Raw genomic sequence first — 115,343 nt, 5'->3', positions numbered from 1 at the left:
GAGCCCTGCTCGCTCCTGACCTGGGCTACCTGGGCAGAATGGCGGCATGAGCGACATTGACTGGGCGCGGTTGCGCGCCGCCGCGACCGACGCGATGCGGCACGCGTACGCGCCGTACTCGACGTTCCCGGTGGGCGCCGCCGCGCTGGTCGACGACGGCCGTGTGGTGGTGGGTTGCAACGTGGAGAACGCCGCCTACGGGGTGACGCTCTGCGCCGAGTGCGGAGTGGTCTCCAGCCTGCACGCCACCGGCGGCGGTCGACTCGTCGCGCTGTCCTGCGTCGACGCCACCGGTGAGCCGTTGATGCCGTGCGGTCGCTGCCGGCAGCTGCTCTGGGAACACGGTGGCCCGGAATGCCTGATCGAGACCAAGGGCGACCCGCTGCGGATGGCCGAGCTGCTGCCGCACGCCTTCGGCGTCGAGGACCTGGAAGCCGTCACCGGGGAGACTCCGGTGCCGGTGGTCCCTGAGCGGCTTGCCGCGTGGCGCGGGCGCGGCACCGTCTTCGTGCACGCGGACATGTCCGCCGGCCAGCAGGTGTGGACGGCGTACTGGGAACGCTCGGCCGGGGACGACGCGGGCGCCGAGACCGGTGTGCTGGAAGAGGCGCCGAGCTGGGATGATCCGGCCGAGGCGATCACCTGGGGGATGGCACGCACTCCCCGGGTCGTGGTGGTCGACGCGACCGGCACCATCTTCTGGGCCGGCGAGGGGGAACCGCCTGCTGAGATCCCGGTGCGCTGGGGTTGATTCTGGCTGCGGTTGGGGGCGGGGGCCGACCGTACCCGGCTCCGGGCGGTCAGGCTTGATCCCTTCGCCGGGCACGGTCGGCCCCCGCCCCGACGTGGTCAGCGGCCGTCGGTCGGGATCTGCAACAGACGAGGGAAGATCTTTTGATGAGTGGTTTTGCTGCTGTTGATGTTATTCGGGCCAAGCGCGACGGCGGGGTGTTGTCGGACGCGCAGATCGACTGGGTGGTCGACGCGTACACCCGGGGGGCGGTCGCGGACGAGCAGATGTCCGCGCTGGCGATGGCGATCCTGCTCAACGGCATGACCGGCCCGGAGATCGCCCGGTGGACTGCCGCGATGATCGCCAGCGGTGAGCGGCTGGACCTGTCGGCGGTTCGCCGGCCGACAGTCGACAAGCACTCCACCGGCGGCGTCGGCGACAAGATCACCCTGCCGCTCACCCCGTTGGTGGCGGCCTGCGGCGCGGCCGTGCCCCAGTTGAGCGGCCGGGGTCTCGGGCACACCGGCGGCACGTTGGACAAGTTGGAGTCCATCCCGGGCTGGCGGGCCACGGTCAGCAACGACGAGTTCATCGAACAGCTGGACAAGGTCGGCGCGGTGATCTGCGCGGCGGGTGCCGGGCTCGCCCCGGCGGATCGCAAGCTGTACGCGCTGCGCGACGTGACCGGCACCGTGGAGGCGATCCCGCTGATCGCCAGCTCGATCATGAGCAAGAAGATCGCCGAGGGCACCGGCGCGCTGGTCCTCGACGTCAAGGTCGGTTCGGGCGCCTTCATGAAGTCCGTCGACCAGGCCCGTGAGCTGGCGCGCACCATGGTCGAGCTGGGCGGCGCGCACGGCGTCCGGACGGTTGCCCTGCTCACCGACATGTCCACCCCGCTCGGCCTCGCGATCGGCAACGCCGTCGAGGTGACCGAGTCGGTCGAGGTGCTAGCCGGTGGTGGGCCGGCCGACGTGGTGGAGCTGACACTCGCCCTGGCCCGGGAGATGCTCGACGCCGCAGGCCTGCCGGACGCCGACCCGGCGGCGGCGTTGCGCGACGGTCGGGCGATGGACTCCTGGCGGGCGATGATCCGGGCGCAGGGCGGCGACCCGGACGCGCCGATGCCCGAGGCCGCCGAGGTCGAGGTGGTCCGCGCCGAGCGGGACGGGTACGTCGCCGCCGTCGACGCGTACGCCATGGGGGTTGCGGCGTGGCGGCTCGGTGCGGGTCGGGCCCGCAAGGAGGACCCGGTCAGCGTGCCGGCCGGTGTGGTGTTGCACAAGCGGCCGGGTGACCCGGTGCGGGCCGGTGACGCCCTCTACGAGTTGCGTGCCGAGGACGCGACGCGGATCCCGGCGGCGTTGGCGGAGGCCGCCACGGCGGTGCGTGTCTCGTCGACCGCTCCGGCGTCGACGCCGCTGGTCATCGAGCGCATCGGCTGACCGAACAGGGGCCGGGGTGGGCATGGTGTCGATCACCTGGGAGCGCTATTGTCGCAGGCCAAGGGGGGACCACCGGCCCTGCGCCGGCGCGAGCAGACAGGAAGACCCGCCGTGACCGTTGCTGCCCCCGACCCGCGTGAGGTGCGCGAGGCGAGCCTGGAAGAGCTGTCCCGGCTCGGTCTGCCTCTGCCGCCGGCCCAGTTTCCGCTGGTGTGGGAGCCGGGTGACGAGATCGACCTGCGGCCGACTGGGGAGATCGAGGCGCGGATCGCCGTCCTGCACCTGATCCTGGCCCGGTGCTTCGGGATGCCCCCGCAGGCGGCGATGAGCTGGCTGCTCGGCTCACACCTGGTCGAGATGGTGACTCCGCCGGAGTGGCAGTTCGTGATGGGCGGCAAGGGCGACCACCGTTCGTTCGTGCTGCACCACGACGCGCTCTTCGCGCTGGCGTGGGTGCTCGGGTTGAGCAAGCAGCTCGACCCGACGCTGGCCGTCGACGAACGGTTGGTCGAGCGGCTGCCGCACATCGCCGGTGGGGAGACCTTCCCGCACTGGCGCTCCCGGATCCTCACCGCGCCGCAGCACCCGGCCGACGCGGCGGCTCTGCTCGACCTGCACTACTGCCTGGACTGGGCCTACCTGGAGACCGAGCGTGACGGCCGCAGGGCACCAGGCCTGGTCGACGCGAACGCGATCGGGCAGCGCCGCTGGGCACTGGAGTGGGCGGTGATCCTGCGCGGGCCGTACCACGACGAGCCCCCGGGCTGGGAAGAGGTCGACCTCTCCACCTGAGGTCAGCGGGGCCGGTACGCGGCCACCCGCACCGCTACCGTCACCCGGACGGGCTCGGGCAGTGCGGCCAGTCGCCCGGTGCGGGAGACCTGATCGGTGTGCCACGCGCTCGGGCCCATCCCGACCAGGCTGGCGGCCTCGGTCCGGGTCAGGGCCAGCTCCGCCCGGTGCACTGTGGAGCTGACCGGCGTGAAGTGCCCGCCCAGGCTGCTGGTCACCCGGTCCGCCTTCTCCGGGTCCACCCGGAGCAGGTCGAGCGCGTCCACCAGCTCGGCGAGGTGGTCGGCGTCCGGTGTGACCACGAGCAGGGTGCCGGCCGGATCGAGCACCCGGTGGAACTCCGGGCCGTTGCGCGGAGCGAAGACGTTCAGCAGCACCGCCGTCGAGGCGTCGGCCAGCGGCAGCCGCTGCCAGGTGTCGGCGAGCGCGGCGGCGGCCCGGGGGTGCGCGCGAGCGGCGCGCCGCAGCGCCGGCTTGGACACGTCCAGGGCCAGACCCACGGCGTCCGGCAGCGCCGCCAGCACCGCGCCGAGGTACCGGCCGGTGCCGGCGCCGGCATCCACCACCAGGGGGTACGCGCCGACGTCGGTGGTCGAGGGCTCGGAGCGTACCCCCGCTGGTGCGTCCTTTGCTCTGCTTACCTCGAGGCGACGCCCCTGGTCGGAGACCGGTGCCTCGGTGGGAGCGCAGCCCGGGGGGCGCGACGCGTCGAGACGGCCGACGGCCTCCGTGGCGGCGGTGGCGAGCGCGGCGGAGATGACGTCGTAGTGACCGGCGGCCTGGAAGTCCTCCCGGGCCGCGATCATCTCGGCGGTGTCCCCGACGTGCGGGGCGCGACCGGCGAGCAGGTTGACGTAACCCTGGCGGGCGATGTCGAAGCTGTGCCGGCGCGGGCAGCGCAAGGCTCGGGCGGTGCCGGCGGTCGTCTCGCTCAGCGGTTCGCCGCAGACCGGGCAGCACATCCGGCGCAGGATCCGGGGATCCACGTCAGGCCGCCGGCTCGTGCCGTGGGCGGGGCTGCTGACCTGCCAGGTGGTCCACCACCCGGTGGGTGAGCGCGCCGAGCGCCTCGATCTCGGCGGGGGTGAGCAGGTCGATGAGGTTGCGGCGCACGGCGGCCAGGTGGCCGGGTGCCGCGGCCTCGATGGCCTCCCGGCCGGCCGGGGTGAGCGCGACTATCGAGCCGCGGGCGTCGTCCGGGCACTCCTGTCTGGTCACCAGGCCGCGTTGCTGCATTCGGGTGAGGTGGTGGGAGAGCCGGCTGCGGGACCAGAGCATCCGGTCCGCCAGATCGCGGAGCCGCAGACGTCCCTCCGGTGATTCCGAGAGGTCGGAGAGCACGTCGTAGTCGGGCTCGGAGAGACCGCTGTCCTGTGTCAGGTCCCGGGCCAGCTCCAGGTCGAGCAGGCGACGCATCCGGCGGTAGCCCCGCCAGGCGCGGTCCTCCCGCTCGTCCAACCACCGTGGCGCGTCCATGCCGCCAGCGTACCGGGATCGTTGACATGTCATCGAATCGCCCCCTACGGTCGATGACATGTCAACGAATGACCTCTGGCAGCTCTTCGGCGAACGCGGACGCGGAGTGCTGGTCACAGTCCGCCGTGACGGCCGACCCCAACTGTCGAACCTCGACTACCTGGCCGAGCCGGGGCTCATCCGATGCTCGACCGTCGGTGACCGCGCCAAGGCCCGCAACCTGCGCCGAGACCCCCGGGCGAGCTTCCACGTGACGACCAGCGACGGTGGCGCGTACGCGGTCGCCGACGGCACCGCCACCCTCACCCCACCCGCCGCCACCGAGGACGACGACACCGTTCGGGAACTGGTCGAGGTCTACCGGCGCATTCGTGGCGAGCACCCCGACTGGGCGGAGTACCGGGCCGCCATGGTCGCCGACGGTCGAGTGGTCATCCGACTCACCGTCGAACGCGTCTACGGCTGGCCCGGATGAGCGGCCTGCTCGGATGGGTAGGAGCTGGCTGACTAGGGTCTGAGCATGGTCGCAACAATCCGGTACGAGGACATCGTCAAGGTTCCGAAGGCACTGCTGCACGACCACCTCGACGGCGGGCTGCGGCCGGCGACAATCGTCGACCTGGCCGCCGAGGTGGGCCACGAGCTGCCCGGAACCGAGCCCGAGGCACTGGGACGCTGGTTCGCGGAGGCGGCCGACTCCGGTTCCCTGGAGCGCTACCTCGAGACGTTCGCGCACACCGTCGCGGTCATGCAGACCGCACCGGCGCTGCGGCGGGTCGCCCGCGAGTGTGCCCTCGACCTGGCGGCCGACGGGGTGGTCTACGCCGAGGTGCGCTTCGCCCCGGAGCAGCACCTGGAGCAGGACCTCAGCCTGGACGAGGTGGTCGAGGCGGTGCTGGCCGGGTTCGCCGAGGGCACCGCCCAGGCCGTCGAGGCGGGCCTGAGTATCCGGGTGGGCACCCTGCTCACGGCCATGCGGCACGCCGCGCGATCCCAGGAGATCGCCGAGCTGGCCGTGCGGCACCGGGACGCCGGGGTGGTCGGCTTCGACATCGCCGGCGCCGAGGCGGGCTTCCCGCCCACCCGGCACCTGGACGCCTTCGAGTACCTCCAGCGGGAGAACTTCCACTTCACCATCCACGCCGGCGAGGCGTTCGGGCTGCCGTCCATCTGGCAGGCGATCCAGTGGTGCGGAGCGGACCGGCTCGGCCACGGGGTACGGATCGTCGACGACATCGCCCCCGACGGCGCGCTCGGTCGGCTGGCCGCGTACGTCCGGGACAAGCGGATCCCCCTGGAGCTGTGCCCCTCCTCGAACGTGCAGACCGGAGCGGTGTCCTCCATCGCGGACCACCCGATCGGCCTGCTGCGGGACCTGCGCTTCCGCGTGACGGTCAACACCGACAACCGGCTGATGAGCGGCACCTCCATGTCGCGGGAGATGTCGCTGCTGGTGGACACCTTCGGCTACGGCTGGAAGGAGTTGCAGTGGTTCACCATCAACGCGATGAAGAGCGCCTTCATCCCGTTCGACGAGCGGCTCCGGATCATCGATGAGGTGATCAAGCCGGCGTACGCCAAGCTGCTGGCCTGACCGCCTCAGCCGTGGGGGTGGCCGGCGAGCAGGCCGGCCACCCGGCGCAGCACCTCGCGGGCGCGGGCCGCCTCCGCGCCCAACCCGGTCTGCCGGCGCAGGACGGCGGGCTCGGCCCGGAGCAGCGCCACGCCCCGCCGGACCAGCACCCGGGGAGCCTTGCGCTGCTCGGACAGGTCACGGGCCAGTCGGCGGAGGAAGGTCGCCCCGCGCGGACGACGCAACGCGTACGCCCCGGCCAGCAGCCCACGACGACGGCACTCCTCGACGATCTCGGCGGCGAAGATCCCTTCGGCCACGAAAAGTGGCGATCCGTCGACATGGAATGGCCGGGTGGCTACCCGCCGGTCCGCACCGATCGCATAAACCGGCACATCGGCTCGGCCTTCACGGGCGAGTTGGGCAATGATTTCCACCGCTGTCGAGGCGTCCCAGGACTGAGGGGATTCCCAATCCACCTGGCCGTTTCGTCGCGGCAACGTAGGGTCATCGCCGTCTTTGTAGAAGTCGTCCAAACAGAGCACCGGTAACCCGGTTTGCTGCGCTATGTACGACTTTCCGGAGCCCGAAGGGCCGGCGAGCAGGACAACACGGTGCGGATGTTCCATTACCTTCAGTTACTCCGGCCAGACGGACTGCTATCAAATCGCATCAACATCTCATCACACCTTCGGTCCGGGACAACCTGGGCTTTCTTCTTGCCGACGGGCGTGATGGAATCTCGGGGGTCCGACCCGCCGGGTCGGTCGCTGGGCGTTGCCCTGGGCAACGCGTTGAAGCTGTAATCGCGAGGGCGGTGTTGTGAGCAAACGGCCAAAGATGGCGGGCTCCCTCCTGTCGCGGCTGCGCCAGCCGGCCAGCCGGCTCGGGGACATGCCGATCTGGTCCAAGCTCGGTCTAATCATGATCGTGCCGACCATCGCCACGGTCGTGGTGGGCACCAGTGGTCTGGTCGACCACGTGGAGACGCTCAACAATGCCAACCGGGCCGGCGACCTGGCGAATCTGTCGAGCTATTCAGGTGACCTGGTCGACAGCCTGCAGGACGAGCGCACCGCCGCCGTGCTGCTGCTGGGCGCGGACGGGACGCAGCCGACGGCCCAGTACCAGGAGGCCTACAACCGGGTGAACTCCCGGGTGGACCAGGACGCGATCCCCTACCGGCAGCAGCGGGCCGACATCGAGGACCTGCCGAGCAGCCTGGACGGTCTGCTCGACGGCATCGACCAGAACCTTCAGGACCTCTCCGGCGTCCGCAGCCAGGTCTTCAACGGCAAGCTCGCGCTCACCGAGACCGTGCAGGCGTACGAGGGTCTGATCAGCGACCTGCTCGCCATCCGTGACTCGGCCACGCAGCTCGCCGGCGACAACGACCTGAGCGACCGGATGCGCGCCGCCGCGGCGGTCGCCCGGGAGAAGGAATTCCTCGCCGTACGCCGGGTCGTGGTGCACCGCGCGCTGGGTGTCAAGGGCGGAAAGCGCCTGACGCCGGCGCTGCGCACCGACTACATCGCCAGTGGCACCGGCCAGCAGCAGGCGCTGCAGAGCTTCAAGGCCGTCGCGACCCCGGACGACGCGAAGTTCCACGACCAGACCGTCGCCGGCGGCGACCGTCGGCAGGCACAGAACTACACCGGCTGGATCGACGGCAACACCACCGGCGACATGCGTGGCGCGCCGTTCGGCCCGGACCAGTGGGAAGCCGCCATGACGGCCAACGCGAAGCTGGTCCGCACCGTCGAGACGAAGCTCGACAGCGAAGTGGTCAAGGAAGCCGACGCCCTCCGCTCGGACGTCCAGCGCCAGGTCTTCCTGGAGACCGGCCTGCTGCTCAGCATGCTGCTGCTGGCCATCCTCTTCGCCTACCTGGTCGCCCGGTCCATGGCCCGTTCGCTCCGCGAACTGCGGCAGGGTGCCCTCTCCGTCGCCCAGTACGGCCTACCGCAGGCGGTTGCCCGACTGCGTGACCCGCAGGTCGTCGGGCAGCTCACCCCGGTGCAGTTGGCGAACCAGATCGCCGAGCCCCTGCCGGTCCGCAGCCGTGACGAGTTCGGCCAGGTGACCGAGGCGTTCAACGCCGTCCACCTGGAAGCCGTCCGCACGGCCGCCGAGCAGGCGGCACTGCGTGCCTCCGTCGCGACCATGTTCGTCAACCTGGCCCGCCGTTCACAGATCCTGGTCGACCGCCTCATCGGGCACCTCGACCGGCTGGAGCGCGGCGAGGAAGACCCGGACCGCCTGGCCGAGCTGTTCCAGCTCGACCACCTGGCCACCCGAATGCGCCGCAACGACGAGAACCTGCTGGTGCTCGCCGGTGCCGACTCCACCCGCGTGCAGCGGGAGCCGGCCGCGCTCATCGACGTGCTGCGCGCCGCGCAGTCCGAGGTCGAGCACTACACCCGGATTGAGTTCGGCGTCATCGACCGTGACATCGAGGTCGCCGCGCACGCGGTCAACGACCTGGTGCACCTCGTCGCCGAGCTGTTCGACAACGCCACCGCGTTCTCTCCGCCCGACTCGCAGGTGATGGTCGAGGCCCGCCGGGTCGGCGACCGCGCCTCGCTCTACGTCGAGGACCGCGGCATCGGCATCAGCGCCGACCAGCTGCACGACCTCAACGAGCGGCTCGCGACGCCGCCGCAGGTGGACGTGGCCGTCTCCCGGATGATGGGCCTGGTCGTGGTCGCCCGGCTGGCCTCCCGGCACGGCGTCCGGGTCGAGCTGCGCCCGGGCTCCGACCGTGGCACCGTTGCGGACGTCACGCTGCCCACCTCGGTGCTGGTGCCCCGGGCGCTCTCCGGTCGGGTGCAGCAGCCCCCGGCTCTCCCCGCGGCCGGCGGCCCCCAGCAGAACGGGCCCGCCCCCGTCTTCGGCGCGCTGCCGGCCCTGGGCAACGGCCCCCGTCCGAGCGAGTCCGGCAACCAGGTCACCCTCGGCGGTCGTCCGTTCGAGCCCGCTTCGCGCAACGGATCCGGCACCCCGGCCAACGCCGGCGGCTACCGCTCGATGCCGGCCTGGTCCGACCTGACCGGTGCCGCCGGCGCGAACGGCGTCAACGGTGGCGACGGGTTCACCCCACGGCCCGCCAACGGCCAGGGCATCGACCCGCTGCCGCAGCGTCGTGGCGGGGACGACGGGCCGAGCACCGGCCAGCAGCCGTCCATCCCTCGGCAGTTGCCGAGCAGCCCTGAGACGCAGCCGTACTCGGCGCCCCCGGTTTCCGCGCAGCCCTACTCCGGCGCGCCGGTCTCCGCCTCGCCGGCCTCCGGTCAGCCCTACTCCGGCCAGCCCTACTCGGGAGCTCCGTACACCGGTCACCCGGTGTCCGCGGCCCCGGCCTCGGGCCAGCCGTACGCCGGTCCGCCGGTGTCCGCCTCGCCCGTGTCGGCGTCGCCGGCGTCCGGTCAGCCGTACTCGGGTCAGCCGTACTCGGCGCCGCCGGCCTCCGGTCAGTCGTTCAGCGGGTTCACGCCCCGGTCGGCCCCGCCCGCGCCGGCTGCCGGTGCTCCGGCGCCGCCGGCCTGGCCGCCGGTACCGAACGGGGAGCGGGACGCGGCCACCCCGCCGGTGCCCGAGCGGCTCGCCGCCGCCCTGGACATGACCACCGAGCTGCCGCGCGTGCCGCGACCCGGCGAACAGCCGTCCGCCGCAGCCGCCCAGCCTCCGGCTCCGGCCCAGCCCTCGGCTCCGGCTCCGGCTCCGGCTCCGCAGAGTCGGCCGGCTCCGCAGCAACCGCAGGCCCAGAACCGCCAGCGGTACGCGGACGAGACGATGGAGCTGCCGATTTTCCGGGAGCTCGAGTCGGCCTGGTTCCGTACCCGCCGCCCGGGTTCGGAGGAGGGCGCCGCCGGCCCCAAGCCGGCGACGAACGGCGACAACGCGACCCAGCAGTTCGCCGCCGTCGAGGCCACCGGTCAGGCAGTCCACAAGACACCACCCGGGACGACAGGTAACACACCGATGGCAGACACTCCGACGGCCGGAGGGCCGCGGGGCAACGGCTCCACAGCGAACGAGGGCGGTCGCCCCAGCCTCGCCGAAAGCCTGCCGAACCGCCGGCCCCAGCCGCAGACCAACGGCTGGCAGACCGCGGCCGACGACGGCTGGCGTGCTGCCTCGGCGGCGGCTGACACGGTGCCGGTGAGCGAGACCACCACGACCGGTCTGCCGAAGCGCAAGCCGATGGCGCAGCTGGTGCCGGGTGCCGTGGAGAAGCCCACCACCTCGGTCCAGCGGCGCTCCCCGGAGGCGGTCCGTGGCCTGCTCTCCGCCTACCACCGGGGCGTGCAGCGAGGGCGTAGCACCTCGGACAACCCGACCAACCCGGAGGCGACTTCGGGTGGGCAATCCTCGCAGTCTGGCTCAGGCCCGGTGGCCGGGAGCGGGCAGAAGGAGCAAGAAGGATGACAACTACTCAGGATCTTGGTTGGCTTTTGGCCAACTTCGCCGACCGGGTGCCCGGTGTCGCGCATGCGGTCGCCGTCTCGGCCGACGGCCTCCTCCTGGCGTCGTCACGGGACCTGCCGCGCGACCGGGCCGACCAGCTCGCCGCGATCTCGTCGGGTCTGGTCAGCCTGACCCAGGGGGCAGCCCGCTGCTTCGAGGGAGGCGCGGTGTTGCAGACCGTCGTGGAGATGGACAATGGCTTCCTGTTCCTGATGTCCATCTCGGATGGCTCGTCCTTCGCCGTGCTGGCTGCTCGCAGCTCCGACGTGGGCCAGGTCGGCTACGAGATGGCGCTGCTGGTCGACCGGGTCGGTGACGCTCTGACCCCGCAGCCGCGTGCGGCTGCGGGAATGCTGGGTTGACGCCTCGCCGATCGATGAGGTCGGCACAACTGCAACGACAACAACGACGGGTTTCACCGGTGGGAGCCGGTAACGGGTGCGAAGGAGGTGAGCGGCGAGATGGCCGATCGTGACGAACCGACCGGAGCGTTGGTCCGTCCATACGCCGTGACCCGTGGTCGTACCCGTCCCCGGCTCGACATCGCGCTTGAGGCGCTCGTCGAGACGACGGTGCGCGGTCGCGCCGCTGCCAATGGCAACGGCGGCCAGGGCCGCGAACACCAGTACATCGCCGCGCTGTGTGACGGACGCGTGCAGTCGCTCGCGGAGATCGCGGCGCGGATGCAGCTCCCGCTCGGTGTGGCCCGGGTGCTCATCGCCGACATGGCGACGGACGGCCTGGTCGCGGTCCACGAGCCGACCATCCTGGACGACTCCGACGACGCGGTGGGCACTGAACTGCTGGAGAGGGTGCTGAGTGGACTTCGCAGGCTCTGACATGTCGCACCGCCCGCCGAACCCGGGCGGCCGCGTGACGTCGGCGAAGATCGTTATCGCCGGTGGATTCGGCGTCGGTAAGACGACGCTGGTCGGCTCGGTCTCGGAGATCACGCCGCTGACCACCGAGGCCATCATGACCTCGGCCGGCGTGGGCGTCGACGACACCCGGCAGGTGCCGGGCAAGTCGACGACCACGGTGGCCATGGACTTCGGCCGGATCTCGATCGACCGTGACCTGATCCTGTACCTCTTCGGTACGCCGGGTCAGACCCGATTCTGGTTCATGTGGGACGAACTGGTTCGGGGTGCGATCGGCGCGGTCGTGCTGGTGGATACTCGCCGGCTAGCCGACTGCTTCGCGGCGATCGACTTCTTCGAGCACCGACGCCTCCCGTACCTGGTGGCGATCAACTGCTTCGACGGGATGCAGTACCACGACCCGCAGGACGTTCGGGACGCCTTGGCGATCTCCAGCGACGTTCCGGTGGTGGCCTGTGACGCCCGTAACCGGGAGTCGACGAAGCACGTGCTGATCTCGCTGGTCGAGTACGTGCTCACCATGCGCCGTACGCGCGCCGTCGCCCCGGCCTGATCGGGACGCAACACGCCCGGTGGTGGCTCCGGCCCCCACCGGGCGCGGCACTCTGCGCGCCCCACGCCGCTTCCAGAGAGCCTTGGAGCTGTCGGCCCCTGGCACCCTCTGGCCGACAGCCCTCCGGGCTCCTCAGGAGGCGGCGTCGTCGCGTCCTGGCGGCCCTTGCCCCCCACCACACAAGCGACAGCGCCCCCGGTCGACTGACCGGGGACGCTGTCGTGTGTAGAGAAGGTCAGGACTGGTAACCGGCGGAGCGGTACTCGTACTCCCGGTCGTCGTCACGGTCCCCGTGGTCGCGGCTGAAGTCCCAGCCGCCGGCCGCCTCACGACCGGGCCGACCACCCACCGCGAAACCGCCGATCTCCTGGCCGCGACGCCAGCCACGGAAGTAGCCGGTGGTGTTCTCCGCGAGGCTTGCCGCATCGCGCACTATCCGCAACGGACGCTCCTCGCGCAGCGGGGAACCCGGGACCAGATTGGCCTGAGGCACACGCTTCGGCAGCCCGGCGTTGGTCTCGGCGCCCACCGCGGGACGGGCGGCCTGCTCCGCTGCCTGCCAGCCGGTGTCGGCAGTGGTCGACCAGTCCAGATCGGACTCCTCGGCCTGGCCGACGAACCAGGCCGACTTGGCCTGCGCGAAGATCAGCAGGTCGCCGTCCCCCTCGTCGGCGACCGGCGGTGGCCGGTGCTCGACCGGCGGTGGCCGGTGCTCCATGGGCGGCGGGCGGTGCTCCATCGAGGGCAGCGGCCGGTGCTCGGCGGCACGGTCGGCGCGAGCAGCCGCTCGACCACCCCGAGCGGCCTGCTCCCGGTCGACCAGCCGCAGCGGCGGCGTCTCCAGGTGTGGCTCAGTGGGCGGGTTGAGCCCTTCCCGCAGCGCCCGGTCGGCCAGCGGCGGCGGCTCCACCAGCCGCAGCATGGGCGGCTCCTGGGGCAGGTCGTCGGCCAACCAGGGCGGGGTGACCCGACCGTCGGCCCGACCCGGATCGGTGGGGGCGTCGATACCGCGCCCGCCGCCGTACGGGTAGGCCACCGGGTTGTTCGGCGAACTGTCGGCCGGGTCCTCCGGGTTGTTGACCAGCGGCCAGTTGGCCCGGGACCCCGGGGGCGCGGTGTCCTGACCGGGCCTCGGGGTCGGCACCGGAATGCTGAGGTCGGTGGCGCTGAACCCACCCGTGGGCGGCTCGTCGACCGGGCGTTGCAGGTGGCTCGACCGTTCGCCGTTGGTCTTCGGGCGGGGCGGGATGACAGTACGCTGCCGTTCGGCCCGCGCGTTGTTGATGGCGGCGGTGGTAAGCGTCGGCCGGAACGGCTCGCCGGCCTCGGCCGGAGGCACCGTGCCACGCTGCGCGGGGGCGATCGGGGTGATCCCCGGCGGCGGGGGTGGCGGCGAGGAGACCGGTCGGTTGGTCGGACCGTCGATCCGGCTGGGCGCCGGCTCGGTGGCGCGGTGCGGAAGCGTGGACGCCGGGGGCTTGGCCATCGCGGCCGGTGCCATCGGTGCGGGCGCGACTGGCGGCGGCGTGACCGGAGCCGGTGCCGTCGGGGGCGGCCCGAGTGGGCGGGGCGACGCCACCGGGGCGTTGCCGGGGATCGGCTCGGGGCGGCTGCGACGCCCGACGGCCGGTGCGGGCTCGGCGGGCGGGGTGGGGCGGACCGAGCGCAGGCCCGCACCGGTGGCGGTCATCCCGGTCAGTTCGCCGACCGGCTCGCCACGGCGGGCTGCGGCGCGGCGGCCGGGTGCCTGGGCAGGCGTGGTGACCCGTGAACCGAGGGCACTGACCAGGGCCTCACACCCCGCGTCGCAGGCCCGTACGGAGGCGACGGCCTGCCGGACCGTCTCGGCCACCGCCGAGGTGAGCGCCCGGTTGACCGCGGCGCGCCGGGGCGTCTCGGAGATGGCGACCCGCAGGGCGGTGACCGCCTCGTTGATCTCGTCGGCGTCGGCGACCCCGTCGGCGGCCAGATGCGCGGCGATGGCGTCGGCCGCGACCGACACCTCGCGCCCGCGGGCCACGGTGCCGCCGAGCATGCCCGGCTCGGGCAGCGCGTCGAGCACCGCCAGCGAGACCGGCTCGGCCGGGTCCGGGTACGCCCGCAGGGCCGCCGGGTAGAGCTCACGGAGGACCTCGCGCAGCGCCACGGCGGCCGAGTGTCGACCACTGGCCAGCGCCGCGTGTGCGGAGAGCACCTGCTTGTAGCCGGCCAGATCCCGGGGTGCCGGCAGGGTGACCGCCGACAGCGCACCGGCCTGCAACGCGCGGGCCAGGCCGACGGCCCGTCGTTCGGCCGGAGGTGACTGCATCTCCTCAAGGGAGTCGTCGTCGGCGAACCGCTCGGCGAAGTCGTCCACCGAGTCGTCGTCGGCGATCGCCAGAGGTCGACCCGCCGCGCTCAACAGCGAGATGACCGTGTGGTCGTCGCTGTCGGCGGCGATGGCCGCTCCGCTCGGCCCGCCCGACCGCTCCACGAGCAGCGCGACGAGCTGGGCGTAGCCAGCGGCGTCGTCGCTGATCTCGCTGACATGCAGCAGACGGCCTGCGTCGTCGACCACAGCGGACGTCAGCGTCGAGCCGGCGGAGGCCGGTCGGTCAGCCGGATCCGCCGAGGCCAGACCGCAGTAAACGCGCACGAGCGCCACGGCGTCGTCCTCCTCCCGGGACAGGTCTTTCCTCTGCCAGCAACTGATGCTCCCCGGTACGGGTCAGTCGCGCCAGTCCACCACCGCAGAGATCTTGCCGACAATGGTGCGCCAACCCAAACTCGCGGTCTGCGCACCGATCTTCTTCAGCCGTCGCCGACCCATGAAAGCGCCGATGCCGCCGTTGGCGGTGGCCCGCAGCGCCTCGTCCAGGTCGTCGAGACTGGAGCCGGCGGAGAGCATGTCGAGCACCGCAGGCAGCCGCAATGCGTACGAAAGGTCACGAGCGACCTCGCCGGCCTCGATCAGCAGGGTCGAATCCCAGGTGTCGTGCCCGCCGCGCAGGTTCTCCACGACGAGGTCGAGCTCGTAGGTGTCCTCGTCGAGCGGCACGATATCTGCCGGCTCCACCCGTTCGGCCAATTCATTCCAGCTGTCCAGTTGGGACAGATCGTTGGGAGCGCCGGACCGGATGAAACTGACCAACGACTCGGGGGTCTTGAACAGCAGCAGCTTGCCCTTGTTGCTGAGGAAGACCGGCACCTCCTCGTCGTCCGCCTCGTCGGTGGCCTCCTCGTCCTCGGCGGCGGTCTCGGTGTCGGCGGCCCCGTCGCGGCGGCGTCGCGTCGACTCGTCCTCGTCGCTGTCGGCGAACTCCTCGGCCAGCTCCTCGTCGAGGATGACGACGGTCTCGTCGTCCTCTTCCTCCTCGATCACCTGACGGCGGGCGAGGAACGGGTCGTCCAGGTCGCGCTCGGCCACGTCGGTCGGGGTCAGCGAGCTGGCCGGCCGGTACGCCCGCAGCGTGAAGCCGGTGCCGGCGGGGAGGGCGATCTCCACGGGATCGATGCGCAGCTCGTCCCAGAGCGCACGGTCGACCGGGCCCGCTGGGCGGTCGATCTCCTCGATCTCGTCTGGCTGGGCCGCGCCGGTGGTGTCGTCGAGCTCGGGCTCGTCGGCGTCGGGCCGTTGGGGCGACTGGCGGGCCACGCTGACCTCCGTGTGCTTCGGGTTGCCCACCCGCCGGGGTCTCCGACCGACGAGTGACTCTGGGCACATACCCTAGTCGGCGGACCTGGGTGACCGGTGCCCGCACCCCGGTGGCCGCTCGGCGCACCAATTCGGCCTGCTGGCGGTGGGCGCTGGCGAACCGACCGTTCGACAAGTAGCGTAGCTACGCATGAAGGCCCAGGCGTTGCACGGCCACCTCGACGCTCTGCTGCTCGCCGTTCTCGAACAGGGCGCGCTGCACGGCTACGCCATCATCGAGGCCCTACGCGAGCGCAGTGACGGCAGCCTCGATCTGCCCACCGGCACCATCTACCCGGCGTTGCGGCGGCTGGAACGCGCCGGGCACGTGGCGAGCACCTGGAGCACCGTCAACGGCCGGGAGCGGCGGACGTACGAGCTCACCGACTCCGGCCGGCGGGCGCTGGCCGGGGAACGCGCCGGTTGGCACGACTTCCAGCTGACCGTCGGCCGGTTCCTGGACCCGGGGAGCCCACCCACCACCCCGGCCTGACCCCCATCGGGCGGCTGTCGGCTCAGCGGGCGACGGCCAGCAGCCAACCGCGCACCGCACGGGTCAGCGAGAAGTAGGCGCCACCGACCAGCACCGCACCGATGATCATCGGGGGCCAGTGGAGCGCGGCGTCCCAGAGGTTGACCGACCAGCCGAAGAGGGCACACCCGGCGAGGATGGACAGCGCCAGGATCCCGGTCAGGCCGGCGCCCACCGCGCGCTGCAACCGGGCCAGGCCCGGCCGTGGCGAACGGGCGCTGGCCGCGACCACCAGCAGACCGGCCACCGCGAGCAGCAGGGCACCCGCCCAGATCCAGTCGACCGAGCTGGAGAGCAGCAGGTAGCCGGACGGGGGGCGTGGGCCGTCGGTCCAGCTCGCTCCGCGCCAGGTCAGATCACCGGCGGCCATCCCCACCCCGGCGGCAGCCAGCATCCGCAGGGACAGCCCGCGCAGCGCACCCACCGCCAGCTCGGCCTGCCAAGCGGGAAGGAGCTGCGCCGGTGAGCCGAACTCGACCACGGCCCGGCGCTGCGCCTCGGTGGGCGGCAGTCCACTTTCGCGGTACGCCTCCACGGCGTCGAGCAACCCGTGCCGGGCCTCGGTCAACAGGTCGGACTTGAGCCGCGCCGGCCCCTGCAACCGGGCGGCGAACTCCCGCAGGTGCTCGTCGACCAACACGTCCTCACGGTGCGGCATGGCACCACCCTGCCACGGAGTCCTGACGCCCGACGTCGGGGAGAAACCCTGGTCCGCCCCCTAGCCCGGTCAGGGCGCGAGCGCCAGGTAACCCCGTTCGGCGGCCGCCTGGAGCATCCACTGGTCCCGGTACCAGCCCGGCACGGCGACCAGGTCGGCGTGCCGACCGCGCTGGATCACCCGACCGGCGTCGAGGACGACGATCTCGTCCAGCTCGGCAAGCCCGCTGAGCCGATGGGTGATCAGCAGCACCGAGTGCCCGGCGGGTGTGGCGGCGAGAGCGGACGCCAGCACCGCGTCCGCCGCCACCGGATCCAGGCCTTCGGTGGGTTCGTCGAGGACCAGCACCGGTGGCGCGGCGAGCAGGGCCCGGGCGAGCGCCAGGCGCTGCCGCTGGCCACCGGAGAGCTGCCCGCCCTCCTCGCCGACCAGCGTGTCCCAGCCCGCCGGCTGGGCGCGTACCCAGTCCAGCAGCCCGGCCGCCGTGGTGGCCGCCGTCAGCTCGTCCTCGCTCGCCCCGGCCCGCCCGAGCAGCAGATTCTCCCGAACCGTGGCGTGGAAGACGTACGCCTCGGCGAGCAGGCCGCCGACCGCCCGGGGGAGTGCCTCCTCGGCGTACGCCGAGAGGTCGTGACCGTCGACTGTGACGCGGCCGGACACGGGCCGGACGGTGCCGGTCAGCACAGCCGCCAGGGTGCTCTTGCCGGCGCCGCTCGGGCCGACCACGGCGATCCTCCGCCCGGCGGGCAGGTCCAGGCTGACACCGTCCAGGGCGGGTGCCGCGCCGACCCGGTACCGCACCGTCACGTCTACGAAGCGCAGCTCGTGCGGGCCGGCCAGGTCGGTCGTCGCGTCGGTGGGCGGGGGAGTCGGCGTGCCGGCATCCAGCAGGATCGCCACCCGGGCCAGGCCGGGCCGCAACTGCGTCCACTGCCGCGCCGCCGAGACCAGGGCGAGCGTCACCTCGACGGCGGCCAGTGCGCCGACGGCCAGGACACCCACCAGCACCCCCGACACGTCGGCGGCCAGCGCGGCCAGGACCACGGCCGCAGCGGTCAGCCCGGCGGTCAGCACCCCGGCCGCGTCCACCGCGAACCCGGTGGCGGCCAGCCGTCGTTCCAACCGGGCCAGTTGGTCGGCGCGCTGCTCGGCGGCGCGCAACGCGACGTCGGTCGCTCCGAACGCGGCCAGGTCGGCAGCGCCGTGGGTGAGGTCGATCGCGTCGGTGGCCAGTGCGCCGCGCAGGGGTGCCACCTGGGCCGCGCTGCGGCGGGTGACAGCGGTGGCCAGTGTGGGCAGCGCCACACCGGCCACCAGCACCCCGACGGCGAGAGCCCCGGCGGCCGGCGGTGAGATGAGCGCCGCCCCGGCCACCGCCAGCACACCGACCAGGGCCGCTGCCGAACCGGGTACCAGCACTCGCAGCAGCAGGTCCTGGACGGCCTCGACGTCGGAGACCAGCCGACTCAGCACGTCCCCCGAGCGGTGCGCGGCGTCGCGGCGGGCCGCGAGGGTGGCGAAGACCTGGGCCCGGACATCGGTGATCATGCGGAGCACCGCGTCGTGCCCGGCGAGCCGTTCGGTGTAGCGGAACACGCCACGGCCGATCGCCAGCGCCCGTACCGCGACGATCGCCACGGTGAGCCGGTCCAGTGGGGGCTGGCCGGCGGCGCTCATCAACAGCCACGTGGCGGTCGCCATCAGGGCGAGCCCGGCGAACTCGGTGGCGGCGGCGAGCAGCCCGGCGCCGACCAGTCGACCGAGGTAGGGGCGGGCCAGCCGCAGCACGGCCCGCTCGGCGGTGACCCGCCCGGCCGGTACCGAGTCGGCCACCGCCGGCGCGTGTTCCCCAGTCATCGGGCGGCCTTTCCGGTCGGTTCGGGCGTCAACTCGGTGACCCGACCGTCCTCGATGCGCAGGATCCGGTCGGCGTCGGCGAGCAGTGCCGGCCGGTGTGCCACCAGCAGCGCGGTCCGTCCGGCGACCAGGCGGCGGGTGGCGTCGAGCACCACCGCCTCGGCCGCCGTGTCCAGGCGGGCGGTGGGTTCGTCGAGCAGCACCACCGGGGCGTCCCGCAGGAAGGCCCGGGCCAGCGCCACCCGCTGTCGTTGCCCGCTGGACAGCCCGTGGCCGCGTTCGCCGAGCAGAGTGTCCAGGCCGTCCGGTAGGCCGGCCACGACGTCGTCCAGGGCGGCGTCGCGCACCGCGGTGGCGAGTGCGTCGGACGGGGTGTCCGGTGCGCCGAGCCGGATGTTGTCGGCCAGCGAGGCGGCGAACAGGTGCGCCCGCTGCGGCACCCAGGCGAGCTGCCGACGCCACGCGTCCGGATCGGCGGTGGCGAGGTCGACCCCGCCCACGGTGATCCGGCCGCTGGTCGGGGTCACGAAGCCGAGCAGCAGGCCGAGCAGTGTGCTCTTTCCGGCACCGCTGGGGCCGATGACGGCGATCCGTTCGCCCGCCCGGATGGTCAGTGTGACGTCGCGCAGCGCGGTGGTCCGCTCGTACGCCACTGTCACCCCCTCGAACCGGATCTCCCGCCGGGCGTCCGGCACGGCGGCGCCCTCGGCGGCCCGGGGCGCGACGGGAGCGGCCGAGATGGTCAGCGCCTCGTCCAGCGCGGCGAGGCCCTCCATGCTGGCGTGGAAGCGGCTGCCGGCGGCGCGCAGCGGCAGGTACGCCTCCGGGGTGAGCAGCAGCACCAGCAGCGCGGTCTGCAGCGCCAGCCCGCCGCCGAGCAGGCGGATGCCGACCGGCACCGCGACCAGTGCCACCGAGAGGGTGGCGACCAGTTCCAGCACCAACGCGGAGAGGAACGCGATCCGTAGCGTCTTCATGGTGGCGACTCGGTGGCCGTCGGCCATCCGGCGTACCACGTCGGTCTGAGCCCGGGCCCGCCCGAACGCCCGCAGCGTGGGCAGCCCGGCGACCATGTCCAGGAAGTGCCCGCCGAGCAACGAGAGCCGCCGCCACTGCCGTTCGGTGGCGGCCTGTGCCTGCCAGCCCAGCAGCGCGCCGAAGACCGGGATCAGCGGCAGGGTCAGCGCGATGATCACCGCCGAGCTCCAGTCGGCGAAGACGACCCGGGCCAGCACCGCCACCGGGACCGTCACGCTGAGCACGAGCTGTGGCAGATATCCGGTGAAGTACGCGTCCAACGCGTCCAGACCGCGCCCGGCCAGGGTGGCGACCTGACCGGCCCGCTGCCCGGCCACCCAGCCCGGCCCGTGTCGGCCGACCGCGCCGAGCAGGTCGGCCCGCAGGGTGGCCTTGACCGTGGCGGCGACCCGCGCCGAGACCGTGCCCTGGGCCCAGACCAGCGCGGAGCGGGCGGCGACAGCGATCACGAAGGCGCCCAACGCCGGCCGGTCGAGCCGACCGTCGAAGGCGGTGGCCAGGACCGTCGCGAGGGCGGTGGCCTGCGCCACGATCAACCCGGCGGCGAGCACACCCAGGAGCGCGAGCACGGCAAGGTCGCGCCGGGCCGCAGGGACCCGGCGCAGCAGACGCGGGTCGAACGGACGGCGCTTCACCAGTACACCGGTGCCCTACCGTCGGTCCGTCCTCGGAAAACCCACCAGCACATCGCCTGGAAGCCTAGTAGGGCCGGAAGTAGCGGCAGCGCCACCCAGCCGAGCAGCCGTAGCGTCGGTGCGCTCGCGGCCGCGTCGGCGACGGTCAGTGAGGCGCCAGGGTCGGTCGTGGACACCAGCACGTAGGGCCACAGAGCGGCGCCGACCAGCACCACCGGCAGCGCCAGGGCCGCGCCGGTGGCGGCCAGGGCCCACCCCGGCCGTCGCCGCGCCAGCGCCGCGCGGGCCGCCAGCAGCGCCGCCATGAGCAGCACCGGCAGGAGTACGGCCACCGCCGGTCGCTGGATCGCGTCGCGTACCCGGGCGGAGAGCAGGCCCACGACGGTGGCCAGGGCGACAGCGGTGAGCGCCACCGGCACGAGGCGGCGGGCTGTGCGGCCGACCACGGCGGCAGCCTCGACCGGCAGGCGTAGGGCGAGGAACGTCGCGCCGTGCACCGCGACCAGCGCGACCATGGCCAGCCCGACGGCTGCGGCGAACGGGGTGACCAGGTGCGACACCCCGGCGACGTGCCCGTCGGCCTGCCGGGGAACGCCCTGCAACAGCGCGGCGAGCACCACACCCCAGCCCAGTGCGGCGAGTGCGCTGCCGACCATCACGACGCGGTCCCAGCGCGCGCGGATCCGTTCGTCGTCGGGTCGGCTGCGCAGCTGCACGCCGACGGTGACCAGGATGACGCCGACCAGGGCGCCGGCGACGGCCGGATAGCAGCCGGAGAGCAACTCGCCCTCCAGCATCGGGAACGCGCCGAAGAGGATGCCCACGGCTGCCACCAGCCAGACCTCGTTGCCGAGGAAGAACGGGCCGAGGGCGGTGAGCGCCTCCCGCCGCCGCGCCGCGCCGCCGCCTCGGGCGAGCAACAACCCGACGCCGTAGTCGTAACCGGCGAGCACCAGGTAGCCGGCGAAGAAAAGGCCGAGCAGGGCGTACCAGGCGAGGTCCACGATGTCTCCTCAGGTGCTCAGACGAGGGCGGGTTCGGGGTGGGCCGACTCGCTCGGGGGCGCGGGCGGGCGGCCGAGCGCGGGGTCGGCGGCGCCCCGGGCCGCGTGCCGGGCGAGCAGCACCCAGTTGGTGACGGCGAGGGTGCCGAGCAGCAGGCTGAAGCCGATCAGCGAGGTGAGCATCACGGGCGCGCCGACCGGTGAGACGGCCTGCTCGGTGGGGAGCAGCCCGTACGCCACCCAGGGCTGGCGGCCCACCTCCCGGGCGATCCAGCCGAGGATCACCGCGACGAACGGCAGCGGCAGGGCGAGCAGGATCAGCCAGAGCGGGAATCGCAGCCGGATGACCCAGTCGCGGAAGAGCAGGGGGAGCAGGAACCACACGCAGCCGAGGGTGAAGCCGATCAGGATCATGAAGCCCAGCCCTACGTTGGCCAGCACCGGCGGCGTGTAGTCGCCGGGGCCGAACCGGCTGGTCCACTCGGCGATCAGCGCCTGGCCCTCCGGGCCCTGGCCGAACTTGGTGGGCTGCACCGCACCGACCGGGCCGAACTGGGCGAAGCCGAAGCCCTGCACCATGGTGATCGCGAACGCCGAGGTGACCAGCCCGATGCGCAGCGAGGTGCGGAAGAGCGCGAAGTCGGGAGTGCGCCGGATCAGGTGCCAGGCGCTGACCGCCGCCATCAGCATCCCGCCGACCAGCAACGCGGCCGAGACCACGTGCCCGAACGCCATGCCGAGGCTGGGGTTGGTGAGCAGCGCGCCAAAGTCGGTGAGGTGGGCGATGCCGTCGCGTACCTCGTAGCCGACGGGGTTCTGCAACCACGAGTTGGCCACCATGATCCAGAAAGCCGAGGCGTACGCGGTGATCGCCACGCCCCAGAGCAGCGCGAGGTGGACGCCTTTGCCGAGCCGGTGCCAGCCGAAGATCCACATCCCGAGGAACGTGGATTCGAGGAAGAACGCCACGAGTGTCTCGATGGCGAGTGGCGCCCCGAAGACGTTGCCGACGTAGCGCGACAGGCCACTCCAGTTCAACCCGAACTGGAACTCCATCACGATGCCGGTGGCGATGCCGAGCACGTAGTTGATCACGTAGAGCTGACCCCAGTAGCGGGTCAGCCGCTCCCACTTCGGGTTGCCGGTGATCACCCAGGCGGTCTGCATCGCGACCAGCAGGGTGACCAGACCGAGCGTGACGACCACGAAGAGGAAGTGGATCGAGGTGGTGGTGGCGAACTGCAGGCGGGCGAGGAGCAGGGTGTCCATGGCCGGCTCTCCGTAGTGTTGGCTCCCTTGTCGTAGCTACCCTACACGTAGCTTTGCTACATGTCTGTCTACTACGTCATGTCGTAGACAAGTCTACGACATGACGTAGTAGTTGTGGGGCGGGGAGATCGCGCTCGATCCTGGATGGAGTGGCCTCGTCCGCCGTGGGATGCCGATCGTTCCTGGATCCAGCGCGATCGTGGGATCGCCAGGCGGGCGACGTGGGGTCCCGGCGTTGCTGCGCAGGGGCAGCGCGCCGGGCTCAGGCCACGGCGACCCCGCGCGAGGCCGCTCGGGTCAGTTCAGGACAGGAACAGGGTGATCGGGAGGGCGACCAGCGTGCTGGCCACCGCCAGCGCGGTGGCGCCGAGCACCCGGGGCGGGCGGTCGCTCACCAGCAGCCGCTGCACCCGTACGTCGAGATCCCGGTCGCCCACACCCAGCGCCCCGGCCGGGGTGACCCGGTGGCCGGCCGCGGCGAACCGGCGAAGTGCTCCCGCCAGCGGCGCATCCGCGTGCAGCTCACGGGCCTTGTCGTCGGCGCGCATCTCGACCAGCAGGGCGACCCGCTCGTGGGCGTCGCGGACCCAGCCGAACCAGGGCAACGCTCGGCACAGCGCGGTGAACGGCAACAGCACCAGATCGTGCCGCTCGTGGGCGTGTGCGCGCTCGTGGCTCAGCACGGCGGCCAACTCGGCGCGGTCCAGCAGGCTCAGCGTGCCGGCACTGATGACGACCTGCGGCTTCACGCCCGGCAGGCAGTACGCGGCAGCGCTCGGATGGTCCAGCACGAGCGCGCCGGGCGCGGCCGGGTCGTCCCGGGCCACCAGCGAGAGCAGGTCCCGATGCCGGCGCTGGGCGCGGACGGTGCCGTGGATGCTGCGCACGGTAGTGGTGACCAGGACCGCGCCGATGCCGAAACCGACGCCCACACCAGCGAGGTGGAAGGTGCCCAGCCCGATCGGCAGGGTGCCGTGGACGAGGTCGTCGGCCAGGGCGAGCAGTGCGCTTCCGGTCGGCCGGCCGTACCCGCTCAGCCCGAGCGCCATGGGCAGGCCCATCGCCGAGAGCCCCAGTGCCAACCCGACGGCCTGCCAGCAGACGATCGCCACCCGAGGGCTGCGCCACGTCCAGGTGGAGCGGGCCAGCACCTGGGCCGTCAGATAGCAGGCCAGGATGGTCGCGGCGAAGTGCACGGCGTAGGCCACGGCGTGCGCCCTACCGCTCCGCTGCCTCGCCGGCGGGCCGTCGGCCCGTCGGCCCGTCCACGCGGTCGGTCAGCCCGGGGCCGTCGTCGGCGGAACCCGGCCCGGTCAGGCCGGCCTCGCTCCCCAGCGCCGCCCGCAGGACCTCGGCCTCGGTGCCGGTCACCGAGCGGGCGAACCGCACGAGCGCGGCGTCCCGGCTGCCTCCCAGGTCGAGGGCGTCGAGCATGAGCTGGGCGATGTGCGCCTCACGGCTGGCCGCCGGTCGGTACCGCCAGGCCCGGCCCTCGCGCTCCCGCTGCACCATGCCCTTGCCGGCGAGGCGGTCGAGCACTGTCATCACCGTCGTGTACGCCAACTCGCGGCCGTCGAGCGCGTCGGCCACCTCGCGCACGGTCACACCATCCGACGTGCCGGGGACCACGTCCCACAACACGTCCATCACCGCACGCTCAAGATCGCCCAGCCGAGTCACGCACCAATCCTACCCCCGGTAGTAGAACCCCAGCTCACCCCCGGCCTCCGAACGCTCCCAAGATCCGCACAAGAACAGGGATGTTGCTGCCTCTAGTGCTACGGAAGCAGCAACATCCCCGAAGTTGCGCAGATCAGCGCGGGAACCCGTCGACCGGCAACCCGACCCGACGCAGGACCCTTGAGCTGACCCACCCCGACGGGCCCGGCCCACGTCAGGTTTTCCGGGGGAGCCCGACCACGCAGGGATCAAGCCTGACCGCCCGGAGTGGGCGGGCTCCCCCGGAAAACCAAAGAGGCCGAGGACAGGCGATCACACCCCCTTGGGGTGCCACACCGTCTTGGTCTCCAGGAGCGCGGTCATCGGCGCCAGGCCCGGGTCGCCGGACCAGTCGTGGTCGGCCGGCGCCGGCCGGAGCACCCGCTTGAGGTTCTCCGCCGCCTTGACCTCCAACTCGGTGGCGAGCGAAACGTCGGCCACCCCGGTCAGGTCGAGCGCGTTGACGTCCATGTGCGCGGCCAACGCCGGCGCGGTCTCGGTGATCGCGCCGGTGAGGATGTTGACCACCCCACCGGGCAGGTCCGAGGTGGCCAGCACCTCGGCCAGCGTCACCGCCGCCAACGGTTCGGTCGGGGAGGCGGCCACGACCACAGTGTTGCCGGTGACGATCGCCGGGGCGATCACGCTGACCAGGCCGAGCAGCGCCGGGCGCTCCGGGGCGACCACCGCGACCACGCCGGTCGGCTCGGGCGCGGAGATGTTGAAGTACGGGCCGGCGACCGGGTTGGCACCGCCGTACACCTGGGCGAGCTTGTCGGCCCAGCCGGCGTACCAGACCCAGCGGTCCACCGCCGCGTCCACCTCGTCGCCGGGGATGCCCAGGGCGACGAACTGCTCGCGGCGACCCTCCAGCATCTCGGCGACACGGTAGAGGATCTGACCCCTGTTGTACGCGGTCGCGCCGGCCCAGCCCTTCACGGCGGCGCGGGCGGCGACCACCGCGTCCCGGGCGTCCTTGCGGGAGGCCAGTGACACATTCGAGGACTGCACGAGATACGACCGTCCCGACTCGCTGCGCGGGAACTTCCCGCCGATGAAGAGCTTGTACGTCTTGCGTACCGCGACCCGCTCAGACATTGAGGTAGCCCTCCAGCCCGTGCCGGCCGCCCTCGCGACCGTAACCCGACTCCTTGTAGCCACCGAACGGCGAGGTGGGGTCGAACTTGTTGAACGTGTTGGCCCAGACCACGCCGGCGCGCAGCCGGTCGGCCATCCACAGGATCCGGGAGCCCTTGTCGGTCCAGATTCCCGCCGACAGCCCGTACGGCGTGTTGTTGGCCTTCTCCACGGCCTCGGCCGGGGTGCGGAACGTGAGCACCGACAACACCGGGCCGAAGATCTCCTCGCGGGCGATCCGGTGGGCCTGGGTGACGCCGGTGAAGATGGTCGGCGCGAACCAGAAGCCGCGGTCGGGCAGCTCGCACGGCGGCGCCCAGCGCTCGGCGCCCTCGGCCGAGCCGGCGTCGGACAGCTCGCGGATCCGCTCCAACTGGGCGGCCGAGTTGATCGCGCCGACGTCGGTGTTCTTGTCCAGCGGGTCGCCGACCCGCAGCTGAGCCATCCGTCGCTTCAGCGACTCCAGCACCCGGTCGGCCACGTTCTCCTGGACCAACAGGCGGGAGCCGGCGCAGCAGACGTGCCCCTGGTTGAAGAAGATGCCGTTGACGATGCCCTCGACGGCCTGGTCGATGGGCGCGTCGTCGAAGACGATGTTGGCGGCCTTGCCGCCCAACTCCAGGGTGAGCTTCTTGCGGGTGCCGGCGACGGATCGGGCGATGGCCCGACCGACGTCGGTGGAGCCGGTGAAGGCCACCTTGTCGACACCGGGGTGCTCGACCAGGGCACGGCCGGTGTCACCGGCGCCGGTGAGGATGTTGACCACACCGGCCGGCAGGTCGGCCTGCTGGCAGATCTCGGCGAAGAGCAGCGCGGTCAGCGGGGTGGTCTCGGCGGGCTTCAACACCACTGTGTTGCCCGCGGCGAGCGCCGGGGCGATCTTCCACGCGAGCATGAGCAGCGGGAAGTTCCACGGGATGACCTGCGCGGCAACGCCGATCGGCTGCGGGTTCGGGCCGAAACCGGCGTGGCCCAGCTTGTCGGCCCACCCGGCGTAGTAGAAGAAGTGGGCGGCGACCAGCGGCAGGTCGACGTCCCGGGACTCCCGGATCGGCTTGCCGTTGTCCAGGGACTCCAGGACGGCCAGCTCGCGGGAGCGTTCCTGGATGAGGCGGGCGATCCGGTACAGGTACTTCGCCCGGTCCCGGCCCGGCATCGGACCCCACACCTTGTCGTACGCCTTACGGGCGGCACGCACCGCGCGCTCCACGTCCGGCGCGCCGGCCTCGGCTACCTCGGCCAGCACCTCCTCCGAGGCCGGGTTGATCGACTTGAAGCTGCCGCCGTCGGTCGGGTCGACGAACCTGCCGTCGATGAACAGCCCGTACGAGGGTTTGAGATCCACCACCGAGCGGGACTCGGGGGCGGGGGCGTATTCGAACATCGGCTATCAGTCCAGGGTGAAGTAGTCGGGACCGGAGTAGGTGCCGGTCGTCAGCTTGGTGCGCTGCATCAGCAGGTCGTTGAGCAGGCTGGACGCGCCGAAGCGGAACCAGTCCGGGTCGAGCCAGTCCGGGCCGACGGTCTCGTTGACCATCACCAGGTACTTGATGGCGTCCTTGGTGGTCTTGATGCCACCGGCGGGCTTCACGCCCACCTGCCGCCCCGTCGCCGCGCGGAAGTCGCGGACCGCTTCCAGCATCACCAGGGTCACCGGCAGGGTCGCCGCGACCGGGACCTTGCCGGTGGAGGTCTTGATGAAGTCACCGCCGGCCAGCATGGCCAGCCAGGAGGCCCGCCGGACGTTGTCGTACGTGGCCAGTTCGCCGGTCTCCAGGATCACCTTGAGGTGGGCGTCCCCGGAGGCTTCCTTGGTGGCCACGATCTCGTCGTAGACCTCCTTGTACCGCCCGGCGAGGAAGGCACCCCGGTTGATCACCATGTCGATCTCGTCGGCGCCGGCCGCGACGGCGGCCCGGGTGTCGGCGAGCTTGATCTCCAACGGTGCCTGGCCCGACGGGAACGCCGTGGCGACGCTGGCCAGGTGCACGTTGCTGCCGCGCAGCACCTCGGCGACGTACGGGACCATCGCCGGGTAGACGCAGACCGCCCCGACGTGCGGGCAGGACGGGTCGGCCGGGTCCGGGCGCAGCGCCTTCGCGGCCAGCGCGCGCACCTTTCCCGGGGTGTCCGCCCCCTCCAGGGTGGTCAGGTCGACCATCCGGATCGCCAGGTCGATCGCCTGGGCCTTGGCGGTGGTCTTGATGGATCGGGTGCCGAGCTGTGCCGCCCGCTGCTCCGCGCCGACCTGGTCCACGCCGGGCAGGCCGTGGAGGAAGGTCCGCAGAGCGGTCTCGGATCGTCCCAGCTCGGAGAGCTCCGACCGGGCCGACGTCGTTGTCGCCGTCATGCCCCGAAGTCTACGCACCGGAACGGCGAGTGATCTTGCTCACGATCGGCCGGCGGGCCCGTGTGACGTGAGCGGCGTCGCTGGTCCTACCGCACCCGCACCACCGCGCGCTACGGAGCGGTAGGTTGAGCGATCGTGGATGTACACGTCATTGACCACCCGCTGGCCCAGTCCAGGTTGACTGCCATGCGGGACGCGCGCACCGATTCCTCGACGTTCCGGGCCGCGCTGCACGAACTGACCACCATGCTGGTGTACGAGGCGGCGCGCTCCTTCCCCGTCGAGCGGTACCCGGTGCAGACGCCGGTCACCGGCACCGAGGGCACCCGGCTGGCCAATCCGCCGCTGCTGGTCCCGGTGCTGCGGGCCGGTCTCGGCATGGCGGACGCCGCACTCGGCCTGCTCCCCGAGTCGTCGATGGGCTTCGTCGGTCTGGCCCGCGACGAGGAGACCTACGAACCGCGCGCGTACATGGAGTCGTTGCCCCGGGACCTGGCCGGGCTGCCGGTGCTGGTGCTGGACCCGATGCTGGCCACCGGTGGCTCGTTGGAGCACTCCTGCCGGCTGCTGGCCGACCGCGGCTGCACCGACATCACAGTGCTCTGCGTGCTCGCCGCCCCGGTCGGCATCGAGCGGCTGGAGCGCTCCGGTCTGCCGATCCGCCTGGTCACGGCCTCGATCGACGAGGGGCTCAACGACAGCATGTTCATCGTCCCCGGGCTCGGGGACGCCGGGGACCGTCAGTTCGGCGGCATGCCCCGGTTCTGAGGGCTCCACCCGGTCGGTGCCGGGTCCGGCGGGTCCGCGCGCGGTGGTGCGCGGACCCGCTACCGTCTGCGGCCATGACTGGTGTTGCGCTCGCCGAGGAGTTGCTGCTCCTCGCCTACGACGACTCGACCGGCAAGGCGACCATGCCGCGGATCAGCTTGGACCTCGGCATGGCCGCCGCGGTGCTGGTGGAGCTGGCCATCGCCGGCCGGATCGCGTACGCCGACGGGTCGTTGACCGTGGTCGACCCGACGCCCACCGGCGAGCCGGTCGCCGACGAGGTGCTGGGCCGGATCGCGGCCGACACCCCGCACACCCCGGCCTCCTGGGTGCAGCGCCTGCGCCACGGCCTGCGCGACAAGATCCTCGGTGATCTGTGCGCCCAGGGTGTCGTCCGCGACGTCGACGAGACCGAGCTGGGCTTCATCCACGTGCACCGTTATCCGGTGGTCGACGCCTCCGTCGAGGCGGAGACCCGCCAGCGGCTGACCGAGGCCCTGACCGGCGCCGCGGCCCCGGACGAGCGGACCGCCGCGCTGGCCACCCTGGTCGTGGTGCTCCGGATGGAGACCGCGCTGGGCGTGAGTGGCGAGGAGGTCGCCACCGCTCGCCGACGCCTGGAGGAGATCGCCACCGGCGCGGGCTTCTCCGGTCAGGTGAGCAGCGACGACTCGGTGGTCCGCCCGTCGGTCGGCCTGGTCGTCGCCGCCCTGGCCGGAGCTGTCGACGCGGCGCTGGGCAAGCGCGCCTGACCGTCGGACCCGTCGCCGCCCGGGCCGGAACGGTCGGCGCGGCGCAAACTGTCTGACCGTCGGCCAACCCACACCCTCCTGGCCGTCCTTTGCTCTGCACCCCTGGGTGCACCACCCCCGGGCCGGCCGCCGCGTGGCGCGTCCGTGGGCGCAGAGCAAGCGCAGTGCATCCGTGGGTGCAGAGCAAGCGTTGGCGCGTCCGCGAGTGCAGAGCAAGCGCGGTGCATCCGTGGGTGCAGAGCAAGGGGGCGTGGCGGGTGGGTGGGGGTCCGCGGGGTCAGATGCCGAGGGCGGCACCGACCTCGGCGCGCAGCCGCGCGACCGCCGCACCGGCTCGGCTCCGGGCGGCGGCGACATCTCCGTCGGCAACCGGTTCCACCACCTCGAGGTACGCCTTGAGCTTCGGCTCGGTCCCGGAGGGGCGGATCACCACCCGGGCCGACGCGGTGCGCAGGATCACCACATCCGACTCCGGCAGCAGGTCCCGGACGCTGTCCACCGGCTGCCCGAGCAGGGACGTCGGGGTGGCCGCGCGGATCCGGGCCATCGCGTCGGTGATCACCCGCAGGTCGTCCACCCGGACGGAGAGCTGGTCGGTGTGGTGCACGCCGAACTCGGCGGCCAACTCGTCGAGCCGGTCGGTCAGGGTACGGCCCTGCGCCTTGAGGCCGGCGGCCAGCTCGGCCACTGTCAGCGCGGCCGTGATGCCGTCCTTGTCCCGAACGTGCCCCGGCGCGACGCAGTAGCCGAGCGCCTCCTCGTAGCCGAAGACCAGGGGCGCGCTCCCGCCGCCGGCCCGCACGATCCACTTGAAGCCGGTAAGGGTCTCGTCGTACGGCAGACCCCGGGCCGCGCACATGGCCCGCAGCAGCGACGACGACACGATGGTGGTCGCGTAGAGCCCGGTCACCCCCCGGCGCATCAGGTGGTCGGCGAGCAGCACGCCCACCTCGTCGCCGCGCAGCATCCGCCAGCCGTGCCGTTCTTCGCTGCCGACTGTGGGGCTCGCAAGCTCACTCCTCGCGCTCGCTGGCCTGCCCGCACGGACGACCACCGCGCACCGGTCGGCGTCCGGGTCGTTGGCGATGGCCAGGTCGGCGCCGGTCGCGTCGGCCAGCGCGACGAGTCGGTCCACCGCCCCCGGCTCCTCCGGGTTGGGGAAGGACACGGTGGGAAACGCCGGATCCGGTTCGGCCTGGTCGGGGACCACGCCGGGCACCGGAAAACCAGCGCGGGCGAAGGCGGCGGTGAGCACCGCCGCGCCAACCCCGTGCAGAGGGGTGTACGCCACCGAGAGGTCCCGTGGCCCGTCCGGGTCGATCACGGCGGTGGCCCGCTCGACGTACGAGGCGACCAGGTCGTCGCCGAGCACCTGCCCGGGTTGGCCCAGTGGCACCTGGGTCAGCGGGCCGACCGAACGGATGGCCGCCTCGATGCCGGCGTCGGCGGGCGGCACGATCTGTGCGCCGGCACCCAGTTCACCGCCCAGCTCCGCGCCGAGGTAGACCTTGTAGCCGTTGTCCTGGGGCGGGTTGTGGCTGGCCGTGACCATGACACCGGCGACGCCGCCGAGTTGGCGCACCGCGTACGCCAGCACCGGGGTGGGCAGCGGGCGGGGGAGCAGCAGCGCCGGCCGGCCAGCACCGGTGGCCACCTGGGCGGTGCGCTCGGCAAACTGCTTGGAGCCGTGCCGAGCGTCGTACCCGATCACCAGGGGGCCGGTGCTGCCCTGGGCGGCGAGCCAACCGACCAGGCCGGCAGCGGCCTGGGTGACCACGGCGAGGTTCATGCCGTTCGGGCCGGCCCGCAGCGGGCCACGGAGACCCGCGGTGCCGAAGGTCAGCGGGCCGGCGAACCGGTCGGCCAGCTCCGGCGCGCTCGCCGGTAGGGCGTCGAGCACCGCCGTCAGCTCGTCCCGGCTGGCCGGGTCGGGGTCGTCCGCCAGCCAGCGCCGGGCTTGCTCGCGAATGTCGTCCATGTCAGTGCTGTCCGCCGCCATGCCCCTTGATAGCACGGCGGCGGATCACCGCTGCGGGTTCCCTCCGGCTCAGCCGTCCCCGGTGAGCTGGAACGTCCGCACCATCTCGTCGAAGATCGGCTTGCTCTCCGCGAACTTGGCGTCGGTGGCGGTGAGGTAGAAGGAGTACGCCTTGCCACCCTCCGCCACACCACGCCAGACACCGTGCCGCATGGTGTCGCCCTCGCCGCACGTGTACTCGAATTCGGCGGCCGGCTTGCTGGCCAGCTCGGTCTCCGTGGAGCTGACCTGCTGGTACGGCTTGACGCAGGAGGTGCTCCTGGTCTTGAGGCCGTTCTCGGCGGTCTCCGCCCAGCGGGTGGAGTCGGTGGACCACTTCTCGGTGATGATGCGCACCTTGCGGCCGCTGTCCTCCGGGTCGATGTAGTCGGTGTAGGAACCGCCGGTGGCCTTCTTCCAGCCCTTCGGCACCATGACCTGGATGCCCCGGGCGGCGTGTTCCTGCATCTCGACGGTGGGAGCCGCCGGCGCGGACGGGGTGGGCTGCGCCGCCGGGGTGTTCGGCGGGGCGTCGTCGCCACCGGAGAGCGCCACGGCGGTGATCAGCAGCACCACGACCAGGCCACCGGCCGCGGCGAGCTGCACCTTGCGCGGCCAGCCCTTGACCGTGCCGACGAGCTGACCACCTGCGGCGCGGACCTTGTCCAGTGCGCCGCCGCCCGAAGTGCCGCCGCCCGAGGCAGGTGGGGTGGCCCAGGGCTGGCCAGTGCCCGGCACCGACCACTGGTTGCCGCCGCCGTAGGTGCCGCCGATGCGCTGGGTGGCCTCCGGCGCGCCGCCGTAGCCGACCTGCTGGGTGGCGTCGGCCGGAGTGCCGTAGGTGACCCGCTGGGTGGCGTCCGGGTGCGCGCCGGCGTCCACCCGCTGGGTGGCGTCCGCGTTGCCGCCGTAGGCGCGGCCGGCGGTCGGTCGCCCGGGTGGGGGCATCGCCCCGGTGGGTGTGTGCAGCGGGCCGGCCAACGCGTCGGCGCTGGTCTCGTCGAGCCCGGTGGCGTCGGCCGTGCCGGCGGGCGCCGGGCGTTCGCCCCGGTTCAGCGCCGCCAGCCGGTCGGTCAACGACTCACCGGGGGCCAACATCGCCGGGCCGCCGATCTGGCTGTCCGGCTTCGGCTCCGGCGCAGGGGGCGGCAGGACCGGCACCGGGCGCTGCTGGACCGGCACCACGGCGTACGGGTCGGTGACCGAGTGCACGGCGGTCGCGGTGCTGCCCAGCGGGCCGGCGAGCAGCTCGCGCAGCATGGCCCGGGAGGTGTGCACGTCCAGTCGCCGGGCCGGGTCCTTCTCCAGCAGGCCCATCAGCACGCGGGTCAGCGGCCCACTGCGCTGCGGCGGCGCGGGTGGGTCCTCGACAACGGCGTGCATGGTCTCGATTGGGTCGCCCTTGTCGAACGGGGGCCGCCCCTCGACCGCGGTGTAGAGCGTCACACCCAGCGAGAAGAGGTCGCTCGGTGGGCCGAACTCCTGGCCCATGGCGCGCTCGGGCGAGATGAAGTGTGGTGAGCCGAGCACCATGCCGGGGGTGGTGAGCTGCACGTCGGTGGGCATCCGGGCGACACCGAAGTCGGTCAGCACGCAGCGCCCGTCGGTGCAGATCAGCACGTTGGCGGGCTTCACGTCACGGTGCAGCACACCGATCGCGTGTGCGACCTCCAACGCGCCGAGCAGCGCGATGCCGATCTTGGCGACGGCACGGGGCGCGACCGGCCCGTCCTCGATCACCATGTCGGCGAGGCTGCGGGCGTCCAGCAGTTCCATCACGATCCACGGCCGGCCAGCCTCGGTGACCACGTCGTACACCTGGACGACCGCGGGGTGCTGGATCGCGGCGGCGGCGCGGGCCTCGCGCAGGGTGCGTTCGTACATGGCGTCGCGGTCGCTGGGGGCCAGCCCGGGAGGTAGGACGACCTCCTTGACCGCCACGTCACGGCGCAGCAGCGTGTCTGTGGCGCGCCACACCGTGCCCATGCCGCCGTTGCCCACCGAGGACCGCAGCGAGTACCGGCCACCAATGGTGGTGCCGGGCGCCGCTCGTCCGTTGGCGGGACTGACTGGTCCGCCGCTCCACGTCGGGATCTGAGTCACAGAAAAGCCACCGGGGGAAATCGAGGGGGGCTGGGACACAACCCCCCTATCTTGCTGGTTCCGACGCCCGATGCGAAAGCCGACGCGACGGACGTTTATCGAAGTCGACAGAACGTGCCTTGTCGTTCACCTCGTGTCGACCGGTCGGGACGCACTGTGCGGTATCCCTCACGCGACGGCGTGGCCAGGCGTCCTACCATCCGGGGATGAGTGAACGGCGGTCAAGCGAGTCCGGTTTCCCGATCAACGGCGTCTACACGGAGGCCGACCTTCCGGAGGATCTGGGCTCCCGGCTGGGCGGCCCCGGCGAGTTCCCGTACACCCGGGGGGTCTACCCCACGATGTACACCTCCCGTCCGTGGACCATGCGCCAGTATGCCGGCTTCGGCACCGCCACCGAGTCCAACGCGCGGTACCACCAACTGTTGCGGGCCGGCACGATGGGTCTCTCGGTCGCCTTCGACCTGCCGACCCAGATGGGCTACGACTCCGACGAGCCGATCGCGCACGGCGAGGTCGGCAAGGTGGGCGTCGCCATCGACTCCATCGAGGACATGCGGCTGCTCTTCGCCGACATCCCGCTGGACAAGGTCTCCACCTCGATGACGATCAACGCGCCCGGTTCGGTGCTGCTGCTGCTCTACCAGCTCGTCGCCGAGGAGAACGGGGTGCCCGGCTCGGCGCTCAACGGCACGATCCAGAACGACATCCTCAAGGAGTACATCGCCCGGGGGACGTACATCTTCCCGCCGAAGCCGTCGCTGCGCCTGGTGGCCGACACGTTCGCGTACTGCCGCGAGGAGGTGCCGAAGTGGAACACCATCTCCATCTCCGGCTACCACATGGCCGAGGCCGGCGCGACGCCCGCGCAGGAGATCGCGTTCACCCTGGCCAACGGCGTGGAGTACGTGCGCGCGGCGCTGGCCGCCGGGCTCGCCGTGGACGACTTCGCCCCCCGGCTGTCGTTCTTCTTCGTGGCCCGCACCACCCTGCTGGAGGAGGTGGCGAAGTTCCGTGCCGCCCGGAAGATCTGGGCCCGGCTGATGCGCGACGACTTCGGCGCCAAGGACCCGAAGTCGATGATGCTGCGGTTCCACACCCAGACCGCCGGCGTGCAGCTCACCGCGCAGCAGCCGGAGGTGAACCTGGTCCGGGTGGCGGTGCAGGGGTTGGGTGCGGTGCTCGGCGGCACCCAGTCGCTGCACACCAACAGCTTCGACGAGGCCATCGCGCTGCCCACCGAGAAGGCGGCCCGGCTCGCGCTGCGCACCCAGCAGGTGCTGGCGTACGAGACGGACCTCACCGCCACCGTCGACCCGTTCGCCGGCTCGTACGTGGTGGAGGCGATGACCGCCGAGATCGAGGCCGCCGCCGTCGAGTTGATGGAGCGGGTGGCCGACCACGGTTCCGCGGTGGACGCGATCGAGGCCGGGTTTCAGAAGCGGGAGATCGAGCAGTCCGCGTACCGGATCGCCCAGGAGATCGACTCGGGTGAGCGGGTGGTGGTCGGGCTCAACAAATTCACCGTGGACGAGGAGGAGCCGTACGAGCCGCTGCGGGTCGACCCGGCGATCGAGGCGGCCCAGGCCGAACGGCTGGCGCGGCTGCGCGCCGAGCGGGACGCCGACGCGGTGGCGCGGGCGTTGGCCGAGCTGCGGGCCGCCGCCGACGGCACTGACAACGTGCTGTACCCGATGAAGGCGGCGCTGCGGGCGCGGGCCACAGTGGGCGAGGTCTGTGGGACGTTGCGTGAGGCGTGGGGGCTGTACCGGCCGACCGACCGCTTCTGACCCACCTCTGACCGCTGGGCGCGGTGTGTCCGTCGCGCTCAGCGGGTACCCCAGCCGTTGAGCGCGAACGCACACCGTGTGCGCCCGTGGTGGATGCCTGCGTGTGAGCGTCCTTATCCGGCTCGTTGCGGAGTGTGGTCGGCTAATTGTCGGAGTGTCAGTTCACCACCCCGACTAATGCGACAATTTGCAACAGGGGTCCCCTGAGTTGCGCCGGTTTCGTGACTGCCACGACCGGTTACGCGTTGTAGGAGGTGAGGGGCGGATGGCGGCGTTCGAGCACGATCTACCTGCTGTCCCGCACATCTCCGAGCGCCCTCAGCAGGGCATACGTGACGCTACGCGGTCTGATCATTACCGTAACGAGGTTGCGCAGCGTCACCGCCGGAGGTCTAGGCTGTCTGCTGTCCCCGATGATCCATCCATCTCTAGTGATCGAGAATTCGACGTGACGAGTGCGTTGACGCTGCCCACCGAGGGCCAGCTGGCGTCGTCCTGGCTGGAGACGCCGCCCGGGTCCCAGCCCCTGCCCCGCGACCTGGACCACCTCCTCGCGCTCCGCGTACCGGGGTTGATCGCTACGCGCCGTCACCTCCACTCGCACCCCGAGCTGTCCGGCAACGAGTTCGAGACGGCCGCGCTGATCGCCAGGGAGCTGTCGCTGGCCGGGCTGAACCCGCGTCTGCTGCCCAAGGGCAACGGTGTGATCTGCGACGTCAACGGCAGGCCGGACGGCCCGGTCGTCGCGCTGCGCGCCGACATCGACGCCCTGCCGCTCGACGACCCCAAGGACGTGTCCTACCGGTCGACCGTGGAGGGCGTGTGCCACGCCTGCGGCCACGACGTGCACACCTCGATCCTGCTCGGCGTCGGCATGTTGCTGGCCCAGCTCGCCGACCTCGGCGAGCTGGACGGGCGGGTCCGGCTCATCTTCCAGCCGGCCGAGGAGATCCTGCCCTGCGGCTCGCTGGAGGTCATCGAGGCCGGCGGCCTGGACGACGTGGTGCAGATCTTCGCGCTGCACTGCGACCCGAACCTGCCGGTGGGCCAGGTCGGCCTGCGGGTCGGCCCGATCACCGCGGCTGCCGACAACGTCACCGTCCGGCTGTCCGGCCCGGGCGGCCACACCGCCCGGCCGCACCTGACCGTCGACCTGGTCGACGCGCTCGGCCGGTTGATCACCGAGGTGCCCGCCCTGGTCAGCCGCCGGGTGCCGGCCAACAGTGGTCTGCTGCTGGTCTTCGGCCACGCTTCGGCCGGCACCCGGTACAACGTCATCCCGTCCGAGGCGAGCGCCTCCGGCACCTTGCGGGTAATGGACCGCGACACCTGGGAGCAGGCTCCCAAGATCGTCGCTCAGGTGGTCCGGGACGTGATCGCGCCGACCGGCGCCACTGTCGACCTGGAATACCTGCGCGGCCGGCCGCCGGTGTGCAACGACTCCCGGGCCATCCAGGTGCTGACCGCCGCCACCGCGGCGGCGCTCGGCCCGGAAGGGATCGCCGAGACGCCGCAGAGCATGGGCGGCGAGGACTTCTCCTGGTATCTGGAGTACGTCCCCGGCGCCCTCGCCCGGCTCGGCGTGGGTCGCTCCGGTCCCAACGTCGACCTGCACCGGGCCAGCTTCGACGTGGACGAGCGGGCCATCCCGGCCGGCGTACGCGTCATGGTGCAGACCGCGCTGCGGGCACTGGCGGCGGCGCACTGACCGGTGCGGCCGGTCCTGCGGTCCTCTTCCGCCGACGCAGCACCAGCAGCAGCACCGCCACCGGCACGCCGAACGCCACCAGCCAGGGCAGCAGCGCCCCCAGCACGGTGAGCATCACTGTCAACGAGGCGACGAACGCCTTCCAGCCGCCCCGGAGCCCGACCAGGAAACCGGTCTCGTCCTTGTCGTCGGTGGCCTTCTTCGCCGCCGGCCCGGCCAGCGACACGGTGATCGTGGAGAGGGCCGTCAGGTCGGCCAGCCGACGCTTCTTCGCCTCCAGCGACGCCAGGTCGGCCTCCCGGCGGCCCAGCTCGTTCTCCAACGTCACCAGGTCGGTGATCGAACTGGCACGGGACAGGAGGCGCCGGGCACTGTCCACCCGGGCCCGCTGACTCGTGATCCGGGCGTCCAGGTCGACGGTCTCCTCGGTGACGTCCTGAGTGTTGATCTCCCTGCTCTGCTGCTGGCCGAGCTCCGAGATCTCCTCCACCACGGCGGAGAACTTCGGTGCCGGCACCCGCAACTGCAACTCCGCCACCGCGTCCTCGTCGGCACTGCGACGCTGGTCGCCGCCGACGAAGCCACCGGCTCGGGTGGCCACGGCGACGACCTCGCGGGCCTTCGCGTCCACATCGTCCACCTGCACGCGCATCGTTCCCGTGTAGATGATCGCCCGCTGGTCGACCCGCAGGTCCGGTGCGCCGGCACCGGCCGCCTCCTGCGTGCCGCCCTTGGCGGCGTCCCTACCCGCCTCGCCGCCGTTCGCCACCGCCGGTGGCTCGGCCGCCGAACCGGCGGTGTCCTGCGCCCCGCTGTCGCCGGCACTGCAACCTGTCAACACCAGCGCCGCCGCCAGTGCTGCTACCGCCAGCGCTGTGCCGCTGCGTCGTACCGTCCGTCCGTCCATCCCCGCTCCCATCATCGTCGTCCGGTGTGGCGATAGCTCGGACGCGGCGCACGCGTCGGCTGGTTCCGGCAGACTGCGCTGAGGACGTCACGATTCGATAATCGAGGAGTCACGATGCGGCTCACCAAGTACGCCCACTCCTGCCTTCGTGTGGAGCACGACGGCGGGGTGCTCGTCGTCGATCCCGGGGTGTTCAGCGACCCGACGGTGGCACTGGACGGTGCGGACGCGGTGCTGATCACCCACGAACACCCGGACCATCTCGACCTGGCGGCGCTTCGCCTCCAGCTCGACCGACGGCCGTTACCGATCCACGGTCCCGCCTCGCTCGCCGAGACCCTGGGCGACGCGGCCGAGGCCCTGCACCCGGTCACCGCCGGCCAGTCGTTCACCGCCGCCGGGGTCGCCGTGCGCGCGTACGGGGGCCGGCACGCGGTGATCCACCCGGACATCCCGGTGATCGACAACCTCGGCTACCTGATCAACGACGTCGTCTACCACCCGGGGGACTCCCTGGTGGTGCCCGACGAGACTCCCGTCGACACGCTCTTCGCCCCGATCCACGCCCCCTGGTCGAAGTTCTCCGAGGTGGTCGACTTCATCCGGGCGGTCGCGCCGCGCCGCGCGTACGCCCTGCACGACGCCCTGCTCAACGACAACGGGCTGGGGGTGCTCGACCGGCAGTACGCGGCGCTGTCCGGCACCGATTACCAGCGTCTGGAGCCCGGTAGCCGGGTGGACGTCTGACCCGATGCCCGGCCCCTCGACGGAGCTGGTGCAGCAGCTCTACCGCACCCCACCGGACCGGTTCGTGGCCGCCCGGGACGCCGCCGTGGCCGAGGCCCGCCGTGCCGGGGACGCGACCACCGCCCGACAGTTGGCCCGGCTCCGTCGTCCGACGGTGGCCGCCTGGCTGGTGAACCTGCTCGCCATCAGGCGTCCCGAGTTGGTGGCCGACCTGGTGCAACTCGCGGACGCGCTCCGCACCGCCCAGCGGGAGCTGCGCGGGCCCCGGCTGCGGGAGCTGTCCGCGCAGCGCCGGGCGGTGGTCGGCGCACTGGTCGTCGAGGTCCGCAAGCTCGCCGCGGCGGAGCCGGAAGCGCCGCCGGCGGGCCGGCTGCCACTGGCCGAGGTGGAGGCGACCCTCAACGCGGCGTTCTCCGACGCCGAGGTCGCCGAGCAGGTGCGGGCGGGCCGTCTGCTCCGGGCGGCCAGTTACGCCGGTTTCGGGGAGGTGCCCCGGCCACAACTGCGGCTGGTCACCGGCGACGAGGAGAAGCAGGAGGAGGAGCGTCCGGCCCGCCGCCCCGGTAACCAGCGAGAACGCCCCGAGGCGGCCTTCCCGGCGGACCGGGCGACCTCCCGCGACCGGACGACCCGCGCGGACCGGGCAGCCGAGCTCGCCGAGCAGGCCGAGCGGGCTGCGCAGCGGGCGGCCCGCGCCGAGCGGGCCCGGCAGCGCCGCGCCCTGGACCGGGAACTGGGGCGTGCCCAGGCCGACCAGGAACGCGTCGAGGCTGAGCTGACCGAAGCCACCGCGCAGGAGCGGGACGGTGCTGCCGTACTTGACGGGATCGAGGCCGAGCTGGCCGAGCTGGAGCGGCGGCGGGCGGTCGCCGAGCAGGATCTCAGCCGGGCCAAACTCGCTCGGCGCGCCGCCGAGCGTGCTGTCACCTCGGCTCGCCGGCGCGCGGGTGAGGTGGAGGCGGCGATCGAGGCGTTGGTGGCCGAAGAGGGGGATGCGGACGCGGGCGACGGCGCGGCAGACTGAGCATCGATGGACGACGACGAGTACGTGGAGCGTCCACGGCGGGTGACCCCGGGCCGGGGAGTCGTCGTGGGTGACGGGTCGGGTTCTTCGAGGACGTACCGGCCCGGCAGGCGGTCCCGGTGGGCGGCGCTCGGATGACACCGGAGCAGGCCGCCGCAGCCAGCAAACCCGTCGTGCTCGACCTGGGCGACGCGTTCAGCCGGGACCCGACGACGTTGCGCCGGGCCCGGTTGCTCGGCATCTCCGGCTGGGCGTTCTACATCGGCGGCCGGGCCGGTGCCCTCGGCGATGTGCGGGCCGAGACGGCCGCCGCCGCCCTCGGCTTCCTCGCCCCGGACGCCGTCGCCGACGGTTGGGACGCCGCAGGCCGGGTCGTCCCGCCGATCGAGGTGGCCGCCGCGAGTCTCGCCGAGTGCTGTCGATGGGGCGCTCAGCAGCTCGGCGCCCTGCCCGACACCGAGCGCCTGGCCGCACTCGTCCAGCGTGCGGTGGTCGCCGCGGACGCCAGCGGAATGCCGCTCTTCGCCGCCTGGCGGGCCATGCCGCTGCCGGATCTCAGCCCGGGAGCCCGGACCGCCGCCGGGCTGCGGTTGCTCCGCGAGCACTTCACCGGCGCCTACCTGTTGGCCGTGCGGGCTGCCGGGATGACCGCGCTGGAGGCGGTGCTGTCCGGGCCGGAGGGGGAGGCCGGGGCGGTGGCCTGCGGCTGGCCGCCTCCGTACCCGCCGATCGGGCCGTTGGTCCGCCGGCGGCTCTGGGCCGAGGCCGTGACCAACAGGCTGGCCGCGCCGGCGTTCACCGCCCTCGGGCCCGCCGACTGCACCGAGTTGGTGGAGTTGCTGCACCGCACCCGGGCCACGCTGCTCGCCCAGCGCGAGCGGCCCGACTGAGCGGAAAATGAGGGGCGCCGACGGCGGTGCGCTGTCAGGATGCTCTGCCGTGACCCTTCCCGCTGGTTGGACAACGCGCAGGCCCACCCTCGCCGACGTGCCCGCGATCCTCGCCGTGGTGCACGCCGCCGACACCTTCGCCGTCGGCCATCCCGACTTCGACGCGGAGGACGTCGCGGCGTCGTTGACAGCCCCCCACTTCGACCCGACCCGCGACTCCTGGCTGGCGGTCGACCCGGACGGTGCCGTGGTCGGCTGGGCGACGGTCGACAACCCGACCGGCGTCGGCCGGGAGTTCGTGGAGGTCTACGTCGACCCGGCCCGCGCTGCCACCGTCCGGGCGCCGCTGCTGGCCCGACAACTGGACCGGGTCGCCGAGCGTGCCGCCGAGCGAGGGCTGCCGGCGCTCACCGTCCGCTGCGCGGTCTTCGCGCCGGAACGCGCCTGGGAGCGGGATCTGATCGAGGCCGGGTTCACGGTCGCCAAGCGGTACGTCCGGATGAGCCGCCCGCTGGCCGACCTGCCGGACGAGCCCGCGCCGCCGCCCGGCGTGACGGTCCGACAGGTACGCCCCGACGACGAGGCCGACCTGCGGGAGTTCCACCGGATCTACGACGCCGCCTTCGCCGACACCCCGGACCACGAGCCGGTGTCGTACGACCGGTGGCGGGCTCGGATCGGCGACCTGACCGCCTGGGACGAGTGGTTCGTCGCCGAGGTGGACGGGGTGCCGGCCGGCGTGTTGCAGTCCTCGGACCAGGCGCTCGACCAGCAGCAGGGCTGGGTGAAGAGTTTGTCGGTGCGGTCCGCGTACCGCCGGAGGGGTGTGGGTGCGGCGCTGCTGCGCCGCGCCTTCGCGCGCTACGCCGAGAAGGGTCGGCAGTCGGCCGGTCTCGGCGTCGACCTCAGCAACCCGACCGCGCCGCTGTCGCTGTACGAGTCGGTGGGCCTGCGGGAGGTCCTGTGGACCGACATGTACGAGCGTTCGGTACCGGCCGCCGGTGTGTGATTGACGACCCCGGTCGGGCCCGACCGGCGATCCGGTCGACAGCGGTAGCAGACTGGTGGCGTGCGATACGCGCTGCTACGCCGACGCGGTGCCGGTGGGGCGGGACCGCAACTCGGTGACGTAGTCGTCCGGGGCGCCCGCCTTCTCGGCGGCGTTCGCGATCTCGGACAGGTACCACGACGTCGGCAGGCCGCCCTCGTACCCGTTGAAGACGTAGATCCACGCGGTCACGTCGCCGTCGAGGGTGGAGACCCGGACGTGCAGCTTGCGGTACGTGCCGGCGGTCACCCCCTCGATCTCGTCGAGCTGGCCCGCGTCGTACGGGTGGATGTCGTAGAGCGCCACGAAGACCCGGTCACCGGGAGACTCGACCAGGGTGCTGACCGCGCCCTCCCAGCCGATCACGTCCGCCCCGGCGAAGGTCAGCCGCCAGCCTTCCAGCCAGCCGGTGCCCACCATCGGCGAATGCGGACAGTAGGCGCGCATCCGGGCGGGGTCGAGATTTGAGCCGTAGGCGGCGTGATGACGCACGGCGATGACGATAGCCCGGCGGACGGGTGGGGGAGAATACGACTGTGCGTGTCGAATGCGCCCAGGAGAAGAAAGTCACTGTGAGCATCGACGAAGGGCGAACGTGGTGAGCGCGAGGAGTGCAGCGCAGCGGAGCCCCGCAGTCGCGAGCGAAAGGATGGCGCTGTGAGCCGGATCGTGATCATCGGCGGGGGGCCGGCCGGGTACGAGGCGGCCCTGGTGGCCGCCCAACTGGACGCCGATGTCACGGTGGTGGAGGCGGACGGCGCAGGTGGGGCCTGCGTGCTCTCCGACTGCGTGCCGTCGAAGACCTTCATCGCCAGCTCGGGGGTGGTCACCGGTTACCGGGACACCGAGGAGTTCGGGGTGCACTCGGACGGCCTGGAGGCGGTCACCGTCGACGCGCGGGCGGTGCACGAGCGGGTCAAGCGGTTGGCCCTGGCGCAGTCCGCGGACATCCACGCCAAGCTGCTGAAGGCGGGTGTCACCTTCGTGGCCGGCACCGCCCGGCTCGGTGAGGACTCCCTCGGGCACACCCACCGGGTCGTCGTCACCCCTGCCGACGGTGGCGGCGAATACTCCATCGACGCCTCGACCGTGCTGGTCGCGACCGGTTCGACACCCCGCCAGTTGCCCACCGCCGTACCGGACGGTGAGCGCATCCTGACCTGGCGTCAGGTGTACGACCTGCCCGAGCTGCCCGAGCACCTGATCGTGGTCGGCTCGGGTGTGACCGGCGCGGAGTTCGCCAGTGCGTACCTGGCGATGGGGGTCGAGGTCACCCTGGTCTCCAGCCGCGACCGGGTGATGCCGCACGAGGATGCCGACGCCGCGTCCGCCATCGAGCGGGTGTTCCGCAACCGGGGCATGGAGATCCTCAACAACTCCCGGGCCGACGCGGTCCGGCGTACCGCCGACGGCGTCGAGGTGGAGCTGTCCGACGGCCGGAAGGTGACCGGCTCACACGCGTTGATCACCGTCGGCTCGATCCCGAACACCGCCGACCTTGGTCTGGTCGAGTACGGGGTGGAGCTGGGCCGGGGCGGCTACATCACCGTCGACCGGGCGTCCCGGACCAACGTGCCCGGCATCTACGCCGCCGGTGACTGCACGGGGGTGCTGCTGCTGGCCAGTGTCGCCGCCATGCAGGGCCGGATCGCCATGTGGCACGCCCTCGGCGAGGCGGTCCGTCCGCTGCGTCTGCGTACCGTCGCGGCGAACGTCTTCACCGATCCGGAGCTGGCCACCGTGGGTGTCTCGCAGGACGAGGTGGACGCGGGCAAGGTGCCGGCCCGGCAGGTCATGTTGCCGCTGTCCGGCAACGCCCGGGCGAAGATGGACGACCTGGCGGACGGCTTCGTGAAGCTCTTCTGTCGGCCGGCCAGCGGTCAGGTGATCGGCGGTGTGGTGGTCGCCCCTAAGGCCAGTGAGCTGATCCTGCCGATCACCATGGCGGTGGAGAACAATCTGACGGTCAACGAGCTGGCCCAGACCATCACCATCTACCCGAGCCTGTCCGGTTCGATCACCGAGGCTGCCCGCCAGCTCATGCTCCACGAGCTGGAGTAATCGTTGTCGATCATGGACTTGTGGTGGGCGGTTCACACCGTCACACCCCTTTTGCGGGGCACCACAACTCCATGATCGACCCCGGCGGGCGGGGCGGCGGGCCGGGTCTGGGTTAGGGCTACTGTCGCCAGGACCGCCACCTCGGTGAGGATGAGGAGGCGTTCGGCCAGGCCGATCAGCAGACGGTCACCGGGGTAGGCGGACCAGATCATCGCCACCGCGAGGGCCACGCTCAGCAGGACGAGGGCGCGTAGCGTCCGGGCGGCGGGGGCCAGGTCGGGTCGACGGGCCAGCAGCCAACCGGCCGCCGGCAGGGCGAGGAAGGCCACCACCGAGGCGTACCGGTGCACGTACGCCGCCGTGGTCATGGCGGTGCCCGGCTCGTTCGTCGGCACCAGTGCGGCCAGCAGCAGCCCGGACACCCACGCGCCGAGTAGCCACTCGACCGCGTGACCGGGCTGCGCCGGGCCGGTGCGGCGCAGCCCGTACAGCAGCGACACTGTGGCGAGCGCGAGCACCACCATGGCGACGTCGATGACCCCGCCGCGGTCGGAGACCGCGAAGTCGCTGACGGTCAGCGCCCACGGGTTGAGGTCGTCGTTGACTTCCAGGTGACCGATCACGGTGAGTAGCGCCGCCACGGCGATCCCACCGAGGGCCAGCACGCCGGTGTTCCGGGTTCCAGGCATGCCTCAGCCTGTCGCCGGAGGCACCCGAGCCGAATCCGGGACGCCCACCGAGTTAACCCCCCGAAACGACCCCTAGAGGTACGCCAGTCGCGGCAATCTTGGACAGTTTCCGTCAGCTGTTGACTGTCATGTCCCGGGAGGTGTGTCAATGGCATGTCCCGGGAGGTGTGTCATGGGGTGGGGGTGAGTCGGGTGTACTTGCTGTCGCTGGTGGTGGTGTGGCCGATGGGGGTGCCGTCGGGGGCGTAGACGGTGATGTGGTGGTGGTCGCGGATGGCGGTGAGGGTGTGGCCGCGCCAGGCGCAGCCGATGCCGATGCGAGCGTGAGCAACGCGGATGGTGCCGGTGTCGGAGACGCGGGGTCGGTGGATGGTGGCGTCGGTTTGGATGGGTAGGGCTTGAGGGCTGCCGTGGTGTGTGGCGGTGTGCCAGGTGTGGTGGGGGGTTGCCCGGGCGGGTAGGGCGCTGTGGCGGCGGTGGTTGTAGTAGTCGCGGTAGGTGTTGAGTAGGTGTTGCAGCTGCGTCAGGGTGCGGGGTTGGTGGGGTTGAGCGGCGAGCCATTTTTTGAGGGTCTGGTGGTGGCGTTCGACCTTCCCGCAGGTCTGTGGGTGGTAAGGGCTGGAGTGGATCAGGCGGGTGCCGTGGTGGTGCAGGGTTTGGGCGAAGCGTGATGGTCCGGCGTTGTCGTGCCGGTGTCGGCTGGTGAATGCCGCTCCGTTGTCGGACAGGACGATCGCGGGTGCGCCGTGGTCAGTGACCGCCTGGTTGATGGCGGTGATAGCGGCGGTAGCGGTTTCGGCGAGGGCGGCGTGGCAGGCCACCAGCATGCGGGTGCAGTCGTCCAGGACGTCGAACACCGCGACGAGACGGCCGTTGGCGAGCGCGACCATCGTCGCGTCGATCTGGTAGCAGTCGCGGGGGCGGGCGTAGGCGAACCGGCGCCAGGAACACCGCGGCTTCTTGGCCGGATTGCGCTGCAGCAGGTCGTGGCGGGACAGCACCCGGTTGATCGTGGACCGTGACGGCACCGACCAGCCAGGACGGATCTCGGCGTGCACGCGCATCAGTTCGTCATGGATGTGGTCCGCGCCGTTGTCGACGCCCAACTCGGCGCGCAGCTTGCAGATCCAGGCATCCAACTCCGGCGGCGTCTGGCCCGGGCTGTGATGCGGCCGGCTCGATCGAGGCCGCCACACACCCTCGGCCTCGACCCGTGCCCGATGTCGGTAGAACGTACGCGGATTAACCCCGTTCTCCCGGCACCACTGCTGAACATTACCGATCTTCACCCCTGCCGCCAGCAGGGCATCCAACGCGCTCATGACCTGACGCCGAGTCGCCATGCCCAGCAATCAAACCGCCCTACACACCCCCACCCAACCCGCTGATCTTGTGACACGCCTACCGGGACATGAACTGCGACAGAGGTCATGGGACTGAAGAGTCAGCTGTTGACGGAAACTGTCCAAGATCTCCGAGTTTTGCGGCCCTGAACGCCGGGCGAGACTCAGTCGATCGGGATGTTCGTGCCGGCTGCGGCGCGGGCGTGGCGGGCGCTGACCACTGTCATCGCCCATCCGGCGGCGGCGAAGCCGACCGCCGCGGCGGTGGCGATGATGGCCAGGCGCCAGGCCGACTCGGTGAGGGCGGTGCCGCCGAGATGCCCCACCAGCGCGCCGTACGTGGCCCAACCCAGCGCGGCGACCGCCTCGTACAGCATGAACAGCCGGTACGGGTAGCGGCTGCGGCCGGCCGAGAAGCAGGCCGCCATGCGCCCACCGGGCACGAACCGGCAGAGCAGGATGACCATCGGTCCGGGTTGTCGGAGCCCCTGGGTGACCCGGCTGGCGACCCGCCGGGCCCGGCTCAGTTCGGCGTGCCGGGGTGGCCGCCGATCCGGCGCGCTCCGTCCGAGCAGGTAGCAGGCCAGGTCGCCGACGAACACGCCGAGCGCGCCGACGGCGATGGTGACCGGCAGGCTGAGCCCGCCGTAGACGGTGAGCGCGCCACTGGTGATCATGACGATCTGGGTGGGGATCACCGGGACGAAGGCGTCCGCGATCAGCAGGGCGACCAGCACCAGGTACGCCCAGGTCGGCGAAGCAACGTCAGTCAGTAGTTCGGGCACGCCTGCCACCTCGCCGGATGCGGCCGATTGGGTGTCTTGAGCCTGACGGCGTGTCCGGCGTCACGGTGGACAACCCCGGCCCGTCGTGACGGTCGACACGGCCAGGCCACCCGGGGTTCAACGAGGCGAACCGGTTCCGGGTGACGGTTTCGGTGGTTGTTCCACCCCCGCCGGAGCGGTCGGCGGATCGGCGATCGTCGGCGTACCGTTGTCCGCGCGGCCACGCCCGTCGGGTCCCCCGTTCCTGACGAATCCGGGCCGCCAGGGCCGCCGGCGGGTCCCGCGCCGGCGGCCCGCCCCCGTCCGCGTCCCGACCGTCGTAATCCAGGTGCGTCCTCGATGGTTCGACGGATAGCGTCGTCACATGCGCAGTGCGGTAGTGGTGACCACGACGCCGGGTGTCCCCGGCGCGCCGCTCTGACGTAACCACCGTCGACCAGGCCCCGGGGCGATCCGCCCCCGAGGGCCGCGCGGCGTTCGGTGTCCAGGTCGCCTCCGGGTCGTACCCGATCCAGGAGCCCGACATGATCGACCACCGCAGGCTCGGCCGTGAGCTGGACCTCTTTGTCTCCGATCCGCTGGCCGGCGCCGGCCTGCCGATCTGGTTGCCCGCCGGCGCGGCGGCCCGGCACGCCGTCGAGGAGTACGTCCGGGAGTTGGAGCGTCGCTCCGGCCACCAGCACGTCTACTCGCCCCCGCTGGGCAAACGCGAACTCTTCGAACTCTCCGGCCATCTCGGCTACTTCGCCGACGACATGTTCCCGCCGATGCGGCTGAGCGCTGACGACGAGTTCGTGCTCCGGCCGGCGCTCTGTCCTCATCACGCGCTGGTGTTCCGGGCCCGTGGACGCTCCTACCGGGAGTTGCCGCTGCGGGTCGCGGAGCTGGGTGGGATGTACCGCTCGGAACGTTCCGGGGTGCTCGGTGGGCTGTCCCGGGTACGCGCCATCTCCCTGAACGACGCGCACACCTTCTGCGCGCCCGAGCAGGTCGGTGCGGAGGTCGCCGAGATCCTCGGGCTGATCCGGGAGGCGCACGCCGCGCTGGGCGTACGCCCGGCCGGGTTCCGGCTGTCGCTGCGCGGGCCGGGCGAGAAGTACGTCGGTGACGACGCGCAGTGGGCCCGTGCGGAGGACCTGCTCCGCGCCGCGCTGGCCGGAATGGAGTACGTCGAGGCGCCCGGCGAGGCAGCGTTCTACGGGCCGAAGATCGACATTCAGATCGTCGACGCGGCGGGTCGGGAGTCGACCATCTCCACCATCCAACTCGACTTCGACAAACCCGAGCGGTTCGACCTGTCGTACACCGACTCCGACGGCAGTCGGCGTCGACCGGTGATGGTGCACCGGAGTCTGGTCGGCAGCATGGAGCGGTTGTTCGCGTACCTGATCGAGGTGCACGAGGGCGCGTTCCCCGCCTGGTACGCACCCGTCCAACTGGTCCTGCTGCCGGTCGACGACGGGCAGGTCGACGCGGCGGCCGACCTGGCCCGGCAGGCCGTCGACGTCGGCCTGCGGGTCGCTGTCGACGTCGCCGGGTCGCTGGGCGCCCGGATCCGGGACGCGGCCCGCCGCCGCGTCCCGTACCTCGGGGTGTTGGGTGCCCGGGAGGCGGCCGACGGACGCCTCGCGCTGCGCCTGCGCGGTGGTCGGGCCCTGGACCCGATGCCGGCCGCCGACGCGCTCGCCCTGATCGGCGGGCAGGTCGCCGCCCGCTCGGCGGATCTGCTCCCCCCGGACTGACACGTCAGACCGACGCCGGTTGGGCGGCGGTGGTCGGCTCCTCGTCCACCACCGCGCCGGTGAACTGGGAACGGTAGAGCCGGTGGTACGCGCCGTGGGCGGCGAGCAGCTGCTCGTGGGTGCCCTGCTCGACGATCCGGCCGTCCTCCATCATCAGGATCAGGTCGGCGTCGCGGATGGTGGAGAGCCGGTGCGCGATGACGAAGCTGGTCCGGTCGGAGCGCAGCGCGGCCATCGCCCGTTGGAGCAGCACCTCGGTGCGAGTGTCCACCGAGCTGGTGGCCTCGTCGAGGATGAGCAGCGACGGTTCGGCGAGGAACGCCCGGGCGATGGTGATGAGCTGCTTCTCGCCGGCGCTGACGTTGCTGCCCTCCTCGTCGATGACCGTGTCGTAGCCGTCGGGCAGGCTGCGCACGAACCGGTCCACGAAGGTGGCCCGCGCCGCCGCGACGATCTCCTCCTCCGTCGCGTCGGGCCGCCCGTAGGCGATGTTGTCGCGGATGGTGCCGCCGAAGAGCCAGGTGTCCTGGAGCACCATGCCGATCCGTCCGCGCAGGTCGTCACGGCGCATCGTGGTGATGTCCACCCCGTCGAGGGTGATCCGTCCGGCGTCCAGCTCGTAGAACCGCATGACGAGGTTGACCAGTGTGGTCTTCCCGGCACCGGTCGGGCCGACGATCGCCACCGTGTGCCCTGGCTCGGCGACCAGCGACAGGTCGTCGATCAACGGCTTGTCCGGCTCGTACCGGAACGAGACGTGCTCGAACTCGACCCGGCCGTGCGGGTCGGTGACCCGGGCCGGCTCGACCGGGTCGGGGGTCTGCTCGTCGGCGTCGAGCACCGCGAAGACCCGCTCGGCGGACGCCACACCGGACTGGAGCAGGTTGGCCATCGACGCGAGTTGGGTGAGCGGCTGGGTGAACTGGCGGGAGTACTGGATGAACGCCTGCACGTCACCGAGGCTCATCGTGCCGGAGGCGACCCGCAGGCCACCGACCACGGCGATCGCCACGTAGCTCAGGTTCCCGATGAACATCATCGACGGCATGATGATCCCGGAGATGAACTGCGCGCCGAAGCTGGCCCGGAACAGCTCCTCGTTCTTCGCGTGGAACGCGGCCTCCACCTCGCGCTGCCGACCGAAGACCTTCACCAGCTCGTGACCGGTGTACGCCTCCTCGATCTGACCGTTCAACTCACCGGTGTGCGTCCACTGTGCGACGAACTGCTTCTGCGAGCGCTTGGCGATGCGCTGGGTGACCAGCACCGACAGCGGCACCGCGACCAGCGCCACCAGGGCCAGCAGCGGCGAGATCCAGAACATCACGCCCAGCACGCCGACCACCGTCAGCAGGGAGGTGAGGAGCTGACTGAGGGTCTGCTGGAGGCTGGTGGAGATGTTGTCGATGTCGTTGGTCACCCGGCTGAGCAACTCGCCCCGGGGCTGCCTGTCGAAGTAGGGCAATGGCAGCCGGTTGAGCTTCTCCTCCACCTCGGCGCGCAGCCGCAGCACGGTGCGCTGGACCACCCCGTTGAGCAGCCAACCCTGCCACCACGACAGCAGGCTCGCCGCCAGGTAGAGGCCGAGCGCCAACAGCAGCACCCGGCCCAGGGCGTCGAAGTCGATGCCCATCCCGGGCACCACGTCCATCCGGGCCAGCATGTCGGCGAAACTCTCGTTGCCGCCGGCCCGGGCTGCGGCGATCGCCTGCTCGGCGGTGGTGCCCGGCTCCAGTCGCCGACCGATCACGCCGCTGAAGATGATGTCGGTGGCGTGGCCGAGGATCTTCGGCCCGGCCACGCTGAACCCGACGCTCACCACGGCGAGCGTGATGATCGCCGCCAGGTGCAGCCGGTGCGGGCGCAGCCGGCCGAGCAACCGCCGGGCCGACGGCCCGAAGTTCATCGACTTCTCGGCGGGCATCCCGGCGCTCATCCACCCCGGGCCGCCACCCGGGCGACCGGGAGGCAGCCGCTTCGGCGTCGGCGCGTCGCCGCCGGGTTGCGGCGTGGCGTCGCCAGGTGTCCGCCCGTCGCCGGCCGGCTTCTGACTGGGTACGGCCGCGGTGCGCGGCTCGTCCTGTTCACTCATGCCGTCACCTCCGTCGTCTGCTGCGAGGCGACGATCTCGGCGTACGTCGGGCAGGTCTCCAACAACTCCGCGTGTCGTCCCACTCCGACGACCCCTCCGTTCTCGAGCACGATGATCTGGTCGGCGTCGACGATCGTGGAGACCCGCTGGGCCACGATCACCACAGCGGACTGCGCGGTGATCGGCCGCAACGCCGCCCTCAGCCGTGCGTCGGTGCCGAGGTCGAGCGCGGAGAACGAGTCGTCGAACAGGTAGATCTCCGGTTGCCGGACCAGGGCGCGGGCGATGGCAAGGCGTTGCCGCTGCCCGCCGGAGACGGTGGTGCCGCCCTGCGCGATCGGGGCGTCCAGCCCGCCGGGCATCTGCGCCACGAAGTCCCGGGCCTGGGCGATCTCCAGGGCCGCCCACAGCTCCTCGTCGGTGGCGTCCGGGTTGCCGTAGCGGAGGTTGCTCGCGATCGTCCCGGTGAACAGGTACGGCCGCTGCGGCACCAGGCCGATGCGTCGCCACAGTTCGTCGGGTGCCAGCTCCCGCACGTCGACACCGTCGACGAGCACCGCGCCCGCGGTGACGTCGACCAGGCGGGGGATCAGTGACAGCAGTGTCGTCTTGCCGGCGCCGGTGCTGCCGATGATCGCCGTGGTGGTGCCCGGGGTGGCCCGGAAGGAGATGTCGCGCAGCACCGGCTCGACCGCTCCCGGGTACTGGAAGCGCACCCCGCGCAGCTCCAGCTCCGCCCGGGTGGACAAGTCGGTGACCGGCGCGGCGGCGGGTACCACCGAGGAGTCGGTGTCCAGCACCTCGACGATGCGTTCGGCGCAGACCGCCGCCCGGGGCACCATCATCAGCATGAAGGTGGCCATCATGACCGCCATCAGGATCTGCATGAGGTACGCCAGGAAGGCCGTCAGCGCGCCGATCTCGATCGCGTCGGCGTCCACCCGCTGCGCGCCGAACCAGAGCACCGCCACGCTGGACACGTTCAACACCAGCATGACCACCGGGAAGATCAGCGCCAGCAACCGGCCGGTACGCAGCGCGGTGGCGGTCAGGTCGGCGTTGGCGACGGCGAAGCGGTCCGTCTCGTACGGCTCGCGGACGAAGGCACGGACCACCCGGATGCCGGTGATCTGCTCCCGCAGCACCCGGTTGACAGTGTCGATGCGGGTCTGCATCAGCCGGAAGCCCGGCACCATCCGGCGGATGATCGCGCCGAGTGCGATGGCCAGCACGGGCACGCTGACCAGCATCAACCAGGACAGGCCGATGTCCTCGCGCAGCGCCATGAAGACGCCGCCGACGCTCATGATGGGTGCCGCGACCAGCATCGTGCAGCTCATCAGCACGAGCATCTGCACCTGCTGGACGTCATTGGTGTTGCGGGTGATCAACGAGGGTGCCCCGAACCGGGCCACCTCACGGGCGGAGAAGCGGTTGACGTGACCGAACAGTTCGGCGCGGACGTCCCGGCCGAAGCCCATCGCGACGCGTGCGCCGAGATAGACGGCGGCGATCGAACAGACGATCTGGACCAGGCTGACCAGCAACATCCAACCGCCGGTGCGGACGATGTAGTCGGTGTCGCCCCGGGCGACGCCCTGGTCGATGATGTCCGCGTTGAGGCTCGGTAGGTAGAGCGAGGCCATGGTGCCCACGAACTGGAGCAGCACCACCGCCAGCAGTGGTCGTTGGTAGGTGCGCAGTTGGTTGCGCAGCAGTCGGATCAGCACGCCGGATCCTTCGGTTCGGTGAGGCGTCCGGTCATCCGCGGGTCGTCCCCGCTGCCGATGACCTCCAGCAGGAACTCGCGGATCACGGTGGCCTTTTCCGGATCGGCGTCGACCGAGGTGAGCGGGCGTCCGGAGTGCATCAACGCGCTGAGCGCAGCGGCCCGCTCCCGCCCGGCGGGCGTGAGGGCGAGTCGGATGCTGCGCCGGTCGCTGTCGTCGCGCTGCCGCTCGACCAGACCGTCGCGTTCGAGGGTGTCGACGATGCCGGTGAGGGTCGCCGGACGGACGAAGCCCTTCTCGGCGACCTGCCGGTGGGGCAGTTCGCCGTGTCGAGCGAGCGTCATCAGGGTGATCATGCCGGCCTGGGTGAGGCCGTGCTCCTCGGCGAGGTAGCGGTTCCACCGCTGCCCGACCAGGTGCCCGGCCACCACCAGCAGTCGGCCGAGAGGCACGTCCTGGAGGGTCACGAGTTCCACGACAAGTAGGTTAGCCCCCTGATAGTCAGGGGCCAAACGAAATAGCGACGGCCACGGCGACGAAGACCAGTTGCAGCGCGGCGCGCTGCGCGAGCGGGGTGACCGGGCGCCCGGCGAGGGTCAGCCTTCGGCGTGCGGCCGAGACGTTGGCCGGGAACATCGCGAGCATCAGCAGGGCGAGTCCGGCCGCCGCGATGCGGGCGGTCGCCGGCACCAGCAGGCCGATCGCGCCGACCAGTTCCAGCACTCCGGTGGCGGTGACCAGCAGGTCCGGTCGGGGTAGTCGGGGCGGGACCATCGCGATCAGGTCGGCGCGCCGCCGGCCGACGAAGTGCGCGACGGCGGTCAGCGTGAACATCAGGGCCAGCCCGACGCGCAGGGCCGGGTGCCATCCGTCCAGCGCGGAGATGCCGGCCAGGCCGGCGAGCCGGGCCAGGGCGCTGCCGACGAGCAGAGCGATCAGGGGTGCCATCGAAATCCTCCTCGAAAACTTGTCAGTGACAAGATTGCGAGTCGAGGCGGTATCTTGTCAATGGCAAGATAGGATCCTGACGTGACCGACACGCGTGCGTACCACCACGGGGACCTCCGCCGCGCACTGCTCGCCGCCGCGCTGGAGGCCATCGAGGAGGTCGGGCCCACCGCGTTGAGCCTGCGCGACCTGGCCCGCCGAGCCGGCGTCTCGCACGCCGCGCCCGCGCACCACTTCGGAGACAAGGCGGGCCTGCTCACCGCGCTCGCCGCGCAGGGCTTCGACCTGTTGGCGCAGGCGTTGGTCCAGGCCGGTGACGACCTGCTCGAGGCCGGCGTCGCGTACGTGGACTTCGCCGTCCGGCGCCGCGCGTACTTCGAGGTGATGTTCCGGCCCGAACTGCACCGGACGGACGACGCCGAGCTGACCGCAGCCCGGGAGCGCGCGGGTGCCGCACTTCGCTCAGGTGTGGCCGCCCTGCCCGACGGTGGCGCGCCCGTCGACACCGACCGGGACGCGCTCGCCGCCTGGTCGATCGCCCACGGTTTCGCCACCCTCTGGCTGGCCGGAGCCCTACCCGACCGGGTGGGGAGTGACCCAAGCGACGCCGCCCGCGAAGTCCTGCGCCGCCTGGCCCCGTAACCCCCTCCCAGCGTCGATCATGGAGTTGTGGTGGGTGGTTAACCCGTCGATGCCCGTTTTGTGGGGGGCCACAAATCCATGATCGACCCGGTTAGGGCTACCAGCTTGTGGGGAGGGGCATTCCTTCGGTGAAGCCGGCGGCACTCTGGACGCCGACCAGGGCGCGGTCGTGGAACTGGGTCAGATCCCGTGCGCCGGCGTACGTGAACGCGCTGCGCACTCCGGCGATGATCTCGTCGATCAGGTCCTCCACGCCGGGGCGGGCCGGGTCCAGGTACATCCGGGCCGAGGAGATGCCCTCCTCGAACACCGCCTTGCGGGCCCGGTCGTACGGGCTGTCGTCGGCGGTACGGGCGCTGACCGCCCGAGCCGACGCCATCCCGAAGCTCTCCTTGTACCGCCGACCGTCCGCGTCGGTGTACAGGTCGCCGGGGGACTCGTAGGTGCCGGCGAACCAGGAGCCGATCATCACGTTGGACGCTCCGGCGGCGAGCGCGAGCGCCACGTCCCGTGGGTGCCGCACCCCGCCGTCGGCCCACACGTGCCGGCCCAGTTCGCGGGCGGCCGCCGCGCAGTCGAGGACGGCGGAGAACTGCGGTCGGCCCACGCCGGTCATCATCCGGGTGGTGCACATCGCGCCCGGTCCGACGCCGACCTTGATGATGTCGGCCCCGGCCTCGACCAGGTCGCGCACCCCCTCGGCGGTGACCACGTTGCCGGCCGCCACTGGCACTCCCGGGTCCAGCTTGCGGACCGCCTGGAGGGCGGAGATCATCCGCGCCTGGTGGCCGTGCGCGGTGTCCACGACCAGGGTGTCCACCCCCGCCTCCAGCAAGGCTCTGGCCTTGCCGGTCACGTCACCGTTGATCCCGACGGCCGCCGCGATGCGCAGTCGACCACCGTCGTCCACGGCCGGTGTGTAGAGGGTCGCCCGCAGCGCTCCCTGGCGGGTCAGCACCCCGACCAGTCGACCGTCGGCATCCACCACCGGGGCGAGCCGGCGTCGTCCCGCCGAAAGCCTCTCGAACCCGGTCCGCGGGTCCGCGTCGGCCGGGACGGTGTGCAGCTCGGTGGACATCACGTGACGCAGCTGAGCGAACCGGTCCACACCGGTGGTGTCCGCCTCGGTGACCACGCCCATCGGCCGGCCGTCGTCGTCGACCACGATCACCGCACCGTGCGAGCGCTTGGGCAGCAGGTGGATGGCGTCGCCGACGGTCTCGGTCGGCCCCAGGGTGATCGGCGTGTCGTAGACCAGGTGCCGCTGCTTGACCCAGGCGACGACGTTCGCCACCACCTCGATCGGGATGTCCTGCGGGATCACCGTGATCGCGCCCCGGCGGGCCACCGTCTCGGCCATCCGCCGGCCGGCGACAGCCGTCATGTTCGACACCACCAGCGGGATGGTGGTGCCGGTGCCGTCGCTGGTGGAGAGGTCGACGTCGAGTCGGGAGCCCAGGTCGGAGCGGGCCGGCGCCATGAAGACGTCGGTATAGGTCAGGTCGTGCGCGGGAACCGCGCCGTGTAGGAACCGCACCCGGCCATCATTCCCGCCTCCGGTCGCCATCGCCCAGGTCGGTGCCGCAAACCACCCCTGCCGTACGGCGCTCCGTCCGACAAAGCGGACGGGAAGGCCCTCCGACCGTCAGGCGATGGTGCAGATCGCGGCGCCGGCGGTGATCACGGCACCGACCTCGGCGGCGAGCCCGCTGACGGTGCCCGCCTTGTGGGCGTGCAACGGCTGCTCCATCTTCATCGCCTCCAGCACCACCACCAGGTCGCCCTCGGCCACTGTGTCGCCGTCGGCAACAGCGATCTTGACGATGGTGCCCTGCATCGGAGAGGTGAGCGCGTCCCCACCGACCGGGGCGCCGGCCTTCGCACCGCCACCGCGCCGAGTCGGCTTACGGGAGGGGGGTGCCGCGGTGGTCGTACTCCCGCCGAAGCCGGCGGGGAGGCTGACCTCGAGGCGCTTGCCGCCGACCTCGACCACGACGGTGTCGCGCTCGGCCGGCGCCTCGGCGGCGCCGGCGGCGGCGGTGAAGGGCGGCACCGTGTTGTGGAACTCGGTCTCGATCCACCGGGTGTGCACGCTGAACGGTTCGGCGGTGAACGCCTCGTCGCGCACTACCAGCCGGTGGAACGGCAGGGCGGTGGCCATGCCGTCGAGGACCATCTCGTCCAGCGCGCGGCGGGCGCGTTCCAGAGCCTCGGTCCGCGTCTCACCGACGATGATCACCTTGGCGAGCAGCGAGTCGAAGTTGCCGCCGATCACGTCGCCGGCCGAGATGCCGGTGTCCACCCGGACGCCCGGGCCGCTCGGGAGCCGCAGCGCGGTGACAGTGCCCGGGGCGGGCAGGAAGTTGCGGCCCGGGTCCTCGCCGTTGATCCGGAACTCGATGGCGTGCCCGCGCGGCGTCGGATCCTCGGTGATGCGCAGCTTCTCGCCGTCGGCGATCCGGAACTGCTCGCGGACCAGGTCGATGCCGGCGGTCTCCTCGGTGACCGGGTGCTCGACCTGGAGTCGCGTGTTGACCTCCAGGAAGGAGATCGTGCCGTCCATGCCGACCAGGTATTCGACGGTGCCGGCGCCGTGGTAGCCGGCCTCGCGGCAGATCGCCTTGGCGCTGTCGTGGATCTGCGCCCGCTGGGCGTCGGTGAGGAACGGCGCGGGGGCCTCCTCGACGAGCTTCTGGTGCCGGCGTTGCAACGAGCAGTCCCGGGTGCCGACCACGATCACGTTGCCGTGCTGGTCGGCGAGGACCTGCGCCTCGACGTGCCGGGGCTGGTCCAGGTAGCGCTCGACGAAGCACTCGCCCCGGCCGAACGCCGCGACCGCCTCCCGGGTGGCCGACTCGAAGAGCTGGGGGATCTCCTCCATCGTGCGGGCGACCTTGAGGCCGCGACCGCCGCCGCCGAAGGCCGCCTTGATGGCCACTGGCAGGCCGTGGTCGACGGCGAAGGCGATCACCTCGTCCGGGCTGGCCACCGGGTCCGGGGTGCCGGGGACGAGCGGGGCGCCGGCCCGCTGGGCGATGTGCCGGGCGGTGACCTTGTCGCCAAGGTCGCGGATCGCCTGCGGGGTGGGGCCGATCCAGGTCAGCCCGGCGTCGATGACCGCCTGGGCGAAGTCGGCGTTCTCGGAGAGAAAGCCATAACCGGGGTGTACGGCGTCGGCGCCGGCCCGGGCGGCGACGTCGAGCAGCTTGTCGATGCGCAGGTACGTCTCGGTCGCGCTGTCGCCGCCGAGCGCGTACGCCTCGTCCGCGAGGGTGGCGTGCAGGGCGTCGCGGTCGGAGTCCGCGTAGACGGCGACGCTGTCCAGGCCGGCGTCGCGGCACGCACGGATCACCCGGACGGCGATCTCGCCGCGGTTGGCGATGAGTACCTTGCGCACCTTCGTGGCTCCTCCCGGGCAGGTTACTGACGGGGAGTGTATCGGCCACCCAGGCGGCCCTAACGATCGCTCAGTGTGGGATGTGGCACTGCGCCACCCTCACTTAGTCAAACTTGGCTATTACGCTTGTTGGGTGTCTGCGACTCGAATGATGATCCTCGGTCTGGTGCGGTGGATGCAGCCCGTGCACGGCTACGACGTACGCCGTGAGCTGCTGAGCTGGAGCGCCGACAAGTGGGCCAACGTGCAGCCCGGATCGATCTACCACGCGCTGCGCAAACTCACCGAGGAGGGGCTGCTCAACGCCGTCGCGACCGAGCAGGTCGGTGCTCGTCCGGCCCGGACCACCTACGAGGTGACCGCCAAGGGGGAGGACGAGTTCGAGACGTTGCTGCGCAACCTCTGGTGGAACCTGAGCGAGCCGCCCGACCCGTTCACGGCGGCGTTCTCCTTCCTGCCGGCGATGCCCCGTTCGGAGGCGGCGGCGGCCCTGCGCAACCGCGCCAACCTGCTCCGCGCCAACGTCGCCTCGATGCGTGCCTCGCTCGAGTCGGACTGGGTCCGCAACGCCAAGCCGGTGCACGTCAGTTGGATGGTCGAGCTGTGGTCCGCCCGGGCGGAGGCGGAGGTCGGGTGGTGCGAGCGAATCGCGGAACGTGTCGAGTCGGGTGTGTCGTACCTGCCTGCTGAGCTGGAGAACGCGGATGGTTGGCCGGGGTGGCGGGACGGTGAGGAGCGGCCCGCGCCCGACGCGAAATAATCAACGTTGACTAGAAACGTTATATCGCGTTAGCCTGCTGACGGCACAGCGGGGGAGTGCGCCGTCCGGCGTCGTCCCAATCGACGGCCGGCTCGACCGGCCCGAACGATCAGGAGCAGAGATGATCGAGACCAGGGGGCTGCGGAAGTCGTTCCGCTCCCGCGCGGGTCGAGAGACGAAGACCGTGGACGCCGTGCGGGGTGTCAACCTCGAGGTCGCCGAGGGCGAGATCTTCGGCTTCCTCGGCCCGAACGGCGCCGGCAAGACCACCACGCTGCGGATGCTCGCCACGCTGATCGAGCCGGACGGCGGCGAAGCCACCATCGCCGGCGCCGACCTCCGCAAGGACCCGGCCGAGGTGCGCCGCCGCATCGGCTACGTCCCACAGGGCGGCAGCACCTGGGACGAGTCCACCGCGCGCGAGGAGCTGGTGCTGCACGCCCGCATGTACGGCATCGGCAAGGCCGACGCGCAGCGCCGCGCCGTCCGCGCGCTGGACGCCTTCCAACTCACCGAGTACGCCGACCGCACGTGCAAGACCTACTCCGGCGGTCAACGCCGACGGGTCGAGATCGCACTCGGCATCATCCACGAGCCGAAGATCGTCTTCCTGGACGAGCCGACCACCGGCCTCGACCCCCAGAGCCGCGCCCACATGTGGGACGAGATCCGCCGACTGCGCAGCGACGGCATGACCGTCTTCATCACCACGCACTACCTGGACGAAGCAGACGCGCTCTGCGACCGGATCGCGATCATGGACAACGGCGAGGTCGTGGCCGAGGGCACCCCCGCCGAGCTGAAGCGGGAGATCTCCGGCGACGTGGTGCTGGTCGGCCTCGACCTGACCGCCACCCCGCAGGCCGCCAAGGCCCTCGACGGCGAGCCGTTCGTCAACAAGCTGGAGACCGTCGACGAGGGCGGCCTGCGCCTCTACGTCGACGAGGGCGCCACCGCCATCCCGCAGGTGCTGCGTCGACTCGACCACGCGGGCCTGGAGCTGCGCTCGATCGAGCTGCACCGGCCCAGCCTGGACGACGTCTTCCTCACCAAGACCGGCCGCTCGCTGCGCGAGTCCTGACCGTTCGTTCATCGCTCGCTGCGCGAGTCCTGACCACTCGGAGACCACTCATGAAATTCGCCCGTGACACGTGGCTGATCTTCCAGCGGCAGACCCAACTGCTGCTGCGCAACCCGGTCTGGGTCTTCGTCGGCGTGTTCCAGCCGGTGATGTACCTGCTGCTCTTCGCCCCGCTGCTCAAGCCGGCCCTGAACGCACCCACCCAGGCGGCCGCCTACAAGATCTTCGTACCCGGTCTGCTGGTGCTGCTGGCCATCTTCGGCGGCCTCTTCCAGGGGTTCGGCCTCATCGCCGAACTGCGAGCCGGGGTCATCGAACGCTCGCGGGTCACCCCGATCAGCCGGCTCGCCCTGCTGCTCGGCCGCTCACTGCGCGACGTGGTGTCGCTCCTCGTGCAGGCCGTCATCATCACCCTGCTGGCGCTCCTGTTCGACCTGCGGGTGTTCCTCGGTGACCTCCTGCTGGCGTACCTGATGCTCGCGCTCATCGCCCTCATGACCTCGGCCGTCTCCTACGGCGTGGCACTCAAGGTCAAGAGCGAGGACGCGCTGGCCCCGCTGATGAACACCGTGGCGCAGCCCGTGCTGCTGCTGTCCGGCATCCTGCTGCCACTGACGTTCGCCCCCGGCTGGTTGCAGGGCATCGCCGACTGGAACCCGTTCTCCTGGGCGGTCGACGGCACCCGCGCGCTGTTCGCCGGCGACCTGGGCAGCGACAAGGTCTGGCAGGGCCTGAGCATCACCGCGGTGCTCGCCGTGCTGGGCGTCGTCTGGGCCGCACGACAGTTCGCCCGCAGCGTCCGCTGACGCCTGGTCCTGGTCTTGATCCTGGCCGTGGCCTGGCTTGATCGCCTTGGCCGCGGTCGTGGTGCGGCCCTGGCCCGCGCGCTGGCGCTGGCGCTGGCTTGATCGACTCGGTTTTCTGGAAGTCGGGGTGTCCTGCCGCGCGGGATGCCGCGACTTCCAGAAACCCGAGTGGATCAGCCGCTCAGCGCACCCGGGCGAGGGTCAGACCGTCGGCGATCGGCAACATCACCGGGTCCACCCGCACGTCGGCGAGCACCTCGTCGTTGAACGCGGCGATCGCCCGGTCGCTGACGTCCCTCGGCGCGATGACCCTGCCGCCGCGCAGCACGTTGTCGACCGCGATCACCCCACCCGGACGCATCCGGGGCACCAACTCCGCCCAGTAGATCGGGTAGCCCGTCTTGTCCGCGTCGATGAACGCGAAATCGAGATAGCGTTCCTGCGGCAACTCCCGGAGCCGGTCTCCGGCCGGGCCGATCCGCAGGTCGATCCGGTCCTGCACGCCGGCCCGATCCCAGTAGCGCCGGGCGATGCCGGTGAACTCCTCGGAGATGTCGAAGCAGGTCAACCGCCCACCCTCGGGCAGACCGCGGGCGATCGCCAGCGACGAGAGCCCGGTGAACGTGCCGACCTCGACAGCCTGCCGCGCGTCGAGAAGCCGGGTGAGGAAGGTCAGGAAGGCCGCCTGCTCCGGCGCCACCTGCATCGTGGCGTGCTCCGGCAACACCGACCGGGTCTCCTCGGCCAGGTCCCGGATGATCTCGTCCGGCGGGGAGCCGTGCGCGACAAGATAGGCGTGCAGCTCGTCGGTGAGCGGGATCGACTTGGTGGTCATGAGCGGACGTTACCGAGTGGCTCTACGGTTTGGCCGCCCGGCGCGACCTTCGTCCACAGGTCGGTGATCCGCAGGTCAAGCTCGGCGAGAAGGCGGCGCAGCAGCGGCATCGACAACCCGACGACCGTGCCAGGGTCACCCTCGATCCGCTCCACGAACGGCCCGCCCAGCCCGTCGATCGTGAACGCGCCGGCCACGGCCAGCGGCTCGCCACTGGCCACGTACGTGGCGATCTCGTCGTCACTGATGTCCGCGAAGTGGACAGTCGTCGAGGCCACCGCCTCCGCTCGCCGCCCGGCGACGACGTCGATCAGGCAGTGCCCACTGTGCAGAACCCCACTGCGCCCCCGCATCCGCTGCCACCGCCGTGTCGCGTCCGCCGGGTCCGCCGGCTTACCGAGAATCTCCCCGTCGAAGGCCAACACCGAGTCGCAGCCGACCACCAGCGTCCGCTGATCAGCGGCCGGGCTCAACCGGGTCAACACCGCCTGGGCCTTGAGTCGCGCCAACTCCAGGCACAACTCTTCGGCCCGGTCGGCCATCACCAGAGATTCGTCCACCCCGCTGACCAGAACATCCGGCTCAATGCCGGCGGCCTGCAGGAGCTTACGACGGGCAGGGCTCGCCGATGCGAGCACAAGGCGGAGCGGCAGAGAGTCAGACACGAACCCGACGTTACCGGCAACCCAGTCACGGTGTGCGCCACTGATCCCGAGCGTCGCAATGCCCGCTCATGATCCACTCCACATCGCCGATAACGGCCCATCCACCCCTGACCGACACCGCCACATCGGGGATATGGAGTCGATCAGCCCGGCCTCCCCCTCAGCGACGCTCGCCCTGCCCGGAAAACGCGGTATCCGATGCCGTCTGACACCCCGATTTCGCGAAACCCGAGGCGATCAAGCTCGCTCGCGCTGGTCAGCGGCTGATCCTGGGCGGCGGATCATCACCACGGCGACGACGCCGTGCCACCACCACCCATCCGACCCCGGCGGCCAGAATCACACCCAGGGTGGCCAGGCCACGTGCCGTAGCGCCGCTGTCGCCATCACCCTGCCGTTCGCCGGCCGCCGTCGAAGGGTCAGCGTCGGCCGGAGCGCTCACCGATTCAAAACCCAGCGGCGGTACGTCTGCCGTCAGCGCCGCCACGAGATCGATCACGCCATAGCCGTACTCGTCGTCACGCCCAGGCGGGCCCTTGTCGATGGCGGTGGCCGTGAGCCGGTGCGCGACCTCGCGCGCCGGCAGGTAGGGGTACTTAGACCGGATCAAAGCCGCCGCCCCGGCCACAATCGCCGTCGCACTCGATGTACCGGTGCCCTTCGAGTACTTTCCGCCGTAGCTAGTGCTGTAGATGTCCACTGCGGGAGCGACGACGTCGATTTCCGGCCCGGTGACCGAGATGGCAGCGTGTTGTCCAGCACGATCGACACCACCAACCGCGATCACGCCCTCTTCGCTGGCGGGATAGGAAACAGGCTCGTAGGGAGAGTTCCCTGCTGCTGCGACAATAATAATATCTGCGGCTATGGCGGCGTCTACTGCCCGCGCGAGACGTGGCGTTGATGCTCCTCCAGAGGAAATGCTGATGATTTGGGCCCGCTTTGATATGGCGTATTCAATGGCCGCAGCGAGATCGTCGGCTTCCCCCATATTCTCCGAGGTGGACGCCATTATGGGGATTATTTTCGATTGCGGAGCAATGCCGAGCGCTCCTAGGTTGCCAGACTGGCCGTGGGCTGCGATCAATCCTGCCATACTCGTGCCGTGACTGTTCGAGTCCTCCTGGCCGTCCCCCGAGCCGCCAGCGACTGTATCGACTCCCGTCAACAAGTTATTTCGGAGGTCGGGGTGAGGGTCTACGCCGGTGTCGGGCACGGCAACAACGACCCCATCGCCCTCGCTGACTGAATGCGCTTGGAGGACCTTTAAGAATTCGAGGTGCCACTGATCTTCACGAATTCTTTCGGCCGCAGGAGGTGTCGCTGCGGTGTGTCTAGTAATCGGTGGATTCTCTGGAGTAACGCCAGTGTTCGGAATTTGAAATAACAGCAGGCCTATCGTGGCCTTAACTGTGGCATGAATCATCTACTGAAGCCGATGGCGGGGCCTGGGTCGACAGGCCCGCCGTCGTCGGGCGGGCGGACCACCGGCGCTACTCCCGTATCGGTTTCCCATGGATGGTCGGGATCCCAACGGGAAGGTTGGATGCCGTCCCTTCGTCGGTCGCTCGGGCGAACCGAAGTCGACTGGAGGCCTGGGGGGAGAGCCGACCCGGGCGCTCCGCCCATTGGGGCCATGCCTTGCGTCGCTGATAGGCCACGCCCCGATCCAGGCCGAGAACCCGCCCCTCCGCTCGGTGCTGTGCCTGCCCCACCGCCACCGATTACCCCTCCAATTGGGTTGACCCGACGGGGTGCACTCTGAGTTGGGCCAGGTTGGCCGAGGCCCATGCTTGGCGTGCCCCCGATGAGGCCTCCTGGTGCCATGGGGCGAGTGGAGGCCGGTGGTGTTTGGCGCTGCGCGGGGTTTTCGGTACTGGCTGGCGGTCCGGCACTTGCGGATTGCCGAGGCGGCAAGCCTCCGACATGTCCGATTGGGGGCCCGGCTGGCAGGCCGGAAGCAGTGGCAGATGGCGGTCCTGCCGGAGGTAATCCTGACCCTGACAAACTTGGGTTCGTCGTGCCAGGCATTAAAGCGGAACCCGTTCCACCCAGCACTGGCCCCACCCCGTTGGGAACCTGCACACGCATAGACTGCGAAGACGCTGCATTCCGAGCCCCCGTCGTTGCTGAGGCGGGCCTAATAGGTACGGGAACGACAGGCGGAATGACTGGGGTCTGCGCTGTACTGCCATAAATGTCAGCGTCGTTCGGCTGATGACCTACCCGCGGTGGGGGCGGCGGTGGCTTCTGGAGTGTTGCTTGGGCTTGTTGGAGTTCGCCGCTGAGGCCGAACATCATGCTTCTTGCCTGAACGTTCAGCTGTTCCAGTTCCCCATCCGCGACCGGCGGCGTCGTCACCCGGTTGCCCATCACCGCTTTCGGGTCGGCGGCCATCGAGTCGTACGCCTGCTTTTGTTGGAGCTTGGCCGCGTACACCTCGTGGATTTTGCGGAGCGCGGCGCGGGTGGTGCTGATGGCCTGGGTGGCGGCGGACAGCGCGGTGTAGTTCGTGGCGGCGGCGTCGTGGGTGCGCTGGACCTTGTCGATGAGTTCGTCGAGTTCGGCGAGGTACGTGCTGGAGGCGGCGCTGGTTTCGGGTGGCCAGGCGGCGGCGAGCCCGCGCCGGTATTCGTGGAGGCGGCCGAGGTGGGTCTGTGCCAGGTCGCAGACCTTGCGCCAGCCGGCGACCTGCTTCCAGTGGTTGGCGGTGTCGTGGTCCTGTAGGCAGGCCCACATGCTGTTGACGTCCATCAGCTGCCATTCGGTGAGGCCGGAGGTGCGGCCGGTGCCTCGTTCGATCACGGCAGGATCACCGGCCCTTCGGTCTCGGGCCTGGTGGGGTCGGTCAGCATCGGCGTCGGCCCGCCGGGTAGCAGGGCGCTTGGGTCGGCGAGGGCACGTCGGACGTCGACCACCCGGGCGGCGGTGAAGGCGTCGCTGTCGGCGTAGTGGGTGGCGACTCGATCGGCGGCGGCGGCGAGGTGGCCGGTGGCGCCCCGGACGGCGTACACCATGTCGGCGGTTGCCTGCTGCGTTTCGTGGTGCGCGTGCAGGAACGTGACCAGCTCGACGAAGGCGTCACACGGGTTGGGCAGTTGCGCGGACATGTCCTCGGCGATGTACGGCAGGTGGGGCGCGTAGTTGCTCTCGACTTCCGCGGCGAGCCGGTCGGCGAAGTCGCGGAGCTGGCTGATATCGGCCTCGATGCCGCCGTATCCGCGCAACCAGGGCGCTGGCCGGCCCTCCTCAGGGATCACGGATCCTCCCTACGTGTGACGGCACCACTTCCCTGAGTGAGGGTAACGGCTCCGCGTGCCCCTGGCAGCCCCCGCCGGGGTAGGTCGGGTCAGCGGGGCAGGCCGGCGGCCCGCCACCCGCCAGGGCTGGCGGGTCGCCCGCTGCGCGCCCAGGCGGACGCGGTCTTCGGGGCGGGGGCCACGGCCGGACGGGAGCGGACGACGAGCGCCCCGACGAGAGCGGCCAACTCCTCGGCGGTGGGGACACCGCGGACGACCCGGATCAGCGGCTCTTCGGCAGACATGCCGCCAGGGTACGCGGCGCGAAGTTGCGGGAAGCGGACAGTGGCGTGCCGGCGGTGTGAGCGTCGGCGGGTCCGGGTACCGTCTCAGCGATGTCGAACGCGCTTCCCCAACTTGTCGCTGACCGATACCGGCTCCTGTCGCCGCTCGGCCAGGGTGGCATGGGCCGGGTGTGGAAGGCGCGCGACGAGGTGCTGCACCGGGACGTCGCCATCAAGGAGTTGGTGCCGCCGCCTGGTCTCACCGACGAGGAACGCCGCGAGATGCGGGAACGCTCGTTGCGGGAGGCCCGGGCCATCGCCCGGCTCAACCACGCCAACGTCGTCCGCATCTTCGACGTGCTGCGCACCGACGGCGATCCGTGGATCGTCATGGAGTACGTGGCGTCGAAGTCGTTGCAGGACACGCTCGCCGAAGACGGCCCGGTGTCGGTGGCCCGCACCGTGGAGATCGGCCTCGGTGTGCTGGGTGCGCTCAGCGCCGCGCACAAGGCCGGCGTCATGCACCGGGACGTCAAGCCGGGCAATGTGTTGCTCGGCGAGGACGGCCGGGTGGTGTTGACCGATTTCGGCCTCGCCACGATCCCGGGCGACCCGAACGTGACCCGCACCGGCATGGTGCTCGGTTCACCCGCGTACATCTCCCCGGAGCGCGCACGCGACGGCACCGCCGGGCCGGAGGCCGACCTGTGGTCGCTGGGCGCGACGCTGTACGCGGCGGTCGAGGGCAAGTCGCCGTACGCCCGGCCGTCGGCGATCGGCACGCTGGCCGCGTTGGCCACCGAGCCGATCCCGCCGCCGAAGAACGCCGGCCCGCTCAAGGCCGTGCTCAACGGGCTGCTGCGCAAGGACCCGAACGAGCGGATCACCGCCGAGGTGGCGGAGCGGTTGCTGCGCCGCGCCGGGGGCAAGCGGTCGCGTGGGATTTCGCTGCTCGATGGCGTACGCCGGCCGGGGCCGAACGGTCCGCGTGAGCCGCGCCCACCGTTGGTGCCCGCGCCGCGACCGGCCGAGAAGGTCGACCGTCCGGTGTCGCCGCCGCCGGCCGCCGCGTCTGTCGCCGCCGTGACCCCGGCCGCCGACGCGGCACCGGTCGAGGCCGCTACGCCGACGGCTGACGCCACACCGACGGCCGTGGTGTCGTCCGGTGTGGACGCCGACCCGGCGGCATCGGAGCCGACCGCCACGATCGACCGACCGGCCCCGGCCGACGCCGACCCGACCGCGAAGGTCACGACGGCGAGCGCCACGACCGGCGACGGTACGACGACCACCGACGACGACGAGCCGACTGTCGTCGACGGCCCGCCGGTGGCGCCGGTGCAGCGCAAGCCGTCGACGCCGACGGCGCTGATGCCTCCGGTGGGTCCTTCCGGTCGCGCGGCGGTGCCGCTGTCGGACGGCACCAAGCCGAACAACACCCGCCGCAACCTGCTGGTCGGGGCTCTGGTCGCGCTGCTGGTGATCGGCCTCGTGGTGGTCGTGCCGATGCTCACGAAGGACGACGACAAGACGCCGCAGGCCAACCCGACGGGGGCCGCCGCGACCTCGGGAGCTGCGCCGACGTCCGCTGCCGCGCCACCACCGCCCACGTCGACTGCGCCCACTCCGTCGGCCTCGGCCACGCCCTCCGCGGACCCGAACGCGCTACCGGCGGGCTGGAAGCTGCACAAGGACCCGACCGGTTTCGCCCTGCCGATCCCTGATGGCTGGGTGCGTAGCCAGGTCAACAGCAACACAGTCGTCTTCAACCAGTCCAACGGTCCGGGAAAGCTGCTTGTGCAGTGGACCCCCAGCCCGAAGAAGGACGCGGTAGCGGACTGGCAGGAGCAGGAGCCGAACCGCAAGCGGCTCGTCAGCAACTACCAGAACCTCGGCATCAAGCGGTGCGACTTCTGGAAGACCTGCGGCGACTGGGAGTGGTTGGAGACCCGGGACGGGCAACGGATCCACGTCCGTAACCGGGGCTTCGTGACGGCCAGCAACCGGGGGTACGCCCTGCGGTGGGAGATCGCCGAGAAGGACTGGCAGGCCAACCTGCCGAACTTCGACCGGATCGCCAAGGGCTTCGTGCCCGACCGTCAGGACTGAAACTCATTCGCATGACCTTCCGTCGTCCTGGGTAATTGACCTTCGACGACGGAGGGAGGCACGACATGGGTTACCGACGGAGGGACACCCGGCCTCGGATGGCACTGTGGATGCTCGTCGCGCTCGGCGACGCGATCCTGCTGCTGGTCGCCGTGGGGGTTCCGGTGCTCATCGCACTGCTCAGTGTCGTGATCGTTGCCGGCTCGGGAGTGGCTGCCTGGCGGCTGTCCCGCAGGGGCGCTCTGGCCCGCGAGGAAGCTGTGGTGCCGGCCCTGAGCCGGCGTCGAGCCTGAACCTGAACGGATTGTGTGGCGGCAGCCGGACCGATTGTCGACCGTGAGGTGACCGTCGATCCCGCTGCCGCCAACGGCACTGTCAGGTGTTGTTCGCCAGGGCGATCAGGCGGCTCCGGTCGCCGTTCCAGTAGTTGCGGTCCACGTTGCCGCTGATCCCGGAGACAGCGCCGGTGCTGGTGTACTGCCAGAAGCTCCACACCGACGCACCGGCCGGCAGGGCGCCCGGCGCGCTCGCCCAGCGGGCCAGCCAGAGCGGGTGGTTCGCCCACGGCCCGGTCCAGCTGCCGGTGCACTGGTTCCACCAGCTCGTGGTGGTGTAGATGACCGCGTACCGACCGGTGCGGGAGCGGTAGGTGTTGAGGAAGTCCTGGATCCAGTTGCGCATGCCTGTCGTGCTGAGGCCGTAGCAGTAGCCGCCGCTGTACGGGTTGCCCTCGATGTCGAGTGCCGCCGGCAGGGTGCGGCTGTCCGCCGACCAGGCGCCACCGTTGGAGGCCAGGTAGTTGGCCTGGGTGGAGCCGGCGGAGATGTTCGGCCGGGCGAAGTGGTACGCCCCGCGGATCACCCCGGCGTTGTACGCGTTGACGTAGTTCGCGTTGAAGTTCGGGTCCTTGTAGCTGGTGCCCTCGGTCGCCTTGATGAAGGCGAACTGGACGCCGGCGTTGCGGACGCTGGTCCAGTTGATGGTGCCCTGGTAGCGGGACACGTCGACGCCGGGTGTGGTGGCCGCGGCCGCCGGTCCGGCGGTCGCGACCAGGGCCGCCGCCGCGGTGGCGAGGACGGTGAGGCCGGCCGCGAGCGCGCGGCGCAGCGATGACGGGGTACGGGCCATGAGTGCCTCCAAGAGGATCGCTCTATCGACAACCATCTTTGGAGGTTAGTGCCCAAGATCGCAAGTGTGACTGAAGAAAGCTTCATCGACGGGACGCGAAGGGCCGGTGTCCGGAGTTGACAGGATCAGTGCAGCGTGGCCGGGTCGAGCTGCCAACGGAACGGCTCGACAACTGTCAACGTCTCGCCGGCCTTGGCGATCTGATCCTCGACGTAGTGCTCACCGTCGAGCCGGTACAACCGCAACGAGTGCCCGTCCCCGTCCTGCTCGACAAGCAGGTACCAGGGAATTCGCGCGATGGCGTAGAGCTGCATCTTGACGAGCCGGTCGGCCGCTGCGTTGCCCGGCGAGACGATCTCGCAGACCAGCACCACCTCGGCGGCCTCCACCGCCGTGCCCTCGTCGTCGGTATCCGCGACAACCACGTCAGGAATGACGATCCGGTCCGGCCCGAGCCGAACGTTGACCGCCTCGAAGACAAGGAGGGGCTGTGACGTCACCGCTCGGCGCAGACTGTAGACGAGTTCCCACGACACCAACTGGTGCCGCTTGCTCGGGGCCGGGCTCACGATCAGGCTCCCGTCGAGCAGCTCGATCCGGTCCGGGGTTTCAGCCAGGGCGAAGTAGTCGGCCTCGGTCCAGAGCCCGACGTGATGTCCCAGGGGTTCCGCACTCATCGGCGCTCACCTCCCGCTTCAGTCGCCACCCGATCAGTCTCACAGGATACGAGCCGGTGCCTCCGGAGCGACACGGAACGCCGCCGGTAGGCTCGCGCCCCATGATGTCGATCGACGGGCTGGGCGAGAAGTGGGACGCGCTGTTCGGTGCTCAGCCGGACCCGCCCGCGCTGCTGGTGCTGATCACCGCGGCCGTCGCACTGGTGGTGGTGTCCACGCGTCTGCCCTGGCGGATCGCCCGGAACGCCATCACCATCGCGCACGAGGGCGGGCACGCCCTGGTCGCACTGCTCACCGGCCGTAAGCTGCGCGGGATCCGACTGCACTCGGACACGTCCGGGCTGACGCTCTCCGCCGGTCGTCCCACCGGGCCGGGCATGATCCTCACCCTGCTCGCCGGGTACGTCGCCCCGCCGTTGGTAGGGCTGGCCGGTGCCTGGCTGCTCGGCGGCAACCGGATCACCCTCCTGCTCTGGGTGGCGGTGGCGCTGCTGCTGGCCATGCTCGTCATGATCCGCAACGCCTTCGGCGTGGTGTCGCTGCTGGTCACCGGCGCGCTGGTGTTCGCCGTCTCCTGGTACGCGACGCCGCAGGTCCAGGCCGCGTTCGCGTACACCGGGGTGTGGTTCCTGTTGCTCGGTGGGGTGCGGCCGGTGGTGGAGCTGCAACGGCTGCGTTCGCGGGGCCGGATGCCCGCCTCCGACGCCGATCAGCTCGCCGGGCTGACCCCGTTCCCGGCGATCTTCTGGGTGACGGTCTTCGCCCTGATCAACCTGGCGGCCCTGGTCGCCGGCGCGCTCCTGCTGGCCGGCCCGATCCTCACCGACGCCGGCCTGACGATCTGACCCCGCCCCGCCCCGCCCCCGCCCCCGTGCGGTCGATCAAGGAGTTGTGGTGGGTAATAAAAGCCGCTACACACCTCAAAACGGGCACCATAACTCCATGATCGACGGGGTGAGGGCGAGGGGGCGGGCAGAATGAGGGCATGCGATACGTGATCATCGGGGCGGGTGCGGTCGGGGGAACGATCGGCGTGCGGTTGGCCGAGGCCGGCCGGGAAGTGACCCTGGTGGCCCGTGGGGCGCACCTCGACGTGATCCGGGAACGGGGTCTGACGCTGCGGCAGCCCGACGGCGAGGTCACCGCCCGGCTCGCCGCGACGGACGGGCCCGGCGACGAGCCGCTGCCGGCGGACACGGTGCTTGTCCTCACCGTCAAGTCGCAGGACACGGCCGGCGCGCTGGCCGCCTGGGTGGACGCACCGGTGGCGGGTGGTGGTACGGCCGGTGAGCGGCTGCCGTTGGTGACCGCCCAGAACGGCGTGGCGAACGAGCGGGCCGCGCTGCGCCTCTTCGCCGACGTGCACCCGGTCTGCGTCTGGCTGCCCGCCACCCACCTGGACCCGGGCGTGGTGGTGGCCAACGGCTACCCACACCCGGGGATGCTCCACATCGGTCGCTACCCCAGCGGTGCCGACGACACCGACCGGGTGATCGCCGCCGACCTGGACGCCGCCGGCTTCGTCGCCCCGGTGCGCGCGGACGTCATGCGCTGGAAGTACGGCAAGCTGCTCAGCAATCTCGGCAACGGTCTGCAGGCGTTGCTCGGCGGGGACATCCCGGACGGGTTGGCCGAGCGGGTACGCGCCGAAGGCGTCGCCGCGTTCGCCGCCGCCGGGATCGCGCACACCACACCGGAGGAGGAGAAGGCTGAGCGCGGTGACCTGGTCGGGCAGCGCCCGGTCGACGGCGAGGCCCGTTCCGGTGGCTCCACCTGGCAGAGTCTGGCCCGGGGCACCGGCTCGACCGAGGTCGACCACCTCAACGGTGAGGTCGCGCTGCTCGGCCGGCTGCACGGCGTACCGACGCCGGCCAACGTCGCCGTCCAGCGGGCGGTACGCCGGGCGGTCCGGGAGCAGGTCGCGGCCGGTGCGTTCCCGCTCGCCGAGCTGGAGAAGATGGTCGCCTGATCGGGGCAACCGACGGCCCTGTCCGGCGCGTGTTCCCTGCGACCGACACGGGGAGGTAGCGGGTGCCGGACGTCGACGGGTTCGACGAGTTCTACCTGGGGAGCCGGCAACGGCTGCTCGGGTTCGTCTACGCGATCACCGGCGACCGGGGCGAGGCGCAGGACGCCGTGCAGGAGGCGTACATCCGGGCGTGGCAGCGCTGGTCCACGGTCAGCGGCTACGACGACCCGGAGGCGTGGGTGCGGGTGGTGGCCAGCCGGATCGCCGTCAGCAGGTGGCGCAGCCTGCGCAGCCGTGCCCGCGCGTACCTGCGGCACGGCGCCACCGAGAGCGTCCCCGGCCCGGGCACCGACACCGTCGAGGTGGTCGCCGCCCTGCGTCGGCTGCCCGAGGAGCAACGCGTCGCCATCGCCCTCTACTACCTGATGGGTATGCCGGTCGCCGAGGTGGCCCGGGAGACCGAAGCCCCGGTGGGCACTGTCAAGGCCCGACTCTCCCGGGGGCGTGCCGCGCTCGCCGGGCTGCTCGCCGTCTCTGACCTGGAGGAGGCCACCGATGCGTGACGACCTGAGGTTTGTCGAACAGATCCGGCGGGACCTTCAGGACGTGCGGTGGCCCGGTCCGGAGGAGATCCGTGCCCGGGCCCGCCGCCGCAGCCAGCGCAGGATAGTGGCGGCCACCGCCGTACTGGCCCTCGCCGGGGTTGCCGGCGTGGCGGTCGTCGCGCCACGGCAGTCTCCGTCGACGAGCGCGCCAGCCGCCGCACCGACCCGCGGTGAGATCACCGCCGACGCACTGTTGCAGCCGGCCGACCTGGCGCAACCGGTCGGCGTGCAGCTCGGCGAATCGGGGCTGGGGGAGCCGGTCCGGTTGGAGGACATGCTCGGTTACTGCCGGACCAGTCAGGCATTACCGGAGGGCTGGCAGATCTCGCGTTGGTCCCGCTCGCAGACACTGCTGCGGGAGCACCCGCCGGGTGTCCAGGAGGACCGGCGGGTACTGGTCATGCAGGATCTCTTCCGGCTGACGCCGGAGGCGGCCACCCAGGTCTTCGCCAGTCTGGACGACCTTGTCGCTCCCTGTGCCGAATGGCTCAGCGTGGGGCCGATACTGACGGCAGGAGGCACCCGCACGGCAGAGGCACTGCACCGGTGGTCGGTGGCGCAGCGGGGCTTCGCGGGGGACGACGCTGCCATCCTGCGGGACTCGCTCACCGCTCCCCGGGACGTGCAGACCGGGCAGCCGCTCGCCGACGATCCGTCACCGATCCTGCTGGCGGTCGTCCGGGTCGGCGACACCGTCTCGGTGCTCCGCCTCGGCTACGAGAGCACCGAGGCGGAGCTCATGCAGCTCGCCGTGGTGGCGGCGGCCCGGATGTGCGCCGCCGCCAACCCACCCTGCTGACCTCGCCGCGCGGCGAGGACCCACCCGGGTGGCGATGATCCGCACAATATCGGGGATGTTGGTGCCTCACGAGGCCCGGAAGCAGCAATATCCCCGATGTCGCGCACACCAGGCGCACACCAGGCGCGGACCCGGCGCGCACCGGGGTCGGCGTCGCTCAGAGCGGGATGTTGCCGTGCTTCTTCGGGGGCAGGGTCTCCCGCTTGGTGCGCAGGACGCGCAGTGCCCGCACGATCTGGGTCCGCGTCTCGTGCGGCGGGATCACCGCGTCGACGTACCCGCGTTCGGCGGCCACGTACGGGTTGGCCAGGGTGTCCTCGTACTCGGCGATCTTCTCGGCCCGGACCGCGGCCGGGTCGTCGGCACCGGCCAGCTCGGAGCGGTAGAGGATGTTCACGGCGCCCTGCGCGCCCATCACGGCGATCTGGGCGGTGGGCCACGCGAAGTTGAGGTCCGCGCCGAGGTGCTTGGACCCCATCACGTCGTACGCCCCGCCGTAGGCCTTGCGGGTGATCACGGTGACCTTGGGGACCGTCGCCTCGGCGTACGCGTAGATGAGCTTGGCGCCTCGGCGGATGATGCCGTCCCACTCCTGCCCGGTGCCGGGGAGGAAGCCGGGCACGTCCACGAAGGTCAGCACCGGGATGTTGAACGCGTCGCAGGTGCGGACGAACCGGGCGGCCTTCTCCGAGGCGGCGATGTCCAGGGTGCCGGCGAAGTGCATCGGCTGGTTGGCGACCACGCCCACCGGCCGTCCCTCGACCCGGCCGTAGCCGACCACGATGTTCTGCGCGTAGAGCGGTTGGACCTCGAGGAAGTCCCCGTCGTCGAGGACGTGCTCGATCACCGTGCGGATGTCGTACGGCTGGTTGGCGGAGTCCGGGATCAGGGTGTCCAGCTCGCGGTCCTCGTCGGTGACCTCCAGATCCGCCGGCGCCTCGACCACCACCGGCTCGTCGAGGTTGTTCGACGGCAGGTACGACAGCAGCGCCTTCACGTAGTCGACAGCGTCCTCCTCGTCGCTGGCGAGGTAGTGCGCGTTGCCGCTGCGGGAGTTGTGCGTACGGGCTCCGCCCAGCTCCTCCATGCCGACGTCTTCGCCGGTCACCGTCTTGATGACGTCCGGGCCGGTGATGAACATGTGCGAGGTCTGGTCGACCATCACCGTGAAGTCGGTGACCGCGGGGGAGTAGACCGCGCCGCCGGCGCAGGGCCCCATCACCAGCGAGATCTGTGGGATGACACCGGAGGCGCGTACGTTGCGGAAGAAGATCTCCCCGTAGAGGCCGAGCGAGACCACGCCCTCCTGGATGCGTGCGCCGCCGGAGTCGTTGATGCCGACGACCGGGCAACCGATCTTCATGGCCAGGTCCATCACCTTGACGATCTTCTCGCCGAAGACCTCGCCGAGTGAGCCACCGAAGACCGTGAAGTCCTGTGCGAAGACGCACACCTGCCGGCCGTCCACCGTGCCGTAGCCGGTGACCACACCGTCACCGTACGGGCGGTTCTTCTCCAGCCCGAAAGCCGTGGACCGGTGCCGGGCCAGCTCGTCCAGTTCGACGAAGGAGCCCTCGTCGAGCAGCATCTCGATCCGCTCGCGGGCGGTCCTCTTGCCGCGCGCGTGCTGCTTCTCGACAGCGCGGGCCGACCCGGCGTGCACCGCCTCGTCGACCCGGCGCTCCAGGTCCGCCAGCTTGCCCGCGGTGCTGTGGATGTTGGTCCCGGTCTCGGTAGTCACCCAGGGAATATAACGATGGTTCAGGTGGGTGCCGGTGTGCAGTACGCCTCAGTGCCGACGGGACCACCGCCGTAGGCTGACGGGATGTCGGGCTCCCCGTACACCAATCTGGATCGCCCGCCGCTGTCGGCGGCCCGGCTGCGCCGCGCGTTGGTCGCGCCGAACGGGCCGTGGGCCCGCCTGGAGCTGCGCACCGAGACCGGGTCCACCAACGCGGACGTGGCCGACGCCGCGCGGGGCGGCGAGCCTGAGGGCCTGGTCGTGGTCGCCGAGCAGCAGACCGCCGGGCGTGGCCGACGTGGTCGGGTCTGGCAGTCGCCGGCGAGGGCCGGCATCACCACCAGCGTGCTGCTGCGGCCCGGGGAGGCCGTGCCGGACCGCGGTTGGCCACCGGTGCCATCCACGGGGTACGGGTGGCTGCCGTTGCTGGCCGGCGTGGCGCTGGTGGAGGCGGTGGCCCGGTTGGCCGAGCTGGAGGCCTCCCTGAAGTGGCCCAACGACCTACTGATCGACGACGCGAAGTGCGCGGGCGTGTTGGCCGAGGTGGTGCCCGGCCGCGCACCGGAGGAACCGGCGGCCATCGTGCTCGGCATCGGGCTCAACGTGACGCTGCGCGCGGACGAGCTGCCGGTGAACCCGACCGGGCTGCCGGCCACGTCGCTGCAGTTGGCCGGCGCGGCGGCCACCGACCGGGACCCGCTGCTGCGGGCGCTGCTGCGTTCGGTGGCCGAGTGGTACGACAGGTGGCGCTCGGCGGGCGGCGACGCGGTGACCAGCGGCCTGCGGGAGGCGTACCTGGCCGCCTGCTCGACGGTCGGTCGTGAGGTGCGGGTCCTGCTTCCCGACGGTGAGGTGCTGACCGGCAGCGCGACCGGGGTGGACCGGGACGGTCAACTCCAGGTCACCACCGCCACGACCACCCGCACCCTGGCCGCGGGTGACGTCCTCCACCTGCGCTGATCGCACGACCGGCGTCGACCGCACGACGCGCACCCACCTTTCAAGATCGTGAAGAGTGGGGTGGGGCCGCGTGGCGGATGTTGTGGTGGGCTCTGGGGGGTTTACCGTCTGCGCGTCGAGAAGATGGCGTTGGAGGTTTCCCGTGGCGTTTCCCGAAGACGTGCTCACCAAGGACGAGCATGTCGTGCTGCACCTACATCCGCACTGGAAGGCACTGGTCCGGCCGATCGCGGTGCTGGTGCTGGCGATCGCCGCGGTGGTGATCGGTGTGCTCCTGCTGCCCGAGAGCAGCGGCGGTTCGATCGCGCTGGCCGTGATCGGCGTGATCGCCCTGGTAACGGTGCTGTGGCTCGGTCTGTGGCCGTTCCTGGTCTGGCGTACCACCCACTACCTGTTCACCAACGAGCGTGTGCTGTTGCAGCAGGGTGTCTTCTCCCGGGACCGGCGGGACCTCCCGCTCACCCGGATCAACGACCACTCGATGAACCAGCACTTCTTCGAGCGTCTGCTGGGCTGCGGCACGCTCACCATCGAGTCGGCCGGCGAGCGCGGCCAGTCGGTGCTGGCCGACGTGCCGGGGGTCAGCCGGGTGCAGACCACCCTCTACGAGTTGGTCGAGGCGCAGCACGACAAGCACTCGCTGGGCGACGGGGAGATGCGCGACATCCTGGCCGACATGCGCGAGGGTAAGCCGCTGCGCGACACCACCACCTGATCGGCCGGAACTACCGTGACCCGCCCTGGCCGACGCCGGGGCGGGTCAGTCGTGTGGTTCCGCCCTGGGCGGGGCGCCCGACGGCCCGTCCGCGCTGGTCGCCGGCGTCGGGTCGGCGAGCACCTCGGGCGCGGCCGGACCCTCGTCGGGCAGGTCGGCCTCGCGGGCGCCGGCCTCGGGCAGGTCGGCGGCGGGTGTGCCGGCTTCGGGCAGGTCGGCGGTGGGAGGGTCGGCCTCGGTCGGTCGCGCGGCGAACCAGCCACGGAACCGGGTGCGCAGCACCTCCTGCTCGGGCCGGTCGTCCGGGCCGAGGCGGAGCATGGTGCCGGTGAGGCTGACGGTGCCGAGCCCCGGCCGGGCGGTGGACGGTCGGGCGCCCATCACGTCGACCCGGACGGCGAGCCGGTCGCCGGCGCGTACGGGAGCGAGCCAGCGCAGCTCCTCCAGGCCGGGAGAGGCGTCCGCGGCCGCCCGGGACAGCAGATGGTCGACGTAGGCGCGCATGAACAGGCTGACCGTGTAGAAGCCGCTCGCGATGAGGCCGCCGTGCCGGCTCTCCCCGGCCAGCTCGGGGTCGACGTGGTACCACTGCGGGTCGAATCGGCGGGCGAAGGCAACCATCTCGTCGCCGTCCACGGTGACCACGCCGAGATCGACGGTGAGCCCGGGGACGAGATCCTCGAAGTACAGCTCGGCGGGTTGCCCGGTGCCGGAGCGCGCGGCGGGTGGCGTCACCGGCGGGGCGAGCGGCGGGTGCCGACGTGCAGCTCTGCGGCGAGTTCCGCGTCCAGGTCGGCGGCGGGGCTCACGCTCAGCCGCGCGGACCGCCCCTGCGGAGGAGCGCCGGGCGGTGGGTCGCCACGGTGGGCGGACTCCGCCTCCTCCAGCTCGGAGACGGACTCGGCGAGTTCGGCGACCGGGTCCATCTCGGCCATGGTGTCCCACTCGTCGCGGGGGAGGCCGTGCCAGGTGGAGTCCGACTTCTTGTCGTCCTCGACGGCGCTGACCGGCTGGAAGACGAAGGTCCGGTAGGACCAGAACCGGAACAGCGTGGCGAGCAGGACGCCGACGGTCTTGGCCACGTTCAGTGCCAGCAGGCCGTGAATGCCGAGGCCGTACTTCGCCGCGGCCACCGCACCGAGTTCGATGAGCAGACCAGCACCATTGAATAGGAAGAAAAGGACGTACTCGCGCTGCAGCGCTGATTTCGGGCGATCCCGGTACGTCCAGTGCCGATTCATGAGGTACGACGTGATCGTGGCGACGATGGTCGCGATCACTGTTGCCTTCAACTGACCGTTGACGAAAACGGTCAGTGCAAGGGCATTGAACACCGCGTAATTGATGACGGTGTTGATGCCGCCGACGATGCCGAACTTGAGCGCCTCGTGGATGAACTTCTGCCAGCGCTCAGGCAGCAGACGGACAAGACGCATGCGAAACACCTTAGGGCAGTCGTGGCGGCCGGCGATCACCGGCCGAACAGGATGGGCGGCAGGTCACGCCCCGTGGTCACGGTCAGGCATGACCTGCGGAACGGTCCGGGTTCCCGCTTCGACGAAGACGAACCGCCGGTAGGACCAGAATCGGAACAGCGTGCCGAGCCCGGTGCCGACGATGTAGCTGGCCACGTTGTCGGCCAGGCGCGTCTCGAACACGGCCGGCCAGACGCTGCCGAGGCCGTACCGACTGATCGCGAGGCAGGCGACCGCTATGCCGAGGCCGACCGCGTTGAAGAGGAAGAACAGCGCGTACTCCCGCGCCGGATTGTTGCGCTGACGGTGGCGCCACGTCCAGAACCGGTTGCCCAGGAAGGCGACGGAGGCCGCGATCACCGTGGAGATCGTCTTCGCCGTCAACTCTTCCACGCCGCGACTGCTCGTCAGGTAGTTGAAGAGCGCGAAGTCGATGAGGAAGGCGATGCCGCCCACGGTGGCGAACTTGCTCATCTCGCGGACGAGGTGACCGAAGCGGTCCAGCAGTCTGCCGACCAGACCCGGTCGGGTCTGCCGGGGACCCGGTTGCTCCCCGGTCATCGTGGCGGCCACGGGCCGAGCCTACCGGCTGTGGACCGGTCAGCGGGGTAGCAACGGCGAGCGGGTGTGGTCGCACACGGGAGGCCAGCGCCGTGTGCGGAACTGTTGAACGCAGCGTAACCAATTGGGAGGACTGTCGCGGCCCGGAACGGGAATCCACGCACCGGTCGGCGGGGCATGTCCACGGCCCGACCGCAACAAGAGTCCGCCGGGGGTGCACAACAAGATTTGCGTGAAACTGCGCGGGAAAGCGGGTATTAGCTCGTGATGCGGCAGCGTAGCCATAGCTTGTGCAGTTCTTCACAACCAGTCCCACTGACTCGGAAGGCTGTCCGGTTTACGCTGAGGCCAATCCCAGGTTTCCACGAAGGCGACGCATCGCGCCGCTGAGTCTCGTGCATCCCATAGATCGGTCAGCGTCGACCACAAGGAGATGTGTCATGGTTGCTCCGGCTGTTGTGCGGGGTATCGATCAGGCCCCGACGTCCCACCCGAAACTGCTCGCCTGGGTCCGTGAGGTCGCAGAACTGACCACCCCCGACCGTGTCGTCTGGGTGGACGGGTCCGACGAGGAGTGGCGCCGGCTCACCGATGAGCTGGTCGAGGCCGGCACGCTGGTCCGGCTCAACCCGGAGAAGAAGCCCAACTCGTTCTACGCGCGCACCGACCCGACGGACGTCGCCCGGGTCGAGGAACGCACCTACATCTGCTCCGTCGACGAGGCGGACGCCGGCCCCACCAACAACTGGATGGCGCCGGCCGAGATGAAGCGGACGATGACGGACCTGTACCGAGGCTCGATGCGCGGTCGCACCATGTACGTCATTCCGTTCGTGATGGGACCGGTCGAGGCCGAGTCCCCGATGTTCGGTGTCGAGATCACCGACAGCGCGTACGTGGTCGCCTCGATGCGCATCATGACGCGGATGGGCACCCGTGTCCTCGAGGCGATGGGTGACGACGCCGACTTCGTGCACGCTCTGCACTCGATCGGCGCGCCGCTCGCGCCCGGTCAGCAGGACGTCGCCTGGCCGTGCAACGAGACCAAGTACATCTCGCACTTCCCGGAGACCCGGGAGATCTGGTCGTACGGGTCGGGGTACGGCGGCAACTCACTGCTCGGCAAGAAGTGCTACTCCCTGCGGATCGCCAGCGTGATGGGCCGGGACGAGGGCTGGCTCGCCGAGCACATGCTGATCCTCAAGATCACCTCGCCGGAGGGTCGGGTCTACCACATCGCCGGCGCGTTCCCCTCCGCCTGCGGCAAGACCAACCTGGCCATGGTCGAGCCGACCATTCCGGGGTGGAAGGTCGAGACCATCGGTGACGACATCGCCTGGATGCGGTTCGGCCCGGATGGTCGCCTGTACGCGGTCAACCCGGAGTACGGCCTCTTCGGTGTCGCGCCCGGCACCGACTGGAAGACCAACGCCAACGCCATGCGCACCCTGGACCGGGGCAACTCGGTCTTCACCAACGTCGGCCTCACCGATGACGGCGACGTCTGGTGGGAGGGCATGGGTGAGCCGCCGGCGCACCTGATCGACTGGAAGGGCAACGACTGGACGCCGGAGAGCGACAGCCTCTCCTCCCACGCGAACAGCCGGTTCTGCACCCCGATCACCCAGTGCCCGATCCTCGCCGACGAGTACTTCGACCCGAACGGCGTGCCGATCGACGCCATCCTCTTCGGTGGTCGCCGTAAGGACACCGTCCCGCTGGTGACCGAGGCCCGCGACTGGGTGCACGGCGTCTACATGGGTGCCACGCTCTCCTCGGAGACCACCGCGGCCGCCTCCGGCGCGGTCGGCGTGGTCCGCCGCGACCCGATGGCGATGCTGCCGTTCATCGGCTACCACGCCGGGGACTACTTCCGGCACTGGATCGAGATGGGCAAGGGCGCCGACGGCGACGAGGCGAAGCTGCCGAAGATCTACTACGTCAACTGGTTCCGTAAGGACCCGGACGGCTCGTTCCTCTGGCCGGGCTTCGGGGAGAACTCCCGGGTGCTCAAGTGGATCGTCGAGCGGATCGAGGGCTCGGCCGACGCGGTCGAGACCCCGGTGGGCATGGTCCCCGCGCCGGACTCGCTGGACGTCGAGGGTCTGGACATGACCCCGGAGGACGTCCGGATCGCTCTGAAGGTCGACCCGGACGAGTGGCGCGACGAGCTGCCGATGATCACCGAGTGGTTCGAGAAGTTCGGCGACAAGCTGCCCGGCGTGCTCTGGGCGGAGCTGGACGCGCTGCGGGCGCGCCTGGACGCCGCCCAGCCGCAGCGCTAGGTGTGAAAACCGCCCCCTGCGGGCATCATCGGATCCCATGAGGACGGCCGCTGAGACCCAGGTCCGGCGGCCGTCCGCCGTCCGGGTTCTCACCATCCTGCTCGCGACGACGGCGGCGGCGACCGTCGTGGTCGAGCTGCTCAACTGGTGGTACGCCCCGGAGCAGGGCTTCGGGCTGGCCGTACGCACCGGCTGGGCCATGCTGCGCTCGTTCGGTTTCCTGCTGCTGATCGGGCACGTCCGGCGGGGCCGCACGGTGGCCCGCCCGTTCGGGTTGATCCTGGCGGTCACCACGATCTTCGCCGTCGGTCGACTCATCGTGCCCCGGCAGGGAGTGCCGCCGCTGCCCGGCCTACTCGGTTTCGCCGCGCTCACCGCGCTCTGCGCCGCTGTGGTCTGGCTGCTCTACCGCTCGTCGGCGCTGGCCGGGCACCTGGTCCGGCACCGGCCCCGGCTCGTCATCGACCGGGCCGGCATCTCCTGGCGGGAGACCCCTCCGCGCCGACCACAGGCCAACGCCTGGCTGTTGACCAGCCGCGTGGCGGCGTTCACCTACAGCCCGTTGATGCTGGTGCCAGCCCTGGTGGCCGGAGGGTCCATCCTGGACGGGCGGCTGAGCGCGGTGCCAGCAGTGCTGTTCTGGTTCGGGGCGGGCATCGCCGCCAGCTACGCCGTGCTGTTCTGCACCGCGTTCCTGATGCGGGGCAAGGACTGGGCCCGTGGCCTGCTGGTCGGTGTCACGGTCGCCGTACTCGCGGTGGACCTGCCGCTGTGCTGGTGGCTGCTGGGCGTGGACGGCCTGGTCCGCGACGGCGGCCCGCTGGTCGCCGCGGCGGCGCTGGCCTTCTACGGACTACGCCGGGCTGGCCGTGCGAAGGACGTCGTGCCGGCCTGAGCACGGCAGCCCGGGGTTGTGTCGAGTGTCTGCCTCGTCTGCGGGCACCCCACGAGGTAGTCGCAGACGCCTGTAGAGCTGCCCCACGGATGGGGCAGCCGGCCCTTGTCAGTCCTTCTGCGTGCGCGCGGTGCGACCGTGGCCCAGGTGGTCAGACCACTGCCCCACGAACGGGGCAGCTCGACAGGCGCGTCAACAGGTATGTCGGCCCCTGCCAGTTGGGTGGCCGCCCGGTGTGATCAGGACCGTCGATGCTCCGGATGGCGGCGTTCGCGGAGGCGGGAGGCCGGAAAGTCGCGCCGCGCGGGATCGGTCGACGTGAGCGGCAAGGGGGCAGGATGGCAGGTGGGCGTCGGACACACCGGCTGGCGCGGGCGGCGTAGGCGAATCGCCGAGGCGGTGTCGGAACGGCACGGTCGCGCCGCGTTGGACGGAGGGAGGCGCGGTGAGCGACGAGTTCGACGTGGTGGTGGTGGGAGCCGGACCGGCGGGGGCCGCCGCCGCGCTGACCGCCCGCCGAGCGGGTGCGAGCGTGCTGCTGCTGGACCGGGCCGACTTCCCCCGGGACAAGGCCTGTGGGGACGGGATCGCCGCGCATTCGGTGGACGTGCTCGCCGAGCTGGGGGTGACCGAGGCGGTGGCGGGTTACGCCCCGCTGCCCGCGTTACGCATGATCGCCCCGGGTGGCGGTGCCGTGGCCCGGGCGCTGCCCCGACCCGCGTACACAGTGCCGCGCGAGGTCTTCGACGCGCGTCTCGTGGCGGCTGCCGTGGCGGCCGGGGCCGAGCTGCGCCGGCACACAGTGCGTCGGGTCGAGCCGCGCGCCGACCGGGTGGTGCTCGACGGGGAGCTGTCCGGACGGGTGGTGGTGGGCGCGGACGGCGCCGGGTCGGTGGTGCGGCGCGCCCTGGGCCACCCACAGAATCCCGACCGGCACCTCGCGCTGGCCATCCGGGGGTACGCCCCGGCTCTGCCCGGCCCGTCCGAGCAGCTCATCGTCACCTCGCAGGCGCGCTGGCCGGCGTACGCCTGGTCGTTCCCCATCGGTGACGGACGGGCCAACGTCGGGTACGGGGAGGTGCTGCGCGGTGAGCCCTTGAGCCGGTCCTACCTGCTGGACCGCCTGGCCGCGCTGCTGCCCGGCACCGACCTGGCGACGGTGACCGCGTTGCGTGCCCACCATCTGCCCCTGTCCACCCATCGGCCGGCTCCGGGTCGGGGTCGCACGCTGCTGGCCGGGGACGCCCTGTCGCTGATCAATCCGTTCACCGGGGAGGGCATCTTCTACGCGCTGCTCTCCGGTGCGCTCGCCGGCGCGGCGGCGGCCCGGGCACCCGAGGAGGCCGCCGCCCACTACGCCCACGGACTGCGTCGCCGCCTCGGCACCCACCTGCGGCACAGCTCGTTCGCCGCCTGGTTGGCGCGGCGACGGCGGGTGGTGGACGGGGCGGTCCGGGCTGCCCGTCGGGACGACCGGGTGTTCTACGACGTGGTCGAGCTGGGTCTGGGTGACGGGCGTCTCAACGCGCGCACACTGGCGATGATCGGCATCGGTCTGGCCGGGCGGGGTGGGGCTCCGAGGCAGTGATGTGGAGGAAGGGTCGCTACGCTGCAAGGTGATGACGCTGCGGAACCTTATCTACTCCGTGTACGAGCGCCGGCTCACGGCGAAGCTCGCCGGTAAGCCGGTGCCCCGCCACGTCGGGGTGATGTGCGACGGCAACCGCCGATGGGCGAGGGAGATGGGCTTCGTCGACCCCAACGACGGGCACCGGGTTGGCGCGGCGAAGATCAAGCACGTTCTCGGCTGGTGCGACCAGGCCGGCGTCGGGCACGTCACCCTCTATCTGCTGGCCACCGACAACCTCCGCCGTCCGGCCAGTGAGCTGGACCCCCTCCTCAAGATCATTGAGGACCTGGTGGTGGAGCTTGCGGAGGAGGGCAACCCCTGGCGGCTGCGCATCGTCGGGGCGCTCGACCTGCTGCCGGCGCAGACCGCCGCGGCGCTCAAGGGCGCCGAGGAGCGCACGCGCGAGCGCAGCGGCGGCGCGGAGGTCAACATCGCGGTGGGGTACGGCGGTCGCCGGGAGATCACCGACGCGGTCCGCTCGCTGCTGCTGGAGCATGCCGCCTCCGGCGGCACGCTGGAGGAGTTGGCCGAGGTGCTGGACGTCGAGCACATCTCCGAGCACCTCTACACCCGTGGCCAGCCCGACCCCGACCTGGTCATCCGCACCAGCGGTGAGCAGCGACTGTCCGGTTTCATGCTCTGGCAGTCCGCGCACTCGGAGTTCTACTTCTGCGAACTCAACTGGCCCGATTTCCGGCACATCGACTTTCTGCGGGCGCTGCGCTCGTACGCCACCAGGCAACGCCGCTACGGCGCCTGAGCGGGGCCACGACGACGAGACCGTCGCCCAGCCTGGCGGGGGTCACCCGCCAGGCCGGTGCGGTCAGGGCAGGTGGGTCAGTGCCCGGGTGAGGAAGTCGCCCAAGGCGGCCGGCGACTCGATCGTCAGGTCGGCGGCGTCGGCCACCTCCTGACCGGTCTCCGGGTTGGCCACCGCCACGCAGACGCCGAGGAATTCCGGGTCGGCGGCGGCGCGGGCGCGCAGCGCGGCGAAGGCCTTGATGTCGGAGACGTCGTCGCCGAAATACCAGGCGCCGGTGGCGCCCTTGATCGCCTCGCCGATGACCATGCCCTTGTCCCGGTCGACGGGCGGCTTGAGCTCCAGCACCATCCGCCCGGCCTGCACCCGCAACCCCAGCCGGTCGGCCTGCGCCTCGCCCCACTGCTGCACCGTGGAGCCGAGCTGCGGGGCGGTGCGCCAGTGCAACGCGACGGAGAGCCGCTTGTATTCGACGAGGGCGCCGGGTGGCAGCTCCGCCCGGGCCTGGTCGGCCAGCTCCTCCATGGTCGGCACCCAGGGCAGCGCGGCCGGCTCGGTGACCGTCTCCCCACCGGAGTGGCTGTGCTCCAGCCCGTACAGGCCGTAGAGGTCCACGCCGGCGAGGCCGCCGAGCTGATCCCGGAGGAACTCGACGGGTCGGGCGGACACGATCGCGACCCGCTGCACGACCGGAGCCAACGCCTCGATCGCGGCCAGCGCCTTGGGAGCCGGGCGAACCGCTGTCGGATCGTCGTCGACGGGCGCGAGCGTGCCGTCGAAGTCGAAGAAGAGCACGGTCCCGGCGGCCCGGCCGGCGGTTGTCCGCCAGACCTGGTCGGCGTTCAACGGGGTCCTCGGCTGCTGATTGCCCAGATTCAACGGCGGCACGCGCGTCAGCGTACCCCGGCGATCGGGGCTCATTCCTGGCCGAGCGGACCCGTTCGGCGGTACGCGGTCAGCGTTCGGCGGCTCCCCGTCCGCGCCGGCCGAACGGCACCACCGCCGCCTCCTGGCCGTGACTCAACAGGTAGCCCTCCACGAACCCGGTGTTGCGATCACCGGTGTGGTTCTCGATCTCGTTGAGCCGTGCCACCAGGAACTCGGTGAGGGCGGTGATCCGATCGTTCAGGCGCTCGTGCAGCTCAGCGACGACGGCCAGGACGACCGCGGTGCCGGCGGCGATGAGCACGAAGAGATTGACGAGCAGCGGAAGTTGCCCGCCGTCGACTGCGAGAGTCACCGCGTTGCCGGTCGCCCACAGTGTCATCGACACGGTCGCGACCACGACTGCCAACCATTTCAGGGTCATGGACAGACCCCTCCTTCTGTCCCGCAGGGCTAGGTTCGGCCTTGTCCCGTCCCCCCGCCGATGACGAGCCCAAGCAGTACGAATAGGGACGCTAGCGTGCCCGTTCCTGCCCCGGAGGTAAACGAATGAACCTGACCAGGCGTTCTTTCGCTATCTGAGGAACTACCCCGCCTGATTGCCCCTTTTTCGGACATCGACCGGCAACGTTGGGCGGTATGCGAGGTATCTAATGGTTTCGCGGATGTGGAACTTCTCCGCGTCCGACACGTTCGGATCCACGAGTCGGCGCAGCAACGCCTCGACGTCCGGGTCCATCGGAGGGGCGGGCTGACCGGTGCGATGACCCGTCGCGGCGCGGTCCCAACCGAGCGCGGCGAAGGCGGCGGCCGGATTCAACCCCAGGCCCTCGCAGAAGGCGACGACCCGCTCGGCCTCCGGGTCGCTGGCCCAGTCGCCCCGGACCCACCGGTTGATGGTCTGTCGGGACACGCCGGTTCGCCGGGACACCTCGGTGCCGCTCCAGGCCCGGGTCGCCCGTGCCTCGTCCAGGGCGCGCCGCACGAAGGTGGCGAACGCGATCTTCCGCGCATTGGCCGTCTCGGTCACCCCGTGACCGTACGGCCAGCCGGAGGTGAGCGCCCGCCCCGGCTCGCTACTGTCACGCGGACGTGACGGGATCTTCGGATTTCCGGTAAACGATTCGATGTCACTGTCGAGGGGTGTCACGCGGGCAGAATAGATGCCCGTAGTGGTCAACGTAAGGGGACGAAAAGCTGATACTGTCACGCCCATGGGACAATCTACGGTGTGTCACGTGCATGAGACGATTGGTGCTCACATGCGTCACGCCCCCGGTGCCGAGGGGGTGTGGTGACCGAGCTCGCCACCCGCGCCCAGGCCTTCGGGCTGATCGCCGAGGGGGTGGCCGCGGGGCTGACCGCCCCCTGGCGCCTCTACCTCGCCCGAGGCTGCCGTTACCTGTCGCTGAGCGTCGGCGATCGCGCCGAGTGGAACGCCTGGCGTACCCATCTCGGCTGCCCTGAACTGAGCGTCAGGGTCTACGACGCCGGCGGTGAGATCCGCCGCTCCTCGGTGGCCGAGGTCGTGCTCGACGGCTGCCGGATCAGCGTCGAGCTGGTCGAGGAGGTCAGCACCGACGACCTGGACCGGCTGCTCGTCGCGGACCCCACCACGATCGAGCCGGAGGAGCGATGACCCGCCGTCCGAGCGGGGCCGGAGCTGCCCGATGAGCCCGTTCCTCGCGGTCTTCCTCGTCCTGGTGCTGGGTGCCACCAGCTACGCCGCCGGCCGCCTGCACGGCCAGCTCAGTTATCGCATCGGCTACCGCTTCGGCTACCGGCAGGGCTACTTCGACGGCGACCGGGGTGCCTGGAACAGGCGTCGTCGCGACGCCCAGGCGGCAATCGCCTCGGCCCTGTCGGTCGCACCGGCGAGCGTGGCCCGTTCGGCGGGCGCCGTCGCTCCCCGGCCCGGCACCACGTACACCGGCTCGTCGTTCGCCGCGCCGGCCGCCCCGATCACCGGGCGGCACCCGACCGGCACGCTCGTCCGACGTACCGGTTGAGGTCGGCCGGCGGGTGCCGTCCCGCCGCCCGACGCCACGAACGCGGTGCGTCGTCCGCGGCGGACACGCACCGTCGGGGTCACGTCAGACCGGTGACGGTGGCCCCACCGGCCGGGGTGCGCGCAGGGGGCATGCATCCCGGCCGGTTCCGCCGCAGTGTCTTCCGGCTGGCAGGCACCGTGGTGAAGGGGGGTTCACACACCCGACTTGGGAGATCCACGTCCGACCTCTAGCCGAGAGGGTCCGGCGGGGCTAGCGTCTAGGCATGGCACGGGGTTCTCCCGAGCCAGCCGGTCCGCCCGGATCTGCGACCTCGCGCACGGGGTTCCGCATCCGACCCCGTGTCCCCGGGCACCGGAGGAGGCGGAACACGGGTGGCGGGTGCCCATCCGTCGGAGCAGGCCTGTGACGACTCGCCGTACCATCGCCGGTGCCGACCAGACCCCGGCCGCGACTGCCACGACCCGCCGCGCCACCAGGAGCCGCCGTACGGCGGCCGCCGCGCCGGCCGACCCCAAGGAGCCGCGACCAGCCGGCCAGGCCTTTGTCCTGGACACGTCCGTGCTGCTCTCCGATCCGGCGGCGTTCCACCGGTTCGCGGAGCACGAGGTGGTGCTGCCACTGGTGGTCATCACCGAACTGGAGGGCAAGCGGCACCATCCCGAGCTGGGCTGGTTCGCCCGGCAGTCGCTGCGAATGCTCGACGACCTGCGCATCCGGCACGGCCGGCTGGACACGCCGGTGCCCGCCAACGACGCGGGCGGCACCCTGCGGGTGGAGCTGAACCACACCGACGACGGGGTGCTGCCGCCCGGCTTCCGCAACGAGAGCAACGACGCCCGGATCCTCTCCGTCGCGCTCAACCTCGCCGCCGAGGGGCGGGAGGTCACCCTGGTCAGCAAGGACATGCCGCTGCGGGTCAAGGCGGCCTCGGTCGGTCTGCGCGCCGACGAGTACCGCCACGGCCAGGCCAGCGACCCCACCTGGACCGGCATGTCCGAGATGGAGTTGAGCGACGAGCAGATCGGCCAGTTGTACGGCGGGGAGACGCTCGACCTCGACGAGGCCTCCGGGTTGCCCTGTCACACCGGTCTGGTGCTGCACTCGGGGCGTGGGTCGGCGCTCGGCCGCGTGTTGCCGGACAAGTCGGTGCGTCTGGTCCGGGGTGACCGGGAGGCGTTCGGTCTGCACGGCCGTTCCGCCGAGCAGCGGATCGCTCTCGACCTGCTGCTCGACGAGTCGATCGGGATCGTCTCGCTGGGCGGCCGGGCCGGCACCGGCAAGTCGGCGCTGGCGCTCTGCGCCGGGCTGGAGGCGGTGATGGAGCGTCGCCGGCACAAGAAGGTGATCGTGTTCCGGCCGCTGTACGCCGTCGGTGGTCAGGAGTTGGGCTACCTGCCGGGTTCGGAGTCGGAGAAGATGTCGCCCTGGGCGCAGGCGGTCTTCGACACGCTCGGCGCCGTGGTGCACGAGAACGTGCTGGAGGAGGTCACCTCGCGGGGCATCCTCGAGGTGCTGCCGCTGACCCACATCCGGGGGCGCAGCCTGCACGACGCGTACGTGATCGTGGACGAGGCCCAGTCGCTGGAGCGGGGGGTGCTGTTGACGGTGCTGTCCCGGATCGGGCAGGGCTCCCGGGTGGTGCTCACCCATGACGTGGCCCAGCGGGACAACCTGCGGGTCGGCCGGCACGACGGGGTCACCGCCGTCATCGAGGCGCTCAAGGGCCATCCCCTCTTCGCGCACGTGACGCTCAGCCGTTCGGAGCGGTCGCCGATCGCGGCGATGGTGACCGATCTCTTGGAGGACATCCCGATCTGATGACTTTCTGTGGTCTTTTGTCTATATTTTAGACGTGGCACAGATCACAAACAGGTCGGTTGGTTTCCCAATGGCCTCACTGTGCGCAATCGTGTCCCACGAGCGTCCACGCACCACGAGCATCGTTGATGATCGTTCGTCCCGAGCGGAACGACATCGGCGGCGGTCGGTGCGTCGGAGCGACCGGCAACCGGTCGGGGCGCTCGTGGCACGGTTGACGGCCCACCTGCGGTCGGCATCGGGCCGCGTCCTTGCCCCCGACGAAGGGACCACTTCGTGAGTCGGCTGTGGAGCCGGTTGGGTGCCCGTACGGCCGCCGTGGCGCTGCTCTCCGTGGGCGTAGCCGGTGGCTTCTACCTGGGCGAGAACCGGGAAACCCAGCAACAGAGCCTGGCCGAGCAGGTCAGCCACGAGGTCGACCGGGCCGATCTCGCGTACCAGCGCGAGCGGCAGGCCGCGAACCAGGTCAAGGTCGCCCAGCAGCGGGCCGCCGAATACCAGGCCAAGCTGCGCGCGGCACAGGCCGCCAAGGAGGCCGCCGAACGGGCCCGCCGGGCCGAGGCAGCCGCGGCGTCCCGCAAGCGCGAGCGCGACGCGGCCAACGCACCCGCGAAGCCGTACGACGGGCCCATCCCCGCGTCCTGCGAGGAGTACAGCGGCAACCGGAAGATCGGCTGCGCGCTGATGATCGACAGTGGCTTCGGCATCGCCGAGTTCCCCTGCCTGGAGAAGCTCTGGAACAAGGAGAGCGGCTGGAACCACAAGGCCCGCAACTCCTCCTCCGGCGCGTACGGCATTCCGCAGGCGTACCCGGGCAACAAGATGAGCGCCTTCGGCGCCGACTGGCAGACCAGCCCGGCCACCCAGATCAAGTGGGGGCTGAGCTACATCAAGGGCAGGTACAAGACGCCCTGCGGCGCCTGGACCTACTTCCAGAACAACGGCAGCTACTAACGGTCCGACGGCGGGGCGGGTGGGAAGCCACCGCCCCGCCGTCGCCCGTACACCGGTCTGCTCGAACGGGACGCGAGTGGCGGTCGCCCGCTTTTGCTGATAGCAGTTGTAGCGTGACCCTGCACCCGTCAAGTGACGACCCCTACCGGTTCGGCACCGAGTCGTTCTACGCCTCGCTCGGCCGGGCCTTCGTCGCCATGTGCGCGGTGGTCCCGTTCCTCTTCCTCATCGAGGCCGCCGACCAGGGCCTCGCGTTCGGCCTGGACGCCACGGCCGGCATCATCCCGCAACGCATCGAAGGGCTGGACGGTGTCTTCTTCTCACCGTTCCTGCACCACGGCTTCGACCACCTCTACAGCAACAGCATCCCGCTGATCCTGCTGGGCACGTTCGTCCTGGCCGCCGGAGCCCGCCGATTCCTGTGGTCGACGCTCGTCATCATCCTGGTGAGCGGTCTCGGCGTCTGGTTCACCGGCTCGCCCAACTCGGTGGTGGTCGGCGCGAGCGGCGTCATCTTCGGCTACCTCGGCATCCTGCTCACCCGGGGCATCGTCGAACGGAGCTGGTGGAACTTCGCCGTCGTCCTCCTGGTCGGCCTGCTCTACGGCTGGCAACTGGTCGGCATCCTCCCCACCGACGAGCGGATCTCCTGGCAGGGCCACCTGTTCGGGCTGCTCGGCGGTGTCGTCGCGGCGATCCTGTTCCGGCGCCGGCGGCCGACCGTCGAGGGTCCGGACTACTCGGGCTCCACGCTCAGCCTGCCCTGACCGATCCTCGGCGCGCCTCTGGGACGTCCTTGCCCGACCGCCGCCGTCCGCCTACGGTCGAGATCAGCAAGCGTTGATCCGTAAGCGGAAAGCGACGGTACGCCATGCGTGAGGTCGATGTCGCCGTGATCGGGGCCGGTCCGGCCGGGCTCTTCGCCGCGTACTACGCCGGGTTCCGGGGTCTCTCGGTGGCGGTGATCGACGCGCTGCCGGAGCCAGGCGGTCAGGTCACCGCGATGTACCCGGAGAAGCTGATCCTCGACGTGGCCGGTTTCCCCGCCGTCAAGGGCCGCGACCTGGTGGCCAACCTGGTCGCCCAGGCAGCCCCGTTCAGTCCGCAGTACCTGCTCGGCACCCGAGCGGAGAAACTCGCGTACTCCGATGGTCGTCCGGTGCTCGGCCTGGCGGGCGGGGAGCAGCTCCAGTGCGGAGCGGTCGTGATCACTGGCGGGCTCGGCAGCTTCAGCCCACGGCCGCTGCCGTGCGCCGACGGCGCTCCCGGCACGGGCATCGTCTACTTCGTCACCGATCCCGCCGAGTTGGCCGACCGTGACGTGTTGATCGTCGGTGGCGGCGACTCGGCCTTCGACTGGGCGCTGGCGCTGCAACCGTTGGCCCGTTCGGTGACCCTGGTGCACCGGCGGGAGAAGTTCCGGGCCCACGCCTCGACGGTGGCCCGCGTGCTGTCGCTGCCGGTGCGGGTGGTGGTCAACGCCGAGGTCAGCCGGCTGCTCGGGGACGGCACGGTGACCGGCGCCGAGGTGACGGTGCGCGGCGGCGCGGTCGAGACCCTGCCGGTGGACGTCGTGGTCGCGGCCCTCGGCTTCACCGCCGACCTGGGCCCTCTCGCCGAGTGGGGGCTCCACCTGGACCGCCGGCACATCCTGGTGGACAGCGCGATGGCGACGAACCTGCCGAGGGTCTTCGCGGCGGGTGACATCACCGAATACCCGGGCAAGGTCCGGCTGATCGCGACCGGCTTCGGCGAGGCCGCGACAGCCGTCAACAACGCGGCCGTGGCGATCGACCCGAGCGCACACCTCTTCCCCGGGCACTCCTCCGACGCGGGTTGACCGTCGGTACCGGAAGCAGACCGGTCCGTAGCCGGACCGAGACGCGCTCACCGCACCCTGGGGGGATGACCGGTCTCGCGGCACGGCACGACGGCGCACCGACGACACTGTCCTGGCTCTGCCACCCCATCACGCTGCTCGCCCTGGTCCTGCTGGTCGTCAACGACCACGTGTGGAAGCCCGCCTTTCCCGGGCTGTTGACCGGCAAGCTGAGCGACGTCGCCGGGCTGGTGCTCGCTCCGCCGCTGGTCGCGGTGCTGCTGACCCTCCTGGTGCCGCGGCTGCCGGCCCGGATCGCCGCGGTGGTCGGCCTGGTCGCGGTGGGCGCCGGGTTCGCGGTCGTCAAATCCAGCGGGTACGCGGCCGACCTCGCCTCCTCTGCCTGGACCGTGCTGGCCGGGCCGTCGCTGGTCCGGGCCGACTGGACCGACCTGCTCACACTGCCGGCCCTCGGCCTGGCCTGGTGGAGTTGGACGCGGGCCCGCGAGCGGCCGGTGCGGCAACGGGCCGCGCGGTTGGCCCGGATGCTCGTGGTGCTGCCGCCGGCGGTGCTGGCCGTGGCCGCCACCAGCGCCGTCTACTACCCCTACGCCGTGGGCGCCACGACGCTCGACGGAAAGCCCGCGATCTCGGTCGGCAGCGGCTACAGCATGTCGGACTGGCCGACCGGTCCACTGGACGGAGAGTGGGCGGTCAGCGACAGCGGCGCGGCCACCTGGCGGGCAGCCACCGAGGACGAGGAGCAGCGGCTGAACAATCAGGACTCGCCGCGTCAGCAGGCCTGCGCACCCGATGATCCCCGCCGCTGCTACCGGGTGGTCACCGGGCACCTGCGGGTGGAGCAGAGCGACGACGCCGGTGTCACCTGGCGGGTGGCCTGGGAGGTGCCGGACGGGCAGCGCGAGGCGCTGGGCCGCCAGTCACCGAACCCGGGTGACATCGGTCGCCACTTCGCCTCCCGTGAGCTGACCGTCTATCCCCGCGTCGGTGGCGGCCACGAGGTGCTGGTCGCCAACGGTCGGGACGGTTTCCTCCGCAGCCTCCCGAACGGGGAATGGCAGCGAGACGGCTTCCTCTTCGAGGAGGGCAGACCCGCCATCCACTGGGAGGATCCGCCCAGCCTGGACGGCAGCAGCCCCGGCAACCGGCAGATGGATCTGCTGCTCGCCGTCCTGCTCGCGTTGACTCTCGGAGCGGCGGTCACTCTGGTCGCCAGTGCGCTGGCCATCCGCCGTGCCGTCGGCGACACGTCGTGGGGGATCGTCGGCAGCCTGCCGATGGTGCTCGCGGGTCTCGTGTTGACGGCTCTCTGGCAGCGGTCCGACGACTTCCTCGCGGGGCCGTTCGTGTTGTTCGCCATCCTGCCGCTGGGCATCCTGCCGGCCGTCGTCCTGGCCGTCCGCGCCTGGTACGCGGGCGCGACGGCACGCTGGGTCGGCTGGATGCTGGGTGGCCTCGTGCTCACCGTGCTCCTGACCGGAGTGCCGCTGATCAGCTGGTTGTACGGCAACCCGCCGCAGACCCGGTGGGCGGTGTCGTTGGCCCTGCTGGCCACCGTGCCGGGCCTGCTGTTGGCCGTCCGGACCTCCGGGCTGGTCGACCGGACCCTGCCGCGTGGCCGACGGAACAGGCCGTACTACCTGCCCACTCCGCCCTACCCGCCGTACCCGGCCCAACCGCACCAGCGGGTGCCGCCGCCCTGACCCTCGACCCCGACGGTCGGTGGTCAGCGGCGGGCGGGTGGCGCCAACGCGGCGACCAACACGGCCACCATTGTCAGAGCTGCCCCGAGCAGAGTGTTCAGGCCGGGGTGCGAGGCCGCGGTGGGCAGCAGCACGTCCAGCAGCACCGCGCCCACGATCTGACCGGCGATGGTGGCCAGACCGAGCAGCAGCACGCCGGTGAACCGCACGATCGCGGCGGCGATCGCGATGAACACGATGCCGATCGGGCCGCCCAGGTAGAGCCACGGCTCGGTGGGCAGGTGCCCGGTGGGCCAGCCGCGTACGGCGGTGTCGATCGCGAACGCCACGAGCAGGGTGACAGTGCCGACGCTGAAGTTGACCAGGGTGGCGGTCAACGCGCTGTCGGCCGCCGCCCGGACCTGTCCGTTGACCGCCTGCTGCCAGGCGATGGCCACCCCGGCGAGCAGGGGCAGCAGGGCGAGCGCCAGCATGCCCGGGTCTTCGAGCCGGTCACCGACCGCCAGGAGGACCGCCAGCACGGTGAGCACCGCACCGGCCAGCCGCTGTCGGGTGACCGGCTGCCGGCCGGTCGGCCCGATCCCCGCCCGGTCCACGGCGAGGCTGCTGCCGGTCTGACCGGCCACCACCGCCACTGTGAAGACGGCCACGCCCAGCGAACCGATGGTGAGGCCCTGGGTGGCCACCAGGAACGCCCCGCACATCCCGCCGAGGCACTGCCAGGGGCGCAACGCACCGCTTGCGAGCGCACGCCGCAACGCCACCAGGCCGCGCCGCCCGCCGGGAGTGGCGGGCACCAGCACCAGGAGCACCACCAGGCCCACGCCGAAGGACACCACAGCGGCGGCGAAACCGTCGGCGAGGCGTACCCCGAGCTCGCCGTTGATGCGTGACTGCACCGCCACCGCGACCCCGGAGATCGATGCCAGCGCGACACCGGTGATCCGGCGGGTGGCCGACAGGACCTGCGGGGCCGCCGTGTCGGCGTTCGTCACTCCTGCTCGGCCAACGGACGGCCGTCGAAGTCGACCGCGGAGTAGAGCGCCAACTTCTCCAGCCGGTGGTACGAGTCGATCACGCGGATGGTGCCGCTCTTCGAGCGCATCACGATCGACTGGGTGTACGCGCCACCCGCCCGGTAGCGCACCCCGCGCAGCAGATCCCCGGAGGTGACTCCGGTCGCCACGAAGAAGCAGTTGTCACCGGTGACCAGGTCGTCGGTGCTCAGCACCCGGTCCAGGTCGTGCCCGGCGGCGATCGCCTTCTCCCGCTCCTGCTCGTCGCGCGGCCAGAGCTTGGCCTGCATCGCGCCGCCCATGCACTTCAGCGCGCACGCGGAGATGATGCCCTCCGGGGTGCCGCCGACGCCCATCAGGACGTCGACGTCCGACTCGCCCCGGGCCGCGGCGATGGTGCCGGCGATGTCGCCGTCGGAGATGAACCGGATGCCCGCCCCCGTTCGGCGGATCTGTGCGACCAGGTCGTCGTGGCGGCTGCGGTCCAGCACGCAGACCGTCACCTCGGAGACGTCGGTGCCCTTGACCTTGGCGATCCGGCGCACGTTCTCGGCCACGCCGGCGTTGATGTCGATCACGTCGGCGTACGCCGGGCCGACGGCGAGCTTCTCCATGTAGAACACGGCGCTGGGGTCGAACATCGCGCCCCGCTCGGAGACGGCGAGCACCGCCACCGCGTTCGGCATGCCCTTGCTCATCAGGGTGGTGCCGTCGACCGGGTCGACCGCGACGTCCACCTCCGGGCCGGTGCCGTCGCCGACGTGTTCGCCGTTGAAGAGCATCGGGGCGTTGTCCTTCTCGCCCTCGCCGATCACCACCACGCCGCGCATCTGGATCGAGTTGATCAGCTTGCGCATCGCGTCGACGGCAGCTCCGTCGCCGCCCTCCTTGTCGCCCCGACCCACCCACCGGCCGGCGGCCATCGCCGCCGCCTCGGTGACCCGTACCAGGTCGAGGGCGAGGTTTCGGTCGAGATCCTGTGGGATCCGCGTCCTGGTGTTCGTCATGACGGTTGCTCCTCCTCGCGACGGTGCGGGGACGACCGGTAGCGGGGCGATCCCCGCTGTCGGCTTTGTCGCTGATCCTCACACGATGGCCGACCGGGCGTCGGCGCGGGGCGGTGATGGCCCGGATACCGCCGGTCGGGCTGCTGCGAAGATGGAGGGGTGGAACCCGCACAGCCAGCCGACCGCGCCCCCGCCGACAGCACGCCGCCCGACGGTCAGCCGCCGGTCGACGTCCCCGCCGACGCCGGTGGTGAGCCTGCCGCGACCGATCCGACGCCGCCGCCGCGGATGACGTCCGGCAAGTCCGAGCGCTCGCCGAAGGACATGGCGATCTCGCTGCTGGTGCTGCTCGTGCCGATCGCGCTGCTGTTGGCGTTCTACCGGGGCTTCCTCGGTGGTGACCAGCCCACCACGGTCGATCCGGCCCCGGCCATCGAGCAGGCCCGGTCGGCGAACGTGTTTCCGGTGAGCCAGCCGGAGGGGCTCGGCTCCGACTGGTCGACGGTCAGCGCCCGCTACCAGACCGTCGAAGGCGGCGCGAACCTGCGGCTCGGCTACCTCACCCCGGAGGGGCGGGGAGTTCAGCTCCTGCAGAGCAACGTGCCGGCGGAGCGCCTGCTCCCCGCCGAGTTGACCGACCGGGCCCAGCCGCAGGGGCCCACCGAGCTGGCCGGGCGCAACTGGCAGCGCTACACGGCCCGGGACAACCAGCAGGCGCTGGTCCTGCTGGAGCCGAACCGCACGGTGATCGTCGTCGGTGATGCCCGGGACAACGAACTGCGCGAGTTGGCGGGCTCACTGCGCTGACCCGGCCCCCGGTAGGCAGCGAAAATGGGCAATCGGACAGAAGGGTGATTGTCCGACGCGTCAAGCGGGAACAAAGAGAGGGTGACCCGGGCACGTTGCTCGGCCCGGGTCGCGCGGCGCAGCCGACGGTGCTGCTGCGTCGCCCGGTTTCCGGCGCCGCCCAGGTCGTCGGGTGACCCTCTTGGGAGACACGTATGACTGTCCGACGACTCGGCGCCGGCCTGGTGGCCGCCGCATTGATCACGCCCGCCCTGGCCGCCTGCGCCAACGGTGGCACCGGCACCGCCGGCTCGACCGCGACCCCGACGGTGACCGCGTCCGGCACGGCGAGCCCGACCGGCGCCCCGGTCGCGGGTGACGCCAAGCAGGCACTGCTCGACTCCACCAAGGAGATCAGCACCGGCAACTTCCGCTTCGCCCTCACCGGTGTCGGTTCGACAGTCGAGGGGCAGGTGCACCAGCCGAGCCAGAGCGCGGCCATGAAGATCGCCATCGGCGGCCCCTCGTCCGACCTGGCGATGAAGCTCGACGTGATCCACTTCAAGCCGGACAGCTGGGTCAAGCTGGAGCTGAGCGGCTCCACCGCCAACAGCCTGCCCGAGATCAAGCAGCTCAACCTCGGCAAGTACCAGCACCTGGACCAGGCCCGGATCAAGGGCAACCGCAACCTCGGCTTCGACTTCGACAAGGTCGACCCGGCGGGCAGCGCGGTGCTGACCCAGGGCATCACCGAGGTACGCAGCACCGGCACCGGCGCGTACGCCGGCACCATCGACGTCACCAAGGCCGCCGAGGCCGGTTCCCTGAACGCCGCGACGATCGCCGCGTTGGGCACCCAGGCGAAGACGGTGCCGTTCACCGCGAAGGTGGACCCGCAGGGTCGGCTCAGCGAGCTCGTGCTGCAGTTGCCGGCCGCCGGGCAGACCGCCGCCCAGGAGATCAAGATGACGTACTCCGACTACGGCGCCGCCACCGCCGCGCAGAAGCCGCCGGCGGACCAGGTCGTCGAGGCCCCGGCCGAGCTGTACAACCTGTTCAACAACTGACGTACGTCGGTGGGGCGGCTCCGGCCGCCCCACCGACGCTCGCTGGTCGCCAAGGCCACGAAGCAGTCAGCGCCAGCCGGCGGTCAGGAATTCTGTTCCTGGCGGGCGGCGTCGATCCGTGCCCGCGCGCCGTCCAGCCAGCGTTGACAGATCACCGCCAGCGCCTCGCCACGCTCCCAGAGCGCCAGGGACTCCTCCAGCGAGGTGCCACCGGCCTCCAGCCGCTCCACCACCGAGGCCAGCTCGGCGCGGGCCTGCTCGTAACTGAGCCGTTCATCCGGCCCGGCCTTCGTGTCGTCAGTCATCGCATCCATCTCAACACACCGCTCCCCGGGCCACCGTGTCGCCACTCAGCCGTCCACCGTCGCGGCCAGTTCGCCGTCGGCCAGCCGTACCCGCAGAGGGTCGCCCTTGCCGACCTCCGCCGCCGCGCGGACCACGTGGCCGTCGGCGCGCTGCACGATCGCGTACCCCCGGTCGAGGGTGGCGGCGGGGGAGAGAGCGCGCAGCCGCGCCACCGTGTGTCGCAGGTCTTCGTCGGCGGCGGAGAGTCGGTGTTCCAGGCAACGACCGGCCCGCTGACGCAACGCTGTCAGCTCGGTCGCCCGTTGGTCCACCATCACCTGCGGCCGGGCCAGCACCGGCCGGGACCGCAGCCCGTCGAGCCGGTGCGTCTCCCGGTCCACCAGGTTGCGGACCGCCCGTTCCAGGCGGTGCCGGGCCTGGCCGATGAGGCGTACCTCCTCGGTGAGGTCGGGGACGACCCGCTTGGCCGCGTCGGTCGGGGTGGAGGCGCGGACGTCGGCGACGTAGTCGATCAGCGGCGCGTCGGTCTCGTGGCCGATCGCGCTGACCACAGGCGTACGGCAGCCGAACACCGCGCGGCAGAGCGCCTCGTCGGAGAACGGCAGCAGATCCTCGATGCCGCCACCGCCGCGGGCGATGATGATCACGTCGATGGTCGGGTCGGCGTCCAGCACCTTGAGCGCGTCCACGATCTGGGGGACCGCGGACGGCCCCTGCACGGCGACGTTGACAGTGCGGAACTCCACGGCGGGCCAACGCCGCCGGGCATTGGTCAGCACGTCGCGCTCGGCCGCCGACGCGCGACCGGTGATGAGCCCGATCCGGCCGGGCAGGAACGGCAGCCGGCGCTTGCGGGCCCTGTCGAAGAGCCCTTCGGCGGCGAGCAGCTTCTTGAGCTTCTCCAGCCGGGCCAGCAGCTCCCCGAGCCCCACCTGGCGGATCTCGTCGGCCCGCAGGCTCAGTGTGCCCCGGGCGGCGTAGAACTCCGGCTTGGCGTGCAGCACGACGCGGGCACCCTCACGCAGCTCCGGCGCGCCGGCGTCCAGTACGTCCCGGTTGGTGGTGACGGTCAGACTCAGATCCGCCGACGGGTCACGCAGGGTGAGGAACACGGTGCTGGCTCCGGGGCGACGGCTGATCTGCGCGACCTGCCCGTCCACCCACACCCAGCCCAGCTTGGCGATCCACGCCCCCACCTTCTGGCTGACCACCCGCACCGGCCACGGCTCCTCGGCGCTGCTGGCCCCGCCGCCGCCCACCCGTCCACCCTCAGTCACCCGCCCACCCTACGGACCCTCCCGGTGATCAAGAGGTTTGCGTCAGCGTCGGGCGCGTTTTCGACGCAAACCTCTTGATCACCGGCTCTGGGTGGCGGCCCGCGGCCCGGTGGCGGGTGGTGGGACGGCACGTAGGATGGGTGGGTGACTGAGGCTGAGGCGACCCCCCGGACCGGCAAGCGCGTGCTCCTGGCGAAGCCCCGCGGTTACTGCGCCGGCGTCGACCGCGCGGTGCAGACCGTCGAGGAGGCGCTCAAGCTCTACGGTGCCCCGATCTACGTGCGCAAGCAGATCGTGCACAACAAGCACGTCGTGCAGACCCTGGAGGCCCAGGGCGCGATCTTCGTGGAGGAGAACGAGGAGGTGCCGGAGGGTTCCACAGTCATCTTCTCCGCGCACGGCGTCGCTCCCGAGGTCTACGAGCAGGCCAAGCAGCGCTCGCTGAAGGCGATCGACGCGACCTGCCCGCTGGTCACCAAGGTGCACCACGAGGCGAAGCGGTTCGCCGCCGAGGACTACGACATCCTGCTCATCGGTCACGAGGGGCACGAGGAGGTCATCGGCACCGCCGGTGAGGCCCCCGCCCACATCCAGCTGGTGGACGGTCCGGACGGCGCCGACAAGGTCACCGTCCGTGATCCGGAGAAGGTGGTCTGGCTCTCCCAGACCACGCTCTCGGTCGACGAGACGCTGGAGACGGTGGCCCGCCTCAAGCAGCGGCTGCCGCTGCTGCAGTCCCCGCCGAGCGACGACATCTGCTACGCCACCTCCAACCGGCAGCACGTGGTCAAGGAGATCGCCGCCGACTGCGACGTGGTGATCGTCGTCGGCTCGACCAACTCCTCCAACTCGGTTCGCCTGGTCGAGGTCGCCCTGGACGCGGGCGCCCGTGCCGGTCACCTGGTCGACTTCGCCCACGAGATCGACGACGCCTGGCTGGAGGGTGCCACCACGGTCGGCCTGACCTCGGGCGCGAGCGTCCCGGACGACCTGGTCCAGGATGTGCTGGCCTACCTCGCCGCCCGGGGCTTCGGCGACGTCGAGGAGATCACCACCGCCAACGAGCGGCTCACGTTCTCGCTCCCGCAGGAGCTGAAGCGGGACATGAAGGCCGCCGCGGCCCGCGGCTGAACGCGGGAACGAACCCGACCCGGCGTACGTCGAATCCGGCATGAGGACTCTTCGGCTCGCCGTCTCCGCGCTGGCCGTCTGCGTGGCGCTGAGCGCCTGCGGCAGCCAGGACGCCGGAGGTGGCACACCCACTCCGACCCCGACGGGAGCGCAGCCGGTGACCAGCCCGCCCACGCCCGACCCGACCGCCTCGCCGTCAACTGTCGATCCCACTCCACCCGCCGGCTCGAAGACTCCGCGGGCCCCGAAGCCGGGCGGCCCCAGCACACCCCCGGGAGTCGGCGCGACCACCCTGAGCGGCACCGTGCAGGGCGGCGTGGAGCCCGGCTGCGTACTCCTCGACGGTTACCTGCTGCTCGGCGGTCCCCGTGACGTGTTGACGCCCGGCGCGCGGGTCGAGGTCACCGGCCGGGTGGAGCCCGGCATGATGACCACCTGCCAGCAGGGCACCCCGTTCGTCGTGTCGGCCGCCCACCGGTCCTGACGCCGTCGGGGCCGGCTGGCGCAACCCCGGCCCGACCAGCGACCCCTCGCTCTGACGGACAGGAGCCCGCCCCCGGATCCGGGGACGGGCTCCTGTCCGGTGTTACGGAATGATCAGTTCACCGCGCCGATGGAAACGGTGCCGCGGCCGACGACCGCGCCCTCGGTGGTGACGATCGCCAGCTCACCGGAGAGCTGCCGCCCGTCGGCCGGAACGGCCACCGCCGTCACCGTGCCGGTGATGGTGGTCGACTCGCCGTGCATCAGCGGCACCGCGGTCGCCGGGGCGGTGATCGTGCCCAGCGACGCGGACGCGAACGCGTCGTAGTAGTCGTAGGCGGTGCTGGTGCCCGGCCCGTCGACCCCGTACGGCTCCACCACCACGCGGTAGGTGCCCGCGGGCGGGTTGGTCAGCGTGACCGCCTCCTCCGAGTCGCCGTCGGCGGCCCGACCGACCTCGGCGTCACCCCGGTAGACGAACAGGTCCAGGTCGGCGCCCGCGTTGGCGGGGTTGCCGATCCGGGCGGTGAACGTCGACGTGCCCGCCGGGATCTCGACGGTCCACTCCTGGTTGGGGCCGCCCTCGGTGATGGTCGGACGCTCGGTGCGCACACCGGTCAGCGCGCCGCTACGGCCGCTGACCGAGACCGGGCCGAAGACGTTCGTCACGTCCCAGCTCACGTTGGTCGGCTCACCGGCCTCGACGCTGGGCAGCTCGACCAGCGCCGGCTCGACCGCCAGGCCCTGCACCCGTACCTGGAGCTTGAACGGGTTGTTCAGCGCCGGCGAGGTCCGCCGCGACTCCACCTCGATCTCCCAGACCCCGGGCAGCGGGTTCTGGTAGTCCCGCTCCTGCGGCTTGCAGACGTTGACGTCGGAGAAGTTGGTGTAGCAGACGGTGCTGGTGGTGGCCTCCACCGGCACGCCCAGCGGGTTGATGGCGATGAACCGGGTCTGGGAATCGGTGGCGATCCCGGACAGGTTCACCTGGAGCGCCTTGGCGCCCTCCGGCACCGTCACGAAGTACGACGTGAAGCCGTTGCGGTCGACGGAGCCCTCGTTGGCGTACGCGAAGGTCGGCTTCTTTACGTCGTTCGAGGCCACCACCACCGTGGAGACCTCGAAGTCGACAACGTTGGTGGCCGGGTCGTCGATCCGCATGATCGCGCCGTGGGCGCCCTCTGCGGTCGGCTTGGCGGTCACGTTGACGGTGACGGCCTTGTTGAGCGGCAGCGCGACGGTCTTCGGCGCCTTGAACGTGCCGTCGTCGCCCTGCAACGTGACGTCGTGCTTGATGGTGCCGGCCGGGCCGCTGGTACGGGTGATCTTGACTGGGTAGGTCTTGCCCTGCCCGACCTTGTGACCGCCGTCGGAGGCGGCGCAACGGTTGTAGACGCCGGTGCCCCGACCCGGGTTCGGCACGAACTTCACGCCGTTCCAGATGGTCAGCTGGTCGGCCAGCGGGCTGCAGACCGCCGCGTCGGAGACGTACGACCGGGTCTCGACGCCCTGGCGGAGGAGCTGCCAGGCGCCCGGCACGTTGACCATGCCGTAGCCCTGCGCGTACGTCGGCACGTCGGCGATCGGCTTGGCCGAGGTGAACAGCGCGCGCCGCAGCGCGGCCGGGCTGACGCCCCGGTCGGTGGCCTTGGCGGCGGACAACAGCAGCGCGCCGGCACCGGCGGTCTGCGGGGACGCCATGGAGGTGCCGTTCAGCATCGCGTAGCCCGGAGGCAGCGCGTAGCCGGCCTCGGCAACCGGTGCCCCGAGTTGCCAGGTCGGCGCGGTGGAGATGGCCGAGCCGGGGGCGGCGATGTTCGGCTTGAAGCCGCCGTCCTCGCGCGGGCCACGGGAGGAGAAGTTGAACAGGGCGTTCTTCTTCCGCACCACCGAGCCGTAGTTGGCCAGCCAGGTGTCCTTGCTGATGCTGGCGGCGACGCTGATCACGTTGCTCGCGACGGACGGGTCGCCGACGGTGTTGAGACCCGGCCCGGAATTGCCGGCCGAGATCACCAGCTGCACGCCGTACGTCTCGATCAGTTCGTTGTAGAGATTCGTCCGGGCGTTGTTGCCGTCGTTCAGGCCCGGAAGGCCGCCGATCGACATGTTGACGATGTCGACCCCACGGTTGGCCACCAGGTCGATCATGCCGGTGGTGAGGGCCGCCGCCGTGCAGCCGCCGCCCCAGGAGCAGGCGCGGGCGGAGACCAGCTTGGCGCCCGGGGCCGCGCCGTCGAAGACGTCGTTGCCGAGCATGTCGTTGGCGGCGGTGATGCCGGCGACGTGGGTGCCGTGGGTGCTCTCGACGATGCCGATGTTGACGTAGTCCCACAGGCCCGGAAGGCCGATCGGCGCGGTGTTCACGTTCTTGCGGAACTCGACGACGAAGGGCTGCCGCTCGGCGACAGCTGTCGCCGGGTTGTCGGTGCCGAAGTAGCCGATGTCGTACTTCTCCTTGTACGGCCGCATCATCGGGTCGTCGGTGAAGTTGCGGTTCTGGTTGGCGTCGACCCAGATGTTGTTGGTGGCCGGGTCGTAGAGCACACCCCAGGTGTCCGTGGTGTCGCCGTCGCGGTTGACGTCACCCCGGGCGTCGCTGGCGGCCGTGACCGACTCGCTGAACAGGTTGAACCGGTACGTGCCGGCCGGCGCCGTCCAGGTGCCGCCCGCGATGGTGAACGACGGGCCGGCGACCTCGGCCTGCATCCGCCGCCACGTCGGGTCCTCCAGCGGGTCGGTCGCGGTCACCCAGTCGACGATCTTGCGCTCGCCGGTGGTGGTCTGCTGCAACGCCGGATGGGCCAGGTCGACACCGGAGTCCATGATGCCGATCGTCACGCCCCGGCCGTCCCACTCCGGGTGGGCGTCGGTGAACCTGACGGCGCCCGTCTCGTTGGTCGGCATGTACGGGTTGTCCGCCCTGGTGGCCTCGCCCGGCGCCGCGACAGTGGCCTGCCGTGCGCCGGCGGTCCCGGCGGGGGTCTTCTCCGGTGCCGGGTCGGGCAGTTGGATGACCTCGTCCAGGTCGACGGCCGAGACACCGGGCAGCCGCGCCGCCGTGAGGGCCTTGTCGGTCGGGACCTTGGCCAGCACGAAGCCGACAGCGTCCTGCCGCTGGCTGACGGTGCCGCCGAGCTTGGTGAGGCTGTCGGCGACGTCCGCCGCCTCGCCCTTCTCGGTGGAGACGATCAGGGTGACGGTCGGGGCCTTCTTGGCTCTGGCCTCGCCGAGCAGTTTGGCGTCGTGAGCGCCCAGCGTCTCGGCGGCGGTGGCCGGGGAAGCGTCCGGTGTGGTGACGGGGGCGGCGGCCGCGGTGGCGGCACCACCCACGACGGTCACGGCGCCAGCCGCCAGGACCGACGCGAAGAGCGCGGCGGAGGTACGCCGACGCAGATCTCGGGGTTTGCTCACGTTCTCTTTCCTCCAGAGAACAGGGCCCTCAGGGACAAGGGCGCGTGGGTGAGCAAAATCTTTCGGTGTATCGATGAGCACTGTCACTACTGGTCAGTCCCTTGTGACCACTTCGTGACATGCATGCATACGCACTGTCACATAGATGGTCGGCGGGTCGGGACCTCGTCGTCGGCCGGGTCCACCAGCTCGGGCGCCTGCGGCTGCCGGGGCGTCAACTCGACCTGCGCGGGCGTCGTCAACTCGTCGTCCGAGACGCCCAACTCGGCGAGCTTGCGGGCGCTGACCAGCACCCGCGCCTCCAACGAACCCACCGCTCGGTTGTACGCGGTCACGGCACCGGCCAGCGACGACCCGAGCTTGCCCACGTGGTCGCCCAGGGTGGAGAGCCGCCCGTACAGCTCGCGGGCGAGAGTGTGCACCGCGACGGCGTTGCGGGCCAGCGCCTCCTGCCGCCACGAGTAGGCCACGGTGCGGAGCAGGGCGACGAGCGTGGCCGGCGTCGCCAGCACCACGTTGCGGGTGAAGGCGTGCTCCAGCAGAGTCGGGTCACGCTGGAGCGCGACGTCGAGGAACGGGTCGGCGGGGACGAACAGCACCACGAACTCGGGTGAGCTGTCGAACGCCGACCAGTACGACTTCGCGGCCAGGGCGTCGACGTGCCCGCGCAGGTGCCGGGCGTGCGCGTCGAGGTGGGTGTCCCGGCCGCGCTCGTCGCGCGACTCCATGGCCGTCAGGTACGCGTCGAACGGCGCCTTGGCGTCCACCACCACGGATCGGCCGCCGTGCAGCCGGACCACCAGGTCCGGTCGGACGACCTGCTGGTCGGTGGCGGCGGTGACCTGCTCGGCGAAGTCGCAGTGCTCCAGCATCCCGGCCGCCTCGACGATCCGGCGCAGCTGGTGCTCGCCCCAACGGCCCCGCACCTGCGGTGCCCGCAGCGCCGCCACCAACTGCTTGGTCTCGGTGCGCAACTCACCGGAGACGGCGCTCATCGAGCGGACCTGCTCGCGCAGCTCGGCGTACGCGTCGACCCGGTCGTGCTCCAGCTCGGCCACCCGCTGCTCGTAGCGGCGCAGGGTGTCGTGCAGCGGGGCGACAGCCCGGGCCACCGCCTCCTGGGACTGCGCGGTGGCCTCGTAGCTGAGCGCCCGCATGGACTGCTCCAGCCGGCCCTCGCCCTCACGGGTGGCGGCCAGGGTGGCGTCGAGGCGGGCGATGTCGGCCGCCGACCGGGAACGCGCCGCGAGCCAGCCCACCGCCCCGCCGGCACCGAGGCACACAATCACCAGGAGCAGGGTGGAGACGTCCATCACCGGAGCTTGCCAGACGGATACGACGTGACACCCGGGGGTACGTTCGAGTGCATGGAAGCTGTCCTGTGCCTCGCGGTCATCTTCATCGGCGTGGTGGGTGCCGGCGTGCTCGCCAGCACGAGGGCCAACGCCCGTCGCCGCACCGCGCTCGGGGACGCCCGCGCCGACGCGCAACGGTGGTACGAGCGCCTCGGCGGTCAGTTGATCAACCTGCACGGTGACGACCCGGCGGTACGCCAGGCGCTGGCCGACGCCGGTGAGCGGTACAACGCGGCCGGCTCGCAGTTGGAGCAGGCGCGTACGCCGCACCAGTTCGGGCTGGCTCGCGAGACCGCGCTGGAGGGACTGGCCTACATCCGGGCGGCGCGTACCGCGCTGGGCATCGACCCGGGCCCCGAGGTGCCGGCGCTGGCCGCCGCCCGCGGTGTGGGTCAGCTGACCAAGGAGCGCGAGGTCGACGTGCAGGGGCAGACCTTCCGGGCCGGCCCGCAACCCGGCCGGGAAACGCCGTACTACTACCCCGGTGGGCGATATCAGGGTCGGCCGGTGCCGGCCGGGTGGTATTCGACGCCGTGGTGGAAGACGGCGCTGGGCGCCGGCGCCGGCGTGCTCGGCGGCATCCTGATCGCCGACGCGCTGTTCTCGCCGGCTTTCGCCGACCCCGGTTACGGCTACGACGCCGGCTACCAGGAGGGCTTCGGCGACGGCTTCGACCAGGGCGGCGACTTCGGTGGCGGTGACCAGGGCGGCGACTTCGGTGGCGGCGACTACGCCGGCGGTGATTTCGGTGGCGGCGACTTCGGCGGTGGTGATTTCGGCGGTGGTGATTTCGGCGGCGGCGACTTCTGACCCCGCCCAGCCCGTCGATCATGGAGTGATGGTGACCGATTCGCCCCTGTAGGCGGCTTTTGTGGGGCGCCACCACTCATGATCGACCGCTCGCCCCGGGCAGGGCCGCCCCGGGCGGGGCGGCCGGCCCGGTCGGGGGATCAGCCGGTGTTGCGCATTCCGGCGGCGATGCCGTTGACGGTGGTGAGCAGCGCCCGTTCCAGCGCGGTGCCGTCGCTCGGCGCCCGACGACCGCCCGGAGCGGTGGCCACCGCCCGTCCGGCGGCACCGGACTCCCGGTACTGCCGCAGCAGCGCCACCTGGAGGTGGTGCAACGGCTCCAGGTAGGTGTCGCGGACGGCAAGGGTGCGCTGGAGGACCGGCGAGTTGTCCAGCAGGGCGGGTGAGGCGGTGACCGCCAGCAACTCCCGCTTGGTCAGTTCGTACTCCTGCTCGATCTGCTCGAAGATCGGGTGCAGCTTCTTCGGCACCAGCGTCTCGACGTACCGACGGGCGATGTTCAGGTCGGTCTTGGTCACCATCATCTCGACGTTCGACAGGAACGTGCGGAAGAAGTGCCAGTTGCGGTACATCTCCGCCAGCACGTCGGCCAGGCCGGCCTCGCGCGCGGCGGCCAGCCCGGAGCCGACACCGAACCAACCCGGCACGATCTGTCGGGTCTGCGTCCAGCCGAACACCCACGGAATCGCCCGCAGACCGGACAGGCCAGCGCCGGTGTTCGGACGCTTCGCCGGCCGGGACCCGATGTTCAACGCGCCGAGCAACTCGGTGGGGGTCGACGCCCAGAAGTACGCGGGCAGGTCCGGCTCCTCGACGAGGGACCGGTAGGAGCGGAACGCGGACTCGGAGACCACGTCCATCGTCGCGTCCCAGCGTTCCAACATCTCGGCGGGCTGCCGGGGCGCGGTGTGCAGCAGGGTCGCCTGGAGCACCGCGGCGAGGGTGAGTTCCAGGTTCTCCCGGGCCAGGGACGGCAGGGTGTACTTGTCGGAGATCACCTCGCCCTGCTCGGTCACCTTGATCGCGCCGTCCAGCGTGCCGTACGGCTGGGCCAGGATCGCCTCGTGCGTCGGCCCGCCGCCGCGCCCGACCGTGCCGCCCCGGCCGTGGAACAGCCGCAGGTGCACCCCGTGTCGGGCGGCCACGTCACGCAGCGCGCGCTGCGCCCGGTGGATCGACCACTGGCTGGTGGTGATCCCGGCCTCCTTGTTCGAGTCGGAGTAGCCCAGCATCACCTCCTGCACGTCGCCCCGGGCCGTCACCAACGCCCGGTACGCGGGCAACGACAGCAGCTCGTCGAGGAGCTCACCGCCGGCGTTCAGCTCGGCCGGGGTCTCCAGCAGCGGCACGAACCCGACCCGGGCCCGCCCGCTGTGCACGTCCACCAGGCCGGCCTCGCGGGCCAGCACCACGGCGGCCAGGACGTCGTCGACACCCAGGGTCATCGAGATGATGTACGACTCGATCACCTCGGCGCCGAACCGGTCCTGTGCCTCCCGGATGGTCCCGAACACGTCGAACGTCTTGCGGGCCGGCTCGGTCAGCGACGTGTCGACGGTGGACAGCGGCCGGCGGCCGGTCAGCTCGTCGGCGAGCAGTTTGGTGCGCTCCAGCCGGGTCAGCGCCGGGTAGTCGGAGACCTCACCGACCGCCTCGTAGAGCTGGGCGAGCACCGCGTGGTGCGCCTCGGCGTGCTCCCGGACATCCATGGTGGCCAGGTGCAGACCGAACGCGGAGACCGTACGGATGGTGGAGGCCAGCCGGCCGACGGCGGTGAGCTGCCCGGAGTTGCGGGCCAGTGAGGCCCGCAGCAGGTCGAGGTCGGCGATCAGCTCGGCGGAGCCGCGGTAGTCCCGGCCGGGGACGTGCGCGGTGCCCTGGCGTAGCCGCTGCCGGGTGTTGGCGAGCTTCGCCTTCACGCAGCGCGCCTTGAGCCGGTACGGCTCCTCCGCGTTGACCCGTCGGAACCGCGTCGCCACCTCGGGCAGCGCGTCCAGGTCGGCGGCGAGGCTGGCGGACAGGTCCAGGGACACACCGCGCAGCCGGCGGGAGACCGAGACCTCGTTGATGAGGTGGTCCATCGCCTTCTCGGTCGCGGCGATGCCGTGCTCGTGCTGGATGGTCAGCACCTCGCGGGTGACCGCCGGGGTGACGAACGGGTTTCCGTCGCGGTCGCCGCCGATCCAGGTGCCGAAGCTCAGCGGCCGGGCCGTCGGCGAGGTCTCCACGCCGAGGGTACGCAGCGTGTCGGCCAGGTCGTCGAGCACCTGAGGGGCGGCCTCGGCGTACAGGTCGCGCAGGTAGTAGATCGCGTTGCGGGCCTCGTCGGTCGGGTCCGGCCGGTCGAGCCGCAGCTCGTCGGTCTGCCACATCAGGTCCAGCAACTCGGCGAGGCGGCGGTTGGCGGGGCCCTCGTCGCTGGCGCCGTAGAGAATCGCGTTGGCCGTCTCGGTGTCCAACTCGTCGGCGATCGCCCGCAGCTTGGACAGGATCGAGCGGCGGGCCGCCTCGGTCGGGTGCGCGGTGAAGACCGGACGGACCGCCAACCGGCGTGCCGCGTCGGCGATCTCGTCGGCCGGAACCCCACGCTCGGCGATCATCTTGGCGGCCTGGTCCAACCACCCGCCCTGCACCGCGCGGCGTCGGCGCAGATCCCGCGCGCGGTGCACCTGCTCGGTGATGTTGGCCAGGTGGAAGTAGGTGGAGAAGGCGCGGGCCAGCTTGGTGCCGGTGGTCACGTCGAGCCCGCCGAGGCGCTGTGCGGCCGCCGGGGCGTCGGTGCGGACCTGGGCGCGGATCTCCTCGACGAGGTCGAGCAGCGGACGACCCTCCTGGCGGGCCAGCGTCTGCCCGAGCAGGGTGCCGAGTCGACGGATGTCGGCCCGCAGCGCGGCGTCCGGGCCGTCGTGGTCGTGCTGATCGGTCACGATGCGCTCCCTTACGTGGTGACGAAGGACAGCGCTGTCCGACTTACTGGATGGTATCCGCGCGCACCGGATGTGCGGAGGGCCCCCGGGTGATCCACTGGCTCCGGGTCGGCGTTTCCGGCGTGATCTCAGCCACCGTGGCCGCTCATTGAGGGGCCGGAGCGTGCCGTACCGGGGTGGCGGCGGCTCATCGAGGGGTCGGGGAGTGCCGTTCGCGGGTGGCGGCGGTCCGGCGACCGCGTACGAGGCTCGCGCTGAACAACCCGGCGATGCCGGCCACCGCCCAGAGCGCGAGAGCGATCGCGGGCCAGCCGGCGGATCGCCAGTCGAAGTAGACCGCCGCCTTCGTGAGGTCGTTGGCGAGCCCGGGAATGTTCCACCGGTGCATGCCACGCAGCACCCCGGGCAGGAACTCCGGCGCGTAGATCCCGCCGGACCCCGGGTTGCCGAGCACCACCAGCAGCAGGATGACCAGCGCCGTGCCGGCGACACCGAGCCACCCCTGGATGGCGCTGGCGAACATCGCGGCGGCGAAGACGGCCAGTGCGCCGATAGCGGCGATCGTCGGCACGTCGTGCTGCCAGATGTCCAGGACCGGCCCGACCACGACCGCGCCCGCGATGCCCAGCAGCACGCTGTAGACCGCCAGGGCGGCTGTGCGTAGTCCAGCCCGCCGCGCCGACCGTGGGGTCGTGCCGGCGGAGATCCCGAGCACTGTCGAGGCGAGGTAACCGCCGAGCACGTACCCGACGTTGAGGTAGAACGGCACCACGCCGCGCGGGTCGTCCGAAGTGACCGGCACCCGGTCGACGACCTGCAACGGGGTGCCGGAGCGGGCGGCGGCGGTGCTGAGGACCTCCTTGATCGCACTGGTGGCGGAGGGCCCGGAGGCGCTCGCCACAGTGAGGAGCAGGCCGTTGTCCGGGCCGGTGCTGAGCACCGCGTACACGGCACGGCTGAGCAGGCCGTGCTCGGCGGCGGCCGTGTCGTCGTACTCGATGGGTTTGAGGATGGTGGTCTGGTCGCGCACGGCGTCGAGCGTGGCCCGCGCGCGTTGGTCGCTGGTGACGACGCCGGTCGGCAGGTCGCGCGGTGTGGGCTGGTGCAGTGCTCCGACGTAGGCCGCGATGAACGCGGTGGCCAGCGCGAGCGTGCCGATGAGCAGCCCGATGCTGCGCGGCGCCCAGTCACGGTCGCGCCGTTGCGGTGCTTCATCCACATCGAGAGCCTAATGTCCGATCTGAGAACGGCAGGACGGAAACCGGTTGGCCGGACGGTTAGCCTTCGATCATGGGGACGCCGATCTATCCACCCAAACCGCAGCCGGGCGACCGGGTCGCTGTCGTCTCACCCTCCGCCGGGCTGCCGGGCCTCTTCCCGCACGTGTACGAGTTGGGGCTGCGCCGGCTACGCGAGGAGTTCGGCCTGGAGCCGGTGGAGTACCCGACCACGCGGATCATGGGTGCGGACCCGCGCAACCGGGCCCGCGACCTGACCGCCGCGTTCGCCGACCCGAGCATCACCGCGGTGCTCGCCACCGTCGGCGGCGACGACCTGATCACGGTCACCCCGCACCTCGACGACGACGTGCTGCGGGCCAACCCCAAGCCCTACTTCGGTTACTCGGACAACACGAACGTGCTCAACCACCTCTACCGGCTAGGCGTCGTCGCCTACCACGGTGGGTCGGTGCTGGTGCACCTCGGCCGGCCCGGCGCGCCGCACCCGTTGACTGTCGACTCGCTGCGCGCCGCGCTGTTCACCACCGACTGGTACGAGTTGACGCCCGCTCCCACCTGGGGCGACCGACCCAACCCGTGGACCGAGCTGGAGACGCTGGCGTACGAGCCGGAGATGCTGCCCGGCGAGGGCTGGCGCTGGCACGGGCCGCAGCGGGTGGTGCGGGGGCGCACCTGGGGCGGCTGCCTCGAGATCCTGCACTGGCTGATGGCCGCCGACCGGGTACCGACCGCCGACGAACTGGCCGGGTCCGTGCTGCTCTTCGAGACCTCCCAGGAGATGCCGAGCGCCCAGGAGGTGTTCCGGATCGTGCGGAACATGGGGGAGCGGGGCCTGCTCGCCGCCTTCGGAGCCGTCGTCGTCGGGCGCCCCAAGGCATGGGACTTCGACAAGCCGCTGTCGGTGCCGGAACGGCAGGCGTGGGGCGAGGCCCAGCGGGACGCGATCATGCGGGCGCTCACGCCGTACAACCCGGACGCGGTGGTGGTCTTCGACGTCGACCTCGGTCACACCGACCCGCAGTTGATCATCCCGTACGGCGGGGAGATCCAGGTGGACGCCGTCGCCCGCCGGATCGCGGTGCGCTACTGATCTCGGTGCGCCACTGACGCGCGGGCCCCAGGCGTATCGCGTCAGGGGTTGACGACGGCGAAGGCGCGGACCGGGAAGGTGCCCATGCCGGCCACCATCGGTGGGGCGGCGGTGAACCGGAAGCCGGTCGGCGGCACCGCGTCCAGGCCGGTCAGGTGTTCCACGATCGGGATGTCGGCGGCGAGCAGTGTGCTGTGCGCGGGGCGTACGCCTCCGGCCGCCGGGCTCATGTCGTCGATGTTGATCGAGTCGATGCCGACCAGGGCCGCCCCCGCGTCGGCAAGCGCCTGAGCGGCGTCCCCCGTCAGGTACGGCGCCTCCGGCGCGCCGTACCGCTCCGTGCCGAAGTGCACATCCCACCCGGTGTGCAGCAGCACCGCCCGACCACTCACCTCGTACGGGGCGAGCATCAGCCGATCCACGGCGCGGGTGCCGGCCGGCACCCGGACCACCACCCCGGGCAGGTCGGCGAGACGGTCCAGCGGCACCCCGGTCAGGTCGTCGCGACCGGCCCAGCGGTGCGCGGGAGTGTCCACGTACGTGCCGGTGTTGGCGATCAGGTCGATCCGGGCCACGTGGAACTCGGTGCCGGCCGCGTAGCGCTCCCGGGATGCCGCGAAGGTCAGCCAGTCGGTGATCCGGGGACCCGGCCAGCCGGGCAGGGTGATCATCCCGTCGCTGATCACGTGGCTCAACTCGACGAGTCTGCGGCCGGGCACGGGCTGATCGGCGGCCACGCCCCGGCCGCCCTTGTGCGGCTCCTCGATGATCGACTTCGCGCTGATCCGGACCTCGGCGACCATCAGCAACCCGAGGTGGCGGACGAACAACGCCGCCAGGTCCTCCTCGCTGATGTCCTGACCCGGAATGTCCAGCCGAAACCCCTCGGTACGCAGGCCGCCGCCGTTGGCGAAGCTCACCTCCGCGTCGAACTGCGCCCGCCACTGCTCACCCATCCCCCAACCCGAACACGTCGCCCGACGACGGTCAAGATCCGCAGGACGTCCACGGCGACCGGGTGTCCGCTCCCGCGCGGGTCCTGCGTCCGCGTCCGCGCGGATTCCTCCGCGCGCTCCCGCGCGGGTCCCGCGCCCGCCTGCATGGTGAAGATCCGCGCAACATCAGGGAAAGTGCTGCCTCGGGGCACCGTGATCCACCACTTTTCCTGATGTTGCGCGGATCTTGCGGTGAGCAACGTGTGTGGGGTCGGCGACGTCGCTGTCGGAGTCCCTCGACTCTCCAAGATCGCGCAATATCAAGGATGTGGTGGTGTCGGCGGGTCGGTGAGGCCCCTGCATCCTTGTTCGAGCGCGACCTTGGCGGCGGTGGGTTGCCCCAAACCCCGCTCTGGTCTCTGGAGAGGTCAAGATCCGCGCAACATCGGCGATGTTGGTGTCTCCCGCGCCTTTGAGGCAGCAACATCCCCGATGTTGTGATGATCTTGGGCGCGGGGCGCGGGGCGCGGGGCGCGGGGCGCGGGGCGCGGGGCGCGGGGCGCGGGGCGCGGGGCGCGGGGCGCGGGGCGCGGGGCGCGGGGACCTGCGCGGAAGCGGGTGTCTGTCGGTCGACGGAGATAGGCTTGCTGTCGTGCACCCCCCGTCCGGCTGGACGCGGGGCCGCCGTCGTGTGCGTCGACTCCCCTGGAAGGATCCCCTTGCTCACCGGTCTGTTCACCGCCGCCCTGGCCGACCCCGGGCTGGCCCGGGCGCGTGACCTGGCGCGCTCCGGTGCCGCCCAGGTCGACGGCCTCGACATCACCGCCCCGGCGGCGCTGCGCCCGTTCGCCGTCGCGGCGGTCGCCGCTGACAACGAGGGCGCCGGGCGGCCCGTGCTGGCGGTGACCGCCACCACCCGGGAGGCCGACGACCTGGTCGCCGCCCTGGGCGGGTTGCTGCCCGCTGATCAGGTGGTCGTCTTCCCCTCCTGGGAGACGCTGCCGCACGAGCGGCTGTCCCCACGCTCGGACACTGTGGGTCGACGGCTGGCCGTGCTGCGCCGGTTGGCGCACCCGGAGGCCACCGACGCGCACGGCGGCACGGGCCCGCTGCGAGTGGTCGTGGCCCCGGTCCGTTCGCTGCTCCAGCCGCAGCTCAAAGGGCTCGGCGACCTGGAGCCGGTGCAGCTCGCCGCCGGTGCGGAGGCGGACCTCGAAGAGGTCGCCCGCCGGCTGATCGACATGGCGTACGCGCGGGTCGACCTGGTCACCAAGCGCGGCGAGTTCGCGGTGCGCGGCGGGATCCTGGACGTCTTCCCGCCCACCGACGAGCACCCGTCCCGGGTCGAGTTCTGGGGCGACGAGGTGGAGGAGATCCGCACCTTCGCCGTGGCCGACCAGCGGACCATCGAGCAGGTTCCGCTGCTGTGGGCGCCGCCCTGCCGGGAGTTGCTGCTCACCCCGGCGGTCCGTGAGCGGGCCGCCGCGCTCGCGGAGCAGCACCCCGAGCTGGCCGAGATCCTCGACAAGTTGGCCGAGGGCATCCCGGTGGAGGGGATGGAGTCGCTGGCGCCGGTGCTGGTCGGCCCCGACTCGCTGGAGTTGCTGCTGGACGCGATGCCGTCCGGCACCCACGTGCTGCTGTGCGACCCCGAGCGGATCCGCACGAGGGCGCACGACCTGGTGCGTACCTCGGAGGAGTTTCTCCAGGCCAGCTGGGCCGCCGCCGCGGTCGGCGGTCAGGCGCCGGTGGACGTCGGCGCCGCCGCCTTCCGCACCCTCGGCGAGGTGCGCGCGGCCGCCGGCAAGCTCGGCCAGCCGTGGTGGACGCTGTCCCCGTTCGGATTGGTGGAGGGGGAGACCGCCGAGTCGCGGCAACCGTGGGAGGACGCGCCCGAGGAGGCCGCCGTCACCCCGGACGACGCCATCGCGGTGACCCTCGGCGCTCAGCCGGCCCCGCTGTACCACGGCGAGACCAGCCGGGTGGTCGACGATCTGAAGCGCTGGGCCGGTGAGGGCTGGTCGATCGCGCTGGTCTTCGAGGGGCACGGCCCCGCCCAGCGGGCGGTGGAGGTGCTGCGCGACGCCGGGCTGGGCGCCCGGTTGACCGAGGAGGTGCCGACCGCGCCGGTCCCCGGCGAACTGGTGGTCACCTGCGGCGCGTTGGGCAGTGGTTTCGTCGACGAGGCGTCCCGTTTCGTGCTGTTGACCGGCAACGACGTGACAGGTGGCCGGGGCACGTCGACCCGGGACATGCGCAAGATGCCGAGCCGGCGGCGCAACACCATCGACCCACTGGAGCTGAAGGCCGGCGACCATGTGGTGCACGAGCAGCACGGCATCGGCCGCTACGTCGAGCTGGTGCAGCGCACCGTCAACGGCGCCAGCCGCGAATACCTGGTGATCGAGTACGCGGCCAGCAAGCGCGGCCAGCCCGGCGACCGCCTCTTCGTGCCGACCGACCAGCTCGACCAGCTCTCCCGTTACGTGGGCGGGGAGCAGCCGACCCTGCACAAGATGGGCGGCTCGGACTGGCAGAAGTCCAAGGCTCGGGCCCGCAAGGCGGTCCGGGAGATCGCCGCCCAGCTGATCCAGCTGTACGCGGCGCGTAAGGCGTCCAAGGGCCACTCGTTCGGTCCGGACACCCCGTGGCAGCGCGAGTTGGAGGATGCCTTCCCCTGGCAGGAGACGCCGGACCAGCTCGCCGCGATCGACGAGGTCAAGCGGGACATGGAGCAGACCGTCCCGATGGACCGGCTGATCTGCGGTGACGTCGGCTACGGCAAGACCGAGATCGCGGTCCGGGCGGCGTTCAAGGCGGTGCAGGACGGCAAGCAGGTGGCGGTGCTGGTGCCGACCACGCTGCTGGTGCAGCAGCACTACAACACGTTCGCCGAGCGGATGAGCCAGTTCCCGGTGCAGATCCGGCAGCTGTCCCGGTTCCAGACGGCGAAGGAGACCGAGCGGACGCTGGAGATGGTCGCCGACGGCACCGTCGACATCGTCATCGGTACGCACCGGCTGTTGCAGACGGCGACCCGCTTCAAGCAGTTGGGTCTGGTGATCGTCGACGAGGAGCAGCGCTTCGGTGTCGAGCACAAGGAGCACCTGAAGACGCTGCGCGCGTCCGTCGACGTGCTGAGCATGTCGGCCACCCCGATCCCGCGCACCCTGGAGATGGCGATCACCGGCATCCGGGAGATGTCCACGATCGCCACCCCGCCGGAGGAGCGGCACCCGGTGCTCACCTTCGTCGGCGCGCAGGACGACCGGCAGGTGGCGGCGTCCATCCACCGCGAGTTGCTGCGCGACGGCCAGGTCTTCTACCTGCACAACCGGGTCGAGTCGATCGACCGGGCGGCGCGGCGGCTGCGGGAGCTGGTGCCCGAGGCGCGGGTCGCCGTGGCGCACGGCCAGATGAGCGAGGAAGCCCTGGAGAAGGTGATGGTCGGCTTCTGGGAGAAGGAGTTCGACGTCCTGGTCTGCACCACGATCGTGGAGTCGGGCATCGACATCCCGAATGCCAACACCCTGATCGTGGAGCGGGCCGACCTGCTCGGTCTGGCCCAGCTGCACCAGATCCGGGGCCGGGTCGGCCGGGGCCGGGAGCGGGCGTACGCCTACTTCCTGTACCCGCCGGAGAAGCCGCTCACCGAGCACGCCCACGAGCGGCTGGCGACGATCGCGCAGCACACCGAGTTGGGCGCCGGCATGTACGTGGCGATGAAGGACCTGGAGATCCGGGGCGCCGGCAACCTGCTCGGCGGTGAGCAGTCCGGGCACATCGAGGGTGTCGGCTTCGACCTGTACGTGCGGATGGTCGGCGAGGCGGTCTCCGCGTTCAAGGGCGAGCGGCCGGAGGATGAGGTCGATGTCAAGATCGATCTGCCGGTCGACGCGCACCTGCCACACGACTACGTGAGCGTGGAGCGGCTGCGCCTGGAGATGTACCGCAAGCTCGCCGAGGCGCGCGACGAGGAGCGGCTGGGCGAGGTGATCGCCGAGATGACCGACCGGTACGGCGAGCCGCCGGCACCGGTGCAAAACCTGGTGGAGGTGGCCCGGTTCCGCCTGCTGGCCCGCCGCTACGGCCTGACCGACGTGTCCATGCAGGGCAAGCACGTCCGCTTCGGTCCGCTGCCACTGCCGGATTCGAAGCAGTTGCGGCTCAAGCGCTACCACCCGGATGCCGTCTACAAGCAGGCCACCGACCAGGTCAGCGTGCCCCGACCGACCACCCGCCGGATCGGCGGCGAGCCGTTGCGCGACCAGGCGCTGTTGCAGTGGTGCGCGCAGTTGCTCTCCGATGTGCTCGGTGCCCCCGCGGTGGCGGCGGC

103 protein-coding genes and 1 pseudogene (1 of these 104 only partly in view) are annotated in these 115,343 nt (G+C 71.3%); 52 read left to right on the top strand and 52 right to left on the bottom strand.

Going from position 1 to position 115,343, the window contains the following annotated elements; translation table 11 throughout:
• The first annotated feature begins 46 nt into the window (after positions 1-46).
• The 3 genes from O3438_RS18875 (at position 47) to O3438_RS18865 (ending at position 2,970) form a co-directional block, all read left to right on the top strand.
• Positions 47-751, top strand: coding sequence for a cytidine deaminase (locus O3438_RS18875; RefSeq protein ID WP_269681194.1), 705 nt, complete (start codon positions 47-49; stop codon positions 749-751).
• Between the two features lie 146 nt (positions 752-897).
• On the top strand, positions 898-2,178 hold the full coding sequence (locus O3438_RS18870) for a thymidine phosphorylase (RefSeq protein ID WP_269681193.1): 1,281 nt from the start codon (positions 898-900) through the stop codon (positions 2,176-2,178).
• A gap of 111 nt (positions 2,179-2,289) precedes the next feature.
• Positions 2,290-2,970 (top strand): DUF4272 domain-containing protein, encoded by a 681-nt coding sequence (locus O3438_RS18865; RefSeq protein WP_269681192.1) that lies wholly within the window; start codon positions 2,290-2,292, stop codon positions 2,968-2,970.
• Positions 2,971-2,972: 2 nt separating this feature from the next.
• Here the strand turns inward: O3438_RS18865 and O3438_RS18860 are convergent, their stop codons facing one another.
• Both O3438_RS18860 and O3438_RS18855 read right to left on the bottom strand, forming a co-directional pair.
• Positions 2,973-3,956 (bottom strand): putative RNA methyltransferase, encoded by a 984-nt coding sequence (locus O3438_RS18860; RefSeq protein ID WP_269681191.1) that lies wholly within the window; start codon positions 3,954-3,956, stop codon positions 2,973-2,975.
• Between the two features lies 1 nt (position 3,957).
• Positions 3,958-4,446, bottom strand: a complete 489-nt coding sequence (locus tag O3438_RS18855) for a MarR family winged helix-turn-helix transcriptional regulator (protein ID WP_145786249.1) — start codon at positions 4,444-4,446, stop codon at positions 3,958-3,960.
• A 58-nt stretch (positions 4,447-4,504) separates the two neighbouring features.
• Here O3438_RS18855 and O3438_RS18850 point away from each other — a divergent pair, with 58 nt between their 5' ends.
• Both O3438_RS18850 and O3438_RS18845 read left to right on the top strand, forming a co-directional pair.
• Complete coding sequence (locus O3438_RS18850; RefSeq protein WP_269681190.1) at positions 4,505-4,921, top strand: PPOX class F420-dependent oxidoreductase; 417 nt, start codon at positions 4,505-4,507, stop codon at positions 4,919-4,921.
• A gap of 45 nt (positions 4,922-4,966) precedes the next feature.
• The gene (locus tag O3438_RS18845) at positions 4,967-6,040 is read left to right on the top strand and encodes an adenosine deaminase (RefSeq protein WP_269681189.1); all 1,074 of its coding nucleotides are present in this window, start codon (positions 4,967-4,969) and stop codon (positions 6,038-6,040) included.
• A 5-nt stretch (positions 6,041-6,045) separates the two neighbouring features.
• Here O3438_RS18845 and O3438_RS18840 read toward each other — a convergent pair whose 3' ends face one another.
• Positions 6,046-6,339: a hypothetical protein gene (locus O3438_RS18840; RefSeq protein ID WP_231924438.1), complete on the bottom strand. Its 294-nt coding sequence runs from the start codon at positions 6,337-6,339 to the stop codon at positions 6,046-6,048.
• Positions 6,340-6,841: 502 nt separating this feature from the next.
• Here O3438_RS18840 and O3438_RS18835 point away from each other — a divergent pair.
• From O3438_RS18835 to O3438_RS18820, 4 genes are all read left to right on the top strand, one after another.
• Positions 6,842-10,447: a sensor histidine kinase gene (locus tag O3438_RS18835; RefSeq protein WP_269681188.1), complete on the top strand. Its 3,606-nt coding sequence runs from the start codon at positions 6,842-6,844 to the stop codon at positions 10,445-10,447.
• Positions 10,444-10,848: a roadblock/LC7 domain-containing protein gene (locus tag O3438_RS18830; RefSeq protein WP_030329023.1), complete on the top strand. Its 405-nt coding sequence runs from the start codon at positions 10,444-10,446 to the stop codon at positions 10,846-10,848. The genes O3438_RS18835 and O3438_RS18830 overlap by 4 nt, the downstream gene beginning before the upstream one ends.
• Positions 10,849-10,947: 99 nt before the next feature.
• Complete coding sequence (locus tag O3438_RS18825; protein ID WP_030329021.1) at positions 10,948-11,325, top strand: DUF742 domain-containing protein; 378 nt, start codon at positions 10,948-10,950, stop codon at positions 11,323-11,325.
• A gap of 1 nt (position 11,326) precedes the next feature.
• A complete protein-coding gene (locus tag O3438_RS18820; protein ID WP_088986404.1) occupies positions 11,327-11,920 on the top strand; it encodes a GTP-binding protein in 594 nt (197 codons plus the stop codon).
• 235 nt (positions 11,921-12,155) lie between these two features.
• Here O3438_RS18820 and O3438_RS18815 read toward each other — a convergent pair whose 3' ends face one another.
• Together O3438_RS18815 and O3438_RS18810 are read right to left on the bottom strand one after the other, a co-directional pair.
• Complete coding sequence (locus tag O3438_RS18815) at positions 12,156-14,588, bottom strand: transposase (RefSeq protein WP_269683682.1); 2,433 nt, start codon at positions 14,586-14,588, stop codon at positions 12,156-12,158.
• Between the two features lie 39 nt (positions 14,589-14,627).
• Positions 14,628-15,584: a DNA primase gene (locus tag O3438_RS18810; protein ID WP_269681187.1), complete on the bottom strand. Its 957-nt coding sequence runs from the start codon at positions 15,582-15,584 to the stop codon at positions 14,628-14,630.
• Between the two features lie 160 nt (positions 15,585-15,744).
• Here O3438_RS18810 and O3438_RS18805 point away from each other — a divergent pair, with 160 nt between their 5' ends.
• Entirely contained in the window at positions 15,745-16,086 is a 342-nt protein-coding gene (locus tag O3438_RS18805; RefSeq protein ID WP_145786255.1) for a PadR family transcriptional regulator, read from the top strand.
• Between the two features lie 22 nt (positions 16,087-16,108).
• On the opposite strand, the gene O3438_RS18800 is transcribed toward O3438_RS18805, so the two are convergent.
• From O3438_RS18800 to deoC, 10 genes are all read right to left on the bottom strand, one after another.
• Positions 16,109-16,783, bottom strand: coding sequence for a permease prefix domain 1-containing protein (locus O3438_RS18800; RefSeq protein WP_269681186.1), 675 nt, complete (start codon positions 16,781-16,783; stop codon positions 16,109-16,111).
• A 69-nt stretch (positions 16,784-16,852) separates the two neighbouring features.
• On the bottom strand, positions 16,853-18,640 hold the full coding sequence (cydC, locus tag O3438_RS18795) for a thiol reductant ABC exporter subunit CydC (protein ID WP_332367463.1): 1,788 nt from the start codon (positions 18,638-18,640) through the stop codon (positions 16,853-16,855).
• A complete protein-coding gene (gene cydD, locus O3438_RS18790; RefSeq protein ID WP_269681185.1) occupies positions 18,637-20,313 on the bottom strand; it encodes a thiol reductant ABC exporter subunit CydD in 1,677 nt (558 codons plus the stop codon). The genes cydC and cydD overlap by 4 nt, the downstream gene beginning before the upstream one ends.
• Positions 20,310-21,317, bottom strand: coding sequence for a cytochrome d ubiquinol oxidase subunit II (locus O3438_RS18785; RefSeq protein WP_269681184.1), 1,008 nt, complete (start codon positions 21,315-21,317; stop codon positions 20,310-20,312). Before O3438_RS18785 ends, cydD begins: the two co-directional genes overlap by 4 nt.
• Before the next feature lie 17 nt (positions 21,318-21,334).
• Positions 21,335-22,585 carry a cytochrome ubiquinol oxidase subunit I gene (locus O3438_RS18780; protein ID WP_269681183.1) on the bottom strand — a complete coding sequence of 417 codons (1,251 nt, stop codon included), beginning with the start codon at positions 22,583-22,585 and terminating at the stop codon, positions 21,335-21,337.
• Positions 22,586-22,887: 302 nt separating this feature from the next.
• A complete protein-coding gene (locus tag O3438_RS18775; protein WP_269681182.1) occupies positions 22,888-23,793 on the bottom strand; it encodes a M56 family metallopeptidase in 906 nt (301 codons plus the stop codon).
• Positions 23,794-23,803: 10 nt separating this feature from the next.
• On the bottom strand, positions 23,804-24,265 hold the full coding sequence (locus O3438_RS18770) for a BlaI/MecI/CopY family transcriptional regulator (protein ID WP_269681181.1): 462 nt from the start codon (positions 24,263-24,265) through the stop codon (positions 23,804-23,806).
• 312 nt (positions 24,266-24,577) lie between these two features.
• Entirely contained in the window at positions 24,578-25,402 is an 825-nt protein-coding gene (locus tag O3438_RS18765) for an aldehyde dehydrogenase family protein (protein ID WP_269681180.1), read from the bottom strand.
• Positions 25,395-26,825 (bottom strand): aldehyde dehydrogenase family protein, encoded by a 1,431-nt coding sequence (locus tag O3438_RS18760; RefSeq protein WP_269681179.1) that lies wholly within the window; start codon positions 26,823-26,825, stop codon positions 25,395-25,397. Before O3438_RS18760 ends, O3438_RS18765 begins: the two co-directional genes overlap by 8 nt.
• A 6-nt stretch (positions 26,826-26,831) precedes the next feature.
• Positions 26,832-27,791 (bottom strand): deoxyribose-phosphate aldolase, encoded by a 960-nt coding sequence (gene deoC, locus O3438_RS18755; protein WP_269681178.1) that lies wholly within the window; start codon positions 27,789-27,791, stop codon positions 26,832-26,834.
• A gap of 135 nt (positions 27,792-27,926) precedes the next feature.
• Between deoC and upp the strand changes: the two genes are divergently transcribed.
• Positions 27,927-28,559: a uracil phosphoribosyltransferase gene (upp, locus tag O3438_RS18750; RefSeq protein ID WP_145786266.1), complete on the top strand. Its 633-nt coding sequence runs from the start codon at positions 27,927-27,929 to the stop codon at positions 28,557-28,559.
• Between the two features lie 74 nt (positions 28,560-28,633).
• Positions 28,634-29,311 carry a GOLPH3/VPS74 family protein gene (locus O3438_RS18745; RefSeq protein ID WP_145786267.1) on the top strand — a complete coding sequence of 226 codons (678 nt, stop codon included), beginning with the start codon at positions 28,634-28,636 and terminating at the stop codon, positions 29,309-29,311.
• Between the two features lie 277 nt (positions 29,312-29,588).
• On the opposite strand, the gene O3438_RS18740 is transcribed toward O3438_RS18745, so the two are convergent.
• Complete coding sequence (locus tag O3438_RS18740; RefSeq protein WP_269681177.1) at positions 29,589-31,310, bottom strand: phospho-sugar mutase; 1,722 nt, start codon at positions 31,308-31,310, stop codon at positions 29,589-29,591.
• 48 nt (positions 31,311-31,358) lie between these two features.
• Entirely contained in the window at positions 31,359-33,431 is a 2,073-nt protein-coding gene (locus O3438_RS18735; protein WP_269681176.1) for a serine/threonine-protein kinase, read from the bottom strand.
• A gap of 206 nt (positions 33,432-33,637) precedes the next feature.
• Here O3438_RS18735 and O3438_RS18730 point away from each other — a divergent pair, with 206 nt between their 5' ends.
• Both O3438_RS18730 and O3438_RS18725 read left to right on the top strand, forming a co-directional pair.
• A complete protein-coding gene (locus tag O3438_RS18730) occupies positions 33,638-35,221 on the top strand; it encodes an acyl-CoA mutase large subunit family protein (RefSeq protein WP_269681175.1) in 1,584 nt (527 codons plus the stop codon).
• Between the two features lie 448 nt (positions 35,222-35,669).
• Positions 35,670-36,929, top strand: coding sequence for an amidohydrolase (locus O3438_RS18725; RefSeq protein WP_269681174.1), 1,260 nt, complete (start codon positions 35,670-35,672; stop codon positions 36,927-36,929).
• Here O3438_RS18725 and O3438_RS18720 read toward each other — a convergent pair.
• Positions 36,886-37,836 carry a DUF4349 domain-containing protein gene (locus tag O3438_RS18720; RefSeq protein ID WP_269681173.1) on the bottom strand — a complete coding sequence of 317 codons (951 nt, stop codon included), beginning with the start codon at positions 37,834-37,836 and terminating at the stop codon, positions 36,886-36,888. The genes O3438_RS18725 and O3438_RS18720 overlap by 44 nt on opposite strands.
• A 114-nt stretch (positions 37,837-37,950) precedes the next feature.
• On the opposite strand from O3438_RS18720, the gene O3438_RS18715 reads away from it, so the two are divergent.
• The 4 genes from O3438_RS18715 (at position 37,951) to O3438_RS18700 (ending at position 41,506) form a co-directional block, all read left to right on the top strand.
• On the top strand, positions 37,951-38,583 hold the full coding sequence (locus O3438_RS18715) for an MBL fold metallo-hydrolase (protein WP_269681172.1): 633 nt from the start codon (positions 37,951-37,953) through the stop codon (positions 38,581-38,583).
• A 4-nt stretch (positions 38,584-38,587) separates the two neighbouring features.
• Positions 38,588-39,607 (top strand): hypothetical protein, encoded by a 1,020-nt coding sequence (locus O3438_RS18710; RefSeq protein ID WP_269681171.1) that lies wholly within the window; start codon positions 38,588-38,590, stop codon positions 39,605-39,607.
• A 134-nt stretch (positions 39,608-39,741) separates the two neighbouring features.
• Positions 39,742-40,497: an SCO6745 family protein gene (locus tag O3438_RS18705; RefSeq protein WP_269681170.1), complete on the top strand. Its 756-nt coding sequence runs from the start codon at positions 39,742-39,744 to the stop codon at positions 40,495-40,497.
• A 49-nt stretch (positions 40,498-40,546) separates the two neighbouring features.
• Positions 40,547-41,506: a GNAT family N-acetyltransferase gene (locus tag O3438_RS18700; RefSeq protein ID WP_269681169.1), complete on the top strand. Its 960-nt coding sequence runs from the start codon at positions 40,547-40,549 to the stop codon at positions 41,504-41,506.
• A gap of 75 nt (positions 41,507-41,581) precedes the next feature.
• On the opposite strand, the gene O3438_RS18695 is transcribed toward O3438_RS18700, so the two are convergent.
• On the bottom strand, positions 41,582-42,037 hold the full coding sequence (locus tag O3438_RS18695) for a gamma-glutamylcyclotransferase (RefSeq protein ID WP_130407236.1): 456 nt from the start codon (positions 42,035-42,037) through the stop codon (positions 41,582-41,584).
• Positions 42,038-42,202: 165 nt separating this feature from the next.
• On the opposite strand from O3438_RS18695, the gene O3438_RS18690 reads away from it, so the two are divergent.
• A complete protein-coding gene (locus O3438_RS18690; protein ID WP_269681168.1) occupies positions 42,203-43,606 on the top strand; it encodes an NAD(P)H-quinone dehydrogenase in 1,404 nt (467 codons plus the stop codon).
• A gap of 32 nt (positions 43,607-43,638) precedes the next feature.
• Here the strand turns inward: O3438_RS18690 and O3438_RS18685 are convergent, their stop codons facing one another.
• From O3438_RS18685 to O3438_RS18675, 3 genes are all read right to left on the bottom strand, one after another.
• On the bottom strand, positions 43,639-44,295 hold the full coding sequence (locus tag O3438_RS18685; protein ID WP_269681167.1) for a DUF998 domain-containing protein: 657 nt from the start codon (positions 44,293-44,295) through the stop codon (positions 43,639-43,641).
• A gap of 170 nt (positions 44,296-44,465) precedes the next feature.
• Entirely contained in the window at positions 44,466-45,617 is a 1,152-nt protein-coding gene (locus tag O3438_RS18680) for a DDE-type integrase/transposase/recombinase (protein WP_269678512.1), read from the bottom strand.
• Positions 45,618-45,802: 185 nt separating this feature from the next.
• Entirely contained in the window at positions 45,803-46,423 is a 621-nt protein-coding gene (locus O3438_RS18675; protein ID WP_269681166.1) for a DedA family protein, read from the bottom strand.
• A 524-nt stretch (positions 46,424-46,947) separates the two neighbouring features.
• Here O3438_RS18675 and thrS point away from each other — a divergent pair.
• Positions 46,948-48,165 carry a threonine--tRNA ligase gene (gene thrS / locus O3438_RS18670; RefSeq protein ID WP_269681165.1) on the top strand — a complete coding sequence of 406 codons (1,218 nt, stop codon included), beginning with the start codon at positions 46,948-46,950 and terminating at the stop codon, positions 48,163-48,165.
• A gap of 4 nt (positions 48,166-48,169) precedes the next feature.
• On the opposite strand, the gene O3438_RS18665 is transcribed toward thrS, so the two are convergent.
• The 4 genes from O3438_RS18665 to O3438_RS18650 all read right to left on the bottom strand — a co-directional run bounded on the left by O3438_RS18665 (position 48,170) and on the right by O3438_RS18650 (position 52,935).
• Positions 48,170-50,101, bottom strand: coding sequence for an ABC transporter ATP-binding protein (locus tag O3438_RS18665; RefSeq protein ID WP_269683681.1), 1,932 nt, complete (start codon positions 50,099-50,101; stop codon positions 48,170-48,172).
• Positions 50,102-50,253: 152 nt separating this feature from the next.
• The gene (locus O3438_RS18660) at positions 50,254-51,987 is read right to left on the bottom strand and encodes an ABC transporter ATP-binding protein (protein WP_269681164.1); all 1,734 of its coding nucleotides are present in this window, start codon (positions 51,985-51,987) and stop codon (positions 50,254-50,256) included.
• Complete coding sequence (locus tag O3438_RS18655) at positions 51,981-52,463, bottom strand: MarR family winged helix-turn-helix transcriptional regulator (protein ID WP_145786282.1); 483 nt, start codon at positions 52,461-52,463, stop codon at positions 51,981-51,983. The genes O3438_RS18660 and O3438_RS18655 overlap by 7 nt, the downstream gene beginning before the upstream one ends.
• Positions 52,464-52,488: 25 nt before the next feature.
• Complete coding sequence (locus O3438_RS18650) at positions 52,489-52,935, bottom strand: DoxX family protein (RefSeq protein ID WP_269681163.1); 447 nt, start codon at positions 52,933-52,935, stop codon at positions 52,489-52,491.
• An 81-nt stretch (positions 52,936-53,016) separates the two neighbouring features.
• On the opposite strand from O3438_RS18650, the gene O3438_RS18645 reads away from it, so the two are divergent.
• Positions 53,017-53,577, top strand: a complete 561-nt coding sequence (locus O3438_RS18645; RefSeq protein WP_269681162.1) for a TetR/AcrR family transcriptional regulator — start codon at positions 53,017-53,019, stop codon at positions 53,575-53,577.
• A gap of 97 nt (positions 53,578-53,674) precedes the next feature.
• Here O3438_RS18645 and O3438_RS18640 read toward each other — a convergent pair whose 3' ends face one another.
• Together O3438_RS18640 and O3438_RS18635 are read right to left on the bottom strand one after the other, a co-directional pair.
• The gene (locus tag O3438_RS18640; RefSeq protein ID WP_269681161.1) at positions 53,675-55,114 is read right to left on the bottom strand and encodes a GuaB1 family IMP dehydrogenase-related protein; all 1,440 of its coding nucleotides are present in this window, start codon (positions 55,112-55,114) and stop codon (positions 53,675-53,677) included.
• 108 nt (positions 55,115-55,222) lie between these two features.
• A complete protein-coding gene (locus O3438_RS18635) occupies positions 55,223-56,974 on the bottom strand; it encodes an acetyl/propionyl/methylcrotonyl-CoA carboxylase subunit alpha (RefSeq protein ID WP_269681160.1) in 1,752 nt (583 codons plus the stop codon).
• Between the two features lie 148 nt (positions 56,975-57,122).
• On the opposite strand from O3438_RS18635, the gene O3438_RS18630 reads away from it, so the two are divergent.
• The 3 genes from O3438_RS18630 (at position 57,123) to O3438_RS18620 (ending at position 59,621) form a co-directional block, all read left to right on the top strand.
• Positions 57,123-57,734, top strand: coding sequence for a PadR family transcriptional regulator (locus tag O3438_RS18630; RefSeq protein WP_269683680.1), 612 nt, complete (start codon positions 57,123-57,125; stop codon positions 57,732-57,734).
• 121 nt (positions 57,735-57,855) lie between these two features.
• Positions 57,856-58,815: an ATP-binding cassette domain-containing protein gene (locus tag O3438_RS18625; RefSeq protein WP_269681159.1), complete on the top strand. Its 960-nt coding sequence runs from the start codon at positions 57,856-57,858 to the stop codon at positions 58,813-58,815.
• Positions 58,816-58,865: 50 nt separating this feature from the next.
• Positions 58,866-59,621 (top strand): ABC transporter permease, encoded by a 756-nt coding sequence (locus O3438_RS18620; RefSeq protein ID WP_088986366.1) that lies wholly within the window; start codon positions 58,866-58,868, stop codon positions 59,619-59,621.
• Positions 59,622-59,802: 181 nt separating this feature from the next.
• Here O3438_RS18620 and O3438_RS18615 read toward each other — a convergent pair whose 3' ends face one another.
• From O3438_RS18615 to O3438_RS18605, 3 genes are all read right to left on the bottom strand, one after another.
• Positions 59,803-60,456 (bottom strand): O-methyltransferase, encoded by a 654-nt coding sequence (locus O3438_RS18615; protein WP_269681158.1) that lies wholly within the window; start codon positions 60,454-60,456, stop codon positions 59,803-59,805.
• Positions 60,453-61,121: a Maf family protein gene (locus tag O3438_RS18610; RefSeq protein WP_269681157.1), complete on the bottom strand. Its 669-nt coding sequence runs from the start codon at positions 61,119-61,121 to the stop codon at positions 60,453-60,455. The genes O3438_RS18615 and O3438_RS18610 overlap by 4 nt, the downstream gene beginning before the upstream one ends.
• 256 nt (positions 61,122-61,377) lie before the next feature.
• Entirely contained in the window at positions 61,378-62,463 is a 1,086-nt protein-coding gene (locus O3438_RS18605; protein ID WP_442929731.1) for a S8 family serine peptidase, read from the bottom strand.
• 920 nt (positions 62,464-63,383) lie between these two features.
• On the opposite strand from O3438_RS18605, the gene O3438_RS34190 reads away from it, so the two are divergent.
• Positions 63,384-63,848 (top strand): hypothetical protein, encoded by a 465-nt coding sequence (locus O3438_RS34190; protein WP_332367462.1) that lies wholly within the window; start codon positions 63,384-63,386, stop codon positions 63,846-63,848.
• Between the two features lie 74 nt (positions 63,849-63,922).
• On the opposite strand, the gene O3438_RS18595 is transcribed toward O3438_RS34190, so the two are convergent.
• Both O3438_RS18595 and O3438_RS18590 read right to left on the bottom strand, forming a co-directional pair.
• Positions 63,923-64,381, bottom strand: a complete 459-nt coding sequence (locus tag O3438_RS18595; protein ID WP_269681155.1) for a hypothetical protein — start codon at positions 64,379-64,381, stop codon at positions 63,923-63,925.
• Positions 64,382-64,470: 89 nt separating this feature from the next.
• Entirely contained in the window at positions 64,471-64,665 is a 195-nt protein-coding gene (locus O3438_RS18590; protein ID WP_269681154.1) for an acyl-CoA carboxylase subunit epsilon, read from the bottom strand.
• 90 nt (positions 64,666-64,755) lie between these two features.
• Between O3438_RS18590 and O3438_RS18585 the strand changes: the two genes are divergently transcribed.
• Entirely contained in the window at positions 64,756-66,753 is a 1,998-nt protein-coding gene (locus tag O3438_RS18585; RefSeq protein WP_269681153.1) for a serine/threonine-protein kinase, read from the top strand.
• Positions 66,754-66,818: 65 nt separating this feature from the next.
• A complete protein-coding gene (locus tag O3438_RS18580) occupies positions 66,819-67,046 on the top strand; it encodes a hypothetical protein (protein WP_145786294.1) in 228 nt (75 codons plus the stop codon).
• 82 nt (positions 67,047-67,128) lie between these two features.
• Here O3438_RS18580 and O3438_RS18575 read toward each other — a convergent pair whose 3' ends face one another.
• Positions 67,129-67,881 (bottom strand): GH25 family lysozyme, encoded by a 753-nt coding sequence (locus O3438_RS18575; protein WP_269683678.1) that lies wholly within the window; start codon positions 67,879-67,881, stop codon positions 67,129-67,131.
• Between the two features lie 125 nt (positions 67,882-68,006).
• Positions 68,007-68,558 (bottom strand): Uma2 family endonuclease, encoded by a 552-nt coding sequence (locus O3438_RS18570; protein ID WP_269681152.1) that lies wholly within the window; start codon positions 68,556-68,558, stop codon positions 68,007-68,009.
• Between the two features lie 101 nt (positions 68,559-68,659).
• Between O3438_RS18570 and O3438_RS18565 the strand changes: the two genes are divergently transcribed.
• The 4 genes from O3438_RS18565 (at position 68,660) to O3438_RS18550 (ending at position 71,931) form a co-directional block, all read left to right on the top strand.
• Positions 68,660-69,403, top strand: coding sequence for a M50 family metallopeptidase (locus O3438_RS18565; protein WP_269681151.1), 744 nt, complete (start codon positions 68,660-68,662; stop codon positions 69,401-69,403).
• A 140-nt stretch (positions 69,404-69,543) separates the two neighbouring features.
• Positions 69,544-70,527 carry a ketopantoate reductase family protein gene (locus O3438_RS18560; protein WP_269681150.1) on the top strand — a complete coding sequence of 328 codons (984 nt, stop codon included), beginning with the start codon at positions 69,544-69,546 and terminating at the stop codon, positions 70,525-70,527.
• A gap of 62 nt (positions 70,528-70,589) precedes the next feature.
• Entirely contained in the window at positions 70,590-71,090 is a 501-nt protein-coding gene (locus tag O3438_RS18555) for a SigE family RNA polymerase sigma factor (protein WP_269681149.1), read from the top strand.
• Positions 71,083-71,931 carry a hypothetical protein gene (locus tag O3438_RS18550; protein WP_269681148.1) on the top strand — a complete coding sequence of 283 codons (849 nt, stop codon included), beginning with the start codon at positions 71,083-71,085 and terminating at the stop codon, positions 71,929-71,931. The genes O3438_RS18555 and O3438_RS18550 overlap by 8 nt, the downstream gene beginning before the upstream one ends.
• 157 nt (positions 71,932-72,088) lie before the next feature.
• On the opposite strand, the gene O3438_RS18545 is transcribed toward O3438_RS18550, so the two are convergent.
• A complete protein-coding gene (locus O3438_RS18545) occupies positions 72,089-73,672 on the bottom strand; it encodes an acyl-CoA carboxylase subunit beta (protein ID WP_269681147.1) in 1,584 nt (527 codons plus the stop codon).
• An 84-nt stretch (positions 73,673-73,756) separates the two neighbouring features.
• Between O3438_RS18545 and O3438_RS18540 the strand changes: the two genes are divergently transcribed.
• Together O3438_RS18540 and O3438_RS18535 are read left to right on the top strand one after the other, a co-directional pair.
• On the top strand, positions 73,757-74,632 hold the full coding sequence (locus tag O3438_RS18540; RefSeq protein ID WP_269681146.1) for a biotin--[acetyl-CoA-carboxylase] ligase: 876 nt from the start codon (positions 73,757-73,759) through the stop codon (positions 74,630-74,632).
• A 142-nt stretch (positions 74,633-74,774) separates the two neighbouring features.
• Complete coding sequence (locus O3438_RS18535; protein ID WP_269681145.1) at positions 74,775-75,347, top strand: PH domain-containing protein; 573 nt, start codon at positions 74,775-74,777, stop codon at positions 75,345-75,347.
• A gap of 45 nt (positions 75,348-75,392) precedes the next feature.
• On the opposite strand, the gene O3438_RS18530 is transcribed toward O3438_RS18535, so the two are convergent.
• The 4 genes and pseudogenes from O3438_RS18530 to O3438_RS34335 all read right to left on the bottom strand — a co-directional run.
• Complete coding sequence (locus O3438_RS18530; protein ID WP_269681144.1) at positions 75,393-76,082, bottom strand: MaoC/PaaZ C-terminal domain-containing protein; 690 nt, start codon at positions 76,080-76,082, stop codon at positions 75,393-75,395.
• Positions 76,079-76,783, bottom strand: a complete 705-nt coding sequence (locus tag O3438_RS18525; RefSeq protein WP_269681143.1) for a GtrA family protein — start codon at positions 76,781-76,783, stop codon at positions 76,079-76,081. Before O3438_RS18525 ends, O3438_RS18530 begins: the two co-directional genes overlap by 4 nt.
• A 63-nt stretch (positions 76,784-76,846) precedes the next feature.
• Entirely contained in the window at positions 76,847-77,383 is a 537-nt protein-coding gene (locus tag O3438_RS34340; RefSeq protein ID WP_442929730.1) for a GtrA family protein, read from the bottom strand.
• A 208-nt stretch (positions 77,384-77,591) separates the two neighbouring features.
• Positions 77,592-77,687 (bottom strand): annotated as a pseudogene (locus O3438_RS34335) (GtrA family protein); the annotation flags it as partial.
• A 136-nt stretch (positions 77,688-77,823) separates the two neighbouring features.
• Between O3438_RS34335 and O3438_RS18515 the strand changes: the two are divergent.
• The 4 genes from O3438_RS18515 (at position 77,824) to O3438_RS18500 (ending at position 82,953) form a co-directional block, all read left to right on the top strand.
• On the top strand, positions 77,824-79,668 hold the full coding sequence (locus O3438_RS18515; protein ID WP_269681141.1) for a phosphoenolpyruvate carboxykinase (GTP): 1,845 nt from the start codon (positions 77,824-77,826) through the stop codon (positions 79,666-79,668).
• 37 nt (positions 79,669-79,705) lie between these two features.
• A complete protein-coding gene (locus O3438_RS18510) occupies positions 79,706-80,563 on the top strand; it encodes a hypothetical protein (protein WP_269681140.1) in 858 nt (285 codons plus the stop codon).
• Positions 80,564-81,008: 445 nt separating this feature from the next.
• Positions 81,009-82,151, top strand: coding sequence for a geranylgeranyl reductase family protein (locus tag O3438_RS18505; protein WP_269681139.1), 1,143 nt, complete (start codon positions 81,009-81,011; stop codon positions 82,149-82,151).
• A 31-nt stretch (positions 82,152-82,182) separates the two neighbouring features.
• Positions 82,183-82,953: an isoprenyl transferase gene (locus O3438_RS18500; protein WP_088986344.1), complete on the top strand. Its 771-nt coding sequence runs from the start codon at positions 82,183-82,185 to the stop codon at positions 82,951-82,953.
• A gap of 63 nt (positions 82,954-83,016) precedes the next feature.
• Here the strand turns inward: O3438_RS18500 and otsB are convergent, their stop codons facing one another.
• The 3 genes from otsB to O3438_RS18485 form a co-directional block, all read right to left on the bottom strand.
• The gene (gene otsB, locus O3438_RS18495) at positions 83,017-83,841 is read right to left on the bottom strand and encodes a trehalose-phosphatase (RefSeq protein ID WP_269681138.1); all 825 of its coding nucleotides are present in this window, start codon (positions 83,839-83,841) and stop codon (positions 83,017-83,019) included.
• Positions 83,842-83,908: 67 nt separating this feature from the next.
• The gene (locus O3438_RS18490) at positions 83,909-84,262 is read right to left on the bottom strand and encodes a hypothetical protein (protein ID WP_088986342.1); all 354 of its coding nucleotides are present in this window, start codon (positions 84,260-84,262) and stop codon (positions 83,909-83,911) included.
• Between the two features lie 162 nt (positions 84,263-84,424).
• Positions 84,425-84,868 carry an XRE family transcriptional regulator gene (locus O3438_RS18485; protein ID WP_145786310.1) on the bottom strand — a complete coding sequence of 148 codons (444 nt, stop codon included), beginning with the start codon at positions 84,866-84,868 and terminating at the stop codon, positions 84,425-84,427.
• A gap of 264 nt (positions 84,869-85,132) precedes the next feature.
• Here O3438_RS18485 and O3438_RS18480 point away from each other — a divergent pair, with 264 nt between their 5' ends.
• The 7 genes from O3438_RS18480 (at position 85,133) to O3438_RS18450 (ending at position 92,165) form a co-directional block, all read left to right on the top strand.
• Positions 85,133-85,477, top strand: a complete 345-nt coding sequence (locus tag O3438_RS18480) for a hypothetical protein (RefSeq protein ID WP_030328857.1) — start codon at positions 85,133-85,135, stop codon at positions 85,475-85,477.
• A gap of 31 nt (positions 85,478-85,508) precedes the next feature.
• On the top strand, positions 85,509-85,847 hold the full coding sequence (locus O3438_RS18475; RefSeq protein WP_088986340.1) for a hypothetical protein: 339 nt from the start codon (positions 85,509-85,511) through the stop codon (positions 85,845-85,847).
• A gap of 405 nt (positions 85,848-86,252) precedes the next feature.
• Complete coding sequence (locus O3438_RS18470; protein ID WP_269681137.1) at positions 86,253-87,668, top strand: PhoH family protein; 1,416 nt, start codon at positions 86,253-86,255, stop codon at positions 87,666-87,668.
• A 276-nt stretch (positions 87,669-87,944) separates the two neighbouring features.
• Positions 87,945-88,622, top strand: coding sequence for a lytic transglycosylase domain-containing protein (locus tag O3438_RS18465; protein WP_269681136.1), 678 nt, complete (start codon positions 87,945-87,947; stop codon positions 88,620-88,622).
• A gap of 113 nt (positions 88,623-88,735) precedes the next feature.
• On the top strand, positions 88,736-89,389 hold the full coding sequence (locus O3438_RS18460; RefSeq protein WP_269681135.1) for a rhomboid family intramembrane serine protease: 654 nt from the start codon (positions 88,736-88,738) through the stop codon (positions 89,387-89,389).
• A 104-nt stretch (positions 89,390-89,493) separates the two neighbouring features.
• Positions 89,494-90,462: an NAD(P)/FAD-dependent oxidoreductase gene (locus tag O3438_RS18455; RefSeq protein ID WP_269681134.1), complete on the top strand. Its 969-nt coding sequence runs from the start codon at positions 89,494-89,496 to the stop codon at positions 90,460-90,462.
• Between the two features lie 65 nt (positions 90,463-90,527).
• Positions 90,528-92,165, top strand: a complete 1,638-nt coding sequence (locus tag O3438_RS18450) for a hypothetical protein (RefSeq protein WP_269681133.1) — start codon at positions 90,528-90,530, stop codon at positions 92,163-92,165.
• 23 nt (positions 92,166-92,188) lie between these two features.
• Here O3438_RS18450 and O3438_RS18445 read toward each other — a convergent pair whose 3' ends face one another.
• A complete protein-coding gene (locus O3438_RS18445) occupies positions 92,189-93,160 on the bottom strand; it encodes a DMT family transporter (protein ID WP_442929618.1) in 972 nt (323 codons plus the stop codon).
• On the bottom strand, positions 93,157-94,188 hold the full coding sequence (gene glpX / locus O3438_RS18440; protein ID WP_269681132.1) for a class II fructose-bisphosphatase: 1,032 nt from the start codon (positions 94,186-94,188) through the stop codon (positions 93,157-93,159). The genes O3438_RS18445 and glpX overlap by 4 nt, the downstream gene beginning before the upstream one ends.
• 159 nt (positions 94,189-94,347) lie before the next feature.
• Here glpX and O3438_RS18435 point away from each other — a divergent pair, with 159 nt between their 5' ends.
• Genes O3438_RS18435 through O3438_RS18425 form a run of 3 tightly spaced genes read left to right on the top strand, consistent with a single transcriptional unit; the run spans position 94,348 to position 96,041 of the window.
• Positions 94,348-94,995 (top strand): DUF4245 domain-containing protein, encoded by a 648-nt coding sequence (locus tag O3438_RS18435; RefSeq protein WP_269681131.1) that lies wholly within the window; start codon positions 94,348-94,350, stop codon positions 94,993-94,995.
• Positions 94,996-95,039: 44 nt separating this feature from the next.
• Positions 95,040-95,171 (top strand): hypothetical protein, encoded by a 132-nt coding sequence (locus O3438_RS18430; RefSeq protein WP_269681130.1) that lies wholly within the window; start codon positions 95,040-95,042, stop codon positions 95,169-95,171.
• An 18-nt stretch (positions 95,172-95,189) separates the two neighbouring features.
• Complete coding sequence (locus tag O3438_RS18425; protein ID WP_269681129.1) at positions 95,190-96,041, top strand: hypothetical protein; 852 nt, start codon at positions 95,190-95,192, stop codon at positions 96,039-96,041.
• A gap of 83 nt (positions 96,042-96,124) precedes the next feature.
• On the opposite strand, the gene O3438_RS18420 is transcribed toward O3438_RS18425, so the two are convergent.
• Both O3438_RS18420 and xseA read right to left on the bottom strand, forming a co-directional pair.
• Complete coding sequence (locus tag O3438_RS18420) at positions 96,125-96,346, bottom strand: exodeoxyribonuclease VII small subunit (protein ID WP_269681128.1); 222 nt, start codon at positions 96,344-96,346, stop codon at positions 96,125-96,127.
• A gap of 45 nt (positions 96,347-96,391) precedes the next feature.
• Positions 96,392-97,624, bottom strand: a complete 1,233-nt coding sequence (gene xseA, locus O3438_RS18415) for an exodeoxyribonuclease VII large subunit (protein ID WP_269681127.1) — start codon at positions 97,622-97,624, stop codon at positions 96,392-96,394.
• Positions 97,625-97,768: 144 nt separating this feature from the next.
• On the opposite strand from xseA, the gene O3438_RS18410 reads away from it, so the two are divergent.
• Together O3438_RS18410 and O3438_RS18405 are read left to right on the top strand one after the other, a co-directional pair.
• Positions 97,769-98,755: a 4-hydroxy-3-methylbut-2-enyl diphosphate reductase gene (locus O3438_RS18410; protein ID WP_269681126.1), complete on the top strand. Its 987-nt coding sequence runs from the start codon at positions 97,769-97,771 to the stop codon at positions 98,753-98,755.
• A gap of 40 nt (positions 98,756-98,795) precedes the next feature.
• Complete coding sequence (locus tag O3438_RS18405; protein WP_269681125.1) at positions 98,796-99,239, top strand: hypothetical protein; 444 nt, start codon at positions 98,796-98,798, stop codon at positions 99,237-99,239.
• 113 nt (positions 99,240-99,352) lie between these two features.
• Here the strand turns inward: O3438_RS18405 and O3438_RS18400 are convergent, their stop codons facing one another.
• Both O3438_RS18400 and O3438_RS18395 read right to left on the bottom strand, forming a co-directional pair.
• Positions 99,353-102,649: a S8 family serine peptidase gene (locus O3438_RS18400; protein WP_269681124.1), complete on the bottom strand. Its 3,297-nt coding sequence runs from the start codon at positions 102,647-102,649 to the stop codon at positions 99,353-99,355.
• A 137-nt stretch (positions 102,650-102,786) separates the two neighbouring features.
• Complete coding sequence (locus O3438_RS18395) at positions 102,787-103,962, bottom strand: DNA recombination protein RmuC (RefSeq protein ID WP_269681123.1); 1,176 nt, start codon at positions 103,960-103,962, stop codon at positions 102,787-102,789.
• A 54-nt stretch (positions 103,963-104,016) separates the two neighbouring features.
• Here O3438_RS18395 and O3438_RS18390 point away from each other — a divergent pair, with 54 nt between their 5' ends.
• On the top strand, positions 104,017-104,814 hold the full coding sequence (locus O3438_RS18390; RefSeq protein ID WP_269681122.1) for a hypothetical protein: 798 nt from the start codon (positions 104,017-104,019) through the stop codon (positions 104,812-104,814).
• 140 nt (positions 104,815-104,954) lie between these two features.
• On the opposite strand, the gene ppc is transcribed toward O3438_RS18390, so the two are convergent.
• Positions 104,955-107,741, bottom strand: coding sequence for a phosphoenolpyruvate carboxylase (gene ppc / locus O3438_RS18385; RefSeq protein WP_269681121.1), 2,787 nt, complete (start codon positions 107,739-107,741; stop codon positions 104,955-104,957).
• 187 nt (positions 107,742-107,928) lie between these two features.
• Positions 107,929-108,960, bottom strand: coding sequence for a hypothetical protein (locus O3438_RS18380; protein WP_269681120.1), 1,032 nt, complete (start codon positions 108,958-108,960; stop codon positions 107,929-107,931).
• A 71-nt stretch (positions 108,961-109,031) separates the two neighbouring features.
• Between O3438_RS18380 and O3438_RS18375 the strand changes: the two genes are divergently transcribed.
• Positions 109,032-110,072 carry a S66 family peptidase gene (locus O3438_RS18375; protein ID WP_269681119.1) on the top strand — a complete coding sequence of 347 codons (1,041 nt, stop codon included), beginning with the start codon at positions 109,032-109,034 and terminating at the stop codon, positions 110,070-110,072.
• Between the two features lie 41 nt (positions 110,073-110,113).
• Here the strand turns inward: O3438_RS18375 and O3438_RS18370 are convergent, their stop codons facing one another.
• A complete protein-coding gene (locus O3438_RS18370) occupies positions 110,114-111,028 on the bottom strand; it encodes a cyclase family protein (protein WP_269681118.1) in 915 nt (304 codons plus the stop codon).
• A 698-nt stretch (positions 111,029-111,726) separates the two neighbouring features.
• Between O3438_RS18370 and mfd the strand changes: the two genes are divergently transcribed.
• Positions 111,727-115,343 carry the 5' portion of a transcription-repair coupling factor gene (gene mfd, locus O3438_RS18365; protein ID WP_269681117.1) on the top strand. Its footprint extends 16 nt past the window's final position, so the window shows 3,617 of its 3,633 coding nt (coding positions 1-3,617); it begins with the start codon at positions 111,727-111,729; its stop codon lies beyond the right edge, outside the window.

Origin of the sequence: Micromonospora sp. WMMC250 (genome assembly GCF_027460215.1) — a bacterium.
Lineage (GTDB): Bacteria > Actinomycetota > Actinomycetes > Mycobacteriales > Micromonosporaceae > Micromonospora > Micromonospora taraxaci.
The sequence above is the reverse complement of the archived record's forward strand: the minus strand, read 5'-3'. Positions and strand labels throughout refer to the sequence as shown.

Coding starts and splice junctions, on each gene's coding strand:
- O3438_RS18875 (WP_269681194.1), top strand. CDS start 47: ATGAGCGACATTGACTGGGCGCGGTTGCGCGCCGCCGCGACCGACGCG.
- O3438_RS18870 (WP_269681193.1), top strand. CDS start 898: ATGAGTGGTTTTGCTGCTGTTGATGTTATTCGGGCCAAGCGCGACGGC.
- O3438_RS18855 (WP_145786249.1), bottom strand. CDS start 4,446: ATGGACGCGCCACGGTGGTTGGACGAGCGGGAGGACCGCGCCTGGCGG.
- O3438_RS18850 (WP_269681190.1), top strand. CDS start 4,505: ATGTCAACGAATGACCTCTGGCAGCTCTTCGGCGAACGCGGACGCGGA.
- O3438_RS18845 (WP_269681189.1), top strand. CDS start 4,967: ATGGTCGCAACAATCCGGTACGAGGACATCGTCAAGGTTCCGAAGGCA.
- O3438_RS18830 (WP_030329023.1), top strand. CDS start 10,444: ATGACAACTACTCAGGATCTTGGTTGGCTTTTGGCCAACTTCGCCGAC.
- O3438_RS18825 (WP_030329021.1), top strand. CDS start 10,948: ATGGCCGATCGTGACGAACCGACCGGAGCGTTGGTCCGTCCATACGCC.
- O3438_RS18820 (WP_088986404.1), top strand. CDS start 11,327: ATGTCGCACCGCCCGCCGAACCCGGGCGGCCGCGTGACGTCGGCGAAG.
- O3438_RS18805 (WP_145786255.1), top strand. CDS start 15,745: ATGAAGGCCCAGGCGTTGCACGGCCACCTCGACGCTCTGCTGCTCGCC.
- O3438_RS18800 (WP_269681186.1), bottom strand. CDS start 16,783: ATGCCGCACCGTGAGGACGTGTTGGTCGACGAGCACCTGCGGGAGTTC.
- cydC (WP_332367463.1), bottom strand. CDS start 18,640: ATGACTGGGGAACACGCGCCGGCGGTGGCCGACTCGGTACCGGCCGGG.
- O3438_RS18780 (WP_269681183.1), bottom strand. CDS start 22,585: ATGGACACCCTGCTCCTCGCCCGCCTGCAGTTCGCCACCACCACCTCG.
- O3438_RS18765 (WP_269681180.1), bottom strand. CDS start 25,402: ATGTCTGAGCGGGTCGCGGTACGCAAGACGTACAAGCTCTTCATCGGC.
- O3438_RS18760 (WP_269681179.1), bottom strand. CDS start 26,825: ATGTTCGAATACGCCCCCGCCCCCGAGTCCCGCTCGGTGGTGGATCTC.
- deoC (WP_269681178.1), bottom strand. CDS start 27,791: ATGACGGCGACAACGACGTCGGCCCGGTCGGAGCTCTCCGAGCTGGGA.
- O3438_RS18745 (WP_145786267.1), top strand. CDS start 28,634: ATGACTGGTGTTGCGCTCGCCGAGGAGTTGCTGCTCCTCGCCTACGAC.
- O3438_RS18740 (WP_269681177.1), bottom strand. CDS start 31,310: ATGGCGGCGGACAGCACTGACATGGACGACATTCGCGAGCAAGCCCGG.
- O3438_RS18730 (WP_269681175.1), top strand. CDS start 33,638: ATGAGTGAACGGCGGTCAAGCGAGTCCGGTTTCCCGATCAACGGCGTC.
- O3438_RS18720 (WP_269681173.1), bottom strand. CDS start 37,836: ATGGACGGACGGACGGTACGACGCAGCGGCACAGCGCTGGCGGTAGCA.
- O3438_RS18715 (WP_269681172.1), top strand. CDS start 37,951: ATGCGGCTCACCAAGTACGCCCACTCCTGCCTTCGTGTGGAGCACGAC.
- O3438_RS18710 (WP_269681171.1), top strand. CDS start 38,588: ATGCCCGGCCCCTCGACGGAGCTGGTGCAGCAGCTCTACCGCACCCCA.
- O3438_RS18705 (WP_269681170.1), top strand. CDS start 39,742: ATGACACCGGAGCAGGCCGCCGCAGCCAGCAAACCCGTCGTGCTCGAC.
- O3438_RS18685 (WP_269681167.1), bottom strand. CDS start 44,295: ATGCCTGGAACCCGGAACACCGGCGTGCTGGCCCTCGGTGGGATCGCC.
- O3438_RS18680 (WP_269678512.1), bottom strand. CDS start 45,617: ATGAGCGCGTTGGATGCCCTGCTGGCGGCAGGGGTGAAGATCGGTAAT.
- thrS (WP_269681165.1), top strand. CDS start 46,948: ATGATCGACCACCGCAGGCTCGGCCGTGAGCTGGACCTCTTTGTCTCC.
- O3438_RS18665 (WP_269683681.1), bottom strand. CDS start 50,101: ATGAGCGCCGGGATGCCCGCCGAGAAGTCGATGAACTTCGGGCCGTCG.
- O3438_RS18650 (WP_269681163.1), bottom strand. CDS start 52,935: ATGGCACCCCTGATCGCTCTGCTCGTCGGCAGCGCCCTGGCCCGGCTC.
- O3438_RS18630 (WP_269683680.1), top strand. CDS start 57,123: ATGATGATCCTCGGTCTGGTGCGGTGGATGCAGCCCGTGCACGGCTAC.
- O3438_RS18625 (WP_269681159.1), top strand. CDS start 57,856: ATGATCGAGACCAGGGGGCTGCGGAAGTCGTTCCGCTCCCGCGCGGGT.
- O3438_RS18620 (WP_088986366.1), top strand. CDS start 58,866: ATGAAATTCGCCCGTGACACGTGGCTGATCTTCCAGCGGCAGACCCAA.
- O3438_RS18615 (WP_269681158.1), bottom strand. CDS start 60,456: ATGACCACCAAGTCGATCCCGCTCACCGACGAGCTGCACGCCTATCTT.
- O3438_RS18590 (WP_269681154.1), bottom strand. CDS start 64,665: ATGTCTGCCGAAGAGCCGCTGATCCGGGTCGTCCGCGGTGTCCCCACC.
- O3438_RS18585 (WP_269681153.1), top strand. CDS start 64,756: ATGTCGAACGCGCTTCCCCAACTTGTCGCTGACCGATACCGGCTCCTG.
- O3438_RS18580 (WP_145786294.1), top strand. CDS start 66,819: ATGGGTTACCGACGGAGGGACACCCGGCCTCGGATGGCACTGTGGATG.
- O3438_RS18575 (WP_269683678.1), bottom strand. CDS start 67,881: ATGGCCCGTACCCCGTCATCGCTGCGCCGCGCGCTCGCGGCCGGCCTC.
- O3438_RS18570 (WP_269681152.1), bottom strand. CDS start 68,558: ATGAGTGCGGAACCCCTGGGACATCACGTCGGGCTCTGGACCGAGGCC.
- O3438_RS18565 (WP_269681151.1), top strand. CDS start 68,660: ATGATGTCGATCGACGGGCTGGGCGAGAAGTGGGACGCGCTGTTCGGT.
- O3438_RS18560 (WP_269681150.1), top strand. CDS start 69,544: ATGCGATACGTGATCATCGGGGCGGGTGCGGTCGGGGGAACGATCGGC.
- O3438_RS18550 (WP_269681148.1), top strand. CDS start 71,083: ATGCGTGACGACCTGAGGTTTGTCGAACAGATCCGGCGGGACCTTCAG.
- O3438_RS18540 (WP_269681146.1), top strand. CDS start 73,757: ATGTCGGGCTCCCCGTACACCAATCTGGATCGCCCGCCGCTGTCGGCG.
- O3438_RS18525 (WP_269681143.1), bottom strand. CDS start 76,783: ATGCGTCTTGTCCGTCTGCTGCCTGAGCGCTGGCAGAAGTTCATCCAC.
- O3438_RS34340 (WP_442929730.1), bottom strand. CDS start 77,383: ATGACCGGGGAGCAACCGGGTCCCCGGCAGACCCGACCGGGTCTGGTC.
- O3438_RS18515 (WP_269681141.1), top strand. CDS start 77,824: ATGGTTGCTCCGGCTGTTGTGCGGGGTATCGATCAGGCCCCGACGTCC.
- O3438_RS18510 (WP_269681140.1), top strand. CDS start 79,706: ATGAGGACGGCCGCTGAGACCCAGGTCCGGCGGCCGTCCGCCGTCCGG.
- O3438_RS18500 (WP_088986344.1), top strand. CDS start 82,183: ATGACGCTGCGGAACCTTATCTACTCCGTGTACGAGCGCCGGCTCACG.
- O3438_RS18490 (WP_088986342.1), bottom strand. CDS start 84,262: ATGACCCTGAAATGGTTGGCAGTCGTGGTCGCGACCGTGTCGATGACA.
- O3438_RS18475 (WP_088986340.1), top strand. CDS start 85,509: ATGAGCCCGTTCCTCGCGGTCTTCCTCGTCCTGGTGCTGGGTGCCACC.
- O3438_RS18455 (WP_269681134.1), top strand. CDS start 89,494: ATGCGTGAGGTCGATGTCGCCGTGATCGGGGCCGGTCCGGCCGGGCTC.
- O3438_RS18450 (WP_269681133.1), top strand. CDS start 90,528: ATGACCGGTCTCGCGGCACGGCACGACGGCGCACCGACGACACTGTCC.
- glpX (WP_269681132.1), bottom strand. CDS start 94,188: ATGACGAACACCAGGACGCGGATCCCACAGGATCTCGACCGAAACCTC.
- O3438_RS18425 (WP_269681129.1), top strand. CDS start 95,190: ATGACTGTCCGACGACTCGGCGCCGGCCTGGTGGCCGCCGCATTGATC.
- O3438_RS18420 (WP_269681128.1), bottom strand. CDS start 96,346: ATGACTGACGACACGAAGGCCGGGCCGGATGAACGGCTCAGTTACGAG.
- O3438_RS18405 (WP_269681125.1), top strand. CDS start 98,796: ATGAGGACTCTTCGGCTCGCCGTCTCCGCGCTGGCCGTCTGCGTGGCG.
- O3438_RS18395 (WP_269681123.1), bottom strand. CDS start 103,962: ATGGACGTCTCCACCCTGCTCCTGGTGATTGTGTGCCTCGGTGCCGGC.
- O3438_RS18390 (WP_269681122.1), top strand. CDS start 104,017: ATGGAAGCTGTCCTGTGCCTCGCGGTCATCTTCATCGGCGTGGTGGGT.
- O3438_RS18375 (WP_269681119.1), top strand. CDS start 109,032: ATGGGGACGCCGATCTATCCACCCAAACCGCAGCCGGGCGACCGGGTC.
- O3438_RS18370 (WP_269681118.1), bottom strand. CDS start 111,028: ATGGGTGAGCAGTGGCGGGCGCAGTTCGACGCGGAGGTGAGCTTCGCC.